Here is a 115343-nt window from a genome sequence, read left to right as displayed (position 1 = left end):
CAATTAATCCAATTTCTAACTCAAGTTGATTAATCTTCTCCATTATCGTATGACTATTTTCAATAATAACCTCAAACATTAAGTTCGGATATAACTTGGATAATTGTAGTAAGATTTTGGGTAATAAATACTCTCCTATTGTTAAACTAGCTCCAATTTTCAATGTTCCTTGAACTTCTGTTTTTTGACTCTTGATCTCGTTCATCATTTCCTCATATTGATGCACAATCTTTTTAGCACGCTTATAAAGTAATTCTCCATCTGGTGTTAATAAAAAATTCTTTTGTTTATTTGAACGCAAAATTAATATGGTATCTAATTGTTTTTCAAGGCCAGAAATGTGCATACTAACTGCAGGCTGTGACAAATTCAATTTCTGAGCAGCTTTCGTAAAATTTTGTTCATCTACAACTTGAATAAATGACTTTAACTCATCTATCATTAGAAACACCTCTACTATAATTTTATCTTATTATAACCATTATAATAATTAATTTTAATTATATTAAAAACTATTATATACTTATAGCGTAGATTTTAAGAGAAGGAGCATTGAACCAATGAAAACTCAAGACTTTATCCAACAAAAACTTACAAATTTTAAAGATATCTTCCCAGGTCTTATCGTTTGTATTCTCATCGGCTTAGTAGCTAAATATCTTGGAACATTAGTTCCAACACTCGGAGGAGCAACTATTGCTATTTTACTTGGGTTATTATTAGGAAATACTGTTTTAACACATAAAAAACTTCATAAAGGCATACGTTTTTCAGAATCAAATTTATTATCTTACTCAATTGTTCTACTTGGTGGAACCTTAAGCTATACAGTCATTTTAGAGTTAGGGGTTTCTGGTGTTAGCTTTATCATTTTACAAATGGCATTAACGATTGCATTTTGTTTATTTGTCGGTAAGCAGCTTGGATTTTCAGAAAATTTCCGCTTATTAATGGCCTCAGGAAACGCTGTATGTGGTTCTTCAGCTATCGGTGCAACAGCTCCAGTCATCAAAGCAAATGATGTGGAGAAATCAATTACAATTACCTTAGTTAACTTAACAGGTACCATCTTAATGATGATTTTACCATTTTTGACAAATCTACTATATGAAAATGAAACGATGTTATCATCCGCTTTAATCGGTGGAACATTACAATCAGTAGGACAAGTCGTCGGAAGTGCCTCAATGGTTAACCATGATGTCTTAAAGTACGCAACGATTTTTAAAATTGTTCGAATTATTTTCCTAGTATTCGTTATTTTAGGGTTCGCTAAACTAAAAAAAGATGAAGAAAATCATGACGCCGAGTTACATCATAAAAAACCAAATGCTAAAATAAAAATCCCTTGGTATGTTAAAGGATTCTTCTTAATGTGCTTCCTATTCAGTATTGGATTTATTAGCGAAAATATATCTCTTGGCTTTAAACAAATCAGTAACTACCTCGAAATCTTCGCTTTAGCTGGAATTGGAATGAGCGTTAAATTTAAAGATTTAATGAAAGCTGGGTTAAAGAGTGGTGTTTACTGTTTAGCCATCGGGATTGCTCAAATCATCTTCGCCGTCATTTTAATTAGAATTTTACTATAATAAAAAGACGCTCTGACGTCTTTTTTAACTCCTTACTATAGATGGTATTTAAAGCAATGCAAATAAAACATATATTTTTAAATGCTAAAAAAGGAAGGTCTTGAACCTTCCTTTTACTTTATTAAACGTGTTTGATTAAGAAATATTTTTTCTTACCACGACGGATAACAGTGAATTTACCACCGATTGCATTTTCTTTTGAAACTGTAAATTCTAAATCGTTCACTTTTTCTCCGTTGATCGAGATTGAGTTATTATTGATGAACTCACGTGATTCACGTTTTGAGCTAGCTGCTTTCGTAAATACAAGTGCATCCACTAAGTTAAGATTTTCAGCTAATTCAACTGATGGTACATCTTTGAATCCAACCTCAATTTCTTCTGCTGATAATTCTGATAAGTTTCCACTGAATAATGCTTGAGTGATTTTTAACGCTTGCTCGTAAGCCTCTTGACCATGCACGATTGTTACGACTTCTTTCGCTAATGTTTTTTGTGCTAAACGCTCATGTGGTGCAGCTTTGAAAGCTTCTTCGATTGTAGCAATTTCTTCTTGTGTTAAGAATGTGAAGTATTTTAAGAACTTAATAACATCTTCATCTGCTGTATTAATTAAGAATTGGTACATTTCGTAAGGTGTTGTTTTATTGCGATCTAACCATACCGCTCCACCTGCAGTTTTACCGAATTTTGTTCCGTCTGCTTTTGTTACTAATGGCATTGTTAATCCAACAGCTTTTGCTTCATGCCCCATTGTTTTACGAATTAACTCTAATCCTGATGTAATGTTACCCCATTGATCTGATCCACCAATTTGTAACACACAGTTTTTCGTTTCAAATAAATGTTTAAAGTCCATTCCTTGTAGGATAGTATAAGAGAATTCAGTAAATGTCATCCCATGCTCTAAACGAGAGCATACTGTATCTTTCGCTAAGATATAGTTAATGTTGAAAAACTTACCGAAATCACGTAAGAATTCAATCATGCTTAAGTTTGAAGTCCAATCGTAGTTATTAACTAACTCAGCAGCATTTGGTTGATCTCCAAATTCCATGAATTGTGATAACTGACGCTTAATACTTTCAGACCATTTGATCACTGTCTCATGGCTATTTTCTTGACGCTCAGCTGAACGACCTGTTGGGTCACCAATTAATCCTGTTGCTCCACCTACTAATGGTAATGGTTTATGACCAGCCATTTGGAATCGTTTTAACGTTAAAATTGGTAATAAAGAACCAATATGTAAACTATCTGCTGTTGGATCAAATCCACAGTATAATGTAATTTTACCTTCTTCCATTAACGCATCTAACGCTTCTAAATCCGTGCAGTCATTAATTAATCCACGCCACTCTAATTCTTTTAAGAATTCGTTTTTCATTATTTTCACCTCATTTAATCTTTTGTAGGATAATTTTATTATCCTCTATCGTTTTAATTCAAAACCAAATTTACCTTATCAAATGAGTTGATTAATCAAAAGTTATACAAGTTGAATTCATAAGCCTCCGTTAGTTCAGACTATCTTTCTCTTTAATAAATGAGCAAACCTATGATCTATATATAAACAGATAAGTATTCTACATCTTGAGTAGCAAATAAAAAATACTGATATGTTTTATCTATCAAGGCAGCCTATAGTCCAGTTAAAAATTTTCTCTGAAGAAAATTTATCTGGACTTATATAGATAAGATTTTCTAAACAAACATCCCTCTAATACAAGTCTTTTCCTTTAGTAGGGATCGACTCTGCCTCGCCTATAGACTATGGATAACACTGTCCATCAAGGGAAGATAGATTAAATAATCTACTAAAGCTAGAAATGGAACTAACAACCCTTCATGAGAATATCTAAACTACGTTAGATATTCTAGCGTTCAGGATAAGTTTACGCTAAAGTAATCCAAGATTACTAGCGCAACTAAAAAACCCTTCATTCTATCTAAAAAAGATAAAATGAAGGGACGAAAGTTCGCGGTACCACCCAACTTGTTAAATCTATGATTCAACCACTCAATTTGATAACGGTAAAGACCGGTTCATATGAACATGCTCCAAGAGTGTAATTCGTGATTATTACTGCCTTAGTTCTCACCTACCACTAAGTCTCTGTGACTGCTCTTAATAATCACTACTAAATTCTTATCATTGCACTAGTATTAATGCTTGGATTATAACAAATTGTGTATGTTTATGTCAACCTTATTTTGTTGTACTACGCCAAACAAATGAGTGAGGTAACGTGATTTGAGTTTCAGTTACCTCCTCTTCTTTCATTAATTTCGTTAATAAACGCATCGCGACAGCACCAATATCATACGTTGGAATATTGATTGTACTTAATTGTGGACGTGACATAATCGCATATTTTGTATTTTGGAATCCGATGATTTCTAAATCATTTGGAACACTAATTCCATGCTCAATTGCTGCGTTCATGAACATGACAGCGACTGAATCACGTACGGCTAATGCTGCATCAGGAGCCGCATTATTTGCGAAGAATTCTTTAAATGCTTCTAATGAATTTTCAAATTTATTATATAGTCCTAAAATGCGTGGTTCTAATCCCGCTTCTGCTAATGCACGACGATATCCTTGTTCTTTTAAGTCGTTCATTGCATAATATGAGCTTGATGTAATAAAGGCAATATCTTTATTTCCATTTTCAATTAATTTTTTAGTGGCTTCATAAGCGGCTAATTCGTAATCAATTAAAACGGCTGGTAAACGTCCATCTAAATCTTTAACTGATAATAGAACCGTTGGTACGGTATCGTTCGCCAAGCGCTCGATTTCATCGTCACTCAGTTTATCTGCCATCATTAAAACACCATCGACTTGAGAAGCAATCATGTTTTGCCATACATTTGTAGCAATATCATTTTCATTATGTGTCACGTTTAAGAAGACTGAGTAACGATATTTATCAGCGATATCTGCTACTCCATCGATCATTTCTGATACAGAAGCACGTGAGCATGTTGGAACAATTAATCCAACGTTTGTTGAACGACGACTTGCTAAACCACGAGCAATCGCATTCGGACGATATCCTAATTCATTAATTGCTGCTAAAACACGCTCACGAGTTTTCGGCTTTACCTTTTCAGGGTTATTTAAAACGCGTGACACTGTCGCTAATGACACATCAGCAACACGTGCTACATCATAAATTGTTACTTTAGACATAACATCAACTCCTAATACATTAAAATTTTCCTGTACCTATCTATCATTCTAACCTACAAAGTACGACCTTGTAAGCATTAACATCGTCATAATCTTCGATACTACATTCATTTTATCGAAAAAGATTTGATTAATCAACAATTTAATGAAAATTTTCATTTTAAAATCGCTTGCTTTTTTATGATTATTTTTATTATAGGCAGGAAAACTTTAACTTATTCTAGCTTAATAAATTTTTGAAAAAAACATCAAATTCTTCCAAGCTCATTTGTTGATTCGCATCTGATAATGCCACAGTCGGATTTGGATGAACTTCAGCCATAATTCCATCTGCGCCAACTGCTAAAGCGGCTTTTGCAATTGGAAGTAAGATGTCTTTACGTCCCGTTGAGTGAGTAATATCAACAAAAACTGGTAAATGCGTCTCACGTTTTAAAATTGGGACCGCTGAAATATCAAGTGTATTACGCGTTGCTTTTTCATATGTACGAATTCCACGTTCACATAACATGACATTTGGATTTCCATGCATCGTAATATATTCAGCAGCATTTACAAATTCTTCAATCGTTGCACTTAAGCCACGTTTTAATAAAACAGGTTTATTAATATGTCCAACTGCTTTCAATAATGAAAAGTTTTGCATATTACGAGCACCAATTTGCACAACATCTAAATAAGGTAAAGCTGCTTCTAAATCACTTGCATCCATAATTTCACTGATTACGCGTAAATCATATTTTTTTGCCGCCTCAGACATGATTTTTAAGCCTTCAATTCCAAGACCTTGGAAGTCATAAGGAGATGTTCGCGGTTTAAATGCGCCTCCTCGAATATATTTTAAACCTTTGGCAGCTAGATTAGCTGCGACACGTTCCATTTGCTCTTGTGATTCAACACTGCATGGTCCAAAAACAAAGGTTGCTTCTCCTCCCCCAATATAATCTCCATTAACTTCGATAACTGTATCTTCCGATTTATTTTTACGCGATACTAATAATCCTTTTTTATGGCTCTTTTCTTCTTGTAATTTCACACTTACTTTGAAAATTTCTTTAAAAATGTGGACCATCATTTCATCACTCATAGGTCCTTGATTTCTTTCTTTTAATTGTTCAATGATTTGTTGTTCACGAATGGGATCATATTTTTTTAATCCCTGTTTATCTTTTTCACGACCCACTGCTTCTACTAATTCTGTACGTTCATTTAATAATTGTAAAAGTTGTAAATTAATCTCATCAATTCGATTTCTTAACTGATTTAAATTTTCATTTTTCATTTGATCACCTCATGCTATAGTCTATTTCTATTATAGCTAATAATTGATTCTTTTAAAGTTAGTTTCATTATTGAGCGGCAAAAAAGGGAACAAGATAAAAACTTGCTCCCCTTTTCTCACTATCCACGTAAAACAGCGTCATGCTCTTTAGTTAAAGCATTTAATACTTTTTGGTGTGTTGGTTGTAAATCTTCATCTGTTAATGTTTTTTCACGATCTAAATAGTAAAGTGAAATTGCCACTGATTTTTTACCTTCTTCAACACCTTTACCTTCGTAAATATCAAAGACTTCAACCGTTTGTAATAATTTATTAGCTGCTTTTTTGATGGTTTGAACTAAGTCATCTGCTAATACTTCACGATCAACGACTAACGCAATATCACGTGTCATACCCGGATGTTTAGGTACCATTGCATAAGCAGGTTTTGAAGTTTCTAATCCGAATAACACATCTAATGATAATTCAAATACATATGTTTCATGTAAGTCTAATTCACGTTGTAATTCAGGATGAACTTGTCCAACTACCCCTACTAAGATATCATTTACATAAACCATAGCCGTACGTCCTGGATGGAACTCTTTATATTCATCAGCTACGACTGGACGATAAGTGACATTTAAGTGACCCATTTCAGTTAAGACTGCATCAACATAACCTTTCGCCACATAGAAGTCTACTTTTTCAACTTTTGCTTGCCATTTATTTGTAATGATTTGTCCTGTCACAGCCCCTGAAATTTTCGTTTCTTCTGTATATTCTCCATTAGCTTGACCGTAAACTTTTCCAATTTCATAAATAGCTACCGTATCGATTGTACGTGCATTATTATAACGCACGACTTCTAATAATTGAGGAATGGTTGATTGACGTAAGTGTGAGCGATCTTCACTCATCGGCATCGCTAATTTAACTAATTCTTTCTTGTTAGCTGGGATCGATAAGAATTGCTCTGCTTTTTCAGCACTTGTTAATGAATAAGTAATGACTTGTGTTAATCCGCAAGCCATTAATGTTTGGTGTGCTTTATTGCGCATTAATTGGATTGGTTTATATCCACCTTTAATATCTGTTGAAGGTAACGTTGTTGGAATATTATCGTACCCATAAATACGTCCCGCTTCTTCAATTAAATCCTCAACAATTGTAATATCTAATCGACGAGATGGAACGTGTACCGTAAATACATCACCATTTAAATCATAAGTAAAGTTTAATCGTGTCCAAACATTTGCTACCTCTTCATTGCTCATGTTTGTTCCGAGTACTGAGTTGATTTTAGCTGCTGTAATTTCAATACTTACTGGTTCAACTGTTAACTCATCATGAGCAACGATTCCAGCACATACTTGCCCATTAGCTAACTCAGCTAATAACTTTGCTGCACGGTTAATTGCTAACTCTGTACGTTTTGCATCAATTCCTTTTTCAAAACGAGCTGATGATTCAGAACGTAATCCTAAACGAGTTGATGTTTTACGAACTGATAAACGATCGAATAATGCTGATTCTAATAACACGTTTGTTGTATTATCTGTAACCTCAGTCGCTGCTCCTCCCATCACACCAGCAATGGCAATTGGTGTTTGACCATCCGTAATGATAATATCTCCTTCTGCTAATTCACGATCTTGCCCATCCAATGTTTTCATTGTTTCACCAGCAATGGCTTCACGAACAACAATTTCTTTAGAAGCGATTGTATCGTAATCAAAAGCATGTAATGGTTGTCCCATCTCTAACATGACATAGTTCGTGATGTCAACTACGTTATTTTTCGGGCGCATTCCAGCTGCGATTAAACGAGCTTGTAACCATTGTGGAGATTCTTTGATTTCAACGTTTTTCACAACGCGTGATAAGTACATTGGTGCTTTCTCAGTTTTTGAGCTAACTTTGATTAAGTCTTTAGCAGCTTCTGCTACTTCTTCCACTGTTACTTCATCAAATTTAACGTCACGTGATAAAATAGCAGCTACTTCGTAAGCAACGCCATACATTGATAAACAATCCATACGGTTTGGCGTTAATCCAAGCTCAATCACTGTATCATGGAATTTTAAATATTCTAATGCGTCCATTCCAACTGGAGCATCATCTGCACAAATGAAGATTCCATCTGCATAAGCTTGAGGAACTAACTTTTGCTCAATCCCTAACTCTTTTAATGAACAACACATTCCGTTAGATTCTTCACCGCGTAGTTTTGATTTTTTAATTTTAAAGTTTCCTGGTAAAACAGCTCCTGGTTTAGCCACGATGATTTTTTGTCCAGCCGCTACGTTTTTCGCACCACATACGATTTGAACAACACCGTCTTCTCCACCAACATTTACTTGACATACTGATAATTTATCCGCATTTGGATGTTGTACACGTTCTTCAACATAACCAATTACAACATTCGTTGCATCTGCTAATACATTAACCGATTCTACTTCAATCCCTGTTCTTGTAATTTTTTCTGCTAAATCTTTTGGATCAATATCGCTTAAATCAATATATTGACTTAACCAATTCACTGAAACTAACATCTATATGGCCTCCATTCAATCTTATTTAAACTGATTAATAAATCTTAAATCATTTGTATAGAAGTTACGGATATCTTCAATTCCGTATTTAAGCATGGCGATACGCTCTGCTCCGATACCGAATGCAAATCCTTGATATTTCTTAGAATCAAATCCTGACATTTCTAAGACGTTTGGATGCACCATCCCTGCTCCTAAAATTTCAATCCATCCTGTTCCTTTACAGATGTTACATCCACATCCTGAACATTTTGAGCATGTTACGTCAACCTCTACTGATGGTTCAGTAAATGGGAAGAATGATGGACGTAAACGGATTTCACGATCTTCACCAAACATTTTACGAGCTAATTCTAATAATGTTCCTTTTAAGTCAGCCATTGTAATATCTGTATCAATAACTAATCCTTCAATTTGAGTAAATTGATGTGAGTGAGTCGCATCATCATCGTCACGACGATATACTTTACCAGGGCAGATAATTTTGATTGGTCCTTGACCTTTAGCTGCTTCTAAAACACGTGCTTGTACAGGTGACGTATGTGTGCGTAATAAAGACTCTTCAGTAATATAGAATGAATCTTGCATATCACGAGCTGGATGTCCTTTAGGTAAGTTTAATAATTCAAAGTTATAATGATCCCACTCTACTTCTGGACCTTCTTCAACTGTGTATCCCATTGAGATAAATAAAGCTTCTAATTCGTTCGTCACGGCTTGTAATGGATGAACAACACCAATATAGTTTGTACGTCCTGGTAATGTCACATCAATTGTTTCATTTGCTAACTGTTGTTGAATGGCTAAAGCTTCTAACTCAGCTTTTTTAGTTTCAATTGCTTGTGAAATTACAGATTTAACTTCGTTTGATACTTGCCCAGCACTTTTACGTTCTTCTGGCGCCATATCTTTCATGTTTTTCATCACTTCTTGAATTGGACCTTTTTTTCCTAGGTATTTTACGCGAAGATCATTTAATTCTTTTAAATCAGTTGTATTTGCTACTTCTGATAAAGCTTCGACTTGTAATTGTTTTAATCGATCTAGCATCTTAATTCCTCCAAACTGTTTTTTAAAAAATAAAAAAACGTCCTTAAAAAAGGACGTTTCACACGCGGTACCACCTTTATTGCTAAGATAAATTCTTAACCTCTTAAAACGGATAACGGCCGCAACCGGATGTGATTAGCATCACTCACAAGGTGAATTCATGAGTTTAACTATAAGAGTGCTTCCAGTCTTAGACACCCTCTCCCTTAATAGCAAGTTCCTCATTACTACGCCTTAATCAACGTTTTTTTATTTTTTCTTATCTCTATTATATACATTCAAATGAAAAATGTACAATATTTTATGATATTTAGTAAAATTTTCAATTCATTAAACGAATTTAAACGGTTCCGTACTTAACTCAGAGGCCAGTGCAATATCGCCCATTAATTCATTTAATAAACTTGCAACATGTTGCTTCATAATACACTCTGCATGGTGTCCCACATCTAAAATGTTTAATCCCATCTCTTGAGCATCTTGGGCATCATGGAATCCGACATCACCTGTAATAAATAAATCAGCTTTCTTAGCCTTAACAGGTCCAATATAGCTACTTCCACTTCCACCAATAATCGCAACTGTTTTAATTTTTTTATTCAGCTTACCAACGAAGCGGGCATGTGAAACATTTAAAGCCTGTTTAACGTGTTGAATATACTCAGAAGCTTCAACTGGATTTTCAACTTGCCCAATACGTCCAAGACCATACTCAGCATCAGGCATCGTCACATTTAAGGCATACACATCATATGCCATTTCTTCGTAAGGATGTACCGTTTTAATTTTAGCAATCACACAACTTACTAAAGAAGTTGGAAGTACCCCTTCAATCTTCACTTCATCCACGTATTCAATTTCACCAGTTTGTCCGATAAACGGTTGACTACCCGCTAATGGTTGAAATGAACCGGTTCCTGAAGTCGTAAATGTGCAGTGTGAATAAGCACCAATCTGTCCAACGCCTGCATCTCCCATAACCTGACGAACATCTTCAACATGTGTGCTAGGAACATAAATCGCAATTTTTGAATATTCTTCACGTTTCGTCGGAATTAAAGGTTGAATGTTCATTAACCCTAGAGCATTAGCTAAACAGTCATTCATCCCATTTTTTGCGATATCAAAGTTGGTGTGCATAGAATACACACAAATATCGTGCTTGATGCAAAGCTCTACGATTTTCCCTTTTGGAGTATTCGTATTAATTGAAGCTAATGGACGATAAATAAATGGATGATGCGCCACGATTAAATTGGCTCCACGTTCAATCGCTTCTTCAACGACCGCCTTAGTTACATCGAGTGTCACTAAAACTTTAGTTAATGGGCGATTCACATTTCCGATATGTAATCCAATAGGATCTTTATCGTAAGCTAAATGTTTTGGAAATAAGACTTCCAATTGTTTAATGACATCTGAAATACTAAGACTCATTTATAACACCTCTTTTAATAATGCTTGGCGTTGTTTTAAACTCTCCAAACGTGGATGATTCACTGGTAATTGATGAATGATGGATTCATTTTTAGCAAATTCTTTACTCCATTTTGCATGGAAAACGTCATGTTCTTTGTTTAAGCGTAAAATTGGCCCAAATTCAATATCTAACTCGCTATAAGGGACTAATTCCTCAACTGGTTTAGCAACAATAATCTCATAGAACTTTCCTTCATCTAAAACGATTTTTTCATCAATGATTTCAAATTGATGTGCTGCTAGCCAAGCACGCAATAAGTTAGCATCAATATTAGGTTGTAAGACTAAACGTTGAAATGATTGAGACAATGAGATATTGTCTTCTAAAATAGAGACAATTAATTTCCCACCCATTCCAGCAATCACAACACCTTCAACTTCAGAAGGATTTAAAACCGTTAAGCCCGGACCTAAGCGTGTTTCAATTTTCTCATTTAAGTTGTATCGAGCAATTGTTGTTTTTGCTGCTTCTAAAGGACCTACCCCGATATCAGCCGCAATTGCTTTTTTTAATTGACCATTTAAAATACCTACACAAGGTAGGTATGCATGGTCTGTTCCAACATCCGCTACAGTTTGTAGTGGTGCTAGAGCATTTAAACATGTTTGTAAACGTAACGATAAATCGTAATTCATACTATCGAATCCTATTCTTCCATGAAGTCTTTTAAGCGACGGCTACGAGAAGGATGGCGTAGTTTTCGTAATGCTTTTGCTTCAATCTGACGAATACGTTCACGAGTTACACCGAATTCTTTTCCGACTTCTTCAAGTGTACGTGTGCGTCCATCTTCAAGTCCAAAGCGTAAACGTAACACGCGCTCTTCACGATCGGTTAACGTTTCTAAGACATCATCTAATTCTTTTTTAAGCATTTCGTTAGAAGCAAACTCAGATGGTGATAATGCATCCGCATCTGGAATGAAATCTCCTAAGTGTGAATCATCTTCTTCACCTACTGGTGATTCTAATGAAACGGGTTCTTGAGAGATTTTTAAGATTTCACGAACTTTCTCAGGTGAAATTCCCATTTTTTCTGAGATTTCTTCTGGTAATGGTTCACGCCCTAATTCTTGAACTAATTGACGTTGAATACGAACTAATTTATTAATTGTTTCAACCATGTGAACTGGGATACGAATTGTACGTGCTTGGTCAGCAATCGCACGAGTGATAGCTTGACGAATCCACCATGTTGCATATGTTGAGAATTTGAATCCTTTACGGTAGTCAAACTTTTCAACGGCTTTAATTAATCCCATGTTTCCTTCTTGGATTAAGTCTAAGAATAACATTCCACGTCCCACATGACGTTTTGCAATACTTACAACTAAACGTAAGTTTGCTTCAACTAGACGTTTTTTCGCGTACTCACCTTCATGAATCACGCGACGTGCTTCTTCATCACTTAACTCAGTAATTCCAATTAAGAATTCATTTCCATCATTTGCTTCTCCAGCATCTTTAATTAAAGAGTCAATACGCTCTAACAATTCAGCTGGAAGCTCTTCATTGCGACGACGTAAATCTAAAATCTCAGTCGAAATATCTCCGCGCTCAATTTTCTTCGCAAAGTTAATCTCTTCTTGGCTTGATAATAATTCAACACGTCCGATCTCTTTTAAGTACATACGAACTGGATCGTTGATTTTAAACTGTGATGTAAACTCAAAATCATCGAATTTTTCTTCTAAATCTACTTCATCCTCAGCATTAAAGTCAGCTGGGATGTTTTCATCATCTTCATCTTCGTTATCGAAATCAGGTAAGATTAAAACTGTTTCTTCCTCTTCTGCTTGAGCAACTTCTGGTTCAACAATTTTTTCTGATTTAACGATATCAATTCCTTCTGCATCATATAAATCTAAAAATGAACTAATCATTTCTGGGTCTAAATGAACTTGTTCAAAGTTATTATTGATTTCATCGTATGTTAAATAACCACGTTTTTTTCCTAACTTGATTAATTGATTATTAATTTCTAAAATCTTTTTTTCGTCAAGTACCGGATTTGACATAAAACCACTCCTTCTATTTCCCAAACTGTTGTTTGAGTTGATTTACTTTACCTAGTAATTCCAATTTCTCGTGATCTAATGTTGCTTCGCTAATTTGTTTTTTTAATTGCTCCATCTGAGCTCTATAAACATATTCTTTAACGACAGAAATTAAATCATAAATGACTTCATCACTTCCAAGGGGTGGAAGCGACTCGCACTCAAAAATAATATCTGTAATCGGCTTAACTAAGGCTTCGTCAATCCAATTTAAAAAATATTGTAAATTCATCGTTTCATGTGTCGTGTAATAATCTAAAATATATAGCACGATATTACGACGCGTTGGATCATTCAAATAACCATTTAACTCTTTTTCTACCTGTAAAGCGACACGGCGCTCTTTTAACATGTAGTGAATTAACATTTTTTCAGAACGTTCATATTTAGTATCTCGCACTTGTCTTGAATGTATCTGTAGGTTTTCGTTTTTATTGTTATTAATATTGGCATTTTTATACACTTGACTTTTGCTACTATTGAACTCCTGCAAAATACTTTGCTCACCTATTGAAATATCATACGCTAATTTTTTTAAAATTAACTCTTGCAGAGTGTGACTTTGCAAGGTATAAGCAAAATGGTAGATTTGACGTTTAAATTGCTCTCGATGGCTAACAAATTCTAAATTAAACTGTCGTTTAATATAACGATACTGATAATCGATAGCTGGAATTGCTTGATCAATTAACTTAGAAAAGGCCTCTTTCCCGTGTGTCTTAATAAACTCATCAGGATCCATTTTATTTGGAATTTCAACGACACTGACTGAAAAGTTTTGTGCCATTAAAATAGGAATTGCTTTATTCGCAGCAGCGAGTCCGGCTTTATCCCCATCAAAACATAATATAATTTGATCAGTTAGACGGCGTAATTCACGACTATGATCTTCGGTCAAAGCGGTTCCCATCGTCGCGACTGATTCAACAAATCCCGCTTCAACTGCGGAAATAACATCTAAAAATCCTTCAAATAATAAGACTCGATTATGACGACGAATCGCTAACTTAGCATCATTTAAATGATAAATAAGCTTTCCTTTTTGGAAAATAGGTGATTCAGGTGAGTTCACGTATTTCCCTAAATGAGTATCCCCTTCTAAGAAAACACGACCACTAAATCCAACCACGTGTCCGATTTTATCAAAAATAGGGAACATAATACGGGATTTAAATCGATCATAATATTGTCCATTATGCTCATTAAGTAAACCTAATTTCATCGCCACATCTAACGAATATCGATTATTAGCTAACGTTTTAACTAAAGCGTCCGAATAAGATGGAGCTAACCCGATTCCAAACTTCGCAATCGTTTCATCACTCATCCCACGATTATGAAGATAATCTAATGCCACTTTTCCTTCTTTTGTGTGATTTAAATAATAGTGATAAAATCCTTTAGCAAACTCTAAAATATCAAATTCATTTTTAAACTTAGCGTCTTGAATCGATTCATCTGATGGTAGAACAATGTTCGTTTCAATCCCCGCACGCTTGGCTAATTTTAAGATAGCTTGTGGATATGAAATAGCTTCAAGTGAAGAGACGAACGAAACGACGTTTCCTCCTTCTCCACAACCAAAGCACTTATAGATTCCTTTATCTGGTGACACGACAAAAGAGGGGGTATTTTCCCCATGGAAAGGACATAAACCTTTATAATTCTTCCCAGCTTTACTCAATTGTACATAGTCACTAATGACATCAACGATATCACTTTTTTCTACGACTTCATCAAATAATTCTTGTGGAATTCGACCCTTTCCCATCGTGTTCACCCTCTCTCCTATAATGTCTTAATTTTAAAATTTTAAAGCAACTTTATGTAGAAATTAAAATTGAATTTTTGAAGTAATGTACTCAACTAATTCATCGATTGCTACACGTTCTTGTTCCATTGTATCACGATGACGAACTGTTACTTTTTTATCTTCTAATGAATCATAGTCGAATGTGACACAGAATGGTGTTCCAATTGCATCTTGACGACGATAACGTTTACCGATTGTTCCCGCTTCATCATAATCAACCATCATATGTTTAGATAATTCTGCAAACACTTCCAATGATTGTTCATTCAATTTCTTAACTAATGGTAAGACCGCCACTTTGTAAGGAGCTAAAGCTGGGTGGAATTTTAAAACTTCACGTGTTTCTCCATTTTCTAACGTTTCTTCTTCATAAGCATCAATTAAGAACGCTAATGTCACACGGTCTGCTCCTACTGATGGTTCAATACAGTATGGTACATATTTTTCATTTGTTGTTGGATCTTGATATTCGAAGTTTGCTCCTGATTCTTTCATATGTGCTTTTAAGTCGAAGTCAGTACGGTTAGCAACTCCCCATAACTCTCCCCAACCAAATGGGAAACGGTACTCGATATCTGATGTTCCGTTACTGTAGTGACTTAATTCTTCTGGTGAATGTTCACGTTGACGAATATGTTCTGGATTCATTCCTAAATTTACTAACCAATTCCAGCAATATTGTTTCCAGAACTCATACCATTGTCCATCTTCACCTGGTTTACAGAAGAATTCTAATTCCATTTGTTCGAATTCACGTGTACGGAATGTAAAGTTTCCTGGTGTAATTTCGTTACGGAATGATTTCCCGATTTGTCCAATTCCAAATGGAATTTTTTTACGGCTAGTACGTTGAACATTTTTGAAATTAACGAAGATTCCTTGTGCTGTTTCTGGACGTAAATAAACAGCTGATTTATCGTCTGAAACAACTCCCATGTGTGTTTTAAACATTAATTCAAATTGACGAATATCTGTAAAATCATGAGCTCCACAGTCTGGACATGCAATATTGTGCTCACGAATATAAGCCATCATTTGTTCTTCTGTCCATCCATCAGCTACGATATCGTCTCCATGATCTTCGATTAATTTATCTGCACGGTGACGACTCTTACATGCTTTACAGTCCATTAAAGGATCACTAAATCCTCCAACGTGCCCTGATGCAACCCAAGTTTGAGGATTCATTAAGATGGCACTATCTAACCCCACATTATATGGTGACTCTTGGATAAATTTTTTCCACCAAGCTTTTTTCACGTTATTTTTTAATTCCACACCTAACGGCCCATAATCCCAAGTATTTGCTAATCCTCCATAAATTTCGCTTCCTTGGTAAACGAATCCTTGTGTTTTACACATATTTACGATTTTTTCCATTGTTACTTGACTCATTTTAACGCTCCTTCACTTAACAAAATTCTGGTCTCGTGAACATAGAGAAAATAAAAACTCCCATACCTATGCCACGAGCATAGGGACGAGAGTTATTCCCGCGGTTCCACCCTATTTGTAAAATCCTATGATTTTACCACTTTGTTAACTATGCTCAAAAGTTCCCTTCCTTAAGACCTTGAAATCTGGCTCCCACCTTCCCAGACTCGCTGCCATTCAAATGTTCAAAAGTACTACTCTTCGTCTTCACATAAATATTGCATTATACTACTACCATTATAGTATATCAATAGTTAAAAGACAATATACAAAAATACGAAAAACGACGGCAAAAAAACAATAATTACAACTAATAATCACACATTTATTAAAATTCATACATAAAGATAATTTATACAACATGACTCTTTCTACTTTCTATTATGCTTTTCAAATATAAAGTAGAAAAAGAAGAGCAAATTCGCTCTTCTTTAAATTTCTTTCATAAATTTCTTAGTCTGAAGATGTAAACCAGCATATGAATCATAATAGGCATCTAAAAATTGCTCAATTGGTTTCAACAATTCTTCTTCTAATTCAACCTCAGGTAAATGATTAATATCAACCTTATACAGTGCACGAACAATTGGAATAAGGGGAGCATCAATTAAAATAGGTTCCGCTGGGTGATAACACTTAGCACAAACTAATCCTCCTTGGCGTACACTCAGTGTTGCGATATGTTCTGTACTTCTACACACAGCACAGCAATCCATTACAGGCTCAATTCCAATAATCGGCATCATTTTAAGTTGAAAAATTAAACTTAATAAATAAGCTGAATAACCTTGTTCCGCTGCATCTAAGAAGTTTTTCAACATTCGATAAACATACGAACTGTACCCAGATTCTGACATACCTTTTAAAATCAATTCAATCATAAAATAAAAATAGGCTACATTTTCATAATCTAACTTTAAATTTAAATAATAGTCAACAACGTCTCCGCTATACACATAATACAGATCGCTATTGGCATTCGTTGAGGGTTTTAAATTAAAACGTGCACAGGTCAATGGCTGAACAAGTGCACTTTTTTTTGTATTAACTTTATTGGCGTTTTGTACGAAAACGCCAATAACCCCCTGATTCTCCGTCAGAACTTTAACAATTTTATGGTGTTCCCCATAGTTAAAGCTCTTCAATATAATTCCTTCAACATCAATTGCCACGCTACTCCTCCTCTGTAACTTTAGCAGGCTTTACATCAGCAATCTCTTCTGAGAACTCAGTATTTATATTGTCTATCGCTAACTTATCTGATTCTTTCATTAACAAATAGTGATCAATTTTTCCTGTACGTTTAAAGACTTCCCATTCTAGACTATTCATGTATGATCCCTTCTTACTAGCTACGCTATTATTTTTAGCCCCTGTACATTAGTATGGCTAAGAAGGGAAAATTTATGATAAACCAACTTTAATTTTGTCTTAAAAAGTCGAATTAATATTCTTTTTCGCTATATCCAAAGTCATTTAGATATAACTTTTTATTACGCCAATCTTTTTGAACTTTTACCCATAACTCTAAGTAAATCTTAGTTCCTAATAATTTGACGATATCTTTACGAGCTAATGTTCCGATGTCTTTTAACATCTTTCCACCTTTACCGATTAAAATTCCTTTTTGAGATGGACGCTCTACAACGATCGTTGCCATAACATCAATAACATTTTTCCCATCTACTTTTTCAATTTTATCAATCACAACAGCCACTGAATGAGGTACTTCTTCATGTGTTAAGTGTAATACTTTCTCACGAATTAATTCTGAAATAATGAAGCGCTCTGGATGATCCGTAATATGATCTGATGGGTAGAACTGTGGTCCTTCTGGTAATTCTTCTTTAATAACAGAAAGTAAAGTATCGATGTTTTCTCCTGTCATTGCTGAGATTGGAATAATCCCCGCAAACTCATGTTGATCACGGAATGTCGCAATCACTGCTAATAACTCTTCTTTTGTAATTAAATCAATTTTATTGATTACTAAGAAGACCGGTTGTTTAACTGATTTTAAATGCTCTAAAATGAATTGATCTCCGCGACCTAACTTTTCAGTGGCATTTACCATGAACATAACGGCATCGACTTCATTTAATGTTCCAATTGCTAAATCAGTCATGAATTTACCTAACTCATGCTTAGGTTTATGGATTCCTGGTGTATCAATAAAAATCGTTTGTGAATCGTGATCCGTAATAACCCCTTGAATTTTATTTCGTGTCGTTTGTGGTTTATCACTCATAATAGCAATTTTTTTCCCTAAAACTTTGTTTAAGAATGTTGATTTTCCAACATTAGGACGCCCAATGATAGAGACAAACCCTGATTTAAATGTTTCGTTAGTCATTATAGATCCTCCGATGTGAATGAATATGGTAATAATTCTGCGACTGTGTATGTTTTTACTTCATCTTTGTTACTTAATAAAATAACTTGTGCATCTTGTGGCATTAACTCACTAATCACTTGACGACAAGCTCCACATGGTGAAATTGGACGATCTGTATTAGCAACAACAGCAATCGCTTCAATATCGTCGCGACGATAACCTTTTGTAAAAGCTGTAAATAAAGCAGAACGCTCTGCACAATTTGTTAATCCAAATGAAGCATTTTCAACGTTTGCTCCATTAATAATATTTCCATCTTTTAATTTTAAAGCCGCTCCTACTGGAAATTTAGAATAAGGCACATAAGCATTTTGATAAGCTTCTTTTGCTGCTGCGATTAAGTCTGCATACATTTCTTTCATAAACTCTTCACCTACTATTTAAATATATATGGAAGAAAGATAATTCCTCCGATAATTGTCGCAAAAATAGCTGCGACAAGAACCGCTCCTGCGGCAACATCCTTTGCAATTTTAGCATAAATATGATACTCAGATGTCACTAAATCAACCGTTCTCTCAATAGCGGTATTCACCATTTCCAAACAGATGACTTGTGCACTGATGAGTAGAATAATTACAAGCTCTACTTTACTAATACCAAAAGAAAGGCCACTTAAAACAGCAGCCAAAGCTGCTGTATAGTGGACCTTTATATTACGCCCTATTACAAACGATGTCAAGATACCACAAAAAGCATGTTGAAAAGATTTTATTAATGCTTTAACGGAATGTTCCTCTTTAACGTCGAATTCCGAGCGCATTTAAGACATCCTCCTGTTTACCAAACATGATTTTCTCTTCTTCTGGCTCTATATGATCATAACCTAACAAATGAAGACATCCATGAACAGCAAGGAAACTTAATTCACGTTCAAATGAATGTCCATAACGCTCAGCTTGCTCACGTGTTCTTGGTAAAGAAATAAAAACATCTCCAAGCATTCGAGGCATTGGAATTCCTTGAATTTTAATTTCTCCCGGCATTTCATCTTCAATAGCAAACGTAATAACATCTGTTACGGCATCTTTTTGACGGTAGTTCGCATTAATCTCACGAATTTGCTCATTATCAACGAAGATAAAACTGCACTCTAACATCTCATTTGTCAAATTTTCTTGTTTAATCGTTTCATTAACTACTGTTGTAATCATTGCTTCATAAGTCTCAACCGACTCACTCGTTTGATTATAAAATTGGATATCTACTCCCATATCTGTTACTCCTTTTTACTCACCAGTCTTTTCATAGCTTTCAATAATTTTTTGAACAAGCGTATGACGAACAACGTCAACTGTTTCGAATTGAACAAATTCAATTCCTTTTACATCTGATAAAATTTCTTTTGCATGTTTTAAACCTGATTTTACTGGTTTAGGTAAGTCAATCTGAGTCTCATCACCTGTGACTACCATCTTAGAATTAAATCCTAAACGCGTTAAGAACATTTTCATTTGCTGTTTCGTTGTATTTTGTGCTTCATCTAAAATGATATACGCATCTTCAAGGGTACGACCACGCATATAAGCAAGTGGCGCAATCTCAATAATTCCACGTTCAATCATTTTTTCTGTTTGTTCCAGACCTAGTACATCATATAATGCATCATATAGCGGACGTAAATATGGGTCAACCTTTTCTTTTAAATCTCCTGGTAAAAATCCAAGGTTTTCTCCCGCTTCAACGACTGGACGCGTTAAGATGATTTTACGAACAATATTCTTTTTAAGTAACGCAACACCAATCACAACCGCTAAATAAGTTTTTCCGGTCCCGGCTGGTCCAATTCCAAAAACAAGGTCATTGTCTTGAATTTTACGATAATATTCTTTTTGATTGAATGTTTTAGCATAGATGGTTTTTCCTTGAATCGTTTTGATAATTTTATAACGCTCATCAAAGAGTGATTCTAATTCACCTAAACGATGCTGTTCATTCATTTTTATTGCATATAACACATCACGTTCTGTAATTTCTTTTCCTTTACGATGTAACTCCACAAGTGCTAATAACACTTGACGAATAATTTCGGCTTTTTTCTCATCACCGAATAAATACAACTGATCGCCTCGTAATGAAATCTCGACATTGTAGTAATCTTCAAAGATTTTTAAATGTTTATCATGATGTCCAACAACTGAGATTGTCTCATCAATAGTTTCAAACACTGCAGGTATTTTAATAGGGTCTTTACTCATAATTCAGCTCCTCTAATATGCAATATTTTCGTATATTGTCAGATGACACTTATAAATAAATTGTGTCTCTGTCTCTTCTTCTGATATTATCTCCAAATTCTTAATGATAAACTCCCCATCTGTCTCTTGTTTAAATTTATTTTTAACAAGTGTCAGAAGATTTGCCTTTAATTCTTCAGAAGTATTTACTCTCATTATATCACGTTTTTCATAATATTGTCTTTTTTCTAAATAAAGGGGAGATTCTTCCATAAAAAAGAATGGATTGTACTCTTTTGTCACTTCTTCATACTTCTCATAAGCAATCTCTTGTGAAAGAAAGTTAAACTCCATTCCACCCAGATGGAGAACATAAGTAGTTTGTTTGTTAGCTGTAAAACCTTCTTGTACATCAACTTTTTCCGCCGTCACATTAACTTCATACCAGGTATCTGCCCAAACTTCTCCCTTAGCCGTATCTTCAATAGGTATAATTTCAGTTGTATACGGTTGCTCGACATAGCATGTAACTAATGGATCCCCTTCTTTAACCAGCTGGTTTTGTTCAACCAACACCCGACAACTTGAAACTTTATAATTTTTAATGATCCCTGAACGCTTCGCATATAGTGTGTCAGAATAAGTATCTAAATCATCACGCTCATCCACTGGTGTATTATAAACATCGAAAACGATATCTGTTCCTTTTCGATAAATATTTATCCAAACATATTCATTATAATACGCTTCAAGTTCAGTTTTTATATCTTCAACCTCACTTTTTAAAAAGTGAAATGGTCCAACCTGATTAAAATGGGGCTCAAGTAATGCCTCTAACTCTTGTTGTTCTTGAGTATTTAAATTCCCATTAATTCGATAACCAATTGTATGTTTATTCATCAAAATCATTAATACACACGTTAAAGCGACAATGGGAACAATAATTTTCAAGATGGCAGGATAAATCGATAACTCTGTCACAATCGGATAACGAGTTTCAAGCTGTTTGGCTACATCCTTTCGAATTGTAACCAAATAGCCATCTTCATGTTTTTTCACCCCATAAATCATTATATTTTGACGCCTGAGCTGGGTGACTTCTGTCATAGAAGGCACTATAATTTGTACTTTTGTTATAAAGATACTTAACCATTTATTATTCATCCATATCACCGACTATTTCTATTTTTTTTATCCCATCACTTTCAATTCGAATGACTAAATCACCATACTCTTTAATACGTAAGTTCACCCCAAAAATCACATAGCGGTTATCTGGGGTCTTCAAAATACAAGATTCCTCTGTAAAATTCTCTACCGTACAACGATCATTGACAATGACGCTTTTATTCTGTATGAGTTGAATAAGAGGATAACTCAAGGCTTGCTTAAAGATTAATGATTCAACCTTATTAATCATTTCCATTCTATCACCATCGTTTTTGTCTTAACTCTTCTTATACTCATAAGATTGTATGAGATGACACCTTGGAATATGAACATTTACTTAAAAATGCTTTTGATAAACTACATGAAGCCGCCATTTTTACTCTAAATTTAGATACACTACCAATCTATTACTGATTTAATTAGAATAAAAAAATCGATTCTCTAAAGAGAATCGATTTTTTTATTCTATATCTTCAACCACAAATTTAAAGACCTCAGCATCAACCATATTTGTTCCAACTGAGTTTAAATCAACAGGTTTAAGTATTGTATTTAATTTAGTTATCCCATCAATTGTTAAAATTGAAACCTCTTGTTTTGGTAAAACCTTGATACAATCAACAAATTGATGTGGATTTGATTTAATGGTTTTAATTCCTAAACATCCCTTTTTGTTACGCGTTGATAACGCAATGTCTTTTACTTTTAATTTTTTAATATTTCCACGTTGCGTTAACAGCAAAATTTCATCATTAACAGAGGCTAAAACAACTTTAATTAATTGATCACCTGCTCCTAATTGAATCCCTTTGACTCCCATCGCCTTTAATCCAGTTGGGGTAATTTCATCATCACTAAACTTTAACAAATATCCATTTTTTGTTACCATAATGACATCGTTCATAAACGTACAACGAATGACTGAAATTAATTCATCATCTTCTTTAACCGACATGGCTACCATGGCACGGTTATAACGTGTCACCTCAAAATCACTTAATCGAGTTTTCTTAACCATTCCGCTTGCAGTCGTAAAGAAGAAGTACTCTTCCGTTTTGAAATTAGAAACCGCATGTACCGCAATAATTTTTTCTTCTGAATCCATCGTCACTAAGTTTGAAACGTGTTGACCAATATCTTTCCACTTAAACTCAGGCAACTTAAAGACTGGTAAATAAATAAAGCTTCCTCGATTTGTAAACATGACAAGTGTTTGAAGCGTATCTAACTGAAGTTTAGCAACTAATTCGTCGCCTTCTTTCATCGTTGACGTATCTGATTTTGTAGCATTGTAAGAACGTAGACTTGTACGTTTAACATAGCCATCTTTTGTGATTGCAACCATGACATCTTCCTTAACAACCATATCTGTTTCCTCAATTTTGATTTCTTGGATATGTTTTTGAATGACACTACGGCGAGGTGTTTCAAATTGCTTTTTAACTTGTTTCAACTCATCTTGAATCACTTTTAACAGTTTAGTTTCACTACTTAAAATAGCTGTTAATTCTTGAATAGTTTTTGTTAATTCTTCATTCTCTTTTTCAAGAGCTGTGACGTCTGTATTAGTTAAGCGATATAACTGTAACATCACGATAGCTTCTGCTTGACGCTCACTGAATCCAAAGGCTTGAATTAAATTTTTCTTCGCATCTGCTTTGTCTTTTGAATGACGAATAATTTGAACGACTTCATCTAAAACAGACACCATTTTAATTAACCCTTCAACAATGTGTTGACGTTCACGAGCACGTTTTAAATCGAAGTTTGAGCGGTTAGTTACCACTTCTTTTTGATGTTGAATATACGCATCGATTAAATCCATTAATCCCATTAAGACTGGACGCTTATTATGAATGGCAACCATGTTAATGTTATAAGAGATTTGTAAATCAGTATTTTTAAATAAGTAATTTAAGACGATTTCTGATTTAACATCTTTTTTAAGTTCAATGACGATTCGTAATCCATTGCGGTCCGTTTCGTCACGTACTTCCATGATTCCTTCAACTTTTTTATCAATACGAAGATCATCAATTTTCTTCACTAAATTTGCTTTATTCACTTCATAAGGAATTTCAGTGACAACGATTTGTTCACGTCCTCCACGAACTGGTTCAATCTCAGCTTTGGAACGAATGACAATACGACCTTTTCCAGTTGTATAGGCTTTTTTTATTTCTTGTTCCCCTTGAATAATAGCACCTGTTGGGAAATCTGGACCTTGAACAAACGTTAAGATATCATCTAATGCACATTGTTTATGATTCATTCGATAAATAACGGCGTCAATAATCTCACCTAAGTTATGGGGGGGGATATCAGTTGCATAACCGGCTGAAATCCCTGTTGCCCCATTTACTAATAAGTTTGGGAAAAAGGCTGGTAATACTGTTGGTTCTGTCATCGAATCATCAAAGTTTGGAACAAAATCAACTAAGTTTTTATCGATATCTTTTAATAACAATCCTGAAATAGCTGATAAACGAGCTTCCGTATAACGCATCGCGGCTGCTGGATCGCCATCAATACTACCATTATTCCCATGCATTTGAACTAATGGTTCACGAAGCTTCCAATCTTGTGATAAACGCACCATAGCATCATAAACGGAAGAATCTCCATGAGGATGATAGTTACCAATCACGTTACCGACTGTTTTAGCCGATTTACGGAATGGTTTTTCATAAGTATTTCCGTCTTTATACATCGCATATAAAATACGTCGTTGTACAGGCTTCAATCCATCTCGCACATCTGGTAATGCACGATCTTGAATAATATATTTCGAGTAACGTCCAAAACGATCACCCATAATATCCTCTAAACGCATGACCTGCACACGTTCTTGGGTAGCTTTATTCATAAATTACACCCTTTCTATGTCATAATCATCTTCCATGGTAAAGTCGACATTTTGCTCAATCCATTCTCGACGAGGCTCAACTTTATCTCCCATGAGTGTTGTCACTCGATGATCTGCGTCCGCAGCATCTTCGATGGTTACTTGAATTAAAGTTCGTGTTTCAGGATTCATAGTTGTATCCCATAACTGATCGGCATTCATCTCACCAAGACCTTTGTAACGTTGAAGGGTATAACCTTTTCCAACTTTTGCAATAACATCATTTAACTCTTCATCTGTCCAAGCATATTCAATGACTTGTTTTTTACCTTGACCTTTTGAAACTTTATAAAGTGGTGGTAAAGCAATATAAACCTTTCCTGCTTCTACTAATTCTTTCATGTAACGGAAGAAGAATGTTAAAAGCAACACTTGAATATGCGCACCATCAGTATCGGCGTCGGTCATGATAATAATTTTATCGTAATTAACATCGCTTAATTCAAAGTTCGCCCCTACTCCGGCACCAATAGTATAAATCATCGTATTGATTTCTTCATTTTTAAAGATGTCTTCCATTTTTGCTTTTTCGGTATTAATCACTTTACCACGCAATGGAAGAATCGCTTGAAAGGCACGGTTTCGACCTAGTTTAGCTGAACCGCCCGCCGAATCCCCCTCGACTAAGAATAACTCATTCTTTTGTGGATTCTTTGTTTGTGCTGGCGTTAGCTTCCCAGATAAATTAGTTTCTTTTTTCTTTTTTGTTTTCCCGCTACGTGCATCTTCACGTGCTTTACGAGCCGCTTCTCGAACTTGAGCCGCTTTCACTGCCTTCTTAATTAACTGTGTCGCAACTGCTCCATTTTCATTAAAGAAGAATGTTAACTTTTCGGCAATAACGTTATCTACAGCTGAACGTGCTTCTGGTGTTCCAAGCTTTGCTTTCGTTTGTCCTTCAAACTGTAATAAACGCTCTGGAATACGAACAGAAACAATTGCTGCTAATCCCTCTCGAATATCAGCACCTTCTAAGTTTTTATCTTTTTCTTTTAAAAGTCCGTTACGACGGGCATAATCATTAAAAATACGGGTTAAGACAGCTTTTGCACCTGTTTCATGTGTTCCACCATCTTTTGTACGGACATTATTAACGAATGATAAAATATTTTCTGAATAGCTTCCCGAGTATTGGAAGGCAAAATCAACTTCAATATCTTGGCTCTCACCTTCAAAATAGACGACTTCATGTAACGTATCTTTACCTTCATTTAAAAAGCTAACAAACGATTTAATTCCGTCCTCATAGTAGAACGTTTCTTCTTTATCATTTCTTAAATCAACTAATTCAATTTTTAATCCTTTTAGTAAAAACGCTGATTCTCGTAATCGTTCACTTAAAATATCAAAAGAATAAACTGTTGTTGAAAAAATTTCTGGATCTGGCTTGAAAGTCACTAATGTTCCTGTTTCTTTTGTTTTACCCATCACTTCAAGTCCCGTAACCGGATGTCCACCCTTTTCAAAGCGTTGACGGAAAATAGATCCATCGCGTTTAATTGTTACCTCTAACCATTCCGATAAGGCATTGACTACACTGGCCCCTACACCATGTAATCCACCTGATGTTTTATAACCACCCGTTCCAAACTTTCCACCCGCGTGTAAAACTGTATAAATAACTTCAGGAGTTGGCTTTCCCGATTTATGCATTCCGGTAGGAACTCCACGTCCACAGTCTTGGACACTAATACTATTATTTTCATGAATTGTTACTTTTATATAATTACCGTAACCGGCTAAAACTTCATCAATAGCATTATCAACAATTTCATAAACGAGATGATGTAATCCACGGCTATCTGTAGAACCGATGTACATCCCAGGTCTTTTTCGTACCGCTTCTAATCCTTCAAGTACCTGTATCGAATCTTCGTTATAATTTAAGTGCGTCGACATGATGACACTCCTTTCTCTTTCCATTATCTCATTTTAAAAGATTTTACCTCAGAATAAAAGAGATTATTTGCACAAATTCATCGAACTTTTGTTTTATTTCTATACAAAATAAAAGTATTATACCTTAATTAGAATACGAATAACAGTGTGAAATATGTCGAAAAAGAAGTTTTTTATATTTTTTTTGTAATTTTGACTAATATTATTAGACTCTATGCTATAATATTTCTACAAAAAAGGAGGATTTAAATGAACAATATAATTTTAATGATTGTCGCTTATTTATTAGGCTCATTCCCCTCAGCACTTGTGATTGGGAAGACTTTTTATCAAAAAGATATTCGTAACTACGGCTCTGGAAATCTAGGAAGCACGAATGCGTTCCGTGTTCTAGGAAAAAAAGGAGGGGCCGTTGTTTTTATTCTAGATATTTTAAAAGGGGGATTGGCTCTATTAATTGCTACTTATGGGGGAGCAACGATTTCACCATTAATTATTGCTGTATTTGCTTTAATCGGTCACATCTATCCCATTTTCGCTAATTTTAAAGGGGGAAAAGCTGTAGCCACAAGCGCTGGAATTATATTATTTTACTCACCCGTTCTATTTGCGATACTATTCATTATTTTCGTTATTACATTAAAAATTTGGAAGATGGTTTCACTATCATCAACGATTATTTCCATCGCTGCTGTCTTCATCGTTTGGTTCGGAAATTATGATTTAACGGCACAAATTATGTTTTCAATCTTCGCAGCTCTTATTATTATTAAACATATTCCAAATTATAAGCGTATCTTAAACGGGACAGAGAACAAAGTTTCATTCTTATAAACACGTCATTGGGGGAAACATAATATGAAAACGAGTAATTGTTCAACACACACAACATCTAATGAGGCACAAATCCTATATGCACGCATTACTAAAGTCAAAGCTGAATTACATGAATTAGTTAAAAATCTTGGAATGGTGCATGAATTAACTGTAGCCAAAAGCCAAGAACTTGATGTTGTTGTTAATGAATATATGACACATAAAAACCAATTATAAGAAAAAAATGGCCATTTAGGCTATTTTTTTATGTTCTATATCCATTTGTTCTACATACAAACAGAAATGTTTTCTACATCTACTATGGTAAATTAAATATTTAATAGTTATGCCATGGGTTACCTGCTATGCGAAGCATATTTCCTCCGCTGGTAGAGTCTTAAAAGTTTTAAGATGCAAAAGGCTTATGTGACTTATATATTTCCTAAATTTTTTAGTAAAAGAAAAGCATTAAATGATTAAGGATCATCTAATGCTTTTAGTTTTACTTCATATTTTGATTAATTTGTTTCATTACTTGGTTAATTTGTTTTTGAGAAGGTGTACGCCCCATTTGCATCATCATTGTACGTACGACTTCTTCATTAATAGGTGGGTTTTTTTGTAAATATTTCTTTAATTGACGTTGTGCGACGAAAAATCCAACAACAGCTCCTACTAATAATGCGATAATAATCCATAACCAAAATACCCAACTTGTAAACATATGTATTTCCTCCAAACGTTTTTACTATTCAATAGACCACTATTATACTCAATTTATACTAGATTATGGTCAATATGTCAAGTAAATATAGGATAAAGAAACCATCCTTACTAACCTATTGATAGCGTTTTTAAAAGAAGGTGCCAAAGGGTTGAGAAAAGAATGAGGAAAATTCCGATAAGTTCACTATTTATGATTCCCATCATTCTCATATGAATTAAACTTCCTAATTCATATGCAAGCAATCCTAATAAACCAATCACAAATAGATTAGAACAAATCGTATATTTCACTTGATAAAAACTCAAATAGCTTAGCGTAATAATCGTCATCACAAAGCTTAAAACCCCCACCATGCCCTCATTACAATAAGTAGCTCTTAATAAATATAACCAATGAACAGCCATTCGTTGTTTTGGGATGAATTCACTAATAAGTATTAGATACTCGTTCTAAAGTAAAACGACAAAAAAATCTCGGTAGTAGCAAATAATTCCTCCTAATAAGGTAATGAATCCTATCATGATAATCTCTACCTCTTCACTGATAATTGGCATTCCTAGCATGGTTTTAAGGCTAATTTGATAAGCTAACGAAATAGTGGCAACATATAAACCTAAAAAGCTAATCATTAAAAAAGTGTGATGATTATTAAGTCACTAACTTTCCTTTTAGAGTGTTCACATATATCAATAAATACTAACTAAACATCCGTGGTAAATGAATAATTTTATCAATTTTTTTATATTCAGACAAATAGATCAGTAGTAAACTAAAGATTTTTAATATCAAACAAAAAATAATCCCGCAAGCCAATCGAAATCTCTACTTAGATTTGATACTTCATAATATCCATCCACCTTTAAAAAATGTAAGTTTTTGAAATAAAAAAAGGTTGCTCCCCTATGAGGAAACAACCTTTTAATGATTCATTACATTCCTTTGTATAAAGAAACAACATTTTCAACTGTGAATCCGTATGCTTCAATGACTTGATTTGCTGGCGCAGATGCTCCGAAGCGATCAATTCCTAAAACAACGCCATCGAATCCAACATATTTATGCCATCCGTATGTTGCTCCCATTTCAATTGACATACGTTTTGTCACTGATTTTGGAAGAACTGATTCACGGTATTCTTTAGATTGTTTTTCGAATAAATCCATTGAAGGCATGCTTACAACACGAACATTGATTCCTTCATTAGCTAAAGCTTCTTGTGCTGCTACAGCTAAGTTGACTTCTGAACCTGTTGCAATTAAGATTCCATCCATCTTACCTTGTGCTTCACTTACAACATAAGCCCCTTTACTTACCCCTTCGTATGAAGTGTTAGCCATTGTTGTTAAGTTTTGACGAGTTAAGATTAATGCTGTTGGAGTTGATTTTGATTCCACTGCTAAACGCCAAGCCGCTGCTGTTTCATTTGCATCAGCTGGACGAATCACTGAGAAGTTTGGAATCGTACGTAACATGGCTAATTGTTCGATTGGTTCATGAGTTGGACCATCTTCTCCAACAGCAATTGAGTCGTGTGTTAAAACATAAGTCACTGGTAATCCCATTAACGCTGCCATACGCATCGCTGGTTTTAGGTAATCACAGAATACGAAGAATGTTCCTCCGAATACGCGTACCCCACCGTGTAACATCATACCATTTAACATCGAAGCCATCGCAAATTCACGAACTCCAAAGTAAATATTACGTCCTTCTGGTGTTACTTTTGAAAAGTCCCCACCATTTTTAATGTTTGTTTTATTTGAGTGCGAAAGGTCAGCTGATCCTCCTAAGAAGTAAGGAATCGCATTTGCAATCGCATTAATTGCTTCATTATTTGTATCACGTGTTGCTTGTGAATGTCCGATTTCATATGAAGGCATAACATCTGCTAAATCAATGATTAATTCATTGTTCATTGCTTTTGTTAATTCTTCAGCTAATTCTGGGTATTCTTTTGAATAACGTGCGAATAATTCATCCCATGCTTTGTTAGCTTCTTCTCCACGAGCTTTGATTGTATTTTCAAAATGAGAATAAACTTCTGTTGGTACGGTGAAAGGCTCATGATCCCATCCATATTGTGCTTTTGCATAAGCACTATCTTCTTCACCTAACGGTGCACCGTGAACAGCATTCGTTCCTTGTAATTTTGAACCATATCCAATGACTGTTTTAATTTCAATAATTGATGGTTTATCTGTTGTTTGTTTTGCACATTCAATAGCTGCATTGATAGCGTCAATATCAGTTCCATCTTCAACACGTTGAACGTGCCAACCATAAGATTCATAACGTTTTAATACATCTTCAGTAAAGCTTTGTGTTAAGTCTCCATCTAAGCAGATATCATTTGAATCGTATAAAACAACGACTTTTCCTAACCCTAAGTGACCTGCAAGTGATGAGGCTTCACTCGTTACACCTTCCATTAAGTCTCCATCACCACAAATAACGAAATTGTAATGATCAACTAATGGATACCCTTCTTTATTGTAACGACTAGCTAAGAATTTTTCTGCTAGAGCCATTCCAATTGCCATTGGAATCCCTTGACCTAATGGTCCACTTGTTGCATCAACACCATCTGTATGTCCAAACTCTGGATGTCCTGGAGTTTTAGAATCCCATTGACGGAATTGTTTAATATCATCCATGCTTACATTATATCCTGATAAATGTAATAATGAATAAAGTAACATTGAACCATGTCCAGCTGCTAACACAAAACGGTCACGATTGAACCAATTACTATTGCTTGGGTTAGCATTCATATGTTTTGTAAATAAAGTATATGCCATCGGAGCTGCCCCTAATACAACACCTGGATGACCTGAATTCGCCTTATTAATTGCATCGATTCCTAATGTACGAATTGTATTAATTGATTGTAATGAGATGTTATTTTCCACGTTATTGACCTCCTTTTATACCATCTATATCATACCCTTTTGCCGAAAAATTTACAATATTTTCGAAAAAAAAGTTATTTTCTTTCATTTTGTTATAAAAATCAAGGTCAGCAACATATTAAAGATTCAGACAAAAATGAAGTTTTCCTACATGATTATTTTAAAAATCACCACATTTCCCTTCATGATAAACTTGTATTTCCATTTGTTTATATAATAGGGATTACGTGAAGGAGTTGGATATGCTATAATGATTTAGTACTTTTGGTAGGGAGGTAATGATTATGCCACGTAAAATTTTAGATACTTGTATCGCTTGCGGTTCATGTGCAGCTGAATGTCCAGTAGAATGTATCTCTGAGGGAGATATCTATGTTGTTGATACAGATGTATGTATCGACTGCTGCGCTTGCGAAGCTGTTTGTCCAACAGACTCAATCGTAGAAGCTTAATCATTAAAATAAAAAAGACCTTTTTCATTTCAAAAAGGTCTTTTTTATTTTAATGAATCTCTTCTGTATGACGCTTCGCTTGAATTTGTTTTAATTTTTCAGGCGTTACATCTTCACCATTTGGATCGATCACACGAACGTTTTCGATTGTATTTTTCATACTTTCTCTAAAAGTCACTAAATATTCTTCACGTAATGCTTGTTGTTCTTTTAATTCTTCATCCGTGATTGTTCCAAGTTTCTTCTTTTTTGCAAGTTCATTTAGACGATTCAATTTTTCTGCTGTTAACATGTCGTCACCTCCGTTAATCCTACCCTCATTAATATACCAAATTTCACTTCACTTGATAAGCAATAACTTCTAAAAAAGGAATAATCATTTGCGGCTTAAAGCTTTCAATTAAAGTTGTAAAGTCAACAAAACAAAGTCCTAATAGAGCTAAACCAAAACAATAAACTCCTAATAAACAACGGTATTCATAAATAAATAAACAAATTTTATTAAACATCTCAATCCCTCTTTTTAAAACAAATGTTCGATTTATGCTTTTTATTATATTAGAACACTTGTTCGTTGTCAACACAAAAAGAACAAACGTTTGCCTTATTCTACATTTACTGATATAATAAACTTATTAAATGGAAGGAGGTCAGAGAACATGAAACCTATTACTAAACGTCAACAAGCGATCCTTGATTTTATTAAAGAAGAAGTTGATAAACGAGGGTATCCACCCAGTGTCCGTGAAATTGGATTAGCTGTTGGATTATCATCTACTGCATCCGTTCATAATCAATTAAATCAACTTGAAAAAAAGGGACTTATTCGTAAAGATAAGTCAACAACACGTGGAATTGTAATCTTATCACCAGACTCAAAACAAGAAGAGCCAAAACAAGCATCAAATGTTATTGAATTAAAATCGGTTATTAATGTTCCGGTCATCGGTAAAGTAACAGCAGGGACACCAATTGAAGCAATTGAGAATCCTGATGATTTCTTTCCCCTTCCGACACATTTAATCCCATCAAACCAACAAGTCTTTATGTTAAATGTTCGTGGTGATTCTATGATCAATGCTGGAATTCATGATGGCGATCAAATTATTGTTCAACAACAACAAGATGCACTAAACGGTGAAATTGTTGTTGCCATGCTAGAGGATGATCACGAAGTAACAGTTAAACGATTCTTTAAAGAATCAGACTATATTCGTTTACAACCAGAAAACGATTTATTAGAACCTATCATTGCAAAAAATGTAATCATTGTTGGGAAAGTCATTGGACTATTTAGAACAATGCACTAACAAAAAACACCTTACTGACTTTTCAGTAAGGTGTTTTTTGTTAGTGACTAAATATCCTGTCTAGAAATTTATTTTAAAATTATTTATTAAACTGCTTTGATATTAAAGCATCTTATAGTAAGTCTACCAACTCCAAAGGATTTGATAGCAATTCAACCAAACCTTAATGGTCACCCCTATTCAAAGCAAATAAAAAGGAGATTAAAAGCCTCCTTTTTATTTATTCTGAACATAAGTTAACACTTCTTGAACTGTTTTATCAAAATGTTGTACATCAACCTTAAACCATGTAACATCCATTTGATTATTAAACCATGTATATTGACGTTTTGCATAACGTCGGGAATTTCGTTTAATTAATTCTTTACTTTCTTCTAATGAAATGAATCCCTTAAAATAATCATACAGTTCTTTATATCCAATCGCTCGAATCGATTGAGATTCAGCTGGAATACCTTGATCAAATAAAGCTTTTACTTCTTCAACTAATCCTGTTTCATACATCACATCGACACGCTTATTGATACGATCATATAAAACAGTACGATCATCCGTTAATCCGATTAAGCAAGCGTCATAAATCATTTTATGTTCTTGTTTTTCAATCATTTCAGATTTTTTAACCCCTGAAGTTTCATAAATTTCAAGTGCTCGAATGACACGCTTACGGTTATTAGGATGAATGTCTTTTGCCCCCGCTTCATCAACGGTTGCCAGTTTAGCATGTAACTCTTCATTACTTAAATGACCATACTTCGCTTCATCAACCTCTTTTGATTCAGATTCTCCAGCAAATTCATAATCATACAAAACACTTTTAATATATAATCCTGTTCCACCCACGATAATCGGTAGCTTTCCACGAGATTTAATCTCTTCCATTTTAGCACGAACGGTTTGTTGGAATGCGGCTACAGAATATGGTTCATCTGGATTTTTTTCATCGATTAAATGATGTGGAATCCCTTGGCGCTCATCCATTGTTGCTTTAGCTGTTCCAATGTCCATTCCACGATAAATCTGCATCGAGTCGCCACTAATAATTTCACCATTTAATTGCTTCGCCAACTCGATACTCATTTTGGTTTTCCCAACGGCTGTTGGGCCAACAATACATAATACATCCATTTTTTCACCTACATTACGCGTTTAAACAATTTTTCAATTTCATACTTTGTCATTTTTACGATAATCGGACGTCCATGCGGACACGTATAAGGTTGCTCACAATAACAAAGGCTTTGAAGCAACTCTTTAATTTCATACTCATTAATGTACTGATTCGCTTTAATTGATCCTTTACAACTCATCATAATTGCCACTGATTCACGCAACTTCCCAATATCAACTTGGTTATCTAAAATCACCTGATGTAAAATTGTCTCAACAATCGATTTCGCATCCAATTTCTGTGCCCAAACAGGAATACTACGAACGACTAATGATTGACCTCCGAATTCTTCAATTTCAAAACCAAATTTCATTAAAGATGGAAGGGCTTCTTTTAAAAGTAATAGTTCGTTAGCTGCATATTTTAATACAATAGGAATCAACAACTCGACACAATCTCCACTCACATCACGTAAGAGTTGATAATTTTTCTCATATTGCACACGCTCCATCGCTGCATGTTGATCAACAATAAATAGTCCTTCTTCATTTTGAGCAAGTAAATACGTTCCATGAAGTTGTCCAATATAATAAAGTTCAAGTTTCGCTTCTTCCAGTTTCGTTGGTGCCACCACTTTAAGTTTCTCTTGACTCGATTGGGCTAAAGGTACTGATTGTGCGATCGTTTCAACTGACTCCTCGTGAACTGAATTCGCTTCCACATCAGTCACGACCGTACTCTCTTGAATTTCTTCAATGACTAACTTTTGCTTCATCACCATTGGTTCTGGTTCAATTACTTTTGACGGTGTCTCTACTTTGGGTGCCTGGAAACTTAGCGTTTGTTGAACTGATTTTGATAACTGAGGCATAACGGGAGCTTTAATTTCTGGTTGTGGAATATACTCCACGTGATTTAACACTTTTTTAATTTCTGTGTAAATAAACGTTCTTAGCGCTTCTTCTTGTGAAAAGCGAACCTCTAGTTTAGCAGGATGAACATTAACATCCACTAACATCGGATCAAGCTTTAGATTAAGCACCACAATCGGATATTTATCTTTAGGTAATAAGGTATGATAGGCTTCTAAAATAGAGCGCATGACATTATAATTACGAATCGCACGCCCATTTACAATAATCGTCATATAATTTCGAGACGCACGGTTAATGATAGGATCACTAATAAATCCTGAAATTTCATATGTATCATTTTTCGCTGAAAAAGGGATCATCTTTTTCGCAATATCAAAACCATAAACACTAGCAATGACACTTTGTAAATTATTTTGACCATTCGTTTGGAATAATAGTCGTTGATTATTAAATAATTTAAACGCAATCTCTGGATGAGAAAGTGCAATCTTATTGATATAATCTGTGATATGACTCAGTTCAGTATTCAACGATTTAATATGTTTCAAACGAGCTGGTGTATTAAAGAACAGATGATTCACTTCCATCTCAGTTCCCTTACGCATGACACCTGGTTTTTGATGCAAGAACATCGCCACCTTTAATATTTAAATGCAATCCACTATTGATGCCATCTGATGTTTTTACATGAACATCTGAAACTGAAGCAATTGACGGAAGGGCCTCACCTCGAAACCCAAGCGTTTGAATTCTAAATATATCATATTGTGTTTTAACCTTACTTGTGGCGTGACGTTCAAAGGCGAGATGAGCGTCTTCTTCACTCATCCCTTCTCCATTATCAATGACTTTAATTTGACGAACACCTGAATCTTGTAAATGAATTTCAATATTCGTACTTTGGGCATCAATCGCATTTTCAAGCAACTCTTTCACGACCGAGGCGGGACGTTCAATGACCTCTCCCGCTGCAATCATATTGGCCAGTTGCTCACTCATACGCTGTATTTTTCCCATAAGTCACCTACTTTCTTTGATTCATTTTCACCTTTAATTCATACATGACATTCATCGCCTGCATTGGTGTTAATTGATATAAATCAATCTGATCTAGTTCCTTAATGATATCTTCATAAGGATTTACATATTCTACTTTAACTTCAACTTTTGCTTTTTCTTTTTTCGGAGATTCTACAACTCCAAATAACGAAAGCTGTCCTTGCTCAGCTTCAAGAACTGGTTGTAGCTTTACCTCTGGTTCCTTTACTACTGGGAGATCTTGAACAGGTTGTGCCTCCACTTTCACTGCCGTTTCTAGTGAGTTTTGAATGGCTGTTTTATCTTGTTCAAGCGCATCTAATAATTGTTTCGCACGAGAAATTAAACTTGTCGGAAGCTTTGCAATCTGTGCGACATGAATCCCGTAACTCTTATCTGATGGTCCTTCCATGACCTTATGCATGAAGATTAATTGTCCTTCGTGCTCTTCAGCACGCACATGACGATTTTCTAAATGCTCACACTTCTCTTCTAATTGAGTTAACTCATGATAGTGTGTCGAGAATAATGTTTTCGCTCCGACTTTATCATGAACATACTCAATAATGGATTGTGCCAAGGCCATTCCATCAAACGTTGCTGTTCCACGTCCAATTTCATCAAGTAAAATTAAACTATCTTTCGTAGCATGTTCAAGCGCATAATTCGTTTCCATCATTTCAACCATAAATGTACTATGTCCTGAAACTAAATCATCAGCTGCACCAATACGTGTAAAAATTTGATCAAAGATTGGTACATTAGCGACACTTGCCGGCACATAACATCCGATTTGAGCCATAATGGCAATTAAAGCTAATTGACGCATGTACGTCGATTTCCCCGACATGTTAGGACCTGTTATTAACAAGATGGATAAATCTGATGGCATCACACAATCATTTTCAACATATTGTGTGTCTTTTAATACCTTTTCAACTACTGGATGACGTCCATCTTTAATATCAATGATATGCTCACGATTTAATTGAGGGCGTGTATAGCGATTCTCTTCACTAATCGTTGCAAAGGATTGAAGGACATCAAAATAAGCCATCACTTTTGCAATCTGTTGAATCTTTGGAATCTCATTTTTAACAAGTTGGCGTAACTCACTAAATAATTCATATTCTAATTGAATCGATTTTTCTTCTGCATTTAAAATTAAATTTTCTTTTTCTTTTAATTCTTTGGTAATGAAGCGCTCCGCATTAACCAACGTTTGTTTACGCTCATAACCAGCATCTTCAGGAATTAAGTGTAAGTTCGCTTTACTAATTTCAATATAGTAACCAAACACTTTGTTATATTTAATCTTTAACGAACGAATCCCTGTCTTTTCACGTTCGGCCGCTTCTAATGCTAAAATCCACTCTTTCCCATGTGTCACAATGTAACGATACTCATCTAGTGTCTCATGATAGCCATCTTTAATGATACCACCCTCTTTAATTCCAATGGGTGGATTGTCAACGATTGCTTTTTCTAAAATATCCGTAATATGAGAACAATCCGCCATACGAGCTAATTGTTGCTGGATGGTGGGCATTGGCAATTGACTCAATAATGCTTTAATATGCGGGATTTGATTTAATGACGAGTTTAATTGTAATAAATCACGTGCATTCGCATTTCCAAACGCAATACGCCCTGATAAACGTTCTAAGTCATAAACTTCATCTAAGTGACGCTTTAACTCCTCTTTTAACATAAAATCACTCATGAATGATTCAACTACATCTAAACGTTCATTAATCATTTGTGCATTAATTGATGGACGTTCAATCCATTGTTTTAATAAACGACTTCCCATTGCAGTCTTTGTTTTATCAAGTAACCAAAGTAATGAACCTTGACGTGATTTTGAACGAATGGTCTCTGTTAACTCTAAGTTTCGGCGTGAATTATAATCTATGCTTAAATAGTCTTCATTCTTTGTTAAACTAATCGGTTGTAAGTGACCGAGTGCACTTTTTTGCGTACGAACTAGATAGTTGACTAAACGACCAAAGGCTTGCGTTAAATAACCATCGTTCACTTCCTCTGCTAAAATTTGATATTCAATTGGAATCAGGCGTTCTTCTTCATACGATAACACGATTTGTTTGAGTGCACGTAAGTTATCAAATATTTTAACATCAACGTCAGATCCAATAACGATTTCTTTACATCCTAAACTAATTAATTCCCCGACTAATGATTGATCCTCTTTCGGTAAACGCATCGCATAGTTTTCTCCGGTTGATAAATCACTGTACGCAATAGCATAGGCATCCTCAAAAGAAACGACTGATAAAATAAAGTTATTTTCTTTTTCATTTAATGCCGTTTGATTCATGACTGTTCCTGGTGTTAATAAACGAACGACTTCACGGCGAACAACCCCTTTCGCACTCGCTGGGTCTTCAACCTGCTCACAAACCGCCACTTTATAACCACGTTCAATTAAACGATTAATATAATTTTCAGCTGAGTGATGAGGAACCCCACACATAGGAACACGTTCTTCAGCTCCTGCTTCACGACCAGTTAGCGCAATTTCTAATTCTTTTGATGCTAATTGGGCATCTTCAAAAAATAGCTCATAAAAATCACCTAATCTAAAAAAGACAAAGGCGTCTTGATAATTCTCTTTGATAGTCAAATATTGTTGCATCATAGGTGTGTATTTAGACTTATCTCGCATGATAAAAACTCCTTCTTTTTTCACATGTTTTTATTATAGCATAAAGTGTCGATTTAAGGACGTTCGGAAGGCGCGATTACAAACATTTCAATTTCTTCTATGATAGACGAATTTAAGGAGTTTTAATCATTCGAATAATTTTCTCAGAAATAAAAAAAAGAATAAGGCATTTCTGCCTTATTCTCCTCTAAAAGGTGAGTTTTTTAAGAAGTTTGGATTAATTTGTTGGTCGATTTCATCTTCTTCATCGTCTGTATCGCAGTCGTTTTCAACTGGCCCTAAGATTGACACACGCATTTTTGTTTCCCCAATGACTTCAACCACAATTTCGAACTCAACTTCAACAACGATTTCACCATCTTCAATTCTTGCATCAACGCAAGTTGGTTGTTGAATGGTTCTCGCAATGACTTCATCACCTTCATATAAGCAATCACGGATGGTACGATGAACATTAACTTGATCATCATATTCAATTGTTTGACGCGCTACTTCAGTTTGTGTATTATCAGCAAATGAATACCACACGTTAATGTCATAAACCCCTTTTACATCAACAGAATCATCACATTTTCTTGCTCCGAATTTATGATTAATAATCCAGCATCCTAAGATACTATCTGCTGGGCTTCTTAAATCATTAAGAGGTGATGTGATTTTAAATCTTTTTTTACCTTTACCGATTACGGCTTTTGTTACAATTTCACGAATATCATTCATCCTAATACCTCCTCACTGATACTATATTCAGCTCTTAACCTATTTGATACTTAATTGAATGACTTTATGAGATTTCATTCAAGAAAAACTTCATGCCTCCTCACGAATTTTCCTGAACGCCTATCACCCATTGGCCTCACAAAAGTATGTAAAATTAAAAAACATCTTAGCTATTCACTAAGATGTTTATTAACCTTATATTGTATTATATGAGTCATCGTCGAAAAGAGTTCATTCAACTCAATCTGAGTCTGAATATATTCATTAAAGAGCGGATTATCGTAAAGCTCGTCTTCTAAAGCTTTCATTTCAGCTTCTTTTTGTAACTTCGCATTCAATTTTCCATAATGCTCAAATTTAATGAGCTCTTTTTGTTTTTTAATATATTCATCATATAAAGCTAGTAGTTTTTCATTTTGGTGAACCTTTTGCGTTAATTGACGATAACGTTCCATAATCGGATCGGTTGCTAATTTTTCTTTTAATTTTTCAAAAGAAGGTAAGTTAGTTTGTTGTGTCATCGTTAACCATCTCTCCAGCTAAATGCCATGTTTTAGCTTCAGTGATTTTAACATTAACGATTTGACCGATTTTAGACGCATCTCCTTTGAAGTTAACTAGCTTATTGTGGCGTGTATATCCCGCTAACATCGTATCATCATTTTTACTTGTTCCTTCAACTAAAACATCAACGATTTGCCCTTCAAAGCGTTTATTTCCAGCGCGGAATCCACGATTAATTGCTTCATTTAAGCGATTTAAACGATCTTTTTTATCCGCTTCAGATACGTTATCCTCCATACGTGCAGCTGGTGTTCCTTCACGTGGAGAGAAGATGAATGTGAAGGCTCCTTCATATCCTACCTCTTCTACTAATGATAATGTATCTTGGAATTGTTCCTCTGTTTCACCTGGGAATCCAACGATAATATCTGTTGTAATTGATACGCCTGGGATCGCCGCTTTAAGATCACGAACTAACTGTAAATACATTTCACGTGTATATTTACGGTTCATACGTTTTAAAACTTCATTATTTCCAGATTGAACTGGTAAATGGATATGCTCCACTAAGTTTCCACGTTTCGCTAAAGCTGCGATTGTTTTTTCATCAAAATCACGTGGATGTGATGTTGTGAAACGGATACGTGGAACATCGATTTTATTTAAATCGTTTAATAAATCACCGAATGTATATTCACGGTCTTTGAAGTCTTTTCCGTATGCATTAACGTTTTGTCCCAATAATGTGACTTCTTGATATCCTTCCGCTGCTAAGTGTTGAATCTCAGCAATGATATCTTCTGGTAAACGGCTACGCTCTTTACCACGTGTATACGGTACAATACAGTATGTACAGAATTCATCGCAACCATACATAATATTTACCCATGCCTTAATACTTCCTTGACGTGTACGAGGCATGTTCTCAATAATTTCTCCTTCTTGAGACCAAACTTCAATCACGCGTTCTTTCCCCATTAATGCATTATGAATGTACTCTGGTAAGCGGTAGATGTTATGTGTTCCGAAAACTAAATCAACATATTGGTATTTTTCCATGATTTGATTAACGACTTTTTCTTCTTGTGACATACATCCACAAACCCCTAAAATCAAATCAGGATTTGTGCGTTTTAAACGTTTTAAACGCCCTAATTCACCAAAGACACGGTTTTCTGCGTTTTCACGAATAGCACACGTATTTAAGATAATTAAATCAGCTTCTTCTTGTGATTCAGCTTTACTATACCCTAATTCTTCTGCAATACCGATAATCGCTTCTGAATCATGCTCATTCATTTGACAACCATAAGTTTGAATTAAATACTTCTTCCCTTTTCCAATATTCTTAATTGACTGTTCAATAACGAAATCACGGTGAACGTGTGCTTGTTCACGGCTACGTTTACGAGCGCTATTGATGCTTGGACGTTGGAAATAGCGGCTATAATCTTTTTCAGCTTTTGGCTGATTTGCTTGTAACGATAATTCTTTTTGTTGTTCATTCATCCTTATCACCTATATCTTAAAGCTTTATTAATCCACTTTATTCTCTATGTGACAAAACACGAGTCACTTTGTCTATTATACCTTACAACATATACAATAATCAACTCATGTCCATCTCGCTTTACCCCTTTAAAAAAGGATACAAAAAAAGACTAGTGACCATTTATAGCCACTAGTCTTTTCTACTCAAAACTATTGTCTTGATTCAACAATCAGTTTAATTGCCGTACGTTCTTCTCCATCAATTAAGATATCAGTAAACGCCGGAATACAAATTAAATCTTTACCAGTCGGTGCTACATATCCTCTAGCAATAGCAATGGCTTTCACTGCTTGATTTAATGCTCCTGCTCCAATTGCCTGAATTTCAACAAGCCCTCTTTCACGAAATGCATTTGCTAAAGCACCCGCAACTGAATTAGGATTAGATTTTGATGATACTTTTAATACTTCCATACTAGTCCCCCTCTGTTTTGTTTTACACAGTAAGTCTATGCTCTCTCACCCTAATACATGACTAATTTTTATAAAGTTGATTCTTTCTTCAAATTAATACGTTGAATAGATGAAGCTTTCCCCGTCTTCTCGTTAATATCAACTAAGACAGCATTTAACTGTGCTGCCCCTTGTTCAACAGCATTAAAACGAATCGGTAATCCAGTTAGAAACTTATTAATTACATTTTCACGTTCAACACCGATTACCCCATCTAAAGGTCCTGTCATTCCAACATCAGTAATATAAGCAGTTCCTTTTGATAAAACACGATCATCAGCTGTTGGTACGTGTGTATGTGTTCCTACAACAGCACTTACACGTCCATCTAAGAAGTACCCCATAGCTACTTTCTCACTTGTTGCTTCCGCGTGGAAGTCGACAAAAATAATATTAGTACGTTTCTTTGCCTCTTCAACTAACTGCTCAACTTTTTCAAATGGACAGTTAATCATTGGCATAAATGTACGTCCTTGGATTGAAATAACAGCCACTTCATGTGAATTAAACTTAACAAAGGTTAAACCCTTTCCTGGATTTGATTCCGGGAAGTTTGCTGGTCGAACTAACTTATCTGCATCATCAATAAAATCAAAGATAGAACGATTATCCCACGTATGGTTTCCAAGTGTGACCACATTGACACCTTGCTCTAATAAAAACTTATAATACTTTTCATTAATTCCTTTTCCATGAGAAATATTTTCACCATTTGCAATAATGAAGTGAGGTTTATAAGTCTCCTTAATTTTCGGTAATTGTTCTTGAATCATTTGGCGTCCTAGCGATCCATAAATGTCTCCAATAAATAAAATTTTCATTCTATCAGCCTTTCTAGTGGTTACTTAAAATCTGTATTTACTTTTATATAATTAGTATACATATTAAAGAGCTATTAATGCTAACACATTAATAGCTCTTTAGTCAATCACATAAATTTAGCGTGTTATCTTGCAGTTTCCACAGCTCGAGTTTCACGAATAACTGTGATTTTAATATTTCCTGGATACTCTAGCTCATTTTCAATCGTTTGACGAATTTCACGCGCAACACGATGTGCTTGAACATCATCAAGTTGTTCAGGAATAACCGCAACACGTACTTCACGTCCTGCCTGAATCGCAAAGGCTTTTTCAACCCCTTCGAATCGACAAGCAATATTTTCGAGTTGCTCTAGACGTTTCACGTAGTTCTCTAATGATTCACTTCGTGCACCTGGTCTTGCAGCCGATAATGTATCTGCCGCTGCAACAATGACTGCAATTAAACTTTGAGGTTCACGATCTCCATGGTGAGATGCAATTCCATCGATAACAACTGGGTGTTCGCGATAACGAGTTGCCAACTCAATACCAATTTCAACGTGGCTACCTTCAACCTCATGATCAACCGCTTTTCCGATATCATGAAGCAATCCGGCACGTTTTGCTAACTTTACATCTTCTCCAAGTTCTGCAGCAATAATTCCTGATAAGAAAGCTACTTCCATTGAGTGTTTTAAAACATTTTGCCCATAACTTGTACGATAATTTAAGCGTCCTAAAATTTTCATTAAATCCGGATGAACTTTTCCAATTCCAACTTCAAATACCGCATTTTCTCCGTATTCACGAACACGTAAATCAACTTCACGACGTGTCTTTTCTACAATTTCTTCAATACGCGCTGGATGAATTCGACCATCTTGAACTAATGTTTCTAATGTAATGCGCGCCACTTCACGTCTGATTGGATCAAAACATGATAAAACGACTGCTTCAGGCGTATCATCGATGATTAAATCAACCCCCGTTAATGATTCAATCGTACGAATATTACGTCCTTCACGACCAATAATACGTCCCTTCATCTCATCACTTGGTAAGTTCACTACATTGACACTGTAATCACTTGTTTGTTCTGAAGCATATTTTTGAATCGCTAAGACGATTAATTCTTTCGCCTTTTTATCAGCTTCTAAACGAGCTTTCTCTTCTTCTTCTTTAATGTACTTAGCAACTTCGTGAGACATCTCATCTTCAACTTGTCTAAAGATAATGTCACGAGCTTCTTCTGTTGTTAAGCCTGAAATTTCGACTAATTTTTGTCGTTGTCCTTCTAAAGTTTCTTCCACTTTGCTTTTTAGTTCTTTTAGTTCGAGTTGTTTTTCAGCGATAGCTTCATCTTTTTTCTCAAGAGCAATTTCGCGCTTTTCTAAATTTAAAATACGACGATCAATCGTCTCTTCTCGTTGTACTAAACGCTCTTCTAAACGTACGAGTTCCGTTTTCTTCTCCTTAATGTCACGTTCTGCATCAACTTTAAGTCGTTGAACTTCTTCTTTCGTTTCTAAAAGTGCTTCTTTCTTTTTTGATTCCGCTTCTTTTTCAGCTTTTGAGATTATATGTGTAGCTGTTTGTTGAGCTCTCTCTAACTCAGCTTCATACACTTTCTTTCTCATAAAATACCCAATAACTAACCCTATCCCTACTAGCAAAATGGAGATGATAAATTCAATCATATGCACACCTCCAATTATTTGATATACGATTATCCGCCATAGATCTATTTAACGGCTCTATAGTTTTAAGATAATTAGTATTATGATATAATACTACATTGTTTATTTTAATATTATTGTAATAACATGTCAAGAATTCCACTACAATCTAAAAAAAGTGTCCCAATTTTTGGAGGCAACTAAAAAAAACTCTATCATTAAATTAATGTCCTAAAAATGATCCAAAAATAAACAAAAACCTGAGAAAATAGCGCCTAACAGGTCTATTTTCTCAGGTTTTTTTCAATCACTAAATTCCTTTTAATCTTTTAATTTTATTAAGACTTAGTTTTTAAGTAGTTTCAACTTCAAAGACACTTTTTTATTCTTCTGACATTATATCTTCAGGATTAGATGTTGGAATACTTAATTCCGCACGGATTAAATCAGCAATCTCTTCCATAATAAATGGATTTTCTTTTAAGAACAATTTCGCATTTTCACGTCCTTGTCCCATTTTCTCACCATTGTACGAATACCAAGATCCACTTTTCTCAATAATATTGTAATCCACTGCAAGGTCTAAAATCTCACCTTGTTTAGAGACTCCTTCACCATACATAACGTCTACTTCAACCGCTTTAAAAGGTGGAGCCACTTTATTTTTTACCACTTTTATTTTTGCGACGTTTCCAACAATGTCAGTTCCTAATTTAATAGCTTCTCCACGGCGTACTTCTAAACGAATTGTTGAATAGAATTTTAAGGCACGTCCACCAGGTGTTACTTCAGGATTCCCAAACATAACTCCAACTTTTTCACGAATTTGGTTAATAAAAATAGCAATCGTTTTGGTTGTATTGATGGCCCCTGATAACTTACGTAAGGCTTGTGACATTAAACGAGCTTGTAACCCAACGTGTGAGTCTCCCATTTCACCTTCAATTTCCGCACGTGGCACAAGGGCTGCAACTGAATCGACAACTAAAATATCGATTGCACCACTTCGAACTAATGCTTCAGCAATTTCTAATGCTTGTTCACCTGTATCAGGTTGTGAAACTAATAATTCATCTGTGTCCACACCTAATTTAGCTGCATATGCCGGGTCTAATGCATGTTCTGCATCGATGAACGCTGCTGTTCCACCAGCTTTTTGAACTTCTGCAATCGCATGTAAAGCAAACGTTGTTTTACCTGAACTTTCTGGTCCATAAATTTCTACAACACGTCCACGTGGATATCCACCGACACCTAAAGCAGAATCTAATGCTAATGATCCTGATGATACAACTTCAATACGCGTATCTGTTTTTTCACCCAGTTTCATAACTGAGCCTTTACCGTATTGCTTTTCAATGCTTTTTAAAGCTTGCATTAAAGCTGCTTCACGATTATTACTCATATTGTTAATCCTCCAATTTTATATTTTTATCTACATTTAACATACTCAATTTGATGCAAATTTCCTCGAATTTATTTCAATAATAAACTATTTTTTATTTAAAAGCAACAAAAAAGCGAACAAATTTTCGCTTTTTTGTTTTTATTTAGCTTCATCAAAAATATGAAGGTTCTTATAAATGTATTCGACTCCTGATGCTACTGTTAAAACAACAGCTAATGCAACAAAGATTTGATCGACTGGCCAATTAAATAACTCAAATGGATAATTTAATAATAATAACGTTGAAATCATAATAAATTGAACAACCGTTTTAATTTTGCCAAGCCATCCAGCAGCAATTACAACACCTTTCGAAGCAGCAATCGTTCTAAATCCGGTAACAATAAATTCACGTGCTAAAATAATAAACACAACCCATCCCGCAATCAATCCATTTTCAAGTAAGATTAATAACGCAGCTGTTACTAATAGTTTATCTGCTAACGGGTCCATAAACTTTCCAAAATCAGTAATCATGTTATATTTACGAGCAATATAACCATCAATAAAATCGGTGATAGCCGCTAGTAAGAAAATCACTAAACCTAAAAGATTAGCATATGGAATTAAATAATTATTTACTGAAATCGTATTTACCACTAAATTTGGAATATAAAAACAAACAATAAAAAATGGAATTAAAATAACACGTAATAACGTTAGCTTATTTGCTAAGTTCATACTCTCTCACCTACTCAGTTTTAATATTAATTTTTATGTATTGATGGGGGGTTGAAGGTTCAAAATCAATCACTTGATTATTTACTGAAATTTTAACTGCTGTTGCATCTCCGACATTAAACTCTAATGTTCCAAATTGATCACCTGCAATTTTTTGTTCAAATACCCCACCTGCTTGATATGTTTCTCCAGGAATTAAACTTTGATCACCTAAGTTTAAACTTAACCAACAAGGAGCAGTAAAATCTAATTTCAAATCAGCTTCCGTTTGATCTGTAACAATATCAAAAATAACTTCCTTACTTTGTTGAGAAACCATTGATACTGTTGTAACTGGCTGTTGTGGTTTTTCTTCCGGTACTTGTGTGGGTGTTTCCTCTAGTGTTTCAGGTGTTTCTTCATCCTTTTCAACCATCTCTGATGAATTTGGATTATTAATAACAATATTATTGTCCGCTTTAGGCGTAGCATTTTTCACCACATCTACTACGTAAAAGACTCCAAGAGCAATGACTAAAACAGCACATACTAATCCTGCAACGCGCCCTAAATTACGATTACGTTTTTGCACTTTTTGTTTATGAATTTTCACTTCAACTTCTTTCTGAATTTGAGTTCCATAAAACTGTTGATATAACTCCTCAACATTCAATGATAAGTATGTTGCATATTTTTTAATATACATTTTCAAATAAAAAGTATCAAAGCGATCAAAATTTCCATTTTCAATATTTTTTAAATGCTGAATTGGAACCCCAATCTTATCAGCTACATCTTCTAAATTAAGATGGCGATTTTGTCGTTGTTCGCGCAAATAATCAGCTAATTGTTGATTGTTTTCTTTATTTGAAAAATCCATTTCGGCACCTCCCATAAACATCCATAAAAGCAAACTAAATTAATAATAGCATACCTATATTTAATAAAAAAGTAAATAAAGGGATTTTTTTCAAGGTATGACTATTTTTCATATCGTTTATTCAGATTTTTTCAAATTGTTCATCTCTAATCATTCATATGTTTAGTCAATTTAATTAATTCATACATTTTCGTCTAAAAGAATCATTAAAAAAGCACAACTTAAATGTTGTGCCTTATCGTTTAATTTAGTGCATAAATAGCAATCTGTAAGCCATGTTCTGTACCGTCGTACTCAAACGGATGCCTCCTCGTACTTAGGTGGTAATTATCTGTCTGTAGAGATGACTCTCTACCTCCCATATGCGTTCAATTCCGCTTTAGGAGTGCCCCTACCAAATTTGGGTTTCTCGCTCGTGGGGTTTACCCGTTCCACGTCTCTCGTTTCCGATTGACATCGTCACTGTGGCACTTTTAAAGGTACTCATACCATATCTTACGACTTAGGTATTTTCCCAGCCGTCAGCCAAGAAACTTGACTGCCCTAACTTATTGTTTCGTTAGGCACGAACACTACAACCATCGCAGGTTGTGCGAGCATGGACTTTCCTCACCGTCATAAATGACAGCGCAATTACCCGAATGCTATCGGAATACTATTATGTCAAACTTCTTCAAAAAAGTCAATTGTTAATAATATCCATAAGTATTAAAAATTGTGTGAATTCCTGGTGAAATATCATGAAAGGTTAGCTTTTTTTCCTTTTATTTGATAAGATATACACTTAGGAGGTGTATAATTCTGTGGTAAATTATCCTCATAAAAAGAAAGCAACACTTACGAGTGAAAAAAACATTTCATTTGGAAAACGTGGGATGTCTTTTGAAGATGATTTAACAAAATCAAATGAACACTATTTAGCAGCAAACAAAGCTGTCATCCACAAAAAACCAACACCTGTTCAAATTGTTAAAGTTCATTACCCTAAACGTGCGGCTGCTGTCATCACAGAGGCTTACTTCCGCACCCCATCAACGACTGACTTTAATGGGATTTTTAAAGGGCGATATATTGATTTCGAAGCAAAAGAGACTTCAAATGCTACTATCTTTCCTTTACAAAACTTACATGAACATCAAGTCAATCATATGATTGAAGTTAAAAAACATGGTGGAATTACGTTTCTACTCGTGAAGTTTTCAAAATTTAATGAAATTTATTTATTACCTTGTGAAAACCTTGCAAAGTTTTGGCAAGAATATAAATTAGGTAATAGACGCTCAATTAGGCGTGAAGAATTTGCACAATATGGAACAAAAATTCCTGAAGGTGCCTTTCCAAGAATCGATTACTTAAAAGTGGTTGAAGAACTTTTCTTATAATCGTAAAGGCGGTGACTTAGATGAAGAAAAATAATGGTAATAAATTCTCTCTCACCCTACTCCAAGCTATCGGAACAATTTTTAAATCATTCGTATTAGTTGGGCTGCTGGGGGGAATTGCAGCAATGATGATTGGGAGCTTCATCATTTTCAAAACAATTGAAACAGCTCCAGAACTAGATATCTCAAAAATTTATGCAACCGAATCAACAGTTATTTATGATAAAGATGGAAATGTGCTTGATGAACTCGGAATTCAAAAACGTGAATGGGTTTCTTATGATGAGATTTCTCCTGTTTTAATTGACGCTATTGTCGCAACTGAAGATTCAAAGTTCTATGAACATGGAGGAGCCGACTGGCAACGTTTCTTAATCGCAGCTCTATCTAATCTTTCAACAGGTGACTTTGATCAAGGAGCAAGTACATTAACTCAACAGTTAATTAAACAAACTCACTTAACAAGTGAGAAAAGCATCGATCGTAAAATTAAAGAGCTATACTTATCAATTCAAATTGAAAAAGTCTTAACAAAAGAACAAATCATTGAAGCCTATTTAAACTACTCTCCATTTGGAGGAAGTGTTAACGGGATTCAAAAAGCTGCAGAATACTATTTTGGAACAACTGCTGACGATTTAACATTAGCACAAGCAGCGACTTTAGCAGGACTCGTTCAATCACCTGCAACCTATCGCCCCGATCATTACGCAGATGCAACTGAAAAACGTCGTGATACAGTATTAAAACTTATGGTGAAGCATGGCTACATTACTCAAGACTTAGCAGACTTAGCAGCAGCTGAGCCTATTACAGATATGCTAGTCTACACTGAGTCTGAAACAACTGATAAAACAAAATATCAATCATTTATTGATGCTGTCTTAAATGAAGTTGAAAATAAATATGGTTTAAATCCATACTCAGGATTACAAATTTATACAACCATGGATCCTGAAGCTCAAGAACTCATCTACGATATCCAAAATACTAACAACTATGTTGACTGGTCTGCTACTGGGCTTGCGAATTCAAAAACAGATATTCAATCGGGTATTGTGTTTATGGATACACAAACCGGTCAAGTTCGTGCCATCGGTGGTGGGGTGAATGAAGAAGGTATCGAACGTGGGGTAAATTTCGCCACTCAACTTCAACGCCAACCTGGTTCAACAGCAAAACCAATCTTTGCCTATGGACCTGCCATTGAATACTTAAAATGGGGAACAGGTACAACTGTTGATGATGAGTTATATACTTATCAAGATGGAAGTGGACAAATTGTTCATAACTATAATCATATCTATCAAGGTCGCATGACTATTCGTTATGCATTAAATAAATCATTAAACGTACCAGCCGTAAAAGCATTTAATGCAGCAGGTGCTGATAATGTGAAAACATTTGCTGAAAACCTCGGATTTACTTTCTCACCAGAAGTACTAAGTGCAGACGGATCTTTATTTGAATCAACAGCAATTGGTGGTGTTTCAAGTGGATTCTCACCATTACAAATGGCAGCTGCTTATGCAACCTTTGGAAATGGTGGAATTTATAACGAACCCATTATGATTGAAAAGATTGTAACAAGCGATGGAACAGTGATTAAGGCTGATCAAGAATCACATCGTGCCATGAGTGAAGAAACAGCCTACTTATTAACAGATATGTTACATACCGTTATGACAGATGGAACAGGAACAACTGCCAATGTTGGTGGTATGTACTTATCAGGAAAAACAGGAACAACCAATCTAGATCCAAAAGATCGTGCCACTTATGGCTACCCTGATAATGCTATTCGTGATTCTTGGTTTGTCGGTTATTCAAACTACTATACGGCTGCTATTTGGACTGGATTTAATCATAATAAAGATGGTTATATTACTCAAACAACACAATCAAAACCTTGGTATGTATTTAATACTTTAATGAAGTATTTAAATCCAGCAGGTTATGTAGAGCCAACTCGTCCAAGTAGTATCCAATCGTACACCATTGAACAAGAAAGTGGAAATAAAGATGGCGAAGTGTTATCACCATCTAAGTTCACACCAAGCCAATATGTATCCTCTGAATTATTTATTAAAGGATATGGACCAAGCGGAACATCTACTCGTTTCCAACAATTAGATACTCCACAGAACTTTACAGGATCTTACACTGGCTCAGCTCTTCAGTTCTCTTGGAATCATGTTAAAGGTTACACATTAACACTTGATGAGGCTCGATCAAAAGCTAGCTATGCAGCTGATCTAGCCACTAAAGCAACAAAGATTAGCCAAGTGCCAACATTAAATCCAACTGAGTCACAACTTCGTATGATGATTAAACAAATTCAAACGATTGGACAAACGATTTACGATGTTTATGCTACAAATCATTATGGAAATGAAATCCTACTCGGTTCAACAACAGGTAATACATTAACAGTCGATAATGTCTCAATTGGCGATATGTCTAAATATAAAGACTTCTATATCCGAGCACGTTATGAAAATTCAGGAGCATTAACAAGCGAAAACTCAAATGCGATTACGATCGATTGCGATAGTTGCTCAAAACCAGTTGATATTCCAAATATGAAAGGTTGGACAAAGCAACAAGTAGAAGATTGGGTAACAGCAAATGGAATTACAGTATCTTATACTGAGACTCCGACAAATGAGATAGCAAATGGTCTTGTCTTATCAACATCACCAGCTAGTGGAACATTACTTCCTGGTGAAACATTAACAGTTACTATTGCATCTGCACAGTTAACTGTACCAAACTTCAAAAACGAACCTGATTTCATTAGTCAGTATCAAGCTTGGGCTGCCCTAAACTCAGTAACTATCAAAGTTAAAGAAGAATTCCATGATAGTATCCCAAGTGGAGCATATATCGGTTCAAATCCAGGAATCGGATCTTCAATTACACCAGGATCAACATTAACGATTACGATTTCAAAAGGTCCTGCAGGCGGTTCGACAACTCCTGAAGATATGCCTGATAATGAAGGTTCAGAAGATTAATACCATCTAATCATTAAGCTCAATAAAAACCACCCGTCAAACGGGTGGTTTTCACTAGGGCTATAAGCCCTTGTTACCGGCTAGCGTCTCAAGGCGCTAGCTTTCACTTTGTTCAAGCTACTTGCCTTTGCCGCTTTTGCTTACTCCTAAAGGAGTTTTCGTATTGCTAGCTACCCTTTAAAAGGGTCTTCATATTCTTTTACACTTAATTTATCCATAGCTATATCATGGCTTTCTTGTTCCTGTATATATTTCTTAATCGTTGCTTCATTTAATCCAACTGTACTTACGTAATATCCTTCGGCCCAAAAGTGTCTATTTCCAATTTTATATTTTAAATTTGCATGTTTATCAAAAATCATCAATGCACTTTTCCTCTTCAAATATCCCATGAAACTTGAGACACTCATTTTTGGTGGGATACTTACTAACATATGGACATGATCTGGCATCAGATGTCCTTCTATTATTTCTACTCCTTTGTAGGCACATAATTGTTTTAATATATCTCTTATACTGGTTTTATATTGATTATAAATTATTTTTCGTCTATACTTAGGAGTAAACACAATGTGATACTTACACATCCACTTTGTGTGAGATAAACTATTTGCCTTATTGGCCATAAAAATCACCTTTCTCTTCTAAAATAGTAGCCTGAACAACTCTATTATAGGAAGAAAGGTGATTTTTTAGTGGTATAACCCTTATTTCCCACCCGCATAGCAGGTGGTTTTATGTTTCGCACGCTTCGCGAGCTCAACAGGCTAAAGCCTTTAATAAAAAAAGGATTCCTCAAATGAGAAATCCTTTTATTTTGCTTTTTTAATTAAACGTTTCCCTTCTTTGCATGAAGTAAATAATGGGCATGTCTCACATTTTGGATTTTTAGCTGTGCAGTGATAACGGCCAAAGAAAATCATTAAATGATGTGATTTAGACCAACGTTCTTCTTTAATAAGTCGCATTAATTTATGTTCAACATCTAACACTGTATCATCAGCCTTTGCAAATCCAAGGCGTTTAGAAATACGATCGACATGTGTATCAACAGCGATACGTGGGACATCAAAGCCTACTGATAAAACAACATTTGCCGTCTTACGGCCGACTCCTGGTAACTTAACTAACTCTTCAAATGTATTTGGTACAACACCATTATATTCTTCAAGTAATAAACGGCATAATGCCTGAATATTTTTTGCTTTACTTCGATATAAACCAATGGTTTTAATATCTTGTTCTAATTCTTCTAATGTTACATTCAGATAATCTTGTGGTGTCTTATATTTCTCAAATAATGTAGCTGTTAATTTATTCACACTTTTATCTGTTGTTTGTGCCGATAATAAAACGGCTAATACTAATTCAAATTCATTTTTAAAATTTAACTCACAATGTGCATCTGGAAATAATTCTTCCATTACATCGATCATTTCTGCAGCTTTTTTCTTTGATACCATGATGTTCTCCTCTATCTATTCATTCATCCAATCATAATAGAAGTTTGGATCGACAGCAGGGGCTTGTGTTGATGTTGTCGCTGCTGTTTGTTTTCGTTGACGGAAAGCAATTAATTGACGTTTAGCTTCCTCGACTGTCTTAATATTTTTCTTTTTCCAATCTAATAAAATTTTATCAATATAGCGAATCGATTTAATTTGATACGAGTTCATTTCTTGAATAGCCAATTTAATTAAATCCGCATCAAAGTTATCCTCTGTCATCCATAAATGAATCGTCTCAATATCAAGTGGACTTAAAATCCCGAACTCTTGCTCAATCATTTTAAAAATTTCTTCACGTTGAGAGGATTGAGACTGTGTTTTTTTCTGCTTTAAGTGTCGCTCTAATTTTTCAAATAATGGTGAGATTGAATATTCTTCAAATCGTTTTCCAAATGAATCTGTTTTACTGCTTACTGAAATGTATTGGCGTTCGACAAGACTAATAAATAATAATGAACAATTTGCATCATCAATGGTCATATGTGTTGAAATCTCTGCAAAAGTCCATCCTCCTGGCTTTGTTTGAAGTAAACGAGCTAATAATACTAAAAAGACATACTCTTGTTCATTTAGACCTAGCTCACCATAAGTTGTTAATAATAACGTATTAAAGTCTAATAAATTTTCTTTCCATAATTCGTACATCACAATCTCTCCTACTTTATATCGAATTGTAATAATACATCACCAGTTTTAGCATCAATAATGATATAATGCTCTTCATCTCCTAAAGAAACTAATACTTCATAGACTGGTTTTTCATCGTAGATTCCTAAGTAATAGTGTTTTACTATGCCTTGCGCTATCAGCGACAGGGCTTTTTGTGCTGCTTGCTCAGGTGTCATCAATTCTTCAACAGGATAGCTAAAATCAACGGTATTATCTTTAATAAAATAGTAATACTCTTTATTTGATGTTAACAAGACTTTTGCCACATAATACTGCTCTTGACCACTATACTCCGCTATTTCTAAAACTTCAGAAACTTCTGGCAAATTAGCTAACGATTTTTGATACGTCATCAAGGTCTTATTATATTGTAAAACATACGAGGCTAATAAAATTAAACCTGAACAAAGAATAACGATGATTAATAAGACGCTACGCTTTAACCATTTATTTTTTTTATTCATATTTGACTCCTTATCGGTACTGTTTTATAAATTCAATAAGCACCGCTCGATTATTGACTAATTGCTTCATTACAATTTGATACTCAATCTCCTCTAGTAACTGTTGAATCCACGGCCCTTTTGGGCGATTAATTATTTTTGTAATTGTTGCTACATCAATTGCTAATTGTTTACGCGTTTGAAGAGGTAATTCAATCACTTCGTATGGTCTCATCTCCTGATTTAAAAAGCAAATCAGTTGATGATACAGTTGTGCCCAAGTTTCACCATAACGATAAGTAAAGTAAGGCATCGGAACTGGTGAATGAACACATGAACGTAGCACTTGAATACATTTTTTCTCTTCTTTAGAAAAAGGCCAAGCTGATAAATACCTTGATAACTCTTCTAAATTTAGACTAGCAAGTACAAATAATAAAATCGGATGCGTTAACAATTCAAAATTATAGCTTCGATACTCACAAAGTGGTGCTAAATCAGGTAACGCCTCTAACAACTGCGTATCATATAAATAATGCATTGCCTCTTGCCTTGAGCTCCCCTGAATCAATCCTTCTAATTCCTTTTTAATACGCTCTTTTGAGATATGTGCAATCAAGGGACTAACCTTCTTAATCCCCTCTAACGTTTCGTGATCTAATGAAAACCCAAGCTTGGAAACAAATCGGATACCTCGAAGCATTCTAAGTGGATCCTCTGTAAAACGTTCAGTCGGTACACCTACACATTTTAATAACTGATTGTTAAGGTCATTAAGCCCTTGCATCGGATCATATAAACAATCGTTAATATCTCTTGCAATGGCATTAATCGTAAAGTCACGACGTTTTAAATCATCTTCTAAAGAAGCTGTAAAAATCACTTCATTTGGATGGCGATAATCCGCATAGCCTGTCTCTACTCTAAAAGTCGTTACTTCAATTGGAATTTTATTAATGATTACCGTTACAGTTCCGTGTGCTAATCCTGTGGCAATTGTTTTTTCAAACAGCGACATCACGACTTCTGGTTTAGCTGATGTTGTAATATCAATGTCATAAATCGGAAGATTAATTAGTTGATCACGAACCATGCCACCAACAAAATAAGCTTCATATCCCGCTTCATTCAATGTTTGTAAAACCATTTTTCCAGTTGCAAGTAACTCCATGATTAACACTCCATCTCAAAATTATACTCTTCTTATTATACTTAACATTAAAGTGGATAATCAACTCATACTCTACTTTTTTATCATAAAAAAACCTTCGATATGAAGGCTTTAATCAAGTAAATGTTGCAATCCATATACTAGTTCATCCAATTCACTAACCTTGCGAATGGCAAGAATAATTCCTTTTTCAAAGGAATGGCGGCTATTTGATTGATGAATAAGTTCTAGCGTCTGATATTCATCACTCACCAAGACTTGATGTTTCGCTAAAACACCTGGCATGCGAACACTATGAACATGAGTCGATGTTAATTTACGTTTAAGCGCACAATCTAGCGTATTCGCAATATAAGTAGCCGTTCCAGATGGCTGATCTTTTTTATTCACATGGTGATATTCTACAATTTCAAAGTTATCAAAATAGTGCGAACAAATTTCAGTAAACTTATTAATCAAAATCGCACCAATTGAAAAATTAGGAGCAATGACGCCTTTCCCGCCATTTTCTTTAGCTATTGTTTTTAAATAATCTAAATCCTCTTTATTAAAACCTGTCGTTCCAATGACAATAGCTTTTCCTGCTTTTAACATGACCTCAGACGCCATTTTGGCAAACTGATAAACTGTGAAATCTACATAAACATCAAACTCAACTTCATCAAGAACTTTTTGAATATCATTATAAATGGGAATCTCTCCATCTAACTGTTCAACTTCACTTACCCCTGCAACTAACTCTATATCTTCTTCAGCCTTGATCGCTTCAACAAGAAAACTCCCCATTTTGCCTTCTAATCCACCGACAACGATTTTTTTCATTATATCCCTCCACCATTTGCCTATCTTTATAGTTTATTTTATTTTAACTTCGACTAAACGTGATATAATAAGATATAAAAGGAAAAAAAATCTAGGAGGTTCAGCGTGTCAACAAAATTATTAAAACAACTATTGTTAATTACACTTGGAACAGCTATTATGGCCTTTGGAATCATCAACTTTGCAGTTACCAATCAGATGGCTGAAGGTGGTTTTACAGGAATCACAATTATTTTGTTCCATCTGTTCGGACTAAGTACTGGAGTTAGTAACTTATTATTAAACATCCCGATGTTAATCATCGGTTACCGTCAATTCAGTAAAAAAGGATTCTGGTTAACGATTTTTGGAACATGTATGTTATCTGTGTTCTTAAGTTTATTTGAAACGTTAGGACATATTGTTCCACCACTTCCAAATGATATGATGATTTCAGCTATCGGAATGGGAGTTTGCGTTGGAACAGGATTGGGAATTATCTTCAATGCGGGTGGAACAACAGGTGGTGTTGATATCATCGCAAAAATTATCAAAGATAAAATCGGTATTCCAATGGCACGTACGATGTTTGCTTTTGATGCCATCGTTATTGGAATTTCAATGATCATCTTCTTATCATTTACCAATGCCATTTACACGATCATTGGATTATATATTGCAGCTCAACTGATTGACAAATTCCAAGAAGGATTCCGTGCTGGACAAAAAGTCTTAATTATTTCTGATAAATATCAAGAGATTGCAGATGCTATTCATAACAAAATGAATCGTGGAGCGACATATATTTACGGTATGGGTTCATATAACAAAAGCGATAAAATGATTATCCTAACTATTATTAATAAACGTGAATTAAGTTCCTTAAAAGAAATCATTTATCAAATTGATTCTCAAGCTTTCGTAAGTGTCAGCCACGTTTACGAAACACTAGGAGAAGGTTTTACCTTCGATGCTAACGGTATTCCATACTTCGACTAATCAAAAAGCGACTGAAAAACTTCAGTCGCCTTTTTTTATTCTCTCTCCCAAAGTAATGTTGCTTTTTCCAATACAGAGTCTAATGGTTTATCAAATAAATGATTATAATTAGCTACCATATAATAAACCGCATCAATCTTACCATTAATATAAACTTTCTCCCAATTAGCTTCGGTCCATCCACTGAGATTTTGATGCTCTTCTACAGTAAATAGATTTTCACTATCAGAAATGAATTGTTGCTTAGGGGATAGCTTTGTCCAAATTGTATTCGTGTAGTAAATCATAAGAATATTTTTCATCTGTCCATCAATCTCTACTGTTCGTTGTAAATGATGGCATCTATAAAAGTCATCTTCTAAAAATTTAAACTCCATCATACGATCTTCTATCGCTTGAACTCCAATCAACCTTTCATTATACTGAATTGGAACTTCTAACCTGAAGATTAAAAAGTAACCTCCAATACAAATTCCTATTGCGCTAAAGACTGATAACAAAATTAATGTAATTTTATTTTTCATAAATTTTTGTCGTAATGATTGTAATGTCTGCACTTGTGCTTCTTCAATATTAACTGATTTAATCACTTTAAACTCATCCTGTTTCATTTGATCTAAAGCTACTGAACACTTAACACATGTTTGCAAATGCTCCTTCATAAAAGCTTTCGTGTCCTCCTGACAGACCCCATCGACATAAAGAGGTAATAAATCTTCAATGATTTGACAACTAATCCTCATTTTAAGTCCTCCTTTACTTTGAGTTTAGCTCGATGAAACGTGACTCGTGCCCAACTTTCTGACTTTCCAAATAATTCCCCAATTTGAGCAAATGATAGCTCTCCAAATAACCGTAAATTAAACACTTCTTTATAGGGGTCTTCTAATCGATGAACAGCTCGATGAATTTCAAATGTTTTTTCTTTATGAATCAGCTTAGATTCAAAGCTCTCCATCGCAATTTCTTCTGGCAATTGCTCAGTTCGTTTACTCTTCTTATAACTTGTGAAATACGTATTCTTTGCAATATGGCAAAGCCAAACTCTTAATTTACAATCCCCCTTAAATCGATGAATATTTTTAATGGCCTTTAAAAAAAGTCTCTTGCGTAATATCTTCTGCCATTGCCTCGTGATGACATAATGATAAAACATACTTATAAACATCTGGAAAATATTCCGCATAAATCTTCTCAAACTCTGTCACCCCATCACCTCGCTTCCATCTATAAGACTTTCAAACCATTCATTCGTTACAAAATTTTACTAATTTTATTTTACTACAACATAAAAAAAGTCATCAAACGTTAAGTTTGATGACTTTTTAATTAATCGTTATTGCGTGAATTAAAAATCATGATTAAACGTAATAATTCGGCAATGGCCACCACAGCTCCCGCTACATACGTTAATGCTGCCGCCGTTAACACTTTACGTGCCCCTGCTTTTTCTTCGTTACCATATAAAATATTCATTTCTGATAACTGAGCAACTGCACGAGTTGATGCATTAAACTCAACAGGTAAAGTCACAATTTGGAATAACACGGTTACGCCAACTAAAATAATCCCAAGTAATAAAAATGATGAACCACCAAAAATAAATCCTAAAAGAATGGCTAAGTAACCAAACTTATTGGCAAAATTTACGACTGGAAACATTGCTGAACGGAATTGAAGTGGTGCATAGGCATTCGCATGTTGAATCGCATGTCCACATTCATGAGCAGCAACTGCTAAAGCAGCAATCGATGTTCCATGATAAATATCACGTGATAAACGAACTGTTTTACGACTTGGATCATAATGGTCACTCAAACGACCACCAACCTCTGTCAAATGAACATGTTGTAATCCATTTCGATCTAGGATACGACGTGCCACGTCCGCTCCAGTTAAACCTGATGAAGCGCGAACACGTAAGTATTGGTTAAACGTCGATGATAAATAACCTTGGGCTAACATCGGGACGATTAATGCTATCAATAAATAAATTAAATACGATGAATCGAAACGCATCCCATATCCACCGTAATATCCACCATAATATAAGAACATTGTTCAATCACCTCTACTAGAATTTCTTTAAGATGTATTATACACCATTTAAGGTTTTGTCATCAGATTGTAAAAACCATTTTTTGAGTTTTATACAATTCTTACATTAAATTCTCTAGTAACTCTCGAGCCGGTGTTAAACTTGGATCAATATTTAAAATTTTCTCAAGTTGTTTCGCTGCCTCTTCACGACGTCCTTCTTCCATTAAGAATTGCGCATAATCAAATAAGAAATCAACATTTTCTCCATAGTTGACGAATGCTTTCTCAAAGTATGAAGCCGCTTCATCATACTCCTCTAATTCTAAGAAAGCAATCGCTAAATCCCAATCAAATCGGTCATCAAATAATCCGTTTTCTTCATAATGTTGAATATTTTGAACGACTTCTTCAAAGTCTTCTAACACTAAGCAAATACGGTTACTACGAAGTGCTGCTTCTAAATCTTCTGGATCTAAGTTTAAGGCCTCATAATAAGCATCGCGCGCCCCTTCTAAATCTTTTAATTTCTCTAAAGCCAATCCTTTTAAGTAGTGTAACTCGGCATTGAATTCATTATGTGTTATCCCTTCTTGAATCATTTCAAGTGCTTTTTCATAATCTTCTTCTTTTAGATAGATTTTTGCTAACAATGGATAAATTGTATCATAGCTTGAATCTAATTCTTTTAAATCATGAAACACGCGCTTAGCTAATGAGTAATCGTCGACTTGATAAGCAAGGAATCCTTTATTAAAAAGTTGATCCGTATTCAACTTACCAAAATATTTTTCTGATAAATCGAATTGTTCTAATGCTTTCTCAAATTCTCCAATATGGCTGTAGCACGTTGCTAAACGGTCATACACATTAATGTCAGCGTTTAATCCACATTCAATTAAATCTAAGTATAAATCTAATGCTTTTTCAAATTCTCCAATGTGATGATAAAACTCAGCATAAGCTAGTTTAATTAAATCGTTATGAGGTTCGAGTGATATAGCTTTCTTTAACTTATCTTCAGCGACTTCAAATAATCCTTGAGCGATGTACATATCTGCTTCGAGTAAAAGAACACTCGCATTCGTTTCTTCATCGCTACCCGCTAATAAGTCAAGTGCTTTTTCATCCTCAGCTAAATCTAAATATAAATCCGCTAAGAATGTTTTTAAGTTGACTTCATTTGGATATTTTACTAACAATGGTTCAACTAACTCAATCGCTTTTGAGACATGAGCAATCGCCGCGAAAATTTGAGCAATAATGAAGATTTCATCATCATTAGCATCAAACGCAAAATGTTGCATCTGCTCAATCGCCTCTTCTGTCAGTTGCCCTTTCTCATATAACTCAATAAAATATTCAATTGACATTTATAACACCTCTAATTTCCTAATAACACATTTAGATGTTTTAAGAAGTCTGGATATGAAATCTCCATTGACTCAACATCTTCAATAATGAGTGGTTCATCGATTAATAACGAAGCCACACAGAGCATCATCGCAATTCGATGATCTTTATGACTTGAGACTGACGCCTGATTAAACGAACCTTCCGGCTGTCCTGTGATGATCATTCCATCATCAGTACTTTTTATTTCGGCGCCAATTGCTTTTAGCTGGTTGACGGTCACATCAATACGGTTCGTTTCTTTAACCTTCAACTCCTCAGCATCTTTAATGACTGTTATCCCTTTTGCACGTGTGGCAAGTAACGCTAAAATAGGGATTTCATCAATTAAGCGTGGAATCATATCGCCTTCAATCGTCGTGGCAACTAAGTCTTTCGTGTATTGAATATGAAGATCAGCGACTGGTTCACCACCAAAATAACGTTCATTGACTAATGTAATCTTTCCATTCATCGCTCGAATCACATCAATAATTCCTGAACGTGTCTCATTAATTCCGACATTTTCAATCATCACATCACTACCTGGAACCATTAATGCCGCTACGATAAAGAACGCTGCAGAGGAAATATCACCCGGTACAAAGACTTCCCCTGGTGTGATCGGCATCTGTGGTCCTTGAACCGTAATCATTCGATTCACTTTATTATAGGCAATTTGGAAATCCTCAAACATTTTTTCCGTATGATCACGCGTCGGAATTGGTTCATGAATCGTCGTCACACCTTGAGCTAACATCCCAGCTAACATAATGGCAGACTTCACTTGGGCACTTGCAACGGGAAGCTCATAAGAAATTCCCGTCAACTGATGACCAGTAATTGTAGCAGGTAATGTAGCATCATTTTCTAGCGTAATATTAGCCCCCATTTGTGAAAGAGGGAGAGTCACTCGTTTCATTGGGCGCTTCGATAATGATTCATCACCAATTAACGTTAATGTAGCAGGTAAGTTGGATAGTACGCCCATCAATAAGCGTGCGGTTGTTCCAGAATTTCCGGCATCTAAAATTGACTGATCATAACAAAAACTCTCTAACCCCGGGCTCGTGATTATTAAACAATCCTTGCTTAATTCAGACTTCACACCAAATTGTTTAAAAATTTCTAGCGTACTAATACAGTCTGCTCCTAGTAATGGCTCGTGAATTTTTGTCGTCCCTTTGGATAAACTACTAAAAATAATGGCACGATGAGTAATTGATTTATCTCCTGCTACTTTAATACTTCCCTTTAATGACATACTCTCACCTCTTTTGTCATTTCATTTAAAAACTGTTGTAACATTGGCTTTAATTCTTCTTCGCTAAATGTTACTAAAACAGGATTGCCTACCTCTTTTAATAAAACAAAACGGATCTGATGTTGTTCATTCTTTTTATCATGTAACATGTAGTTCATATATTGTGTTGCACGATCTGCTTTTAAGAATAGCGGAAAGTTAAGCTGTTTTAAATAAGATATGTAATCATCTATCGCTAAATCAATCTTAAATGTTATCTTACTTAAATATAGCGCAAATATAATCCCAATAGCGACAGCTTCACCGTGTGATAAGCTTTTCTCATCGAGTTCAATCGCATGGCCAAACGTATGGCCAAAGTTTAAAAAAGCACGACTTCCTTTTTCAAACTCATCCATTTCAACCACATTCTTTTTAACCATCAGACTTTGCATTAGTAAAGCAGCAAAGATTTCTTCCTGCAGTGGGTCTAATGTATGAAACGACATTAACGTCTTCAATAGTACCTCATCTGAAATGAAACCATGCTTCACCATCTCTGCTAACCCACTTCTCCACTCTTTATCCGATAACGTTGCTAACAATGGCAATTCGTAGATGACAGCTTTCGGTGGATAAAAGGCACCAATTAAATTCTTTCCAAGCTCATGATTAATCGCGACCTTTCCACCGACCGCACTATCATGCGCCAGTAAGGTGGTCGGAACTTGAATAAAATCAATTCCACGCATATACGTTGCGGCAACAAATCCAGCTAGATCACCGACGACTCCACCACCAAAGGCTAATATTAACGCCTTACGATCAACTTGATTTTGAATCAGAAACGTTTGAATCGCATGATACACCTCGAAACTTTTTGATGCTTCTCCTGGTTTGATGACATATACTAAGGCCTCTTTTGATAAAACATGCGCTAACGTTTGATAATGTAACTCATAGACAGTTTCATCTGTAATGACAACTACTTGTGTCGCTTTTTGGATGAATGGCGTTAACTCATTTAAACAACCATCACCAATATAAATAGGATACTCCCCTTGATGCGTTTTAACTTGTAATTGTTTCATTAAAAATCCCTCATTGCTTCACGGTGACATTTTACAGCTTTAATTAAAGATGACATTTGGTTAGATTGGAATTCTTCTAATATCTCCTTTGCTAGTTCAAAGGCTAAAACTGATTCTAAAACGACACCCGCAGCGGGAACCACGCAACTATCTGAGCGCTCAATCATACTTTCCTCCACTTCTTTCGTATCAATATGAATCGAGTTTAATGGCTGATATAACGTTGGAATTGGTTTGATCATCGCCTGCACCACAACTGGCATTCCATTCGTCATACCCCCTTCAAATCCACCATAATGATTACTCATTCGCGTAAATCCTTGATCATATGAGATTTGATCATGGACTTCACTTCCAAAATGAGAACTCGCCATCATCGCATCACCAAAATAAACCCCCTTAACTGATTGTACCCCCATAAAGGCTGCGGCAATTTTAGCGTCTAATTTTCGATCAAATTGAACATAACTACCAAGACCTGCCGGTACATTTTCAGCTAATACTTGAACAATCCCTCCGACTGAATCACCTTGCTGTTTCGCTTCATCAATATGTTGACACATTTGAATCGAAAGGTCTGAATCAACACAACGAACAGGCGAATTAGCAATCGCAGCTTGAATAGTTGAAATTGTTGTTGGATAATTCGTTACTGATACTTTCCCAATTTGTAAAACATGAGAAATAACCTCAATATCTAACGCTTTTAAAATCCGTTTAGCAACGGCTCCAACTGCAACACGAATCGCTGTTTCGCGTGCAGATGAACGTTCTAAAACATTTCTTAAATCTCGATGCCCGTATTTCATTGCCCCAACTAAATCAGCATGGCCTGGTCGTGGCACTTTTTTAATTTCATAATCATGCTCATCAATCGGCTCAATCGCCATGACATGACCCCAATTTTTATTATCCTTATTTTTAATGACAAGTGTAATTGGGGATCCAAGCGTAACCCCATGACGGACACCACTTGTAATCTGCACTTGGTCACTTTCAATTTTCATACGGTCGCCACGTCCATATCCTTGTTGACGGATCCTTAAATCTTGATTAATCATCTCTGCTGTTAAAGTAAGTCCTGCAGGGACTCCTTCAATAATTGCTGTTAGCTGTGGTCCATGTGATTCTCCACTACTTAAATAACGCATATCGATGACTCCTATCCTTTAATTAAATTTAATACTTCCTGTCTCATTGCTAAATCTTCTTTAAAAATTCCAGTGCTATAGATTGTTTTGGTCATAGCTCCCGGTTTTTTAATGCCACGCATTACCATGCACATATGCTCGGCTTCAATAACAACCATCACACCTTTTGATTTAATCGCATTAGCAATCGTATCCCCAATTTGTTTTCCCATACGCTCCTGAAGTTGTGGTCGACGTGAAACAACCTCTGTTACACGAGCAATCTTACTTAATCCCACTACCTCATTATTCTCAGGATAATACGCCACATGAACTTTCCCAAAGAACGGTAATAAATGATGTTCACACATTGAGTGGAAGACAATATCTTGTACTAAGACATATTGATCATATTCTTCACTGAAATAAACTTGTAAATGTTTTGAAGGATCTTCATGTAATCCACCGAAAACTTCCTCATACATACGTGCTACACGTGCTGGTGTATCAACTATTCCTTCTCGATCTGGATTTTCTCCAACGGCTTCTAAAATCATTCTTACGGCCGTTTCAATTTTATTTTTATCCACTGACATATTATCACCTTTTTACATAATCATTCGACATTTAAGTATATATGCTATTTTACCATAATCTATATTGAAAATGATTAATATTTTACATTTAGAGTATCAGACTTCACCCCTTAAAATTTCATTAATTCTGACCAACTATATATAACCCCCAATAAGTTTTTCATAACGTAAAAACTAAAGCCCTGCCAATGGAGGATACATTTTCTGCGAAAATGGCAGGTGACCCAGCCCTGCCAATGGAGGATACATTTTCTGCGAAAATGGCAGGTGACCCAGCCCTGCCAATGGAGGATACATTTTCTGCGAAAATGGCAGGTGACCCAACCCTGCCAATGGAGGATACATTTTCTGCGAAAATGGCAGATGACCCAGTCCTAGCAGTAAAGGAATGGATTTCTTCAGAAATCACTAGGTGACCCATCGCTACCCTAGTTCGCCTTTCTATCAAAAAGACTTGCGTACTAAGCCTGATTGTTAGAATATGAACTATATTTCGCTATTTATATAGAAGCAAAAACAGATATTTCACATCCACTTTTTAGTTTTTGCTAAATGCCTAAAGTTATCAAAAAAGTAACAAAAAAGCATAAAAGCAAGATAGATTGCTTTTATGCTTTTAATGTCGTATTAAAACATAGATTGGTAGAGTTCAACATAACGATGAGCCGAATGCTCCCAAGAGTAATCTCCAGTCATTCCTGTCACCATTAATTGATGCCAAACTTCTTTGTTATGATGATAATAATCTAATGCTCGACGAATGGTATATAACATATCATGCGCATTATAATTGGTAAAGCTAAATCCATTTCCTTCACCAGTAGCTTCATTATAGGAATGAACCGTATCATTTAATCCACCTGTTTCACGAACAATCGGAACTGTTCCGTATCGCAGTGATATTAACTGTGATAAACCACATGGCTCATATAATGATGGCATTAAGAACATATCACTTGCACCATAAACTAAGTTTGCAAGTTTTCCATTATATCCTAAATAAATCCCCACCTGTTTCGGATACTTATCTCGAATCCATTGGAAATACTGTTCATACTTTGCCTCTCCAGATCCGAGCAAGAAAAATTGAATATTATCGTAAATTAATAACTCTTCTAAAACACAAGTAATTAAGTCTAATCCTTTTTGTGAATCTAATCGTGTGACAATTCCAATCAACGGAATATCAGCATTGATTTCTAAATTAAAACGTCTCTGTAATTCTTCTTTATTTTTAAGTTTCAATTCTAATGTCTCTTCGGTGTAAGGTGAAACAAGTGCTGTGTCAACCGCTGGATTAAAGATATCAGTATCAATTCCATTAACAATTCCACTCAAATCAGATTGACGCATACTTAAAATATGATTTAAATTTTCCCCATAGAAATCCGTTAAAATTTCTTTAGCATATGTCTCACTAACCGTTGTCACCTTATTTGCATATTGAATCCCTAACTGCATATAGTTAATATTTATATCATCAAATCGATAGCCTAAATGGCGAACGGCATGTGAAGTGAATTGTCCTTGGAAACGTAAGTTATGAATCGTATAAACTGTTTTAGTATTGTAATAAAACGGATCGGCATAATAACGCTGATCCATAAAAAATGGAATTAACCCCGTCTGCCAATCATTCGTATGAATAATATTTGGCTGAAAATTAATATTCTTTAATAAGCGCAGGGTAACTTCACAGAACATAGCAAATTGATAATCGCGATCTTCACACTCATAAATAGAATGTCGGTTTGAAAAAAGTGGTTCAAATATTAAGTAATATTTAACCCCCTCTAACTCAACACAATTAATCCAAAATAGTTTGCCCATAACCTCAACATTGGTTACCCAATATGCACCTTTTAACATTCCCTCAGGGATTTGTTTATAACCTGGTAAAATAACACGAACATCATGGCCTTGTTTAACTAGTGCTTTTGGAAGGGCATAAGCTACATCAGCTAGCCCTCCTGTTTTAATAAATGGATAAACTTCAGATGAAACAAATGCAATCTTCACGGTTTAAGCCTCCTTTGCAGGATAAACCGTGCTACCACAAGCTATAATTTTGTCACTAAAGTCTGTCTCAGCAACATGCGGAAAAATACGAACATTACGTTCAATAATTGTTCCCTCAGGAATATGTACCCCTTTACCAATAACATTTAATCCACTTGATAATACTTTTGGTTTTTCTTGATTTGGACAAACATTAGCTCCACGCCCAATGATACTTCCTTTACCAATAACACAGTTTTTATCAATAATAGCTCCATCAATGACACATCCCTCTTCAATGATGGTATCATTCATAATAATACTATTACGAACAATAGCATTTGGATGAATATGAACACCTGGACTTACTACGCATTTAGTCACAGATCCGGCAATAATTGAACCATTTGATATCAAGCTTTGACAAACTTGAGCCTTTGAACCAAATTTAGCAGTTGGTTTTTCTTCACTTTTCGTATGAATAACCCAATCTTTATCATACATATCTAATTGAATTTTATCGACTGTTGTTGTTAATTCTAAATTAGCCTCTAAATACGACTCGTATGTTCCAACATCTTTCCAGTAATCACGGAAGCGGTAAGAATAAACATGTCCATTCTCAATTAAATGAGGAATAACATCACTTCCAAAATCTAAACCAACCTTTTTAAGATGTTGTAACGTATTAATTAATACATCCGTTTTAAACACATAAATCCCCATCGATGCTAGATTACTCTTAGGCTCTGCTGGTTTCTCAGCGAATTCTACAATACGTCCATTTTCATCATCTGTTAAAATTCCAAAGCGAGACGCTTCACTCCACTCAACTTCTTGAGCACAAACTGTTACATCTGCACCTTTCTCAATATGTTGTTGGATTAATGGACGATAATCCATTTTATAAATATGATCCCCTGATAAAATTAAAACGTTGTCCGGATTCTTACGTTTAATATAACTAATATTTTGTAAAATCGCATCCGCTGTTCCTGTATACCATTGATCTGATGAATGACCTTCACATGGTTGTAATAACGTTACTCCCGTATTTTTACGATCAAAATCCCATGCTTGACCTAATCCGATGTGTTCATTTAATGATAATGGTAAATATTGAGTTAAAATTCCAATATCGTATATTCCTGAATTTGAGCAATTACTCAATACGAAATCGATAATTCTAAATTTCCCTGCGAAAGGCACACTCGGCTTGGCTCTTCCAAGTGATAAAATGTCTAGACGTGATCCACGTCCACCTGCTAAAATCATAGCTAAAGTTTTCATCCCAAAATCCCCCACTTCTATCTTTTAAGCTGTATATTGATTTATTTTGTTCAACACTTTTGAACACCCTAATACTATCACGGGATATTTGGTATTTTTATCATCTTTTGTCATATAGTTCACAAAAATTATGATTTATCGTAACCCGTTACACAACACCCCATGCGTAAGCGTTATTTAAGCCCAGTTTCTATTATTTCTAAAACGATTTGACACTTTTTGTTATGTTGTGTCGAGTTATTATTAGTTGTTTTTTCAAGCTATTTCACATCACATATCAATAAAAAAAGCTTATCGGATAAATCCGATAAGCTTTTTTAAAAATTATTCTGCTGATTCTTTTTCTTCTAAAACTTCTACTTCATCAGAGAAATCTAATGCAGCCATACGTTGTAATTGACGGAAACGACGTTGTGAGTCACGACGATTTGCTTCTAATAATTCTTCAGCATGCTCTGGGTTAATTTTTGTAACTTGAGCATAACGAGCTTCACTCATTAAGAAGTCTCGGTATTTATCCCAGTTTGGTGCTTTAGAATCCATTTGTAATGGGTTTTTACCTTCTTCTAATAATTTAGGATCGAAGCGGTATGTTGGCCAGTATCCACATTCAGTCGCTAATTTAGCTTGGCTCATTGAGTTTGCTAATCCACCTTTAATACCGTGAGCGATACATGGTGAGTATGCGATAACGATAGATGGACCTTGGTGTTTTTCAGCTTCCATCATTGCTTTAATAACTTGTGCTTGATTTGCACCATGAGAAACTTGAGCAACATAGACGTGTCCATAAGACATTGCGATTGCTGCTAAGTCTTTCTTTTTACCACTCTTACCTGCTGCTGTAAACTTAGCGATTGATGCAGCACGTGAAGATTTAGATGATTGTCCACCTGTATTTGAGTAAACCTCAGTATCTAATACTAAGATATTAACATCTTCATTATTAGCGATAACGTGGTCTAATCCACCGTATCCGATGTCATAAGCCCATCCGTCTCCACCGATAATCCAGTTAGACTGTTTAACGATGTAATCTTTTAAGTCTAAAATTTCTTTAACTGCTTCATTTGAAGAATTTGCAATGGCAACTTCTAATTGAGGTGCTAATGCTTTTGTTACTTCTCCACTATAACGGTTTTCTAACCATTTAGTGAATAATTCAGATAATTCAGCCTCAACTTTATCCATATTTTCTTCCATTAATAATCCAATACGGTTACGTAATGTTTCAGCTGCAATATGCATACCGAATCCAAACTCAGCATTATCTTCGAATAATGAGTTTGCCCATGCTGGTCCATTTCCTTCAGCATTTTTTGTATAAGGTGTAGCTGGGAATGATGCCCCATAGATTGATGAACATCCAGTTGCATTGGCAATTGTCATACGATCTCCGAATAAACGAGTTAATAATGTGATGTATGGAGTTTCCCCACATCCAGCACATGCTCCTGAGAATTCGAATAATGGTTGAGCAAATTGTGAACCTTTAACTGTTGTTTTTGGCATTAAATCATCTTTGTATGTGACGTTGTTGAAGAAGTATTCAGCACGATCGACTTGTCCTGCTTCTAATTCTTCACTAATTGGAACCATAACTAATGCTTTGTTTCCTTTTTTACCTGGACAGATATGCGCACATACTTCACATCCTGTACAGTCTAATGTTGATACTTGGATACAATATTCTAATCCATCTAATCCTTTACCAATTGCTTTTAATGTACGTGTTCCTTCTGGAGCTTGCTCCTTCTCAGCTTCTGTTACTAAGAATGGACGGATAACTGCATGAGGACATACGTAAGCACATTGGTTACATTGGATACAGTTTTCTTCAATCCATTTTGGTACAAAGTTAGCAATTCCACGTTTTTCATACGCAGCCGTACCATTTGGCATTGTTCCATCTGCATAGTCTACGAATGCTGATACTGGTAATGCGTCACCTTTACTATGGTTGATTACATCAGCGATTGTTTCAACAAAGTGAGGGCGGCCTTCTTTAACATGTGCTTCTTCTGGTGTTAAGTTGGCCCATGCTGGATCAACAGTTACCTCAATTAAACCTTCAGCTCCTTTATCAATAGCAGCAAAGTTCATTGCGATAATTGCTTCTCCTTTACGTGAATATAATTTCTCCACGTATTTTTTCATTAATTCTTGAGCACGTTCATATGGCATGATTTGCTCATTTAATTTGAAGAATGCAGATTGCATAATTGTATTAGTACGACGTCCTAATCCAATTTCTTTAGCTAAAGTTACGGCATCAATGATATAGAACTTAGCATTTTTCTCTGCTAATTGCTTTTTGAAGCTATTTGGCATATGGTTAACAATTTCCTCTGCTGAGTGAACAGTATTTAATAAGAATGTTCCTCCTTGACGTAAACCGCTAATCATATCGTATTTACCAATATATGTATCCATTGAACATGATACGAAGCTTGGTGTTGATACTAAGTATGGTGCACGGATAACATCCTTACCGAAACGTAAGTTAGAACGTGTTAAACCACCTGATTTTTTAGAATCGTATGCAAAGTAAGCTTGTGCATATAAATCAGTATTTTCACCGATGATTTTGATTGTGTTTTTATTAGCTCCGATTGTTCCATCAGATCCTAATCCGAAGAATAATGCTTCTGTTACATCATCTCCTAAAACCATTACCTCATTATTTACAGGTAATGATTTGAATGTTACGTCATCGACGATACCTACTGTAAAGTCATCTTTCATTTCCCCAGCTAAGTTATCATAAACAGCAACAATATGAGATGGTGTTGTATCTTTTGATGATAATCCGAAGCGTCCACCTATGATTTTCGGTGCATTTTCACGACCGTGGAAGATAGAGCGAATATCTAAGCATAATGGCTCACTAGTTGCTCCTGGTTCTTTTGTACGGTCTAATACAGCGATACGTTCTACTGTTGATGGTAATACGTTGAAGAAGTATTCTGAGCTGAATGGACGATATAAGTGAACAGTGATAACCCCTACTTTACGTCCTTCATTTTTAATTAAATAATCAACGGTTTCTTTAATTGTTTCTGTGATTGATCCCATTGCAACGATGATTTCAGTTGCATCTTCTGCACCATAGTACATGAATGGTTTGTATTCACGCCCTGTGATTTCAGTAATTTTTTCCATGTAGTCTGCTACAATTGCAGGTACTGCATCAAAGTATTTATTTTGAACTTCGCGTGTTTGGAAGTAAACATCATCATTTTGTGCTGACCCTTTTGTTACTGGGTGATTTGGATTAATTGCACGTGCACGGAACTCACGTACTTTATCGTAATCTAATAATTTTCCTAAATCTTCATAATCCATTACTTCTACTTTTTGAATTTCATGTGATGTACGGAATCCATCGAAGAAGTGTAAGAATGGAACACTTGATTTAATTGCAGCTAAGTGAGCTACCCCACCTAAGTCCATAACTTCTTGTACTGAGCTCGTTGCTAACATAGCAAATCCAGTTTGACGTGCTGCATAAATATCTTGGTGATCACCAAAGATTGATAATGATTGTGCCGCAAGCGCACGTGCAGATACGTGAATAACACCTGGTAATAATTCTCCAGCAATTTTATACATGTTAGGTGCTTTTAATAATAACCCTTGTGATGCAGTATAAGTTGTTGTTAATGCACCCGCTTGTAAAGAACCGTGAACTGTCCCAGCAGCTCCTGCTTCAGATTGCATCTCAACTAATTTTACTGGTGCTCCAAATAAATTTTTCTTACCTTGTGAAGCCCATAAGTCTGTATATTCTGCCATCGGAGTCGAAGGCGTAATTGGATAAATCCCTGCTACTTCTGTAAATGCGTAAGAAACATACGCTGCTGCCTGACATCCGTCCATTGACTGGAACACTTTAGACATAACATTAACCTCCCTAATTAAATCGTATAAATAGAAATATCTTCATTATACTATACCTCATTCATTGGAACAATAATAGTAAAATGCTTTTATAACTATTTTTAGCAATTTTTAACATTATAATCAAATTGTAATTTTACCCCTATCCCTTCTATTAAAAGGTATAGATAATCTTAATATCAATTAGCCTAACTTTATAATCTTTTAATTTAAACTTATTAAATTAGGTCATTTTTGATTGCTACTTTATCAGTATACCTAATCTTTTTAAAGTCTCAAAGACATTTGCTTTTATTTTTAAACATTATAACCATTTTATCTTTATTCTTAATTTTTGAATCTTCAAAAGAAATGGGGTTTGACAATTTCTTTCTATTGAAACTATTCACTCAATTCTTAAAATTAACTAGTCCCCGTATAATTTAAACATCATTTGAAATGAGAAAATATTTTAAAAAAATCAAGAAACTATTTTGGTGATGAGCCTAATTTTTTAATGAAGAAGATTCAAGTATTATTGTGAGCTATACACGTCTTTTTTATGATAGGTTGTATGTAATAATTGATGAGCTTTATGACTATTTGGCGTACCAAGATACTCTTCATACATAGCTTTAATGACAGGATTTTCATGAGATTTACGAATTTGTCTTGCTTCATCATCTTCATAAAGAGCTTTAGCACGTTCAGCACGAATATCTAAACCTGAATTATATAAATAAGCGGGAACATGAGGTTGTCCACCACCTGCAACACAACCACCACTACATCCCATCACTTCGACAAAATGATATTTTTTTTCACCACTTAAAATTTGATCCACAATATCAAGTGCCTGTTTTCCTCCATGAACGACCGCAACGTTCAAACTTAACTCACCTATTTGAATCGTTGCTTCTTTTAAACTAGCTACACCTCGAACAGCTTCATATTCAATCGCATCCAGCGATTGGCCACTTAAAACATCTGCAGCGGTTCTCAAGGCAGCTTCCATTACACCGCCTGTTGCCCCAAAAATAGTTCCTGCTCCACTATATTCACCCAATGGATGATCAAAGTCTTCATCTGGTAAATTAACAAAATCTAACCCATACATCCGAATCATTCTTGCCAATTCACGTGTTGTAATTGAAGCATCTACATCTTGAATGCCATTCACGTTCATCTCTTCTCGTTTTAACTCTGATTTTTTGGCAATACAAGGCATAACTGACACACAGTAAATAGTAGTTGGATTAACACTATTTTTCTCTGCCCAGTAAGATTTTAAAATTGCACCAAACATTTGCTGAGGAGATTTACATGACGATAAATTCGGAATTATTTCTGGTCGATATTGCTCCACTAATCGAATCCAACCTGGTGAGCAAGAGGTGATCATCGGAAGTACTCCATCCTTATTAATACGTTCAATCAACTCATAAGCTTCTTCCATAATAGTTAAATCTGCACCAAAGTTCGTATCAAACACTTTACACGTTGGCCCACCAATACGTCGAAGTGAAGCTGCGATTTTACCATTTACTCGTGTCCCAAATGGTAATCCAAATTCTTCACCAAGTGCTGCACGTACAGCAGGCGCCACCTGAAAGACGACAATTTTATTTGGATCATTAATCGCTTGAATGACTTCTTCAATATTTGAATGTTCCGATAAAGCAGCTGTTGGACAAGAATTCACACATTGTCCACAATGGATACATCCAGCCTGATCCATACCCATTTCAAATGCTGGCCCAATATATGTCTTAAATCCGCGTTGATTAAATGCTAACACTTCAACTCCTGCTTTTTCACGACAAGCAGCGATACAACGTCCACATAAAATACACTTTGATGTATCACGTACAATTGAGTAAGAATCATCACGATAAATTGTCTCACGACGCTCTCCTTCAAATCGATCACTCTTACAGTTTAAATCATTTGAAAGTTGTTTCAATTCACAATTATGATTACGATTACACGTTGTACATTCAATATTATGGTTCGCAAGTAATAATTCAACCGTTGTCTTTCTCGCATTTAAAATTCGCTTAGAATGAGTTAAGATTTCCATTCCCTCACTAACTTTCATATTACATGCTGTAACTAATGACCGAGCACCTTTGACTTCCACAACACAAACACGACATGCTCCCGTCTCATTTAAATCTTTTAAAAAGCAAAGTGTTGGAATTTTAATTCCCACTTCCCGTGCTGCTTCTAAAATCGTATATGTATCTGGAACAACATATGGCATCCCATTTAAGGTAATATGAACTACTCCCATCTTTCCTCCTCCTATCGCTTAATAATCGCACTAATTTTAGTCGGACAAGTTGCCATACATGCCCCACACTTAATACAATCGACTTTATTAATCACATGACGACGTCGGCCGGTTTTGGCATTTACGACTTCTCCAATTGGCTTAATACATGCAGCCGGACAAGATTTAGCACACATTCCACACCCAATACATTTTTCAGTGATATAGTACTCTAATAACTTTGAACAAACACCAGCTGGACAACGTTTATCAATAACATGGGCCAAGTATTCATCTTTAAAATGATGCATTGTTGATAAAACTGGATTGGGTGCTGTCTGACCTAAACCACATAATGAATTAGCTTTAATGTAATCTGCCAATTGTTCTAATTCATCTAAGTCCGAAAGTTCACCTTTTCCTTCTGTAATCTTATTCAAAATTCCCATCATACGCTTTGTTCCTTCACGACAAGGTGTACATTTCCCACATGATTCATCACATGTAAAATCTAAATAAAAGCGTGCAATATCAACCATGCAGTTATCTTCATCCATAATAATCATTCCACCTGATCCCATCATTGAACCAAGTGCCACTAGATTATCGAAATCAATTTCTGTATCTAAATATTCTTCTGTTAAACAACCACCTGAAGGTCCTCCAGTTTGAGCAGCTTTAAATTTCTTACCATTTGGAATTCCTCCACCAATACCATAAATCACTTCTTTTAGAGTCGTTCCCATCGGAATCTCAACTAATCCAGTATTATTAATTTTCCCACCTAAGGCAAATACTTTCGTTCCTTTTGAACGCTCAGTCCCAATACTAGAAAACCAATCTCCACCTTTTAAGATAATTTGTGGGATATTAGCATACGTTTCAACATTATTTAATAAAGTCGGTTTTTCCCATACCCCTTTAACAGCTGGAAATGGTGGACGTGGACGTGGCATCCCTCGTTTCCCTTCAATCGACTCAATTAAAGCTGTTTCTTCTCCACAGACAAAAGCTCCTGCTCCTAAACGTAATTCAATATCAAAATCAAATCCTGTATTAAAGATATTTTCTCCTAACAATCCATAGTCATGAGCTTGCTTAATGGCAATGCTCAAACGCTTAACAGCAATCGGGTATTCTGCACGAACATAAATATATCCTGTATCTGCCCCAATGGCATAACCAGCAATTGTCATAGCTTCTAAAACAGCATGAGGATCTCCTTCAAGAATCGAACGATCCATAAAAGCACCTGGATCTCCCTCATCGGCATTACAAGCGACATATTTTTTATCACTCTTTGACTTATACGTAAATTCCCACTTTAATCCAGTTGTAAAACCTCCGCCTCCGCGACCACGAAGTCCGGACTTTTTCACTTCTGAAATGACCTCTTCAGGTTTCATTTCAGTTAAGACTTTAGCTAATGCCATATATCCATCATGCGCAATATATTCATCAATATTTTCAGGATTAATTTTTCCACAATTTCGTAAAGCTAATCGCGTTTGTTTAGCATAAAACTCTACTTCATTAACTGATTTAATCTCCCCATCTTCAATGGCTTCTTTAAATAATAAGTCTTTAATGATTCGTCCTTTTAAAAGATGTTCCTCTGCAATTCTCTTTGCATCACTTACTTGAACTTTTGAGTAAAAAGTTCCTTCTGGATAGACAATCATAATCGGTCCCGCTTCACATAAGCCAAAACATCCAGTCATCACCACTTGAACTTCCTGCTCAAGCCCTAGTCGCTCTAACTGTAACTCCAATTCCTTTTTAATTTCTCTTGATTTAGAAGATGTACAGCCCGTTCCCCCACAAATCAAGACGTGTGAACGATAATATGACATGAATCCCCCTCCTTTTGTTTAAAAGTATTAATTTAAGCTTGCATCAATAGTAAATTCAGATACGACATTTCCATTCACTAAATGTTCTAATACGACACGTCTCGTTTTTTCAGGCGTCATATGAACATAGGTCGTTTTCTCCGATTCATCATATACCTCAAATATTGGTTCATACGCACACATGCCAACACAGCCCGTTTGAGTAATCATTACCTCTTCTAAATGACAGTTATTCACCTCTTGAATTAATGTATTTAAGACAGATCGTGCACCAGCCGAAATTCCGCATGTTCCCATCCCGACGACAACTCTTAACTTTGAATGCTCTTGATTTCTTAACTGTAAATTTTTCAAAGTTTGTTCACGAATCTGTTCTAACTCTTTTAACGTCTTCAAAATAAACCCCCTCCTAATCATCCTTAATAAGATGTAAAAGAAAAATCTCCCGCTTCTAACTCTTTTTTCATCCACTCTATAATAGCTGAATGATTAATTGGAACTTCTCCAATTACTTGCTTAATAGACTGTGTCTTAAATTGATATTCACACTCCTCACTTCGATGAGTGTAATTAAAATCAATGATGGGTTCTAAATAGATTAGCGAAATTAATGTGTTATGAATATCGCCAAAGGGTGGTCGATCAATATGATCTAATCTTATTTTCAACGTTACCGTTGTTCCCACACCTATCTTCGAATCAATGAAAACTTCCCCCTCACATCGACTAGCCATTGCCGTAAGTAGAGGAATCCCCAACCCAACCTTACGAGTCGCCCGCGTTGTAAAAAAGGGATCTCTGACTCGATCGATCATTTCTTCTGACATCCCCTGTCCATTATCTTTAACCTTTATCATCAGGAGACTTTTTTGTTTGAGCTCAATCACATTCATTTCAACCAATGTAGCCTGCGCTCGTATCGAGTTCATCGTTAAATCCAGAATATATAACGATAAGTCCCTCATTTGGTCTCCCTCTTTAAATCATCAGAAAATAATCGGTTACGCTTTGAAACTTCCAAATAATAAAGGGGTTCATTAGATAAGGATATATGAAAGCTCTGGTGAAACCTGCCTATCTCCCCATTCATAAATTAAGAAATTAATTAAATTCCATCAATCATTAATGCTCCTGGAATAAATCCTAACTTAATCAAACTATTATAAGCTAACTTATTGAGATGTGCCACAACAACCATACCACCTAATCGATGAACCTGGAAAATGACATCTTCACAGGTCAAATTCATTAATTAAATGAGTAACCATGGAAACTCTCAATTACCTCATTGTGATGATTGATCCACCACTGATGTCCAAATAACTCTTCATTACTTTTCATTAAATTTAAATGGGATTCAATCAATATTCCAAAATAATCAGCTATCTCTAATGACTTAAAATAGCTCAATAAATCAACACCTTCTATCGTTTCAATTTCAATCCCAGGAATAAATAGGACCCCAACCTCTTCATCTACCTTGGAAACTACTCGTCAATTTCTTGTGCTATTATGATGAGTCAACGCGATTATATCTAGCTGTTTCAAACTTCACATTAAAACAATATCATTAGGTATCATAAAATCATCAGCACAAGGTGATAAGATGAAGTAAATATGTAAGTCATAATAAACGCTTATACCTCGATTAACTTGACGAGGTCAACCGCATCTAGAACGGATGAAATTAAAATAACTCCTCTTTCATTTGCCACATCGATTGTTTCCTGTGGAATGTCTACCCCGTCAACGACAATGACAGCACTCAAATTAATTAACGAAGCAACAGCAATCACATTAGGATGGGCTTGAATCGTTAGCCATATTTGGCCTGGTTTCGCTTTAGCTATGACAAAACTCAATAAATCCCCCACATATAAGCCGGATACCGTTACCGAATGTAAATTAACTCCCTTACTTAGGACTCGAAATCGTGAGTCATATAAGATTTCATTAAACTTCACACTCATCATCTCTTTCTGCATGATTTAAGACCATGTAATGGCTCAAATACTTGATGTATCATGTATTAACCCTCTAGCAACGTCTTATTTTTCCCGCTAACTCTAACATGATTGGACTTGGTGGTTTCCCGCTCAACAAAAGTAAATAATTAATATCTAATATTTCTGTGGTTCGTAACGATTTAACATGTGCTAATCGTGTATTCAATACCACTTCTTAGTTAACGTAAGCTAACACATCGCTCATCAAATCACAGGCAAATGCACTTTCAATGCATATTCTAATTGATCAGCAGATCGTAATATAAAACATTCTGATTAAAAAATGAATAATGGTTGATATCTTCAACGTCCCCCTCAATCTCAATCAGGAAAGTTGATAATCACTATCGTTCGAATAACGCTTACACACATAGATATACTAATTGTACTTATTTAAAATTGATGATACTTGTGTAGGATCGACTTTCCCATACACATCGTCATCAATTGTAATGACTGGTGCTAATCCACACGCCCCAATACAACGGGTTGCAACTAATGAGTATTTTCCATCTGATGTCGTTTGATCGGGTTCAATTCCTAACTCTTCTTTAAGTTTCTGTAAAATCGCTTGTGCTCCTTTAACATAGCACGCTGTTCCTAAGCACACTCCAACAACATGTTCTCCTTTTGGTTCTGTAGAAAACTGAGAATAAAATGTAACGACACCATGAATACGTGCAACTGAAACTCCTGTTTTATCAGAAATAAACTTTTGAACTTCTAATGGAATATAACCAAAAATATCTTGTGCTTCATGTAAAATAGGCATTAATCCATCCGTCTTATCTGAATGATTCTCAATAAACAACAATAACTTCTCAAAATTCTTTGGAGTTAAGCTTGAATGTCCCATCGTGACCTCCCCCTTAATTATTAAAGTCAAAGAGATTATATGCGAGTTAACCCTGGAATAATATGTATATTTTCATCTTTTATTCTCATTTTATTGACATTTTTATTTGATTTATAACCCTGATTAAATATTGACACAAGAGACAATAAAAGATCTTTTTCGCCACTCTAATCTCTTCACATCCTTTTAAATATATGTCTATTCTTATAAATTTAGACTTAAATCACAAAAAAGGACCTAACGGTCCTTTTTAATCGAGCATATTTTGAGCAATATATTTTGAAACATTCACTCATGAGTTCAATTACCTAAGATTCCTCGTATCACTCAAGTTATTTTTAGAAACCAAATCCACCACAGCAGCAGCTGATGATTACTAATAAAATGAATAATACTAAGATAAATGCACAATTATTTCCACACATAATAATTCGCTCCTTAACTAACTATTATTTAGGCTCTTTTCAGAGCATAAGATTTTTCTTCTATATCCAATCAATTCATTTCCTACCATGCACTAGATCCGCATCCCCAGCAGCATCCGATAATGACTAATAAGATAAATAAGACTAAGATAAATGCACAATTATTTCCGAACATAATCTCAACTCCTTTCCAGCCTTTCCACACAGTTTCCTGAGCTAATATATCCTATGAGTTTTTCACGATTTGGTTTATGTTTTTACTTAAATTCCACAAAAACCTACCAAAAATATGTTGTTACAAAATTTGAAAAATGATATGATTAAAAACGTTAAATCAAACAAAAAAGAGGATGTGAAAGTGATGAAAAAGTACTTCCTAGTAACAGCTGCACTTGCTACAACACTACTACTTGGTGCCTGTTCAAATAAAGATGAAATCGGTATGAAATTACCAAATGGAAACGACAATTTTATTACATCTGATGTGGCCAACATAACTAAACAACAAGTATTTGATGAAATGGTTACCGATGCTGGGTTATCTGCATTATTAGATCTAGTAGACTATGACGTCTTATCAACAAAATATGAAATCGATACAGCTAAAGTAGATAGCGCGATCGATATGTATAAACAAATGTATCCTGAATTTGAAGATTTCTTATTAGCTCAAGGATTCAAAAATGAAGAGGCATTACGTCAATATTTAGAATTAAACTTATATCGTGAAGCTGCTGCACGCGCTGCTGTTACAGTAACTGATGAAGAAATCCAAACAGCTTATGATGAAAAATACAAAAAAGATGAAGAAGCAGAATCAACTGAAGAATCAGAGTCAACTAACAGTGAGGAAACAAAGGAAATCCCAACACTTGAAGAAGTAAAAGATGAATTAACAGAAACATTAATTCAAAATAAATTAACAGATGAATTCATTGTGGCTACACTAGCAACTGAACGTGAAGCTGCTGGATTTGTTTTAACAAATGATTTCTTAGAAACACAATATAAAGAAATCTCAACAACATACGAAGAATCAAAAGAAACAAATTCTTCAATCATCGCTAAAATCACTGACCATGAATATACAGTTGAACAACTATATGATGAATTAGTTCCTGCATATGGATTATCAGATGGAATTTCATTAGTTGATGAGCAAATTTTAGAGAAAAAATATCCAGTTGATGAAAAAGAAGTTAAAGAATTAATTGATCAATTCAAAGTTGCTTACGGAACTAACTATTATCAAGCCATGGAATCTGCTGGATTAAAAACAGATGAAGAAATTTATAATTACTTCAAATTAGCACAATTACAAGATGCAGCTTTAGCTGAAGCATATCCTATTACGGATGAAATGTTACAAAAATTATATGATGAAACATTACCTAAAATTAGCGCTCGCCACATTTTAGTTGCTGATGAAGAAACTGCAAAAGAAATCATTGCTAAATTAGATGCTGCAGAAGATAAAGAAGCAACATTCAAGGAATTAGCAGGTGAATATGGAACAGATGGAACAAAAGAAAATGGTGGAGATTTAGGAACATTCGGTCAAGGAGAAATGGTTGCTGAGTTTGAAAATGCAGCTTACGCCTTAGAAGTCGGACACTACTCTACGGAACCTGTAAAAACACAATTTGGTTACCACGTTATCTATAAATATGCTGAAAATGAAAAAGCATCATTTGAAGACATGAAGGAAGAGTTAGAACAAACTGCTATGAAACAAGAGTATACTCAATTACGTTTAGAAACATTATTAATTAAATTCCGTTCGGAAGCTAACTTCAAATTTACAGATGAATTTTTACAAAAACGCTATGAAACAATCGTAGCAAACATCGAAGAATCAGCTGCTCAAGAAGAAGCTGCAAAATAATAAAAAAGAGTTAACGACTCAGTTGAGCCGTTAACTCTTTTTTTATTTATGATGATAAAAACGACGATTATCAAGCATTGGAATACGGTCACTCATTTGCCCTACTTCACAATGTCTAAGTGCAACCTCAATGGCTGTCATTTTGGCTGAAACAACATCGAGATAATGTAACAGCTCAGCTTCGATAATCATTGGCTCTTTTGGTGAACCCCATTCTAATTTTCCACGATGAGCAATCACCATATGTTTTAAGAATAACACTTCTTCTCCATCATATCCTAATTCTTTTGACGCCTCATCAATCATCGATACCATCATATTAATATGCCCAATCATTAATCCTTCAAGTGTATACTCAGTTTTAATACATTGCTCATAGCTCATCTCAAATAATTTTCCAAGATCATGTAATATAATCCCTGCATATAAAAGGTCTCGATTAACTAATGGATATAAATCACAATAAGCTGCCCCCATTTTTAACATTTCATAAACATGTTGGGCGAGTCCTGACATAAAAGCATGATGCATACGACTTGCGGCAGGATGAAGATAAAACTCTTGCTCATATTTTGTTAAAAAATAATTAAGAATATCTTTATAATACCCAGGTTTCATTTCATCTAAAAATCCTGTAATATCTGACTTCAAATTCTCTACTGTAAATTTTGAAGACTCTACATACTGAGAATAATCAACCTCTCCTTCAACCAATGAGACAGACTCAATATTAATTTGCTTCTGAGCATTATAAAGCTGTACTAGTCCTTTAACAGTTACAACTTGCCCTGCTTCAAAGGCATTTAACTCTTCAGGTTTTAAACTCCATTTATTGGCGAAAATAGAACCACTTTGATCGACAAACTCAAACTTTAAATAAGGCTTTTGAGCTGTTGTACGCCCGACATTGACTGATTTAATCATAACTGTTAACGTTGAAACTTCTTTAACCTTTAAATCTTTAATTTGCATGTGTATCACCTATTTCTAAACTTTCAATGAGTGTTTCTACTTTCTTTTGTGCATAAGTCTCATATGAATCAATATATGTTTTTAAATCTTTTGGATTATGAACCGATGTTCCAATTAAATATTTACTTGAAGCCCCGACCCCAAGTCCTAAAATATTTTGAGCTTCTTCCATGATTAAAATATTATAAATACTTTCCTGTCCCACCTTTGAATAACCGATATTCTCCATATTACCTGAAATATTTTTTTGTCGATATAAATAATAAGGGATATAATCATGAGCAGCAGCAAAATCATATGTCATTTGCCCCATTTCTTGTAATTCCTCTTTTGAGGCCGTTGTATACAATCCACGATTTTGAGTAATTTTCGAGCTTCGTTTAAAGGCTAACATATGAACAGTCAATGATTCAGGTTGTAGCTTTTCAATCTGCTCTAAACTATAAGCTAAATCCTCTTTTCCTTCATTTGGTAGTCCAACAATTAAATCCATATTAATATTATCAAATCCATGTTCTTTAGCCATGTAATATTTTTTAATGACATCTTCTACTGTATGGTGACGACCAATTTCATCTAATGTTTTTTGTTGGAATGATTGCGGATTAATACTAATACGATGAATATTATATCGCTTTAACAACTCTAATTTCTCAGGTGTAATCGTATCTGGACGCCCCGCTTCTACTGTAATTTCACGAACCTCTTGTGAATTTGCAATGTTTTCATAAACTGTAATTAATAACTTTTCAAACTGCTCTGCGGTTAACGTCGTTGCTGTTCCTCCTCCAAAATAAATTGAAGTGACAGATAATTGACGTTCTTTAATAAAAGCACCCACGATTTTAATTTCTTCAAGTAATGCTTCTAAAAATGGATCTACCCACTTTTTGAATGGTCCATGAGCATAAGCTGGGAATGTACAGTATGCACAACGTGTTGGACAAAATGGAATCCCAATATAAATACTCACTTCATTTTGAATCGTATGTAGGTCAGGAATCACTTTTAATTGATGATTGGCAACCTCTAGCAATAAATTAATTTTCTCATCTGAAACTAAATATTCTTCCTGCATATAATCTTTAATTTCTTGGTCGGTAAATCCACGCTTTTTCATTCCATGAACCAGTTTTGTTGGGCGCATCCCATTTAATAATCCCCATGATTGAACACGTCCAGTTTCACGTTGTAATAACAATAAATAAACAGCTAAATAAGCATATTTACGTGTCTTTGATTCATTCACTTCAAATTGTCGCTTAATCGTCTGCGTATCATCTTTCAAGGTTCCCGTCACCACAAGATAGTCACCATCAACCTCTTCTTGAAATTCAAACACTAATGCATACTCCTCTGCTTGGTTGATTGCAGAAGCTTGATAGAATGCTTGGTTTAAAACTTGCATTGAATTGAGAATTAATTCATCAACAACGCCTTCTACTTTAATATTCACTACTTCTGTCATGATGTGCACTCCATTTCTCAACAAAAACTCCTTAGCAGTGCTAAGGAGTTTTCACTATCTACTTTTATCTTTTTTGCGTTCATTCATCACCAAATGAAAGAGACGACTGATTCAAAGATCAAATCATTTCACTAGAATTATCGTACTGAGCGGTGCCATTTTCAATTCACCTTCAATCGATTTAATACCTTCCGTTCCACTTTGATGCTCATCAGCAATCAATATAAAATCATTTGTGACGATTGGAATATTTACTTCACGATTTTGTGTATTAAAGAAAATATGGATTTCGTCCCAACACCCATAGTCTTTAACATTTTTCAATGTATATTCTATCACAGAATGATGATGTTGAAAAATGCGTAGATGTTTTTTTACAAGAATTGCATTTGAAAAACGAAAAGCACCGTGAGCTTTACGGATTTTGATGTAGCCTTTAATCAAATTAATACTCTTTTCATGTTCATAAACTTCATCCCAATGAATAGCATTAATTTCATCTGAGACATTATAGCTATTTTCAATTCCATTCTTACTTCTAAAAAATTCCTGTCCACAATGAATAAACGGAATTCCTTGAGCGAAAATCACCATCGCTGCCGCTAAGATTTGACGTTTTTCACGCGTTTCATCATTTTCATCACTATTCGATAATTTCATCCGATCCCATAATGTATGATTATCATGACACTCGACATAATTAATACTTTGAGAAGGATCATAAAACATATATGTTTCGCCTTCGATCAAACCTGAACTACCTGCTAGCAACTGTTTTCCAGCATTCGCATATCCGAAATTTCCAAGCGCTAATCCTCGATCCTGATGATTAAAGGTATGTCCTTTAATATTATCCCGGAACGCATCATTAAAATGGCCAATTCGTGGTAGCTTAAAAGCATTAAACTTAGCAGCCTTTTGAGCTTGTGGTAATGGGGTATTCATATCCCACCCCTCACCATAAAGAAGAATACTTGGATAAAGTTCCTCACAAAGTTGACGAATTTCATTCATCGTATCAACGTCAATAATTCCCATCAAATCAAAGCGAAATCCATCGATTCCATACTCTTCTACCCAGAACTTAACTGAATCTAAAATATATTTACGAACCATGAGTCGTTCTGTTGCCAAATCATTACCACACCCTGTTCCATCTGATGGCATTCCTTGATAATCATAACGATAAAAATAAGTTGGAACCATTGCATCAAACGGGAAGGTCCGTCGTTCATAAACATGATTATAAACCACATCCATAATCACACCAAACCCATGCTCATGTAGGATGTTAACCATCGTTCTTAATTCATTAATACGTGAATAAGGATCTTTCGGATTTAAAGCATAGCTTCCTTCTGGAACATTATACTGGACTGGGTTATATCCCCAGTTATAAGATTGCTCTGGAAAGTTTTCATCGACACCAGCAAAATCGAAAATAGGCAGTAATTGAATATGTGTCACACCTAATTCCTTTAAATAAGACAGACCATAGTGATATCCTGTTTTTTCATCTATTATCTCTTCTGTTATCCCTAAAAATTTCCCACGATTTTTAACTCGTGAAGATGGATGAATCGTAAAATCTCGAATACTTAATTCGTAAATAATGGCGTCAGTCGGCTTATTTAGTTTAGGTCTCAACTCATGTTTAACTTTAACACATTTCAACGGATCCACAACGACACTATATTCTGCATTTACAGTAGAAGCTATAGCATAAGGATCAATCGTTTCTTGGCGTACTAAATTATTAACAATCTCATATCGATAACGACACCCTTCTAAATCTTGATAAATAGTCAGTTCCCATATTCCCTTAGATAGTCGCTTCATACGTCTAAAATGGGTTACATCATTTTCATATAAAATTAATTGAACTTGTGTAGCAGTTGGTGCCCATAGTTTAAATCTTGTCATGTTCTTACTGTAACTTGGCCCCAAATCATCACCATTATAATAAAACCGTTTATCAAATTCTTCAGTTCTCGCAATATAACCTAAAAATAAATAGCTTGTATTTTTATAACAATCCATGACTTGATATTCAGTTCCTACTGTGACAAATCCTTGGATAGATAAGCTATATTTTAACTCGTTACCAAAATCAAACTTCTCTTCTACCTTTAACTCATAAGCCTCTGATGTCATCATATTGATAAGCTTAAATGGAGCAATTTCTCCATTATAATAACTTTTTGGAACAAGTATTGTAATTTTATTATATTCATCTAAATAAGATGAATATCTACCTTGTGTTATTAACATCAGACACCTCCTCCCCACTTCGACTTCTTGTGATCTCTCTATGTATTTCACCTACTATTATTGATTTTTCTTAGATAAAATAATCATTATCATACAATAAATCCCTAATATTTCATTCTAATTATATTATATGCTTTTTCCATTTAGTAGTTTAACTTACTTTTAATGGAATATAAAAAAATAAATACGACAAAATAACATATAGTAGTTGACTTTTTATCATATTTTTTATATTATGTATACAGTTTCAAATGTAAGGGCTATTTATTTTACAGTCTCATAGGAGGATTATAATGAGTAAATTTAATATTAAAAACTATATCGTTCGAATCATGTTCTTTTTAGTAGGATGTTTCATTATCCAGTTGGGGGTAGCATTCTTTATTAAATCAAATACTGGGGTTGATTCTTTTACAATCTTTATGCAAGGTTTAGCAAATTTATTACACATTACTGTTGGCCAAGCTAATATTTTAGTTATGGGAATTGTATTTATTGGTATGTTAATCTTCACTCGTGAATACATCCGTTTAGGAACATTCTTAGCTGTTATTACAGCAGGACCATTCTTAGATTTAATTAATAACTTATTAAATAACGTAGGTATTGATGCTTTACCATTAATTGTTCGTTTATTAATTGTAGCTATTAGCTGTGTTGTTATCGCAATTGGATTCTCAATTTTAAAATCAGCTGAATTAAGTGTTGCTCCAACTGACCAATTACCATTAATTATTGTTGATAAAACAAGCTGGCAATACAAATGGGTTCGTATCACAATGGACGTTATCTTCATTGTAGTTGGTTTCTCTTTAGGAGGAGTTTTAGGACTTGGAACAATTATCACAACACTTTTAATTGGACCATGTATCCAATACTTCTTACCAATTATCGAGAAAAAAGCAGAAAAAATTATTCCAAATTAATTAAAATTATATTCAGTTGAATAAGTAATCCAGCTATTATTTGGATGATACTAATGAAAAAAGATTAACTATTAATTTATTAATATCAGCTTATTCACAAGATCCCTAATAAGTAAAAAAAAGCAACTTTTAAAAAGTTGCTTTTTTTTATTTTGGATATACAGAAACATATTTACTGCATTATATTTAAAAACTTTCATTTAGAGGCGCAGTAATAAATAATTCAATTTTTTACTAACCTTAGAGCGTTCACGATAAACCCAATTTATATCAAATTCGAGATGGAACACTTTTGAAAAAGAGTAATATAAATTAACTTCTTGATAGTGAATTTCAAGTATTTCAAGATCTTCAGCATGTAGACGAGGTTTCGTTAATTCACTATTTCCATTGATAAAGTGTTCCTCGATATAGAGTAATAATAAATTCAATAAATCCATTTGCATGAAATTTACAGGTAGTTTCATAATTTTCCATTGTACCCATTGCGAGAGCTTATAGTGTTTAATTTGAGTCAATACAAACAAATACCGCTCGATATCCATCTTTTTATAATGGTGAATATCTTGATAATGATTTTCCCAAATCATTAGTTTCTCAATCAAAGGAATCCCTTTAATTTCAAGCATCGATTCATGTGGACCAATAATAGCCTGCTGAATGACTTCATCTTTACATTCTAGCTTTTCTTTTACAAATGCCAAATGCTCATCTAAGCCTGTGACATAGCCGATTTCATAAATCCCTTTGCGTCCTGCTCGTCCAGCAATTTGTTTTACCTCTTGTGACGTCAATTCACGAACGACTTCCCCATCAAACTTTTTAGCACTAACAAATACAATTCTTCGAATTGGTAAATTAACTCCCATCCCAATGGCATCAGTTGAAATGAGTAACTCACTTTGTCCCTCACTAAAGGATTGATATTGAATTCGACGTACTTCTGGTGGTAAATCTCCATAAATAATACTCGTCTTAAACCCTCGATCTTGATAATATCTGGATAGTTCTAAAACTTTCTTTTTAGAAAATGCAATCAGAGCATCCCCTTTAATCGGTTTATTTAATTGATAAGCAGTAGACTCAAACTGTAAGGGAATATTACGGAAATACTCGATACACTCGTATTCATCCCCACATTCAGTAATCATTTGGATTAATAATGACTTCACATTAAGTGCGCCACATAAATGAATTTCTGGACTTAAAATCCCTAAAATAGCACGTGTCCAAGATGCCCCCCTAATACTATCTTGAATCAATTGAACCTCATCAATGACTGCGACATGATACTCTTTTTCTAAATCCAACTTTTCGATCGTACAACTAATATGATGAGCCCCTTCAATCAGTACCTCCTCTTCTCCTGTTAACAAATGACACTTAACGCCATCTTGGTTCATTTTCTCGTAATTTTCAAGTGCCAATAAACGAAGTGGAGCTAAATAGATTCCATCCTCTCCTAATTCAAGTTTCTTCATCGCATGATAGGTTTTTCCTGTATTCGTCTCTCCTAAATGTAAATAAAACTTACGTTTCATCTGACGTGCTATAGGGTACTCATCTTTCGGATGTGACGGTAAAATAGCAAAATGAGGAGAATTCATTAATCCTGGTAAATAACGACTAAGTAAAATATATAATACTCCATTTTGCATGTATTCTTCTTCAAATCCCTCAATCACTTCTTCCAGTCGATATTCAGTTTCATTCTCCTCATTATATAAATTTAAAATTTGTTCTGATGCGTCATTTAGTAACCTTAAATAGTCTTGATAGATTTGTTGCTCATTCGTTTCTTCTAGTTGATTCAATAAATATTGAACAACTTTCATTTTTTTCCGAATAGTTGCTTCTTGATTTAATAATACTCCCATCGACCTAGTCTTAACATTTAGTTTTAGTTGAGTAAGGTGCGCCTTAAGTTTTTTAATTTCTTTATCAATCCCTTGTATTTTCTTCATAAGACACCTCTTTCACTCTTTGCCATATTGCTCATCAAGCTTTAAGGTTTCTAATAAATAGTATGTTTCATCTTAGCGTAATATCATTTCATTCAAATAAAAAATAGCCTTTTAAACAGACGAGTCATAAAAAAATCTCTACCCTTAAATTAATCTCTTAAAAATCATTTCCCAAAAAGAAAAACCTGATTAAATAACACCAACTTGGTCGATTATCTCAGGTTTTTTAATTCTTTAATTTTCACTTACTTTTGAGGGAGCTAATTTTTCTAATATTAATCTCCTGTAGCTTGTCACTTGATCACGTCCATTGGTTTTTGAATGATACATTGCTTGATCCGCTGCATAAATTCCATCGTCTAACAAATCTTCATTAAATCGATACTCGTGAACGCCTAAACTTGCTGTCACTTCTTTTATTCCTAATTGATTAAATCTAAAACTAAGCTCCTTCAATTCTTCTCTTAATTGTTCTGCAAATTCACAAGCTTGATCAATATTCCGATGATTTAAAAAGATGATAAACTCTTCTCCTCCATATCTCCCAATTACCGTATCACGATTACGCTTGGTCTTCAATAAATTACTAAATAGTTGAATAACTTGATCACCTATTTGATGACCATATGTATCATTAATAAGTTTAAAATGATCAATATCAATCATGATAACACTCATTGGATTTTTATGTTTAGCTAGCCGATATAATTTTTCTCCTTTTTTTAGTGCCTCTACTCGATTATATAAACTTGTTAATCCATCATAGCGAGCCAAATAAGCTGTCTGACGATATAACTTAGCATTTTCTAAAGCAATAATAATATAAGAAGCTAAAACACTTAACTTAGTTAAATCGCGTTGAGTGTATGAGTTAATTTCATAAGATTGAACAGTAATATACCCTTTAACTTCATTACGAATGATTAAAGGACAACAAAGTATGGATTTAATACCTTTTTGAAATAAAATCGTTTCATCCTTTTTTAACTGATATAGTTCATATTCTTCATCTAAATTATTAATAATTAAATTTTCCTTTTGTTTAATACAATAAACGCCTAAACTATTCTCATCGTCTAAGCTAACATATCCAGAGTTCAATCGATTACCTGATTCTAAATATATTAAATAGTCTAAGCAATTTTTCTCTTCGTTAACCTCTGTAATAGCTAATACAGTCGTATCCATCATTTTAGAAAGTTGTTCATGAACATGAATGATTAATTTTTCCAAACTTAATGTTTCTGTAAACGAACGACCGATATGAGAAATAGTTTCTAATTCATCATAGAGTGACTTAAAAATCTTTGCTTCACTAATATATTTCTCTCGATTAATTCGCTTCTCCCAAAGCTCAGAACGCTTTAGGTGAGCCTTTCTTTCTACTTCCGAACATTTTTCATAATAATGCAAGGCAAGTTCAAAAATATTTAATGATTTATAAAATTCAATTAAAGCCCTACATATATTAACAGATAGTAATGGACTTCCAAGACGCTTAACGTAATGATCAGCTTCTAACAGAAATAGCTCTCCTCTTAATTTATTATCCTTCGCTAACTCGATTTTCCCCCACTCATAATACGTTTGTGCCAGGTATTCTAAAAAATTTCCTTCCTGTGCTAGACGAATTGATTCTTCAAAGCTTTCCTCATATACTTTATCATCACCAAGTTGATAATAAACTTTTCCTCTCATACGTAAAGTTTCTGACAATAATGCCGGATGATTAAGGTTAAGTACTCGTTCATAAGCACGATCAATCAAATACTTAGCTTCCTCAAGATTATTATCGACTAAACAAATGCCAGCTTCTAACTGATCTAAAGATACTTTATTCCCCTCCACGACTGGTTCTTTTAAACATCTTATCAATTTTACTGCTTCTTTTGCTTCCTCATATTTTTCTAATGCATAATAATTAAATGCAATATTTCCTAACGTTAATAGTAATAATTGATCATCCCCTGATTCCTGTGCCAGTCTTAGTCCCTTCACTCCAAAATCAATACTCTCATCATATAGGCCAAGGTTAAAATAACCACACATTAAACCACTGTAACTTTGGACTATCCCAGCTTCATCTTCATTTTTTTCAAAAATTGATATAGCCTCATCCCACAAATCAATAGCCGCCTGTGTCTCCCCTTGATTAAGCAATAAATATCCTAACATATTAAGCAACTTAGCCGCAATAAGATTAAATTGCTGACTTCTCATTATTGAAATTAATTGCTTAATCTCACTTGTAGAGACTTCATTGCACCTTCTCTGTTCAGCAACAAATGTTAATACCTTCTCTATATCTGATTCAGTTTCAAAAAATTTATCGTATAAACATTTAACTTTTGGACTTACGTTATTCAGTTTCAGCCTCCATCACCTTCCCAGTTTTTACCTATGTCAGTTAAATTCTAACATATAACAGATTAAATGTATCGACTTTTCATATAGTTTTTAATACAAAAATACACTATATGTTCTTTTTTTCTGCAAAGCATTATTAACAATAATATTTTATTAGTTTCCTTTTGCTAAAGAATTCCCCCTTTACTTTTTATCACCAAGTATTTTATTACTATAATCAACGGATTACGTCACTTCAATCTTAATTGTAAACACAGTATATCAATTATAAATCACTATAAATTAATTACTCATGTATTTTTGCATAGACTATGGTATGATTAATTGAATACAAGAACGAAAGGTATGTCATTATGAATTTTAAAGATTTAGGGATTAGTGAACCATTGGTTCAAGTTTTAAAAAAATCAGGAATTACAACTCCTACTTCAATTCAAGAAGAGTGTATTCCATTAATTAAAGACTATAAAGATGTAATTGCTCAGGCTCAAACAGGAACCGGAAAAACATTAGCTTTCTTATTACCATTATTTGAAAATATTTCACCTGATGTCTGTGCAACTCAAGCATTAATTATCACGCCTACTCGAGAGTTAGCTTTACAAATTACAGAAGAAGCTAATCAATTAGCTAAAGGAAAAGCTATTAATGTGTTAGCAGCTTACGGAGGACGCAATATCGGTTCTCAGCTAAATAAATTAAAAGGTACTATTCATTTAATCATTGCAACTCCTGGACGATTAATTGACCATATTGAACGTGGAACAATAGATTTAAATAAAGTTAAAACAGTCGTCATTGATGAAGCAGATCAAATGTTATTAATGGGATTTAGAAATGAAGTTGATCAAATTTTAAGAGCAACTCCTCGTAATCGTCAAACACTATGCTTTTCTGCAACAATGGCACCAAATGTTAAAAAACTTGCTTACCACTATACTTACTCACCAACAATGGTAACGATTGAACCTAAGAAGGTGACGATTGATACGATTCGTCAAGAAGTAATTGAAACAACGGATCGTTGGAAGGCAGATACACTTTGCCAAGTTCTTGAAGAAGATAATCCATTCTTAGCCATTATCTTTGCTCGTACTAAGCGTCGCGCCGATGAATTATTTGCTAAAATGAAAAAACGTGGATTTAACGTTCAAGTCATTCATAGTGATATTGCACAAAATAAGCGTGAACGTATCTTAAAATCCTTCCGTGATGCAGATTTACAATACTTAATTGCAACAGATGTTGCTTCACGTGGACTTGATATTAGTGGTGTGACTCATATTTATAACTATGATGTTCCAGAAACACCTGAGATTTATATTCATCGTATTGGGCGTACAGGTCGTGCAGGTGAAGATGGATACACATGTATGTTTGTCGCACCAAAAGATAATCTCGAATTTAATATGATTGAACGTAAACTACGTCGCAACTTACCAAAGCGTCAATTAAAGGAAGAATTACGCAAAACAAAATAACAAAACACAGCCATGCTGTGTTTTTATTTATCGCTTTTCTTCTCAATCCTATATCTTTTCAACAATTATAACGCCATATCTTTCATCAAAAAAGGGATAACCTAAAATGATTACCCCTTTATTAACACTACAATGACCATTTAGTTAACGTAACGTCACCTGTTCCTGATAAAGTTAATGTTTCATCTAATTTTTTATTATAAATACGTGAAGTAAAAACTTCAGCCCCCTCATTTAAATAAATCTCTAAAATTGAGTTATCAGAGTAGATACGTACATTTGAGATAGCTTTAATCTCAACACGACGGTAATCACGTCCGTATCCACTTCGACCTAATGATAATGTAAAAATTCCATCTTTAAATGTTAATTGACAATCTTCACGAAAATCTAATTCAAATGAAGTTGTATTTTTGAAGTCTAGGTTTAATTCGTATGTATTATTTTCAAATAATTTGAATACTTGTGATTGACCTAAATTAATCTCTTTAATAATTGTTTCATCTTTACGCAGTGCTTTTAGCTCTTCTACTGGCACTTGATATAATTTTTCACCTTTTAAAACTAATTCACGTGGTAATGTTAAACAATGTTGCCATCCTTTTTCAATAGTTGGATTACTGTGTTCAACGGCATCTGGTACACCAGCCCATCCATACATAATAATACGTCCATCATGGTTTTTAAAAGTTTGCGGTGCATAAAAGTCGAAGCCACGATCTAATTCATCAAAAGCACCTAATGATAATATTTGTTTATTTTCATCAAATGATCCAACAGCATATCCACTTTGATAAACATTATGATACTTTAATCCTTTAGCATCCATTCCTTGTGGAGAGAACATGAAGATGTCCTTTCCTTCTAATTTGAATGTATCTGGACACTCCCACATGTATCCCATATCATCTAATCCACCAGCTGGAACACTTAATAATTCCCAATCTGTTAAGTTTGTTGATTTATACAGTAAGACATATCCTTTATCATCAATTGAACGTGCACCTAAAACCATATAGAAGACTCCATCTTCTTCCCACACTTTTGGATCACGAACATGTAATCCCATATTTTTAGGATAATCTTCATTCGTTAATAAAACTTGCTTTTCAGAGAAATTAAATCCATCTGTCGATTTAACCATAATTACATTTTGCTCTCGTCCCGTTAAAATGTAATCATGATCACCTTCGTATTTAACATTTCCAGTATAGAATAAATACATTTCATCATTATGAACTAAAGCAGATCCTGAATAAACCCCATCTACATCTGCAGCGATGTCTGGGAATAAGGCTACTTCATGCTCTGTCCAGTTTACCATATCTGGTGATGTATAATGTCCCCAGAACTTTAATCCACCTTTCGCATCTAATGGTGAATATTGATAAAACACATGATATAATCCTTTAAAATAACATAATCCGTTTGGATCATTAATCCAACCAATAGGTGCCATGAGATGAAATTTATTACGCCACTCATCCCCATTAACTATGGGTAACTGATTCGCTTTTTCTGCAGCAATTTGGTCAATAAACTGTTGTTTTGTTATCATCCTCACATCCTCCTAAAAATTATCGATTCATCATTTCAATCACTGCTTCTTTTGTAGGTAATGCTGCAATGGCACCTTTTTTAGAAACAGTTAATGCTGCAGTTGCTGCGCTAAATGTCATGATTTCAGTCACTTTTACTTCATCTAATTGAACTAACTCTTCTAACGTATTAACTGTTTGAGCAACTTGATATAAGAACGATCCGATATATGAATCTCCTGCTCCTGTTGTATCTTCAGCTTTTACTGTAAACGATGGAACAGTGACTTTTCGTTCTTTTGTGATGAAGTCTGATCCATTTGTCCCTTTTGTATAAATAACAACTTCTACATTTCCAACGAATAATGATTTTAATGCTTCTTGCTCATCTTTAATTCCAGTAATGAATTCTAATTCTTCATCACTAATTTTAACAATATTTGATAAAGGTAAAAATTCTAAAATAGCTTGACGACAAGCTTCTGGTGACTCCCATAATGGTAAACGAACATTAGGATCAAAGCTGATGATTCCGTTATATTTTGTTGCATACTCAATAGCTTTTTTATGAGCTTGTTTAATTGGTGCATCAATCAAGCTAACAGAACAGAAGTGTAAGATTGATCCATTTTCAAAATCTTCTTCATGAATTTCATCTTCACTTAATAACATATCGGCACTTGGATTACGATAGAATGAGAAATCACGCTCTCCATCTTCTTTTAAAGAAACGAATGCTAATGCTGTATTAGCTTGATTTGTACGTCCTACACGTGAAACATCTACACCTAATGGCTTAACTTCTTCTAAGATTGCATCTCCGAATCCATCCATCCCTAATTTTGTTAACATTTGTGCTTTTCCACCTAATTTAGCGACAGCTGCTGCAACGTTTAATGGAGCTCCACCTGGCACACGTAAAAATCCTTCTACATCTTTAAGTGCTACTCCTTTTTGTTGTGGAATGAAATCGATTAATGCTTCTCCAATTGAAATAACTTTTTTCATGATACCGTTCTCCTTTTTGCTATAATACAGAAAAATGAATAACGGAGAGTCCCCCATTATCCATTTTCCATCTATGAATTTATTTAATTAGTCTTCTTTAATCCCAAGAATCCATGTCGCAATGAAAGCTCCTACAACTGCAATTCCCATTGCAATTAAATAGTTTAATGTTGTTCCAGGTGCAGAAATTGCTAAGGCCGGAAGTCCAGTTACTCCAACAGCTGTAAATACAACTTTAGAGAATACAATGTAAGCTCCACCTAAAGCCCCACCAATTGCAGCTCCGATGAATGGACGACCATACTTCATGTTTACCCCAAAAATTGCTGCTTCAGTTACACCAAATAAACAACTAATGGCAGATGGTAAAGCAATTGCTTTTGTTTTTTTATTTTTAGCTAAGAAGTAAACAGCGAATGCTGCCCCACCTTGTGCTACGTTTGCCATTGACCAAATTGGTAATAATGAGTTAAATCCAGTATTTCCAATTAACTCTAACTCAACAGCATGGAAACTATGATGAATACCAGTGATTACGATTGATGAATACCAGTGATTACGATTGATGAATACCAGTGATTACGATTGATGAATACCAGTGATTACGATTGATGAATAAGATCCACCTAATAATAATCCCGCGAAGATACCGAAGTTATTTAAGGCATATGTAAAGAATGTTGAAATTGCTGAACCTACTGTATTAGCAATTGGTCCAATGACAACTAACGCTAAGAATCCTGTCACTAATACAGTGATTAATGGCGTTAATAAAATATCTAACATTTTAGGCATATATTTTCGTGTATATTTTTCAATATAAGACATTACAAAGATAACGATTAAAATTGGTAATACCGTTCCTTGATAGCCTAATAAAGGCATATCAATGATTCCTAATACATTAACTGTTTCATAACCAGTTCCTGATGTCCAAGCATTTTGTAATGCAGGGTGAATCATAATTCCCCCAATTGTGGCTGCTAAGTAAGGATTACATTTGAATTGCTTTGCAGCTGAAATTGCGATTAAGATTGGTAAGAAATTAAATGCTGCAGATGAGAACATATCTAATAACGTGAACCACCAACTATCAGTTAAGTGTCCTAAACCAACTTTATCAACAATCCCTAAAATCCCCATTAATAAACCTGCTGCAACGATTGCAGGAATAATTGGTACAAAGATGTTTGATAGCATACGACAGAAGCGTTGGAATGGATTTAATTTTTCCATTGCTGCATCTTTAACATCTGCTGTACTCATCTCTTGAATTCCAGCAAGTGCTGCTAATTCAGCATACACGCGATTAACTGTTCCTTGTCCAATAATAATTTGGAACTGTCACGCTGTTGAAAATACACCTTTAACAATATCCATTTTTTCAATTTCTGCTTTATTTACTTTTGACTCATCGTTTAAAACTAAACGTAAGCGTGTCGCACAATGCGCAGCACTAGCAACATTATCTTTTCCACCGATTGCTTCAAGAATAACCTTAGCGACTTCGGCATAATTTGGGTTTGTCATAACTTTTTACTCCCCCTAAGTATCATGTCTACAAGTAAATATACTAATCATTTTAGGATGACTAATATATAGTTGAAGATGATACATTGTTTCATTGAGCTGACGACTTATTATTTCTTCTAAACGCCATTATTGTTTTCCATTTTTCTCACTTCAATGTTTACTACTTTGAGTTTCTTTGAGGGAACGTTCCCACAAAGTCCTAAAAAAATAAATTAACGCTTTCTTTTTGGACTGTATTTATAATTGGTTTTTATGGTTACTTAATGAGATTTTTGCGGGAACGTTCCCATCAGGTTCAAAAAAATAATAACCTTCATCACGAAGATTATTATACACTATCACGTTCTATAAGTCTATAATTAAAAATAAAATTGCTTTCATAATTTTTAGAGCTTTCTTTTCCTGATTGAATTAACTGCATTAAAAGATTAGCACTTTTAGCTCCCATCGTCTGAAAATGATAATGAACAGTTGTAAGCCCTGGTGTCATATAAGCAGCGATTTTTATATCACCTAGCCCCATGACTGCAACATCGTCAGGGATCTTATATCCATTTTCTTTTAAATATTCCATACATCCAATAGCTAAGTTATCAGTCACGGCAAAAATTGCACTTGGTGGTTTTGGTAACGACATTAAATGCTTAGTCAAGTTAAATCCACTTTCATGACTAAAATCCCCAATTTGAATATACTCTGATTGAGCTTCAATTTTCTGTTCTTCTAAAGCATCTAAATACCCTTTTTTACGCTCAATTCCAACCGCAACATCATATTCACCAACGCCAATAAATCCTATTGAACGATGACCTTTATCAATTAAATAGTTAATGGCATCTTTAGATGCATGATAATCATCATGAACAATACATGGATAATCTTTTACTTTTTGAGCAACAACAACAATCGGAATATGTAACTGCTCAAATAACTCATAATGTTTAGGTGTAATTTCAGTGGCCATAAAAATAATTCCGTCTACTTGGTTTTTAAAGACTTTTAAATAATCGAATTCTTTTTCAATCGATTGACTTGTATTTCCAATTAGTACTTCATACCCAGCGTTACTTAATTCATTAGTAATTCCTTCAATGACACGAGCAGCTGTTTCTGTACTAATTTTTGGAACAATAATACCAATTAAATTTGTTTTTTGTGAACGCATCGCCTGAGCTTGTCGTCTTGGAACAAACCCCGTTTGTTCAATTACTTCTTTTATTTTCTCGCTAGCTTCCTCGCTGACATATCCATCATTTAAATATCTAGAGACGGTTGACTTTGATACTCCTGCCAGTTTCGCAATTTCAATTATATTCATTGTATCACACCTCTCATTATCAGTTTATCATACCCATTTCATTCATGCAATCTCTCCAAAATAGACACTCAAATATGACAATCGCATATGATATGTTGTATCACTTTTATCTCAGATAAGGAGGAGATAGGATGTCAAACTTAACACCCTTTGGCGGAAAAAATGAATCATTAGCACCCGTTAATTTTTTTGATATTTTTAATCATATGGAAACGATGATGTTAAACACTTTTCAATCTGCTTTTACACCAATGAATAATACAACCTTTAATGATCAAGGAACAGAATATATTTTCACGTTGACACTTCCAAATTTAAAACGGGAAAATATCCAGTTAGCTGTTGAAAATCAAAATTTAATCCTAACAGTAAAACAAGTTGTTCAAGCAAATGAAGAAACAGGACAAGCTTACCAAAGTAGTTCTTTTTCACAAAGCTTCAGTCTATACGACGTTGATGCCGATAAAATTACAGCCAACTTAACTAATGATACACTTACCATTGTTCTTCCAAAAAAAGAATCAATGGTCATCAATCGTCGACTAATTAATATTTTATAAAAATACTAAAGGTGAGCTAAAATGCTCACCTTTTCATTAGTCTTCATTATATAATCCAGTTGATAAATAGCGTTCACCTGTATCTGGACAAATCACAACAATTCGTTTCCCTACATTTTCTTCACGTTTAGCTAACTCAGTTGCAGCATAGACCGCTGCTCCAGAAGAAATGCCCACTAATAAACCTTCTGCATCCGCTAATAGACGTGATGTTTGAAAGGCATCTTCATTTGATACAGAGATAATCTCATCAATAATATTGCAATTTAAAACATTCGGAACAAATCCAGCACCAATTCCTTGAATTTTATGAGGGCCGGCTACCCCTTTTGATAAAACGGGTGAAGTTGCTGGTTCAACTGCAACTACTTTCACATTTTGGTTATATTCCTTTAATACTTCTCCTACTCCTGTGATTGTTCCACCTGTCCCAACGCCAGCAACAAAGATATCCACTAATCCATCTGTATCATTCCATATTTCAACAGCTGTCGTCAAACGATGAATAGCTGGATTAGCCGGGTTCTCAAATTGCTGAAGCATTATCGCCCCCGGAATTTCTTGACAAAGTTCCTCAGCTTTAGCAACGGCACCTTTCATCCCTTTCGCCCCTTCTGTTAAAACAAGGTTGGCACCAAGAGCTTTTAATAACTTTCGACGCTCGATACTCATCGTGTCTGGCATCACTAACGTTAATTGATAACCTTTAGCTGCCGCAACAAAGGCTAAGCCAATCCCCGTATTTCCACTCGTCGGTTCAACAATCATCGATTCTTTCGTTAAAACCCCTTGGCTTTCAGCTGCTTTAATCATGGCACAAGCAATTCGATCTTTTACACTTCCCGCTGGATTAAAATACTCTAGCTTAGCAATTAACTCTGCCTTTGCTCCTACTTGCTGACTATATTTGTTTAAACGCAATAAAGGTGTATTCCCGATTAGTTCAACTAAACTATCCACAATGTAACTCATCTATTCCCCTCCTCGTATAATAAGTTTAAGCCCTTCATTTAGGGCATGAATTGTTCTTTGAAAACTGAATGAGTTTTCTTTACCTAAATGATTCATTTAGTGATCTCTTTTTGTCTCAGATACCCTCGGACGTTCCATCATATAGGTAATGGAATTGGATCCATCAGGAATATACTTTTCCCTCCTGTAGTTCGACTACATTTGAAGACTGTGACCCAGACCCAAACTGTTCGGCATACGCACAAGCTGTATCAACTCCTTCTATGTTCCTCTTCTTAACAGGGTTGAGGGCAGCACTCATAGCTAAAGTCTTTAGAATACTTATACGCGAGGTTGTCGCCACGTTTGGGACCCTAGGGATGTCCAGCCGTATCCGAGTTTATTCCAAATTCATTCAAAAGAAAGGAGGTCCCTTCCATGAAATTATTTGTCGGTATTGATGTTAGCTCTGAAAAACTTGATGTTTGTTTTCTTGATAGTTCAGACACGACGTTAAAAGAAGTTACCCTTCCTAATAACATTAACGGTGCCTCTTCTATCAAAGAAGATGTTCTCCAGTTTCACCAATCATTTAACTATGAAAAAATCGTGATTGGAATGGAGTCTACTTCGATTTACAGTTTTCATCCTGCAACTTTTTTATCTGAAGATCTTGAACTAAAATCCTTAGGTCTCGTTGAAGTCGTTATCCAAAACCCTAAGTCCATTCATCGTTATAAAGGGCTTTTTGAAGAAGATAAAAACGATCGAATTGATGCCTTTCGTATTGCCGACTTCTTACGTATTGAACGATTTAATAAGACAGTTTTAAAAGAGGAACGCTATGTCGCTCTTCAACGTCTGACTCGTTCGAGATATCAAATGGTTCATCAACTCACCGAATGTAAACAGCACTTTCTTGAGAACCTTTACTACAAGTGTAATACCCTCTCTAAAGAGCTCGATACCTCTGTTTTTGGTGCGACCATGCTCGATCTTCTTTCTGATGCACTAACCCTCGATGAAATGGCCGAAATGGAGTTAGAAGATTTAGCTAACCTTCTACAAGAAAAAGGTCGAGGTCGTTTTAGTGATCCACAGAAATTAGCTAAAGCCATTAAAAAAGCTATTCGTGATTCTTATCGATTGGGTAAAGTCGTTCAAGAATCAGTAGACATGGTTTTAGCGACTTATGCACGATTAATCCAAACGTTGAAAAAACAGATTAAAGATTTAGAAAAAAGCATTGTGGCGCTCTTTGAAATTGTAACAGAAGCCCAATGTTTAAAAAGTATTCCAGGTATCGGTATTGTTTATGCCGCCGGTATTGTCGCTGAAATCGGTCAAATTGAACGTTTTGAAAATGAAGCCCAATTAGCCAAATATTGCGGTCTCTACTGGAAAAAAAATCAGTCTGGAAACTTTGAATCGGAACGTACACCACTGACACGAACAGGCAACCAATATCTTCGGTATTATATGGTTGAAGCTGCCAACTCTATCAGACGACACGAAGATACTTACCGCTTGTATTACCAAAAAAAATACGATGAAGTTCCGAAATTTAAACACAAACGAGCCCTCGTCCTAACCGCTAGAAAATTAGTGCGTTTGGTGGATACGCTGTTACGTAACCACCAACTCTACACGCCGGAAAGGAGCGTATCACTCAAAAGCTAACTGATTGCTTTTGAATCCTTTCTGTCTGGCGCTAGGCTAAATTTTTAAAAAATTAGCCGAGGGTCTAGTTCAGTGCGTCCAACTTTTAAAAATCTTTATCTATTTTTTTCAATCATATACTTGACTTAATACCACAAGTCTTTATATTAATCATTATATTTATTCGTACGCTTCAAATATTCTTCCGTTCATTAAAAAATTATACATTAATGTATATTTTTGCCCCTTTATGTATCTCTTAGTTGAAGAACATATAAAAAGAGGGCTTCTTTAACCCCTCTCTTCAATTACTTCAGATAAATGAGCTTCTTTTATTTTTTGGAATTCTTCTTTAATCATTTTCAAACAATCATCATCCGTCAATAAGCGAACTGCAATACGCGCTAAAATGATTGCGCCATCAATAATAGCTTGATCACCTGCTTCTGATTTAGCTGCCTGTTTAAATTCCTCCGTATGAATCGTAATAGAATCATTACAAATTTTAATCGTTGGATGAATCGTTGGAACCACCTGGCTCACATTTCCTGCATCGGTTGAACCAATGCTTTTACAATCTTTCGTTTTAACCTCTAACCCTAATCGATTGGCTTCCTCAATAAAAAGATTTTCGAAACTTGGGATAATGAACATTTCCCTCACTCGGTTAAGTGAATCATCATATTTAAACCTACATCCTGTTGCTAATGCAGCACCTTGACCAATTTTTAAAATTTTTTCTTTATAAATATCACATAAATCAGATTTAGGAGCTCGAATATAAAAGCTAGCTTTCGTATATGCAGGTATAATATTTGGCGCCTCACCACCATTTGTAATAATTCCATGAATTAAAACCCTTGGTGGCATTTGCTGCCGCATGGCATTAATCCCACTATAAAATAGAAGCATAGCATCTAAGGCATTAATCCCTTTTTCAGGTGCTGCTCCCGCGTGAGAAGGACGACCAAAAAACTCAAATTCAGGTTTAACAATCGCAAGGGTTGGTTGAGTAGGGGCTGTTGTATGAAACGGATGAATCATCATACAGACATCAACTTCATCAAATAGATGCTCTTGTACATAACTCTCCTTTGCATTCCCGTGTGGTCCTCCCTCTTCAGCAGGTGTTCCGTAAACAACTACCTTTCCACCTAACTCATCAAGGACTGAAGAAATAGCTAAAGACGCACCTATACTCATCATAGCAATAATATTATGACCACACGCATGCCCTAAGCCTCTTAATGCATCATATTCAACGAGTATTCCAATTGAGGGTCCTTCCTTCTGACTTTTCTTACGCGCAATAAAACCTGTTGGATGGGTAGCAATATCAATCTCAACCTCAAATCCTTCCTCTTTTAATAAATTAGTCAGTAATTGACACGCAAATTGTTCCTCATTGCCTAATTCAGGTTTTTCATGAATTTGATGACTCATCTTCAAATATAATGGCGCTTTTTCTTTAATATCATTTGCCACTCGTTCAAAATAATTTTCTACTTGATTCATCATCTAAATCCCCTTTTCTGATCCATAATTTTTCCTAAACTCTAGCTGTTACTACATTATGTTAATTTATCCTAATCGACACGGTTATACTCCTAATCCAAATATATTCATTATTCAGGGTAAGAAAACAGTTATTGTTTAAACTTACACTCCCTTGTTAGTTAAAATACCATTATTTTCTTAACGTATTATTCAGAGAATCTTTAAAAAATCTTAAGATTTTTATAGAACAAATCTAAAGATTTAATTTCTATAATAAACCTATAGGAAACAGGAGGAAATAATATGAAAGTTCTAATTTTAACAGGGAAATTTGGAATGGGGCATTACTCAGCATCCTATTCAATAGAGGAACAACTTAAATCTACCATTGAAAATTCAGATGTTACGATTGTCGATATATTCGACTATACACTGCCACATATCTCAAAACTCATTTACCGAAGCTTTAGTCTCCTTATCAATCGAGCATCTATATGCTATAATATATTTTATAACTATACAGAAAATGGCAACGAAACTTCAAAACCTATATTAGGCGATTACTTCTATAAATCACTACAACAATTACTTTTAATTACAAAACCAACAGTGATTATTTCAACCATTCCTTATTGTTCTCAGTTAGTTTCTCATTATAAAACTAAATCTAGTTGTCAAATTCCACTGATTACTTGTATTACAGATATTAGTAGTCATTCAGAATGGATTAATGATCAAACAGACTGTTACTTAGTAGGAAGTCCTTCTCTTCAGTCAGAATTAATCGAAAAAGGAATTCCTCGAAATAAACTTCATGTAATCGGAATTCCAGTCAAATTAGCCTTTAAATCCCATCATGTATTACCTCAGTTACATCAAGAAAATAAACACCTTTTAATCATGGGTGGTGGTCTAGGTTTATTGCCAAAATCAAAAAAGTTCTATGAAGAGTTAAATAACTTAAAAAATATAAAAACAACGCTGATTACAGGAGGGAATAAAAAACTTTTTCAGAAATTACATGGAAAATATGAAAACATCGATGTCATTGGTTTTACTAATCAAGTCTATAACTACATGCAACAAGCTGATTTAATCATCTCTAAACCAGGGGGAATCACTATATTTGAAGCGATTCATTCCGAACTACCGATGTTAATTATCGAACCTTTTTTACAACAAGAAATGAAAAATGCTCAATTCATTAATTACCATCGACTCGGTCGAATTATATCAAAACGGCAACTGATAAATATTCACTATCTCTCTCAAATTTTAAATGATGAAACGAACCTCTACGAAATGAGACAAAATATGAAGTCACTTAAGCAGCAGCTCAATCATGCGACACTTGATACCATTATCCTGTCTTATCAAAACTGTCAGTTGAGAGCCTAACACTAATGATTTTTTTATTATTACCACTAAGTGTGTTTATCATCCACTCAATTTTACCAACCTATTACCATAAACACTTTAATTCAAATGCAATCACCGATACTCAACAACAAGGAATACTTCTCACCTTTGATGATGGACCTGATGAAATCTATACTGAGAAGCTTCTCGATCTCCTAAACAAACACGATATAAAAGCTATCTTTTTTGTTGTTGCAAAGAACGCTAAAAAATATCCTCATCTCATCAAACGTATGATAGATGAAGGACATGAAATCGGTCTTCATTCACTCGAACATAAAAATGCATGGTTACATAGTTATTTCTATACAAAAAAAGACTTTCAACAAAGCCTCGACATTATGAATCAATTAAATGTAACGTGTCACCTTTATCGTCCACCCTGGGGACATATGAATTTATTTACTTATCACTTCATGAAAAAACATCAATTAAAACTTTGTCTTTGGAATGTCATGATTCAAGACTGGAAAAATCAATCTAAATCTCTCTTAAAAGAACGATTGATTAAACAGTGTCATTCAAATTCAATAATCTGTTTACATGATTCTAGTCATGATTGTGGCGCTGATTACGGGGCCCCTTTAAATACAATCGGTGCCTTAGAACTAGCCATCCCACAATTAAAAATAAAAGGATTGAAATTCATTTCTCTAGAAAGGAGCCAGTAATGAATAATAAGCTAAAATCATCAGTAAGCCTTTTATTTATGATTTCTCTAATCATAATTACAAGCTATTTTATTTTTAAAGATCAATCTTTACCTACGTTACTTCAAACATTAAAAGATGTTAATTTATTCTATATTATATTAGGCCTTTGTATGATGTTTATCTTCGTTGGGTGTGAAGCCATGAATACATTCTCAATTATGCGTGCCCTCGGACAAAAGATTTCCTACATAAAATGTCTAGGATTTGCATTTATCGGTTTCTATTTTAGTTCAATTACTCCCTCTTCCTCTGGTGGGCAACCCGCTCAAATGTTTTATATGAACAAAGCTAACATCAATCTTTCTTATTCTTCCTTAAATTTATTAATTATTACCGTTGTCTATCAAATGGTCATGATGGCATACGCTGGAATTATGTTCCTTCTGAACCATGAATTTATTATGACTAATCTTCATGGAATTCAATACTTCTTAATGTTTAGTGTAACAATTAACCTTTTATTAACGATTGGTATTTTATTAGCGATGTTTTCAAAAAAATTTATCTATCAATTAATCTACTTAGTTACTAAATGGTTAGCCTCTATTCGAATCATAAAAGATGTAACCACGACACGATCTAAACTAGAATCACTAGTAAAAGAGTATACGATAGGAGCAGATTACCTTAAAACACAACCCCTTTTATTACTCCGTATCGTTTGTACAACAACCATTCAATTAACTTCTACTTATCTAGTGCCCTATTTTGTTTATAAAGCATTCCATCTTAACGACTTTACTTTATTACAAATTATCTCGCTTCAGTCATTAGTCTCATTAGCTGTTTCATCCATTCCACTTCCTGGGGCAGTTGGTGCTTCAGAAAATGCATTTATGAGTGCTTTTAAACTATTCTTTGCAAGTAACCTTATCGTCCCAGCGATGTTGTTATGTCGTGGAATTAGTTTTTATGCCTTTTTAATTATTAGTGGAATTATCTCAATGATTGTTCATTTCCTTTTAACAAAAGAGCAATCGACAACTCCCCCATCAAAATCTATGATTTCAATATAAAAAAGACGTATTGAGCCCCATCACTCAATACGTCTTTTGATTATTTTGTTGCAATGGTACGTCTAAGATTCATAAAGAATAAGATAAGTCCTACTCCTAATAAAATATGACCAACACCAGATATTCCTGAAACTGAGGCATTAACTGCTTTAGAAAGTTCAGCATCTTGAATTTGTAAAAATCCACGAACTGCCATCATTAGTGATGTTAAAATTAAACCCGCATTATAAGTCATAAAAAATCCATTAAAGATTTTTTGTTCACTTAACTTTAATGTTGTTTCTAATGCTAACACAACTAAAAAAAATAACATACCTAAAGTAAATAAATGAGTGTGTAATAACGATAAATTCGTTTTACCTGAGAAACCAACAACTTTCGTATACTCTCGATACACCACACCCGCTACTAATGCAACAATTGTATAAACAAATGCCGTATTTGATATTTTTTTCATTCTCATTCATCTCCTCTTTTTCAACAGGAGATATTGTACATGGACTCTTAATTAAAGTCAAATTTCATGCATTGCTTTTAACATCATAGCTTAATGGGAATTGGTATGTGACAAGTTGGGCATTTTGACTCATGAATTAAACAACGTGTCTCATATTGATGTCGTTCAATTAAACGTTCATGACAATTCGGACAATAAGTGTTCGTATCAGCACCCGCAACGTTGCCGATATAGACATAATTTAGATATTTCTTAGCAACCGCCACAGCTTGAGCCATGATATCAACATTTGTAGCTTCATTTTTCATTTTATAACGGGGGAAATAACGACTTAAATGTAGCGGGATATCTGGATTAATGGACGCTAAAAACTGGGCAATTTGTTCTACTTCTTCTAAAGCATCAAATTCATCTGTGACTAATAACGTGGTAATTTCAATATGAATATAGTCATTAGCACGTCTAATCGTCTCTAGAACTGGATCTAGTTGAGCGCCGCAAATCTTTTGATAGTAACGATTTGAGTACCCCTTTAAATCAATATTCATTGCATCAACATAGGGTAATAATTTCATTAAAGGTTCTTCATTAACGTAACCATTTGTGACAATAACAACACTCGTGTCAGGATTACGACGCTTTAACTCTTTTGCCGTATCATAAACGTATTCATACCACATTAGCGGCTCATTATACGTGTAAGCTATTCCTGCATTATTCTCAACCGAAGCTAAGGCCTCGCTTAATTCATCAATCGATAGTGTGTCTGTTTTAGGACGATGTTGAGAAATCTCATAGTTCTGACAAAAACTACAAGTCATATTACAACCAAAACTCCCAAGTGATAAAATATTTTTTCCTGGTTTAAAGTGATACAGTGGCTTTTTCTCAATGGGATCAACTGCTGCTGAGGTAACTTCGCCATAGTTGATAACCATTAGCTGATTATTTTGTACAGTTCGAACTCGGCATATTCCTGTTTTTCCTTCTGAAATCAGACATTTATGTGGACATATTAAACATTGAATACGATCTTGTTTTCGTTCAAAAAACGGAACGGGATAATCCACTATCGCTCACCTTCTTTATAACGAATCACTTCAAATTTTTCAATATCAAAATCTCCATCGGGATTAATGCCAGCTTTTTGACAAGCAATCGCTAATTGATCATCTACCGATTCGACTCCTTCTAAATTAGGTAAAAGTACCCCTTTACGCATGCCTTTACTTACAATCACACCATAACGTTTTGGGTCGAGTTCCTCAATACTTGCTGATGTTGGTGTCATAAGGACATCTACGGAGATTTGAATCTGTTTTAATTCTTCAAATCGAACAGGAATAAATCGCGGATCTTCCGTAGCTGCTGCAATCGCATTTCTAATAATTTCTGATGCAACACAATCCGTTGTTGGAAAGATGGTTCCAATGCATCCACGTAATTGTCCGTCTTCCTTTAAGGAGACAAAGACGCCGTGACGATGAGCCACCATAATTTCTGGTAATTCTTCCTTCGCAATCATTGTCTTAGTTTGTGTGAAATAATCCTCTAAACATTTTCTAGCTAATCGGACATACGGATTACTTCCTTTCGGTAACACTTCTGTCATACCTTGCTCCCTCCGTCCAATATATTTTAGTGCTTTGGTTCCAACACCGACTTCGTTAAATTTAACCACTCCATAGCCGACACCAAATGGACTTTGATAAGCGAGCACTTCTCCTTTTATCTCTTTTCCATCTAGTGCTCCCATTAATATTTTCGTCGATCTTAAACCGCACTCTGCAGCCTCTTCAATCATTTCACAATCTAACTCAAAAATATCTAATGGTTGAGAGGATGAAAGCTTGGCTAAAAACTGACGATCAAATTGTTCTCCGTACGGAGAATAAGCATAAGGTCCACTTGTACTTAACTTATGAGATAAATCTCCACTTGCAATCAGTATCGATTTACGATTAAGGTTTTGAGCTACTTGTTGAAGAAGCATCCCAAATTTATAAAGCATTCGATCACTTAAAGGAGCATAAGTAATATGAACTAATTTATAATTTTGATAATATTTATTCACAAAATATAAAGGAACCAATGTTCCATGATCCAGTTCAAAGGGACGTCCATAGGCTCGTAATAATTCTCGATCAACAGAGACAACAGGAACTTGTTCATCTTGGGATAGTTTAAGTAAAACCTCATTAAATTCCATATCAAGCTTTACATCCACCTTTATATCAAAACATTGAAATCGTCTAAAATCACCACTAATATCCTCTCCATCGGAAATGGAAATAGCATTTGAAAACATCGGTCCATGCGGAGTTACAATGATAATTGTCTCAGGTTCTTTAGTTGCAATTTCTTGTGCAATATCATAACAAGCTAAACTTGTTTGATATAACTTTAATTCTTCTCCTTTACCTATATTGGGAACAATTATTGGAGGATGCGGCATTAAATAGTAACCTTCCAAATCTCCACCTCATTTCTTTTTTTATCTTTAGTAGTTTATATCCTTTTACTATTCATATTCTTATCTAAGCAAGATAAAGTGCACTTTTAAAAAGTATAGGATAAAAACAAATGTTTAAAATAAGAAAGTGATGCTAAAAAATTTAAAAAAATGAGGTAATTATTATGACATGGTTCGTACATGCTCTCCAATCACATCCAGAGCTTGCCTTATTTTTAACATTGGCCATTGGATATGCAGTTGGAAAAATTCAAATCGGATCATTTAAAGTCGGATCCGTCACTGGTGTACTTATTACAGGTGTTATTATTGGACAATTAAATATTACGATTGACGACACTGTTAAGTCTGTGTTTTTCCTTCTTTTCTTATTTGCATTAGGGTATAATGCCGGACCTCAATTTTTTAAAGGATTAAAAAAAGAAGGAATTCCTCAAGTAATTTTTTCTGTTATCGTCTGTGTCATTGGTTTAATTTCTACGATTATAGTCGGAAAAATTCTCGGATACAACGCTGGTCAGGCCTCTGGTTTAGCTGCAGGCGCTTTAACTCAATCAGCAGTTATTGGTGTTGCACAAGATGCTATATCAAACTTAAGTATAGCTGCTAGTGATAAAAAATCAATGATGGATTTTGTGCCCGTAGGTTATGCCGTAACATATATCTTTGGAACGATTGGTTGTGCTTTTATTTTAGCCACTGTTGGACCAAAAATACTTGGTGTTGATCTTGAAGAAGAAAGTAAAAAGCTTGACAATATCTCAAAAGATAAACTTGAAAATAGCTTAGAAAATTCACGGGCGGGTGACTTAGACTATCGTGCATATATTATTAGTGACAAATATGTTGGACAATCAGTTTCAACTATTGAAAAAAAACTGGCACGAGATAGTATTCGTTTATTCCTTGTTCGAATTAAACGCGAAAATAAAGTGTTCAAGCCAGCCGGTGATGAGGTCATTCAAAAAAATGATCATGTCGCTTTCGCCTTTAAAGAACGAGATGTTGAAAAAATTAACTTATTAGATATTGGACAAGAAATCTCAGATTATCACTTAATTAACTTCCCAACAGAATCACTAGCTGTTTACGTTAAAAGTGATAAGGTTATTGGTAAATCAATTAAAGAAATTCGTCATCATACACTTACTCGAGGAGTATTTATTTCTAAACTTCAAAGTACTGGTGAAGAAGTACCTTACCAAAATGATACAATCGTCCAAAATCATGATGTTCTTACCTTAACTGGACCGGTAGATGACGTTGAAGTACTGGCTTATCAATTAGGTCGTCCAGCGCGTAATTCTGATGAGACAGATATGATTTTTGTAGGCCTTGGGATTCTACTTGGTGGATTAATCGGGATTCCAGCTTTAATGATTGGAAAAGTAGGAATCAGTTTATCAACAAGTGGTGGGGCACTGATTATGGGATTAATCTTTGGACTACTTCACTCACGTCGTCCAACCATTGGTCGTATTCCCTCAAGTACTGCCTGGTTCTTAAGTAATGTAGGGCTAGCAGCATTCGTTGCTGTCGTTGGAATTAATGCTGGACCTGGTTTTGTTTCTGGATTAAAAACATCTGGAATTAGTTTCTTTTTAGCTGGTGTCATTGTAACTATCATTCCAACATTGGCAGGAATTTTATTAGGGAAATACGTCTTTAAGTTCAAGGCACCCATTACACTTGGTGCTACTGCAGGAGCATTAACAACAACTGCTGCTATCGGAGCTATCTGTGAAAAGGCGAAAAGTAATGCCCCTGTACTTGGATACACTGTCCCATACGCGGTTGGTAACATTTTATTAACCGTTTGGGGTTCTATCGTCATTATCTTCTTCTCCTAATTTAAAAATAGTTTGAACGTTTGAAAGGAAGTTTTATATGACAACACACGAAGAAAATAGACGTAAAAAAATTCAAGATATGATTAAGAAGGTTGAAAGCTTAAGTCCATTCGAATTAAAAGATGAACTGATTAAAATGGCTAAAAAATCAGAGCAAAAAGGCATTCGAATGATGTTAAATGCTGGACGTGGTAACCCAAACTGGACAGCCGCTACTCCTCGTCAAGCATTCTTTACTTTTGGACAATTTGCCGTAGAAGAAACCCAACGAACATGGTCTGATAAAGATTTAGCGGGAATGCCGGAGAAAGCAGGAATTTATAATCGCTTCTTAATGTATACAAAGCATAATTCTAATGCTCCTGGTGTTGAGTTATTAAAAGCTATTATTGAATATGGAATTAAGGAACATGATTTTGATCCTGATAGTTGGGTATTCGAATTAACAGATGCTATTATTGGTGACAATTATCCAGTTCCTGATCGTATGCTAATTCATACTGAAAAAGTAGTTAAGGACTATGTCATTAAAGAGATGGGAGGTGACCCTAAAACAGCAACTCATGATTTATATGCAGTTGAAGGTGGAACTGCTGCTATGTGCTATATCTTTGATTCATTAATCGCCAACCGTATTTTATCACCAGGTGATAAAATTGCTCTGTTTGTTCCAATCTTTACACCTTATGTCGAAATTGCAAACTTACCTCGCTATCATTTCGACATTGTTAAAATCTATGCTTCTGAGGTTAATGAAAATGGACGCCATACGTGGCAATATCCTAAAGAACAGCTAGATAAATTAGCAGATACTAAAATTAAATTAGCCTGCGTCGTTAATCCAAGTAATCCACCCTCAGTGGCAATCAATGAAGAGTCTATGTTCTACTTGAAACATATTGTTGAATCTAAAAATCCAGATTTAATGATTGTTACCGACGATGTTTATGGGACATTCGCAGATAAGTTTCAATCTTTAATGTGTTCAATGCCTTACAATACACTAGGCGTTTATTCTTACTCAAAATACTTTGGTGTAACAGGTTGGCGTCTTGGCGTCATTGCCTTAGCAAAAGATAATGTCTACAATCATTTAATCGAGCAATTACCCGAGGACGCAAAAGATATTTTAAGAGAACGTTATGGTGCTTTAACAACTGATCCAGATCATATTCCATTTATCGACCGTATTGTAGCAGATAGCCGTCAAGTCGCACTTAACCATACGGCCGGATTATCGACCCCACAACAAGTACAGATGGCATTTTTCTCAATCTTTGCTTTACTAGATAAAAATGATACGTATAAAAATCAAACAAAAGAAATTTGTCGTCGTCGTAAACAGTTATTACATACTTACCTTGATGAACTTACCTTAGAAGAAAATCCTTATAGTACGTCATACTATGACGAAATTGATTTACTGGTTTGGGCAAAACTTAAATATGGTGAGGAATTCGTTGAATACCTTAAAGAGGAACGAAATTCATTAGAGTTCTTATTTGAATTAGCTGATCGTTACAGTATTGTCTTATTAAATGGTAGTGGATTTGAAGGACCATCTTGGTCAATTCGTGTTTCATTAGCTAACTTAAAAGATGAAGAATATGCTGAAATCGGTAAAGCTATTAATGAATTATTCGCTAAATATGCAGAAGATTGGAACGCATTTAAATGGTAATCACTATACAGAACTGATATCTAAAGTTACTTTTATAAATCAAAGATTTTCATGATGTAACAACTTATCTCTCTCTATATATAAGTAGCCCTAAAAGAATGATATACCAAGCCTGATTCTGAAAATGTAAAATATATTTCTCTATGTATATAGATAACAATAAGAAAAAGCTGTTGATTTAAACGTCAACAGCTTTTTCTTATAGTAACTTTCCACATTTAATACATGTCGTTGCATGCCCTCCATTTTCCATTCCGCATTCCGGGCAAATGGTCGAAACAATGGTTTCTCGTTCATCATTTAATTTACTTCCACACGTTTGACAAAACGTTGATGAAATCGGCATTTCCGTTTTACACTTCTCACATCGCTTAATCCCTTTTAACTCGTTTAACATCACTTCATATCGATCAATAGTCTGTAAACATCCACCAATTCCTTGGCAAATATCCGTATATACTAACTCCGGATTATTCTTATGCATCTGATAATAAAGTTGTCCCAACTTCATATATAATTTATTTAGTTTCTTCTCTTCCTCAGAAATTTGCGAATTAATTTTTGTCATCTCAGCTAGTTCTTTCGTTTTTTTCATCGCATCTTGTCCTGTTTGAGAAACTTTCTTTCCAAGTCCTTCAAAAAATGAATTCATTTCTTCTCCTCCTATCCCAACAGCTTTGATTAAATTACTTCATTATATTCACTAATCATCACTTTATGTTTTCTTCAGCAAAATAACAATGATAAAAACAAGAAAACACATAGATTGCTCTATGCGTTTGTCTTTGACTATTCAGCTTTTAACAATGCAAACTCATCTTTAATTTCTTTTAATTTTTGAGAATCTAACAGTAACTCTAAACTAATACGTGCTAAAATTTCAGCACTATCTAAAACCGCTTGATCACCTCTTTTAGAAGCCGCCGCCTCTTTGAACTCTTTAGTATGACCAGCAACATGAGGTTCACAAATTTTAAGTGATGGATGAATCGTTGGAACCACTTGACTCACATTTCCTGCATCTGTTGAACCACGTGAAGCATTCGGATCAAGTTCCTCTACTTCTAGTCCAAGGTCAGTCACCACTTTTGTAAATAATTCATTAAACTTTGGATAAACAATTAAATCTTCCACAATATTTTGATAAGTCGTATATTTTAATTCACATCCCGTCGATAAAGCTGCTCCTTCTGCTGCTTTAATCACACGTTCAGTCACTTCTTCGCAAACTTGAATCGTATTAGCACGAATATAGAATCTTGCTTTTGTATATTCAGGAATAATATTTGGAGCATCTCCACCATGTGTAATAATTCCATGAATACGAACATCTGGTGTCACTTGCTGACGAAGTGCGTTCACTGCATTATAGAACAAAATCATCGCATCTAAGGCATTAATTCCTTTTTCAGGACATCCCGCTGCATGAGCTGGTCGTCCAAAGAATTCAAACTCAATTGGATGATTAGCAAGAGAAGGTCCAGTAATAGTCGTCTTGCTACCTGGATGAATCATCATACAAACCTCAACGTCCTTAAATAATCCTTCGCGAACAAATGATCCTTTTGCACTTCCGTTATCTCCCCCTTCTTCAGCAGGCGTTCCAAATACAACGACTTCCCCACCCGTTTCTTCAATCACTTGAGCTAATGCACAACCGGCTGCTACACTACTAGCCCCGATAATATTATGTCCGCATCCATGACCAAGTCCAGCTAAAGCATCATATTCAGCTAAAATCCCAATAATCGGACCTGGTTTAGAGGATGCTTTACGAGCCACAAATCCTGTTTCATGACCTGCCACATTCACAGTAACATCGAATCCGGCTTGGCGTAATGTCTCACTTAATAACTCACAGGCAAAATATTCTTCGTTTGCACTCTCAGGACGTTCATGAATTTGATGACTAATCTGAATAAAATCTTCTCGACGTTTATTTAAATAATCTTGTACTTTAATAATTTTTTGTTCCATGATAATCTCCCCCTATACTCTTATTCAAAAACTGGAATACTTGCCCCTTTATATTCCTCTTCAATTGCTTTTTTCGTTTCCTCTGTTTGATAAACTTCCACTAATCTTTTTAATGTTGGATTATCTTTATCCTCCGTACGAGCCGCAATAATATTATAATAATTTACAACAGACTCACTTTCTGTATTTTCAATATAGATAGAATCATTTAAAGGTGATAAGTTAGCTTGTACGGCAACTCCATTATTAATAACTGCAATTTCTGCATCAGCTAATGAAAGTGGTAATTGTTGTGCGACTAATTCAACAACTTCAAGATTCTTAGGATTTTCAACAATATCCTTTACAGTTGGTGTAATTCCAACTTCATCCGCTAATTTAATTAAACCCGCATCTTGTAATAATAATAAGGCGCGTCCTCCATTTGATGCATCATTTGGAATTAAAACAGTTGAATCATCTGGTAACTCATTTAAGTCAGAAATTTTTGATGAATAGATTCCCATTGGAGCTAAAACCGTATAGCCAATTGATGTTAAATCTAAATTATGATCGTTAATAAATTGTTCGAAAAACGCAATAGTTTGGAAAGAGTTTGCATCAATTTCGCCATCAGCTAATGCTTGATTCGGTAAATTATAATCACTAAATGTTACAAATTGTAAATCAATCCCTTCATCTGCTAAACGTGATT

The 115343-nt window shown here is 34.8% G+C and carries 101 protein-coding genes, 1 other RNA gene, 2 pseudogenes and 3 other annotated features (2 of these 107 running past the window's edge); of the genes and pseudogenes, 19 read left to right on the top strand and 85 right to left on the bottom strand.

All coding sequences use genetic code 11. The annotated features are described in order from the left end of the window. Positions 1-442 carry the beginning of a LysR family transcriptional regulator gene (locus AT726_RS09865; RefSeq protein WP_068759501.1) on the bottom strand. 452 nt of this gene lie to the left of the window's left edge, so only the first 442 of its 894 coding nucleotides appear in the window; it begins with the start codon at positions 440-442; its stop codon lies off the left edge, out of view. A 118-nt stretch (positions 443-560) separates the two neighbouring features. Here AT726_RS09865 and AT726_RS09860 point away from each other — a divergent pair, with 118 nt between their 5' ends. Beyond that, positions 561-1592 (top strand): YeiH family protein, encoded by a 1032-nt coding sequence (locus AT726_RS09860; RefSeq protein ID WP_055276348.1) that lies wholly within the window; start codon positions 561-563, stop codon positions 1590-1592. Positions 1593-1713: 121 nt separating this feature from the next. Here AT726_RS09860 and tyrS read toward each other — a convergent pair whose 3' ends face one another. From tyrS to parE, 21 genes are all read right to left on the bottom strand, one after another. Continuing rightward, the gene (tyrS, locus tag AT726_RS09855) at positions 1714-2979 is read right to left on the bottom strand and encodes a tyrosine--tRNA ligase (RefSeq protein WP_068759500.1); all 1266 of its coding nucleotides are present in this window, start codon (positions 2977-2979) and stop codon (positions 1714-1716) included. A 577-nt stretch (positions 2980-3556) separates the two neighbouring features. Further along, positions 3557-3757, bottom strand: a binding site (T-box leader). A 44-nt stretch (positions 3758-3801) separates the two neighbouring features. After that, positions 3802-4791, bottom strand: a complete 990-nt coding sequence (locus AT726_RS09850; protein WP_068759499.1) for a substrate-binding domain-containing protein — start codon at positions 4789-4791, stop codon at positions 3802-3804. Between the two features lie 220 nt (positions 4792-5011). Continuing rightward, positions 5012-6073, bottom strand: a complete 1062-nt coding sequence (locus AT726_RS09845; RefSeq protein ID WP_068759498.1) for a bifunctional 3-deoxy-7-phosphoheptulonate synthase/chorismate mutase — start codon at positions 6071-6073, stop codon at positions 5012-5014. 119 nt (positions 6074-6192) lie between these two features. Next, a complete protein-coding gene (gene pheT, locus AT726_RS09840; protein WP_068759497.1) occupies positions 6193-8610 on the bottom strand; it encodes a phenylalanine--tRNA ligase subunit beta in 2418 nt (805 codons plus the stop codon). 21 nt (positions 8611-8631) lie between these two features. Beyond that, the gene (gene pheS, locus AT726_RS09835) at positions 8632-9660 is read right to left on the bottom strand and encodes a phenylalanine--tRNA ligase subunit alpha (RefSeq protein WP_055241204.1); all 1029 of its coding nucleotides are present in this window, start codon (positions 9658-9660) and stop codon (positions 8632-8634) included. A gap of 46 nt (positions 9661-9706) precedes the next feature. Continuing rightward, positions 9707-9911, bottom strand: a binding site (T-box leader). A 79-nt stretch (positions 9912-9990) separates the two neighbouring features. Beyond that, the gene (locus AT726_RS09830; protein ID WP_055276339.1) at positions 9991-11097 is read right to left on the bottom strand and encodes a Nif3-like dinuclear metal center hexameric protein; all 1107 of its coding nucleotides are present in this window, start codon (positions 11095-11097) and stop codon (positions 9991-9993) included. Continuing rightward, positions 11098-11775 (bottom strand): tRNA (adenine(22)-N(1))-methyltransferase, encoded by a 678-nt coding sequence (locus AT726_RS09825; protein WP_055241207.1) that lies wholly within the window; start codon positions 11773-11775, stop codon positions 11098-11100. Between the two features lie 11 nt (positions 11776-11786). Next, entirely contained in the window at positions 11787-13157 is a 1371-nt protein-coding gene (rpoD, locus tag AT726_RS09820) for an RNA polymerase sigma factor RpoD (protein WP_055241209.1), read from the bottom strand. Positions 13158-13170: 13 nt separating this feature from the next. Then, complete coding sequence (gene dnaG, locus AT726_RS09815) at positions 13171-14967, bottom strand: DNA primase (protein ID WP_068759496.1); 1797 nt, start codon at positions 14965-14967, stop codon at positions 13171-13173. A 63-nt stretch (positions 14968-15030) separates the two neighbouring features. Beyond that, on the bottom strand, positions 15031-16404 hold the full coding sequence (locus AT726_RS09810) for a glycine--tRNA ligase (RefSeq protein WP_055241213.1): 1374 nt from the start codon (positions 16402-16404) through the stop codon (positions 15031-15033). Positions 16405-16482: 78 nt separating this feature from the next. Next, positions 16483-16660: a binding site (T-box leader), on the bottom strand. Between the two features lie 214 nt (positions 16661-16874). Beyond that, complete coding sequence (recO, locus tag AT726_RS09805) at positions 16875-17615, bottom strand: DNA repair protein RecO (RefSeq protein WP_068759495.1); 741 nt, start codon at positions 17613-17615, stop codon at positions 16875-16877. A 1-nt stretch (position 17616) separates the two neighbouring features. Then, on the bottom strand, positions 17617-17775 hold the full coding sequence (locus AT726_RS12620) for a YqzL family protein (RefSeq protein WP_082704896.1): 159 nt from the start codon (positions 17773-17775) through the stop codon (positions 17617-17619). Positions 17776-17887: 112 nt separating this feature from the next. Next, positions 17888-18796: a GTPase Era gene (gene era, locus AT726_RS09800; protein WP_068759494.1), complete on the bottom strand. Its 909-nt coding sequence runs from the start codon at positions 18794-18796 to the stop codon at positions 17888-17890. Beyond that, positions 18796-19200: a cytidine deaminase gene (gene cdd, locus AT726_RS09795; protein WP_055276331.1), complete on the bottom strand. Its 405-nt coding sequence runs from the start codon at positions 19198-19200 to the stop codon at positions 18796-18798. The genes era and cdd overlap by 1 nt, the downstream gene beginning before the upstream one ends. Positions 19201-19214: 14 nt before the next feature. Further along, positions 19215-19601 carry a diacylglycerol kinase family protein gene (locus tag AT726_RS09790; RefSeq protein WP_068759493.1) on the bottom strand — a complete coding sequence of 129 codons (387 nt, stop codon included), beginning with the start codon at positions 19599-19601 and terminating at the stop codon, positions 19215-19217. Beyond that, complete coding sequence (gene ybeY, locus AT726_RS09785; RefSeq protein ID WP_055241222.1) at positions 19579-20052, bottom strand: rRNA maturation RNase YbeY; 474 nt, start codon at positions 20050-20052, stop codon at positions 19579-19581. Before ybeY ends, AT726_RS09790 begins: the two co-directional genes overlap by 23 nt. A gap of 15 nt (positions 20053-20067) precedes the next feature. Then, positions 20068-21036 carry a PhoH family protein gene (locus AT726_RS09780; protein WP_055241225.1) on the bottom strand — a complete coding sequence of 323 codons (969 nt, stop codon included), beginning with the start codon at positions 21034-21036 and terminating at the stop codon, positions 20068-20070. Positions 21037-21048: 12 nt separating this feature from the next. Then, positions 21049-22074, bottom strand: a complete 1026-nt coding sequence (locus AT726_RS09775) for a sporulation protein YqfD (RefSeq protein ID WP_237297078.1) — start codon at positions 22072-22074, stop codon at positions 21049-21051. A gap of 97 nt (positions 22075-22171) precedes the next feature. Continuing rightward, positions 22172-22441 carry a YabP/YqfC family sporulation protein gene (locus tag AT726_RS09770; RefSeq protein WP_055241229.1) on the bottom strand — a complete coding sequence of 90 codons (270 nt, stop codon included), beginning with the start codon at positions 22439-22441 and terminating at the stop codon, positions 22172-22174. A 204-nt stretch (positions 22442-22645) separates the two neighbouring features. Further along, positions 22646-25051, bottom strand: coding sequence for a DNA topoisomerase IV subunit A (parC, locus tag AT726_RS09765; protein WP_068759491.1), 2406 nt, complete (start codon positions 25049-25051; stop codon positions 22646-22648). Between the two features lie 3 nt (positions 25052-25054). Beyond that, positions 25055-26989 carry a DNA topoisomerase IV subunit B gene (parE, locus tag AT726_RS09760; protein WP_055276326.1) on the bottom strand — a complete coding sequence of 645 codons (1935 nt, stop codon included), beginning with the start codon at positions 26987-26989 and terminating at the stop codon, positions 25055-25057. Positions 26990-27238: 249 nt separating this feature from the next. Here parE and plsY point away from each other — a divergent pair, with 249 nt between their 5' ends. Together plsY and AT726_RS09750 are read left to right on the top strand one after the other, a co-directional pair. Next, positions 27239-27823, top strand: coding sequence for a glycerol-3-phosphate 1-O-acyltransferase PlsY (gene plsY / locus AT726_RS09755; RefSeq protein WP_055241235.1), 585 nt, complete (start codon positions 27239-27241; stop codon positions 27821-27823). A 24-nt stretch (positions 27824-27847) separates the two neighbouring features. Continuing rightward, positions 27848-28042, top strand: coding sequence for an aspartyl-phosphate phosphatase Spo0E family protein (locus AT726_RS09750; RefSeq protein WP_055241237.1), 195 nt, complete (start codon positions 27848-27850; stop codon positions 28040-28042). 265 nt (positions 28043-28307) lie between these two features. On the opposite strand, the gene AT726_RS09745 is transcribed toward AT726_RS09750, so the two are convergent. The 4 genes from AT726_RS09745 to tkt form a co-directional block, all read right to left on the bottom strand. Continuing rightward, a complete protein-coding gene (locus tag AT726_RS09745) occupies positions 28308-28529 on the bottom strand; it encodes a YneF family protein (RefSeq protein WP_055241239.1) in 222 nt (73 codons plus the stop codon). A gap of 110 nt (positions 28530-28639) precedes the next feature. Further along, positions 28640-28936, bottom strand: a complete 297-nt coding sequence (locus AT726_RS09740) for a hypothetical protein (protein ID WP_158508547.1) — start codon at positions 28934-28936, stop codon at positions 28640-28642. Positions 28937-28981: 45 nt separating this feature from the next. Then, positions 28982-29161 carry a hypothetical protein gene (locus tag AT726_RS12880; RefSeq protein WP_055276323.1) on the bottom strand — a complete coding sequence of 60 codons (180 nt, stop codon included), beginning with the start codon at positions 29159-29161 and terminating at the stop codon, positions 28982-28984. A gap of 300 nt (positions 29162-29461) precedes the next feature. Further along, complete coding sequence (gene tkt, locus AT726_RS09730) at positions 29462-31441, bottom strand: transketolase (RefSeq protein WP_055276321.1); 1980 nt, start codon at positions 31439-31441, stop codon at positions 29462-29464. A gap of 284 nt (positions 31442-31725) precedes the next feature. On the opposite strand from tkt, the gene AT726_RS09725 reads away from it, so the two are divergent. Further along, positions 31726-31893, top strand: coding sequence for a DUF362 domain-containing protein (locus AT726_RS09725; protein ID WP_068759490.1), 168 nt, complete (start codon positions 31726-31728; stop codon positions 31891-31893). Positions 31894-31942: 49 nt separating this feature from the next. Here AT726_RS09725 and AT726_RS09720 read toward each other — a convergent pair whose 3' ends face one another. Further along, on the bottom strand, positions 31943-32185 hold the full coding sequence (locus AT726_RS09720) for a DUF896 domain-containing protein (RefSeq protein WP_055276317.1): 243 nt from the start codon (positions 32183-32185) through the stop codon (positions 31943-31945). A 43-nt stretch (positions 32186-32228) separates the two neighbouring features. Continuing rightward, a complete protein-coding gene (locus AT726_RS12875) occupies positions 32229-32402 on the bottom strand; it encodes a hypothetical protein (RefSeq protein WP_156344104.1) in 174 nt (57 codons plus the stop codon). A gap of 150 nt (positions 32403-32552) precedes the next feature. Here AT726_RS12875 and lexA point away from each other — a divergent pair, with 150 nt between their 5' ends. Continuing rightward, positions 32553-33203 (top strand): transcriptional repressor LexA, encoded by a 651-nt coding sequence (lexA, locus tag AT726_RS09715; RefSeq protein WP_055276315.1) that lies wholly within the window; start codon positions 32553-32555, stop codon positions 33201-33203. 216 nt (positions 33204-33419) lie between these two features. Here lexA and miaA read toward each other — a convergent pair whose 3' ends face one another. From miaA to rnpB, 13 genes and pseudogenes are all read right to left on the bottom strand, one after another. Further along, positions 33420-34331, bottom strand: a complete 912-nt coding sequence (gene miaA, locus AT726_RS09710) for a tRNA (adenosine(37)-N6)-dimethylallyltransferase MiaA (RefSeq protein ID WP_068759489.1) — start codon at positions 34329-34331, stop codon at positions 33420-33422. An 8-nt stretch (positions 34332-34339) separates the two neighbouring features. Beyond that, positions 34340-36167, bottom strand: a pseudogene (gene mutL, locus AT726_RS09705) (DNA mismatch repair endonuclease MutL). 46 nt (positions 36168-36213) lie between these two features. Further along, on the bottom strand, positions 36214-38913 hold the full coding sequence (mutS, locus tag AT726_RS09700; RefSeq protein ID WP_068759488.1) for a DNA mismatch repair protein MutS: 2700 nt from the start codon (positions 38911-38913) through the stop codon (positions 36214-36216). Between the two features lie 177 nt (positions 38914-39090). Beyond that, on the bottom strand, positions 39091-39633 hold the full coding sequence (gene cotE, locus AT726_RS09695; protein ID WP_068759487.1) for an outer spore coat protein CotE: 543 nt from the start codon (positions 39631-39633) through the stop codon (positions 39091-39093). Positions 39634-39803: 170 nt separating this feature from the next. After that, positions 39804-40154, bottom strand: a complete 351-nt coding sequence (locus tag AT726_RS09690; RefSeq protein ID WP_055241270.1) for a YlbF family regulator — start codon at positions 40152-40154, stop codon at positions 39804-39806. Next, positions 40138-41646, bottom strand: coding sequence for a tRNA (N6-isopentenyl adenosine(37)-C2)-methylthiotransferase MiaB (gene miaB, locus AT726_RS09685; RefSeq protein WP_055241271.1), 1509 nt, complete (start codon positions 41644-41646; stop codon positions 40138-40140). The genes AT726_RS09690 and miaB overlap by 17 nt, the downstream gene beginning before the upstream one ends. 192 nt (positions 41647-41838) lie before the next feature. Continuing rightward, entirely contained in the window at positions 41839-42102 is a 264-nt protein-coding gene (locus AT726_RS09680) for a stage V sporulation protein S (protein ID WP_006785428.1), read from the bottom strand. 68 nt (positions 42103-42170) lie between these two features. Next, positions 42171-42962: a TIGR00282 family metallophosphoesterase gene (locus tag AT726_RS09675; RefSeq protein ID WP_055243090.1), complete on the bottom strand. Its 792-nt coding sequence runs from the start codon at positions 42960-42962 to the stop codon at positions 42171-42173. A gap of 125 nt (positions 42963-43087) precedes the next feature. Then, complete coding sequence (gene rny, locus AT726_RS09670) at positions 43088-44641, bottom strand: ribonuclease Y (RefSeq protein WP_055243092.1); 1554 nt, start codon at positions 44639-44641, stop codon at positions 43088-43090. A 361-nt stretch (positions 44642-45002) separates the two neighbouring features. Next, positions 45003-46025 carry a recombinase RecA gene (gene recA / locus AT726_RS09665; protein WP_055277416.1) on the bottom strand — a complete coding sequence of 341 codons (1023 nt, stop codon included), beginning with the start codon at positions 46023-46025 and terminating at the stop codon, positions 45003-45005. Between the two features lie 141 nt (positions 46026-46166). Next, the gene (gene pgsA / locus AT726_RS09660; protein WP_055243096.1) at positions 46167-46748 is read right to left on the bottom strand and encodes a CDP-diacylglycerol--glycerol-3-phosphate 3-phosphatidyltransferase; all 582 of its coding nucleotides are present in this window, start codon (positions 46746-46748) and stop codon (positions 46167-46169) included. 10 nt (positions 46749-46758) lie between these two features. Next, complete coding sequence (locus tag AT726_RS09655) at positions 46759-47607, bottom strand: helix-turn-helix domain-containing protein (protein ID WP_068759486.1); 849 nt, start codon at positions 47605-47607, stop codon at positions 46759-46761. Positions 47608-47871: 264 nt separating this feature from the next. Beyond that, an RNA gene (gene rnpB / locus AT726_RS09650) (RNase P RNA component class B) lies at positions 47872-48252 on the bottom strand. Positions 48253-48410: 158 nt separating this feature from the next. On the opposite strand from rnpB, the gene recU reads away from it, so the two are divergent. Together recU and AT726_RS09640 are read left to right on the top strand one after the other, a co-directional pair. After that, complete coding sequence (gene recU, locus AT726_RS09645; protein WP_068759485.1) at positions 48411-48989, top strand: Holliday junction resolvase RecU; 579 nt, start codon at positions 48411-48413, stop codon at positions 48987-48989. 20 nt (positions 48990-49009) lie between these two features. Then, complete coding sequence (locus tag AT726_RS09640) at positions 49010-52006, top strand: transglycosylase domain-containing protein (protein WP_068759484.1); 2997 nt, start codon at positions 49010-49012, stop codon at positions 52004-52006. 170 nt (positions 52007-52176) lie between these two features. Here the strand turns inward: AT726_RS09640 and tnpA are convergent, their stop codons facing one another. From tnpA to dapB, 6 genes are all read right to left on the bottom strand, one after another. Beyond that, positions 52177-52632 (bottom strand): IS200/IS605 family transposase, encoded by a 456-nt coding sequence (gene tnpA, locus AT726_RS09635; RefSeq protein ID WP_068759483.1) that lies wholly within the window; start codon positions 52630-52632, stop codon positions 52177-52179. A gap of 186 nt (positions 52633-52818) precedes the next feature. Continuing rightward, positions 52819-53469 (bottom strand): endonuclease III, encoded by a 651-nt coding sequence (gene nth, locus AT726_RS09630; protein WP_068759482.1) that lies wholly within the window; start codon positions 53467-53469, stop codon positions 52819-52821. A gap of 15 nt (positions 53470-53484) precedes the next feature. Next, the gene (locus AT726_RS09625; RefSeq protein ID WP_237252528.1) at positions 53485-54159 is read right to left on the bottom strand and encodes a DnaD domain-containing protein; all 675 of its coding nucleotides are present in this window, start codon (positions 54157-54159) and stop codon (positions 53485-53487) included. Positions 54160-54170: 11 nt separating this feature from the next. Next, positions 54171-54647, bottom strand: coding sequence for a PepSY domain-containing protein (locus AT726_RS09620; protein WP_055305942.1), 477 nt, complete (start codon positions 54645-54647; stop codon positions 54171-54173). Between the two features lie 10 nt (positions 54648-54657). After that, complete coding sequence (locus tag AT726_RS09615) at positions 54658-55797, bottom strand: CCA tRNA nucleotidyltransferase (RefSeq protein WP_068759481.1); 1140 nt, start codon at positions 55795-55797, stop codon at positions 54658-54660. A 111-nt stretch (positions 55798-55908) separates the two neighbouring features. Beyond that, on the bottom strand, positions 55909-56619 hold the full coding sequence (gene dapB, locus AT726_RS09610) for a 4-hydroxy-tetrahydrodipicolinate reductase (protein ID WP_055277433.1): 711 nt from the start codon (positions 56617-56619) through the stop codon (positions 55909-55911). A gap of 105 nt (positions 56620-56724) precedes the next feature. Here dapB and AT726_RS09605 point away from each other — a divergent pair, with 105 nt between their 5' ends. Beyond that, on the top strand, positions 56725-57597 hold the full coding sequence (locus tag AT726_RS09605; protein WP_068759480.1) for a YitT family protein: 873 nt from the start codon (positions 56725-56727) through the stop codon (positions 57595-57597). Positions 57598-57632: 35 nt separating this feature from the next. Here the strand turns inward: AT726_RS09605 and AT726_RS09600 are convergent, their stop codons facing one another. The 9 genes from AT726_RS09600 to folE form a co-directional block, all read right to left on the bottom strand. Further along, complete coding sequence (locus AT726_RS09600; RefSeq protein WP_068759479.1) at positions 57633-58340, bottom strand: zf-HC2 domain-containing protein; 708 nt, start codon at positions 58338-58340, stop codon at positions 57633-57635. Then, on the bottom strand, positions 58337-58675 hold the full coding sequence (locus AT726_RS09595) for an RNA polymerase sigma factor (protein WP_411039937.1): 339 nt from the start codon (positions 58673-58675) through the stop codon (positions 58337-58339). Before AT726_RS09595 ends, AT726_RS09600 begins: the two co-directional genes overlap by 4 nt. Before the next feature lie 4 nt (positions 58676-58679). Beyond that, entirely contained in the window at positions 58680-58805 is a 126-nt protein-coding gene (locus AT726_RS13625) for an RNA polymerase sigma factor (protein WP_411039935.1), read from the bottom strand. A 121-nt stretch (positions 58806-58926) separates the two neighbouring features. Next, a complete protein-coding gene (locus AT726_RS09590) occupies positions 58927-59655 on the bottom strand; it encodes a zinc metallopeptidase (protein WP_055243121.1) in 729 nt (242 codons plus the stop codon). Between the two features lie 101 nt (positions 59656-59756). Then, a complete protein-coding gene (locus tag AT726_RS09585; protein ID WP_055243123.1) occupies positions 59757-61007 on the bottom strand; it encodes a tetratricopeptide repeat protein in 1251 nt (416 codons plus the stop codon). Positions 61008-61018: 11 nt separating this feature from the next. Then, the gene (aroA, locus tag AT726_RS09580) at positions 61019-62290 is read right to left on the bottom strand and encodes a 3-phosphoshikimate 1-carboxyvinyltransferase (protein ID WP_055277637.1); all 1272 of its coding nucleotides are present in this window, start codon (positions 62288-62290) and stop codon (positions 61019-61021) included. Next, positions 62281-63360, bottom strand: a complete 1080-nt coding sequence (gene aroB / locus AT726_RS09575) for a 3-dehydroquinate synthase (RefSeq protein WP_068759478.1) — start codon at positions 63358-63360, stop codon at positions 62281-62283. The genes aroA and aroB overlap by 10 nt, the downstream gene beginning before the upstream one ends. Beyond that, positions 63360-64511 carry a chorismate synthase gene (aroC, locus tag AT726_RS09570; RefSeq protein ID WP_068759477.1) on the bottom strand — a complete coding sequence of 384 codons (1152 nt, stop codon included), beginning with the start codon at positions 64509-64511 and terminating at the stop codon, positions 63360-63362. Before aroC ends, aroB begins: the two co-directional genes overlap by 1 nt. Positions 64512-64522: 11 nt before the next feature. Further along, on the bottom strand, positions 64523-65086 hold the full coding sequence (folE, locus tag AT726_RS09565) for a GTP cyclohydrolase I FolE (RefSeq protein WP_068759476.1): 564 nt from the start codon (positions 65084-65086) through the stop codon (positions 64523-64525). 188 nt (positions 65087-65274) lie between these two features. Here folE and AT726_RS09560 point away from each other — a divergent pair, with 188 nt between their 5' ends. After that, a complete protein-coding gene (locus AT726_RS09560) occupies positions 65275-65502 on the top strand; it encodes a hypothetical protein (protein ID WP_158508546.1) in 228 nt (75 codons plus the stop codon). 211 nt (positions 65503-65713) lie between these two features. On the opposite strand, the gene AT726_RS09555 is transcribed toward AT726_RS09560, so the two are convergent. From AT726_RS09555 to AT726_RS12610, 11 genes are all read right to left on the bottom strand, one after another. After that, on the bottom strand, positions 65714-67105 hold the full coding sequence (locus AT726_RS09555; RefSeq protein ID WP_055277641.1) for a glycogen synthase: 1392 nt from the start codon (positions 67103-67105) through the stop codon (positions 65714-65716). A 3-nt stretch (positions 67106-67108) separates the two neighbouring features. Then, entirely contained in the window at positions 67109-68374 is a 1266-nt protein-coding gene (locus tag AT726_RS09550; RefSeq protein WP_068759474.1) for a glucose-1-phosphate adenylyltransferase, read from the bottom strand. A gap of 324 nt (positions 68375-68698) precedes the next feature. Further along, positions 68699-72274 (bottom strand): pyruvate:ferredoxin (flavodoxin) oxidoreductase, encoded by a 3576-nt coding sequence (gene nifJ, locus AT726_RS09545; RefSeq protein ID WP_068759473.1) that lies wholly within the window; start codon positions 72272-72274, stop codon positions 68699-68701. A gap of 514 nt (positions 72275-72788) precedes the next feature. Continuing rightward, positions 72789-74546: an NADH-dependent [FeFe] hydrogenase, group A6 gene (locus AT726_RS09540; RefSeq protein WP_068759472.1), complete on the bottom strand. Its 1758-nt coding sequence runs from the start codon at positions 74544-74546 to the stop codon at positions 72789-72791. 11 nt (positions 74547-74557) lie between these two features. Further along, positions 74558-76378: an NADH-quinone oxidoreductase subunit NuoF gene (nuoF, locus tag AT726_RS09535; protein WP_055275696.1), complete on the bottom strand. Its 1821-nt coding sequence runs from the start codon at positions 76376-76378 to the stop codon at positions 74558-74560. 27 nt (positions 76379-76405) lie between these two features. After that, on the bottom strand, positions 76406-76774 hold the full coding sequence (locus AT726_RS09530) for a (2Fe-2S) ferredoxin domain-containing protein (protein ID WP_055243145.1): 369 nt from the start codon (positions 76772-76774) through the stop codon (positions 76406-76408). 23 nt (positions 76775-76797) lie between these two features. Next, entirely contained in the window at positions 76798-77307 is a 510-nt protein-coding gene (locus tag AT726_RS09525) for an ATP-binding protein (protein ID WP_237297077.1), read from the bottom strand. Between the two features lie 176 nt (positions 77308-77483). Further along, positions 77484-77627, bottom strand: a complete 144-nt coding sequence (locus tag AT726_RS12870; protein WP_156344110.1) for a hypothetical protein — start codon at positions 77625-77627, stop codon at positions 77484-77486. A gap of 388 nt (positions 77628-78015) precedes the next feature. Continuing rightward, on the bottom strand, positions 78016-78363 hold the full coding sequence (locus AT726_RS09520; protein ID WP_237297075.1) for a hypothetical protein: 348 nt from the start codon (positions 78361-78363) through the stop codon (positions 78016-78018). A gap of 400 nt (positions 78364-78763) precedes the next feature. After that, positions 78764-79240: an NADH-quinone oxidoreductase subunit NuoE family protein gene (locus AT726_RS09515; protein ID WP_055243151.1), complete on the bottom strand. Its 477-nt coding sequence runs from the start codon at positions 79238-79240 to the stop codon at positions 78764-78766. Positions 79241-79747: 507 nt separating this feature from the next. Continuing rightward, a complete protein-coding gene (locus AT726_RS12610) occupies positions 79748-79840 on the bottom strand; it encodes a YjcZ family sporulation protein (RefSeq protein ID WP_082411206.1) in 93 nt (30 codons plus the stop codon). A gap of 186 nt (positions 79841-80026) precedes the next feature. Between AT726_RS12610 and AT726_RS09510 the strand changes: the two genes are divergently transcribed. After that, positions 80027-81550, top strand: a complete 1524-nt coding sequence (locus AT726_RS09510; protein WP_068759471.1) for a peptidylprolyl isomerase — start codon at positions 80027-80029, stop codon at positions 81548-81550. A gap of 42 nt (positions 81551-81592) precedes the next feature. Here AT726_RS09510 and AT726_RS09505 read toward each other — a convergent pair whose 3' ends face one another. The 3 genes from AT726_RS09505 to pulA form a co-directional block, all read right to left on the bottom strand. Further along, entirely contained in the window at positions 81593-82522 is a 930-nt protein-coding gene (locus AT726_RS09505; protein ID WP_068759470.1) for a 3'-5' exoribonuclease YhaM family protein, read from the bottom strand. Next, on the bottom strand, positions 82512-83990 hold the full coding sequence (gene hemZ, locus AT726_RS09500; protein ID WP_068759469.1) for a coproporphyrinogen dehydrogenase HemZ: 1479 nt from the start codon (positions 83988-83990) through the stop codon (positions 82512-82514). The genes AT726_RS09505 and hemZ overlap by 11 nt, the downstream gene beginning before the upstream one ends. Positions 83991-84113: 123 nt before the next feature. Continuing rightward, positions 84114-86261: a type I pullulanase gene (gene pulA, locus AT726_RS09495; RefSeq protein WP_068759468.1), complete on the bottom strand. Its 2148-nt coding sequence runs from the start codon at positions 86259-86261 to the stop codon at positions 84114-84116. 293 nt (positions 86262-86554) lie between these two features. On the opposite strand from pulA, the gene AT726_RS09490 reads away from it, so the two are divergent. Next, the gene (locus AT726_RS09490) at positions 86555-87187 is read left to right on the top strand and encodes a YczE/YyaS/YitT family protein (RefSeq protein ID WP_055275683.1); all 633 of its coding nucleotides are present in this window, start codon (positions 86555-86557) and stop codon (positions 87185-87187) included. Positions 87188-87387: 200 nt separating this feature from the next. Here the strand turns inward: AT726_RS09490 and AT726_RS09485 are convergent, their stop codons facing one another. Together AT726_RS09485 and AT726_RS09480 are read right to left on the bottom strand one after the other, a co-directional pair. Beyond that, positions 87388-89151, bottom strand: a complete 1764-nt coding sequence (locus tag AT726_RS09485) for a helicase-related protein (RefSeq protein ID WP_055275681.1) — start codon at positions 89149-89151, stop codon at positions 87388-87390. A 234-nt stretch (positions 89152-89385) separates the two neighbouring features. After that, a complete protein-coding gene (locus AT726_RS09480; protein WP_082704895.1) occupies positions 89386-91371 on the bottom strand; it encodes a sensor domain-containing diguanylate cyclase in 1986 nt (661 codons plus the stop codon). A gap of 500 nt (positions 91372-91871) precedes the next feature. Here AT726_RS09480 and AT726_RS09475 point away from each other — a divergent pair, with 500 nt between their 5' ends. Then, a complete protein-coding gene (locus AT726_RS09475) occupies positions 91872-92999 on the top strand; it encodes a DEAD/DEAH box helicase (protein ID WP_055275677.1) in 1128 nt (375 codons plus the stop codon). A 127-nt stretch (positions 93000-93126) separates the two neighbouring features. Here the strand turns inward: AT726_RS09475 and AT726_RS09470 are convergent, their stop codons facing one another. The 5 genes and pseudogenes from AT726_RS09470 to AT726_RS09455 form a co-directional block, all read right to left on the bottom strand. Continuing rightward, positions 93127-94557, bottom strand: coding sequence for a glycoside hydrolase family 32 protein (locus tag AT726_RS09470; RefSeq protein ID WP_068759466.1), 1431 nt, complete (start codon positions 94555-94557; stop codon positions 93127-93129). 19 nt (positions 94558-94576) lie between these two features. Further along, a complete protein-coding gene (locus AT726_RS09465; RefSeq protein ID WP_068759465.1) occupies positions 94577-95545 on the bottom strand; it encodes a carbohydrate kinase family protein in 969 nt (322 codons plus the stop codon). Positions 95546-95632: 87 nt separating this feature from the next. Further along, a pseudogene (locus AT726_RS09460) lies at positions 95633-96688 on the bottom strand (PTS transporter subunit EIIC). A 201-nt stretch (positions 96689-96889) separates the two neighbouring features. Continuing rightward, complete coding sequence (locus AT726_RS13245; protein WP_237297073.1) at positions 96890-97075, bottom strand: PTS transporter subunit EIIB; 186 nt, start codon at positions 97073-97075, stop codon at positions 96890-96892. Between the two features lie 331 nt (positions 97076-97406). Continuing rightward, positions 97407-98396, bottom strand: coding sequence for a LacI family DNA-binding transcriptional regulator (locus tag AT726_RS09455; RefSeq protein WP_055243432.1), 990 nt, complete (start codon positions 98394-98396; stop codon positions 97407-97409). Between the two features lie 131 nt (positions 98397-98527). On the opposite strand from AT726_RS09455, the gene AT726_RS09450 reads away from it, so the two are divergent. After that, positions 98528-98956 (top strand): Hsp20/alpha crystallin family protein, encoded by a 429-nt coding sequence (locus tag AT726_RS09450; RefSeq protein WP_055243431.1) that lies wholly within the window; start codon positions 98528-98530, stop codon positions 98954-98956. Positions 98957-98992: 36 nt separating this feature from the next. Here the strand turns inward: AT726_RS09450 and cysK are convergent, their stop codons facing one another. Then, complete coding sequence (gene cysK / locus AT726_RS09445) at positions 98993-99928, bottom strand: cysteine synthase A (protein ID WP_068759464.1); 936 nt, start codon at positions 99926-99928, stop codon at positions 98993-98995. 417 nt (positions 99929-100345) lie between these two features. On the opposite strand from cysK, the gene AT726_RS09435 reads away from it, so the two are divergent. Beyond that, positions 100346-101587 (top strand): IS110 family transposase, encoded by a 1242-nt coding sequence (locus AT726_RS09435; protein ID WP_068759463.1) that lies wholly within the window; start codon positions 100346-100348, stop codon positions 101585-101587. Between the two features lie 270 nt (positions 101588-101857). On the opposite strand, the gene AT726_RS09430 is transcribed toward AT726_RS09435, so the two are convergent. Continuing rightward, on the bottom strand, positions 101858-103081 hold the full coding sequence (locus AT726_RS09430) for a M20 family metallopeptidase (protein ID WP_237252344.1): 1224 nt from the start codon (positions 103079-103081) through the stop codon (positions 101858-101860). A gap of 285 nt (positions 103082-103366) precedes the next feature. Here AT726_RS09430 and AT726_RS09425 point away from each other — a divergent pair, with 285 nt between their 5' ends. Genes AT726_RS09425 through AT726_RS09415 form a run of 3 tightly spaced genes read left to right on the top strand, consistent with a single transcriptional unit; the run spans position 103367 to position 106211 of the window. Beyond that, the gene (locus AT726_RS09425; RefSeq protein ID WP_068759462.1) at positions 103367-104461 is read left to right on the top strand and encodes an MGDG synthase family glycosyltransferase; all 1095 of its coding nucleotides are present in this window, start codon (positions 103367-103369) and stop codon (positions 104459-104461) included. 5 nt (positions 104462-104466) lie between these two features. After that, positions 104467-105153 carry a polysaccharide deacetylase family protein gene (locus tag AT726_RS09420; RefSeq protein WP_055275671.1) on the top strand — a complete coding sequence of 229 codons (687 nt, stop codon included), beginning with the start codon at positions 104467-104469 and terminating at the stop codon, positions 105151-105153. Beyond that, positions 105153-106211, top strand: coding sequence for a lysylphosphatidylglycerol synthase transmembrane domain-containing protein (locus AT726_RS09415; RefSeq protein ID WP_055275669.1), 1059 nt, complete (start codon positions 105153-105155; stop codon positions 106209-106211). Before AT726_RS09420 ends, AT726_RS09415 begins: the two co-directional genes overlap by 1 nt. Before the next feature lie 40 nt (positions 106212-106251). On the opposite strand, the gene AT726_RS09410 is transcribed toward AT726_RS09415, so the two are convergent. The 3 genes from AT726_RS09410 to amrA form a co-directional block, all read right to left on the bottom strand. Further along, positions 106252-106668: a DUF2871 domain-containing protein gene (locus AT726_RS09410; protein ID WP_055275667.1), complete on the bottom strand. Its 417-nt coding sequence runs from the start codon at positions 106666-106668 to the stop codon at positions 106252-106254. Between the two features lie 83 nt (positions 106669-106751). Then, positions 106752-107738 (bottom strand): AmmeMemoRadiSam system radical SAM enzyme, encoded by a 987-nt coding sequence (gene amrS, locus AT726_RS09405; RefSeq protein WP_055243426.1) that lies wholly within the window; start codon positions 107736-107738, stop codon positions 106752-106754. After that, positions 107738-109141, bottom strand: a complete 1404-nt coding sequence (gene amrA / locus AT726_RS09400) for an AmmeMemoRadiSam system protein A (protein ID WP_237297072.1) — start codon at positions 109139-109141, stop codon at positions 107738-107740. The genes amrS and amrA overlap by 1 nt, the downstream gene beginning before the upstream one ends. 164 nt (positions 109142-109305) lie before the next feature. Here amrA and aspT point away from each other — a divergent pair, with 164 nt between their 5' ends. Both aspT and aspD read left to right on the top strand, forming a co-directional pair. Next, a complete protein-coding gene (gene aspT / locus AT726_RS09395) occupies positions 109306-110991 on the top strand; it encodes an aspartate-alanine antiporter (RefSeq protein ID WP_055275663.1) in 1686 nt (561 codons plus the stop codon). Positions 110992-111028: 37 nt separating this feature from the next. Beyond that, positions 111029-112672 (top strand): aspartate 4-decarboxylase, encoded by a 1644-nt coding sequence (aspD, locus tag AT726_RS09390; RefSeq protein ID WP_068759461.1) that lies wholly within the window; start codon positions 111029-111031, stop codon positions 112670-112672. Between the two features lie 199 nt (positions 112673-112871). On the opposite strand, the gene AT726_RS09385 is transcribed toward aspD, so the two are convergent. The 3 genes from AT726_RS09385 to AT726_RS09375 all read right to left on the bottom strand — a co-directional run. Beyond that, entirely contained in the window at positions 112872-113324 is a 453-nt protein-coding gene (locus AT726_RS09385; protein ID WP_068759460.1) for a zinc ribbon domain-containing protein, read from the bottom strand. A gap of 137 nt (positions 113325-113461) precedes the next feature. After that, positions 113462-114649, bottom strand: a complete 1188-nt coding sequence (locus tag AT726_RS09380) for a M20 family metallopeptidase (protein ID WP_068759459.1) — start codon at positions 114647-114649, stop codon at positions 113462-113464. A 20-nt stretch (positions 114650-114669) separates the two neighbouring features. Continuing rightward, on the bottom strand, positions 114670-115343 hold the 3' portion of the coding sequence (locus AT726_RS09375) for a MetQ/NlpA family ABC transporter substrate-binding protein (RefSeq protein WP_055243437.1). 142 nt of this gene lie beyond the right edge of the window; 674 of the gene's 816 nt are visible here — the last part of the coding sequence; its start codon lies off the right edge, out of view; its stop codon occupies positions 114670-114672.

Source organism: Turicibacter sp. H121, from assembly GCF_001543345.1.
In the GTDB taxonomy this organism is placed as follows: domain Bacteria; phylum Bacillota_I; class Bacilli_A; order MOL361; family Turicibacteraceae; genus Turicibacter; species Turicibacter bilis.
Note: the sequence above shows the minus strand (reverse complement) of the source record. Positions and strands in the feature narration are given on the sequence as shown.

What these genes read in the sequence shown, in the direction of transcription:
- AT726_RS09860 (WP_055276348.1), top strand. Translation starts at nt 561, where the DNA reads ATGAAAACTCAAGACTTTATCCAACAAAAACTTACAAATTTTAAAGAT.
- tyrS (WP_068759500.1), bottom strand. Translation starts at nt 2,979, where the DNA reads ATGAAAAACGAATTCTTAAAAGAATTAGAGTGGCGTGGATTAATTAAT.
- AT726_RS09850 (WP_068759499.1), bottom strand. Translation starts at nt 4,791, where the DNA reads ATGTCTAAAGTAACAATTTATGATGTAGCACGTGTTGCTGATGTGTCA.
- AT726_RS09845 (WP_068759498.1), bottom strand. Translation starts at nt 6,073, where the DNA reads ATGAAAAATGAAAATTTAAATCAGTTAAGAAATCGAATTGATGAGATT.
- pheT (WP_068759497.1), bottom strand. Translation starts at nt 8,610, where the DNA reads ATGTTAGTTTCAGTGAATTGGTTAAGTCAATATATTGATTTAAGCGAT.
- pheS (WP_055241204.1), bottom strand. Translation starts at nt 9,660, where the DNA reads ATGCTAGATCGATTAAAACAATTACAAGTCGAAGCTTTATCAGAAGTA.
- AT726_RS09830 (WP_055276339.1), bottom strand. Translation starts at nt 11,097, where the DNA reads ATGAGTCTTAGTATTTCAGATGTCATTAAACAATTGGAAGTCTTATTT.
- AT726_RS09825 (WP_055241207.1), bottom strand. Translation starts at nt 11,775, where the DNA reads ATGAATTACGATTTATCGTTACGTTTACAAACATGTTTAAATGCTCTA.
- rpoD (WP_055241209.1), bottom strand. Translation starts at nt 13,157, where the DNA reads ATGTCAAATCCGGTACTTGACGAAAAAAAGATTTTAGAAATTAATAAT.
- dnaG (WP_068759496.1), bottom strand. Translation starts at nt 14,967, where the DNA reads ATGGGAAAGGGTCGAATTCCACAAGAATTATTTGATGAAGTCGTAGAA.
- AT726_RS09810 (WP_055241213.1), bottom strand. Translation starts at nt 16,404, where the DNA reads ATGAGTCAAGTAACAATGGAAAAAATCGTAAATATGTGTAAAACACAA.
- AT726_RS12620 (WP_082704896.1), bottom strand. Translation starts at nt 17,775, where the DNA reads ATGAATAGTCTAGAATGGGAAGTCTTTAAACGTACAGGAAAAATTGAT.
- era (WP_068759494.1), bottom strand. Translation starts at nt 18,796, where the DNA reads ATGACTAACGAAACATTTAAATCAGGGTTTGTCTCTATCATTGGGCGT.
- cdd (WP_055276331.1), bottom strand. Translation starts at nt 19,200, where the DNA reads ATGAAAGAAATGTATGCAGACTTAATCGCAGCAGCAAAAGAAGCTTAT.
- AT726_RS09790 (WP_068759493.1), bottom strand. Translation starts at nt 19,601, where the DNA reads ATGCGCTCGGAATTCGACGTTAAAGAGGAACATTCCGTTAAAGCATTA.
- ybeY (WP_055241222.1), bottom strand. Translation starts at nt 20,052, where the DNA reads ATGGGAGTAGATATCCAATTTTATAATCAAACGAGTGAGTCGGTTGAG.
- AT726_RS09780 (WP_055241225.1), bottom strand. Translation starts at nt 21,036, where the DNA reads ATGAGTAAAGACCCTATTAAAATACCTGCAGTGTTTGAAACTATTGAT.
- AT726_RS09770 (WP_055241229.1), bottom strand. Translation starts at nt 22,441, where the DNA reads ATGGAAATGATTAATAAGGTTGAATCATTAATCTTTAAGCAAGCCTTG.
- parC (WP_068759491.1), bottom strand. Translation starts at nt 25,051, where the DNA reads ATGAATAAAGCTACCCAAGAACGTGTGCAGGTCATGCGTTTAGAGGAT.
- parE (WP_055276326.1), bottom strand. Translation starts at nt 26,989, where the DNA reads ATGTCGACGCACTTAAATTATAACGAAGATTCGATACAGGTACTTGAA.
- plsY (WP_055241235.1), top strand. Translation starts at nt 27,239, where the DNA reads ATGAACAATATAATTTTAATGATTGTCGCTTATTTATTAGGCTCATTC.
- AT726_RS09750 (WP_055241237.1), top strand. Translation starts at nt 27,848, where the DNA reads ATGAAAACGAGTAATTGTTCAACACACACAACATCTAATGAGGCACAA.
- AT726_RS09745 (WP_055241239.1), bottom strand. Translation starts at nt 28,529, where the DNA reads ATGTTTACAAGTTGGGTATTTTGGTTATGGATTATTATCGCATTATTA.
- AT726_RS09740 (WP_158508547.1), bottom strand. Translation starts at nt 28,936, where the DNA reads ATGGCTGTTCATTGGTTATATTTATTAAGAGCTACTTATTGTAATGAG.
- AT726_RS12880 (WP_055276323.1), bottom strand. Translation starts at nt 29,161, where the DNA reads ATGATTAGCTTTTTAGGTTTATATGTTGCCACTATTTCGTTAGCTTAT.
- AT726_RS09725 (WP_068759490.1), top strand. Translation starts at nt 31,726, where the DNA reads ATGCCACGTAAAATTTTAGATACTTGTATCGCTTGCGGTTCATGTGCA.
- AT726_RS09720 (WP_055276317.1), bottom strand. Translation starts at nt 32,185, where the DNA reads ATGTTAACAGCAGAAAAATTGAATCGTCTAAATGAACTTGCAAAAAAG.
- AT726_RS12875 (WP_156344104.1), bottom strand. Translation starts at nt 32,402, where the DNA reads ATGTTTAATAAAATTTGTTTATTTATTTATGAATACCGTTGTTTATTA.
- lexA (WP_055276315.1), top strand. Translation starts at nt 32,553, where the DNA reads ATGAAACCTATTACTAAACGTCAACAAGCGATCCTTGATTTTATTAAA.
- miaA (WP_068759489.1), bottom strand. Translation starts at nt 34,331, where the DNA reads ATGGATGTATTATGTATTGTTGGCCCAACAGCCGTTGGGAAAACCAAA.
- mutS (WP_068759488.1), bottom strand. Translation starts at nt 38,913, where the DNA reads ATGCGAGATAAGTCTAAATACACACCTATGATGCAACAATATTTGACT.
- cotE (WP_068759487.1), bottom strand. Translation starts at nt 39,633, where the DNA reads ATGAATGATATTCGTGAAATTGTAACAAAAGCCGTAATCGGTAAAGGT.
- AT726_RS09690 (WP_055241270.1), bottom strand. Translation starts at nt 40,154, where the DNA reads ATGACACAACAAACTAACTTACCTTCTTTTGAAAAATTAAAAGAAAAA.
- miaB (WP_055241271.1), bottom strand. Translation starts at nt 41,646, where the DNA reads ATGAATGAACAACAAAAAGAATTATCGTTACAAGCAAATCAGCCAAAA.
- AT726_RS09680 (WP_006785428.1), bottom strand. Translation starts at nt 42,102, where the DNA reads ATGGAAGTATTAAAAGTATCATCAAAATCTAATCCTAATTCAGTTGCG.
- AT726_RS09675 (WP_055243090.1), bottom strand. Translation starts at nt 42,962, where the DNA reads ATGAAAATTTTATTTATTGGAGACATTTATGGATCGCTAGGACGCCAA.
- rny (WP_055243092.1), bottom strand. Translation starts at nt 44,641, where the DNA reads ATGATTGAATTTATCATCTCCATTTTGCTAGTAGGGATAGGGTTAGTT.
- recA (WP_055277416.1), bottom strand. Translation starts at nt 46,025, where the DNA reads ATGAGTAATAATCGTGAAGCAGCTTTAATGCAAGCTTTAAAAAGCATT.
- pgsA (WP_055243096.1), bottom strand. Translation starts at nt 46,748, where the DNA reads ATGAACTTAGCAAATAAGCTAACGTTATTACGTGTTATTTTAATTCCA.
- AT726_RS09655 (WP_068759486.1), bottom strand. Translation starts at nt 47,607, where the DNA reads ATGGATTTTTCAAATAAAGAAAACAATCAACAATTAGCTGATTATTTG.
- AT726_RS09640 (WP_068759484.1), top strand. Translation starts at nt 49,010, where the DNA reads ATGAAGAAAAATAATGGTAATAAATTCTCTCTCACCCTACTCCAAGCT.
- tnpA (WP_068759483.1), bottom strand. Translation starts at nt 52,632, where the DNA reads ATGGCCAATAAGGCAAATAGTTTATCTCACACAAAGTGGATGTGTAAG.
- nth (WP_068759482.1), bottom strand. Translation starts at nt 53,469, where the DNA reads ATGGTATCAAAGAAAAAAGCTGCAGAAATGATCGATGTAATGGAAGAA.
- AT726_RS09625 (WP_237252528.1), bottom strand. Translation starts at nt 54,159, where the DNA reads ATGTACGAATTATGGAAAGAAAATTTATTAGACTTTAATACGTTATTA.
- AT726_RS09620 (WP_055305942.1), bottom strand. Translation starts at nt 54,647, where the DNA reads ATGAATAAAAAAAATAAATGGTTAAAGCGTAGCGTCTTATTAATCATC.
- AT726_RS09615 (WP_068759481.1), bottom strand. Translation starts at nt 55,797, where the DNA reads ATGGAGTTACTTGCAACTGGAAAAATGGTTTTACAAACATTGAATGAA.
- dapB (WP_055277433.1), bottom strand. Translation starts at nt 56,619, where the DNA reads ATGAAAAAAATCGTTGTCGGTGGATTAGAAGGCAAAATGGGGAGTTTT.
- AT726_RS09600 (WP_068759479.1), bottom strand. Translation starts at nt 58,340, where the DNA reads ATGAGGATTAGTTGTCAAATCATTGAAGATTTATTACCTCTTTATGTC.
- AT726_RS09590 (WP_055243121.1), bottom strand. Translation starts at nt 59,655, where the DNA reads ATGTTCTTATATTATGGTGGATATTACGGTGGATATGGGATGCGTTTC.
- AT726_RS09585 (WP_055243123.1), bottom strand. Translation starts at nt 61,007, where the DNA reads ATGTCAATTGAATATTTTATTGAGTTATATGAGAAAGGGCAACTGACA.
- aroA (WP_055277637.1), bottom strand. Translation starts at nt 62,290, where the DNA reads ATGTCATTAAAGGGAAGTATTAAAGTAGCAGGAGATAAATCAATTACT.
- aroB (WP_068759478.1), bottom strand. Translation starts at nt 63,360, where the DNA reads ATGAAACAATTACAAGTTAAAACGCATCAAGGGGAGTATCCTATTTAT.
- aroC (WP_068759477.1), bottom strand. Translation starts at nt 64,511, where the DNA reads ATGCGTTATTTAAGTAGTGGAGAATCACATGGACCACAGCTAACAGCA.
- folE (WP_068759476.1), bottom strand. Translation starts at nt 65,086, where the DNA reads ATGTCAGTGGATAAAAATAAAATTGAAACGGCCGTAAGAATGATTTTA.
- AT726_RS09560 (WP_158508546.1), top strand. Translation starts at nt 65,275, where the DNA reads ATGGAGGATACATTTTCTGCGAAAATGGCAGGTGACCCAGCCCTGCCA.
- AT726_RS09550 (WP_068759474.1), bottom strand. Translation starts at nt 68,374, where the DNA reads ATGAAAACTTTAGCTATGATTTTAGCAGGTGGACGTGGATCACGTCTA.
- nifJ (WP_068759473.1), bottom strand. Translation starts at nt 72,274, where the DNA reads ATGTCTAAAGTGTTCCAGTCAATGGACGGATGTCAGGCAGCAGCGTAT.
- AT726_RS09540 (WP_068759472.1), bottom strand. Translation starts at nt 74,546, where the DNA reads ATGGGAGTAGTTCATATTACCTTAAATGGGATGCCATATGTTGTTCCA.
- nuoF (WP_055275696.1), bottom strand. Translation starts at nt 76,378, where the DNA reads ATGTCATATTATCGTTCACACGTCTTGATTTGTGGGGGAACGGGCTGT.
- AT726_RS09525 (WP_237297077.1), bottom strand. Translation starts at nt 77,307, where the DNA reads ATGAACTCGATACGAGCGCAGGCTACATTGGTTGAAATGAATGTGATT.
- AT726_RS12870 (WP_156344110.1), bottom strand. Translation starts at nt 77,627, where the DNA reads ATGAATTTGACCTGTGAAGATGTCATTTTCCAGGTTCATCGATTAGGT.
- AT726_RS09520 (WP_237297075.1), bottom strand. Translation starts at nt 78,363, where the DNA reads ATGCAGAAAGAGATGATGAGTGTGAAGTTTAATGAAATCTTATATGAC.
- AT726_RS09515 (WP_055243151.1), bottom strand. Translation starts at nt 79,240, where the DNA reads ATGGGACATTCAAGCTTAACTCCAAAGAATTTTGAGAAGTTATTGTTG.
- AT726_RS12610 (WP_082411206.1), bottom strand. Translation starts at nt 79,840, where the DNA reads ATGTTCGGAAATAATTGTGCATTTATCTTAGTCTTATTTATCTTATTA.
- AT726_RS09510 (WP_068759471.1), top strand. Translation starts at nt 80,027, where the DNA reads ATGAAAAAGTACTTCCTAGTAACAGCTGCACTTGCTACAACACTACTA.
- AT726_RS09505 (WP_068759470.1), bottom strand. Translation starts at nt 82,522, where the DNA reads ATGCAAATTAAAGATTTAAAGGTTAAAGAAGTTTCAACGTTAACAGTT.
- hemZ (WP_068759469.1), bottom strand. Translation starts at nt 83,990, where the DNA reads ATGACAGAAGTAGTGAATATTAAAGTAGAAGGCGTTGTTGATGAATTA.
- pulA (WP_068759468.1), bottom strand. Translation starts at nt 86,261, where the DNA reads ATGTTAATAACACAAGGTAGATATTCATCTTATTTAGATGAATATAAT.
- AT726_RS09490 (WP_055275683.1), top strand. Translation starts at nt 86,555, where the DNA reads ATGAGTAAATTTAATATTAAAAACTATATCGTTCGAATCATGTTCTTT.
- AT726_RS09485 (WP_055275681.1), bottom strand. Translation starts at nt 89,151, where the DNA reads ATGAAGAAAATACAAGGGATTGATAAAGAAATTAAAAAACTTAAGGCG.
- AT726_RS09480 (WP_082704895.1), bottom strand. Translation starts at nt 91,371, where the DNA reads ATGAGAAGTCAGCAATTTAATCTTATTGCGGCTAAGTTGCTTAATATG.
- AT726_RS09475 (WP_055275677.1), top strand. Translation starts at nt 91,872, where the DNA reads ATGAATTTTAAAGATTTAGGGATTAGTGAACCATTGGTTCAAGTTTTA.
- AT726_RS09470 (WP_068759466.1), bottom strand. Translation starts at nt 94,557, where the DNA reads ATGATAACAAAACAACAGTTTATTGACCAAATTGCTGCAGAAAAAGCG.
- AT726_RS09465 (WP_068759465.1), bottom strand. Translation starts at nt 95,545, where the DNA reads ATGAAAAAAGTTATTTCAATTGGAGAAGCATTAATCGATTTCATTCCA.
- AT726_RS13245 (WP_237297073.1), bottom strand. Translation starts at nt 97,075, where the DNA reads ATGACAAACCCAAATTATGCCGAAGTCGCTAAGGTTATTCTTGAAGCA.
- AT726_RS09455 (WP_055243432.1), bottom strand. Translation starts at nt 98,396, where the DNA reads ATGAATATAATTGAAATTGCGAAACTGGCAGGAGTATCAAAGTCAACC.
- AT726_RS09450 (WP_055243431.1), top strand. Translation starts at nt 98,528, where the DNA reads ATGTCAAACTTAACACCCTTTGGCGGAAAAAATGAATCATTAGCACCC.
- cysK (WP_068759464.1), bottom strand. Translation starts at nt 99,928, where the DNA reads ATGAGTTACATTGTGGATAGTTTAGTTGAACTAATCGGGAATACACCT.
- AT726_RS09435 (WP_068759463.1), top strand. Translation starts at nt 100,346, where the DNA reads ATGAAATTATTTGTCGGTATTGATGTTAGCTCTGAAAAACTTGATGTT.
- AT726_RS09430 (WP_237252344.1), bottom strand. Translation starts at nt 103,081, where the DNA reads ATGAATCAAGTAGAAAATTATTTTGAACGAGTGGCAAATGATATTAAA.
- AT726_RS09425 (WP_068759462.1), top strand. Translation starts at nt 103,367, where the DNA reads ATGAAAGTTCTAATTTTAACAGGGAAATTTGGAATGGGGCATTACTCA.
- AT726_RS09420 (WP_055275671.1), top strand. Translation starts at nt 104,467, where the DNA reads ATGATTTTTTTATTATTACCACTAAGTGTGTTTATCATCCACTCAATT.
- AT726_RS09415 (WP_055275669.1), top strand. Translation starts at nt 105,153, where the DNA reads ATGAATAATAAGCTAAAATCATCAGTAAGCCTTTTATTTATGATTTCT.
- AT726_RS09410 (WP_055275667.1), bottom strand. Translation starts at nt 106,668, where the DNA reads ATGAAAAAAATATCAAATACGGCATTTGTTTATACAATTGTTGCATTA.
- aspT (WP_055275663.1), top strand. Translation starts at nt 109,306, where the DNA reads ATGACATGGTTCGTACATGCTCTCCAATCACATCCAGAGCTTGCCTTA.
- aspD (WP_068759461.1), top strand. Translation starts at nt 111,029, where the DNA reads ATGACAACACACGAAGAAAATAGACGTAAAAAAATTCAAGATATGATT.
- AT726_RS09385 (WP_068759460.1), bottom strand. Translation starts at nt 113,324, where the DNA reads ATGAATTCATTTTTTGAAGGACTTGGAAAGAAAGTTTCTCAAACAGGA.
- AT726_RS09380 (WP_068759459.1), bottom strand. Translation starts at nt 114,649, where the DNA reads ATGGAACAAAAAATTATTAAAGTACAAGATTATTTAAATAAACGTCGA.